This is a genomic window from Paenibacillus terreus (genome assembly GCF_042138595.1).
Lineage (GTDB): Bacteria > Bacillota > Bacilli > Paenibacillales > Paenibacillaceae > Paenibacillus > Paenibacillus terreus.
This window is the reverse complement of sequence record NZ_JBHIRX010000009.1, coordinates 57672-172553: the sequence shown is the minus strand read 5'-3', so window position 1 is coordinate 172553 and position 114882 is coordinate 57672. Positions and strand designations below refer to the sequence as shown.

Annotated in this window: 123 protein-coding genes and 1 pseudogene (1 of these 124 cut by a window edge); 43 read left to right on the top strand and 81 right to left on the bottom strand. The window is 47.1% G+C overall.

Annotation, left to right across the window (positions count from 1 at the left end; genetic code table 11):
- Nucleotides 1–927 carry the 5' portion of a gamma-glutamyltransferase family protein gene (locus ACE5KN_RS17455; protein ID WP_375526814.1) on the bottom strand. It extends 690 nt beyond the left edge of the window, so only the first 927 of its 1617 coding nucleotides appear in the window; it begins with the start codon at nt 925–927; the stop codon falls past the left edge of the window.
- Nucleotides 928–1037: 110 nt separating this feature from the next.
- On the opposite strand from ACE5KN_RS17455, the gene ACE5KN_RS17450 reads away from it, so the two are divergent.
- A complete protein-coding gene (locus ACE5KN_RS17450; protein WP_375526772.1) occupies nt 1038–1184 on the top strand; it encodes a transposase in 147 nt (48 codons plus the stop codon).
- Between the two features lie 214 nt (nt 1185–1398).
- Here the strand turns inward: ACE5KN_RS17450 and ACE5KN_RS17445 are convergent, their stop codons facing one another.
- The 6 genes from ACE5KN_RS17445 to ACE5KN_RS17420 all read right to left on the bottom strand — a co-directional run bounded on the left by ACE5KN_RS17445 (nt 1399) and on the right by ACE5KN_RS17420 (nt 9731).
- Nucleotides 1399–3102 (bottom strand): carbamoyltransferase family protein, encoded by a 1704-nt coding sequence (locus tag ACE5KN_RS17445; protein WP_375526773.1) that lies wholly within the window; start codon nt 3100–3102, stop codon nt 1399–1401.
- A 5-nt stretch (nt 3103–3107) separates the two neighbouring features.
- Nucleotides 3108–3668 (bottom strand): GNAT family N-acetyltransferase, encoded by a 561-nt coding sequence (locus ACE5KN_RS17440; protein ID WP_375526774.1) that lies wholly within the window; start codon nt 3666–3668, stop codon nt 3108–3110.
- Nucleotides 3665–4909: an MFS transporter gene (locus tag ACE5KN_RS17435; protein ID WP_375526775.1), complete on the bottom strand. Its 1245-nt coding sequence runs from the start codon at nt 4907–4909 to the stop codon at nt 3665–3667. Before ACE5KN_RS17435 ends, ACE5KN_RS17440 begins: the two co-directional genes overlap by 4 nt.
- A gap of 171 nt (nt 4910–5080) precedes the next feature.
- The gene (gene cmoA / locus ACE5KN_RS17430; RefSeq protein WP_375526776.1) at nt 5081–5812 is read right to left on the bottom strand and encodes a carboxy-S-adenosyl-L-methionine synthase CmoA; all 732 of its coding nucleotides are present in this window, start codon (nt 5810–5812) and stop codon (nt 5081–5083) included.
- Entirely contained in the window at nt 5812–7449 is a 1638-nt protein-coding gene (locus ACE5KN_RS17425) for a ThiF family adenylyltransferase (RefSeq protein WP_375526777.1), read from the bottom strand. The genes cmoA and ACE5KN_RS17425 overlap by 1 nt, the downstream gene beginning before the upstream one ends.
- A gap of 1034 nt (nt 7450–8483) precedes the next feature.
- Nucleotides 8484–9731, bottom strand: a complete 1248-nt coding sequence (locus ACE5KN_RS17420) for a stalk domain-containing protein (RefSeq protein ID WP_375526778.1) — start codon at nt 9729–9731, stop codon at nt 8484–8486.
- Between the two features lie 175 nt (nt 9732–9906).
- On the opposite strand from ACE5KN_RS17420, the gene ACE5KN_RS17415 reads away from it, so the two are divergent.
- Nucleotides 9907–10713, top strand: a complete 807-nt coding sequence (locus tag ACE5KN_RS17415) for a hypothetical protein (RefSeq protein ID WP_375526779.1) — start codon at nt 9907–9909, stop codon at nt 10711–10713.
- Between the two features lie 62 nt (nt 10714–10775).
- On the opposite strand, the gene ACE5KN_RS17410 is transcribed toward ACE5KN_RS17415, so the two are convergent.
- The gene (locus ACE5KN_RS17410) at nt 10776–11573 is read right to left on the bottom strand and encodes a PaaX family transcriptional regulator C-terminal domain-containing protein (protein ID WP_375526780.1); all 798 of its coding nucleotides are present in this window, start codon (nt 11571–11573) and stop codon (nt 10776–10778) included.
- A gap of 157 nt (nt 11574–11730) precedes the next feature.
- Between ACE5KN_RS17410 and ACE5KN_RS17405 the strand changes: the two genes are divergently transcribed.
- On the top strand, nt 11731–12423 hold the full coding sequence (locus ACE5KN_RS17405; protein WP_375526781.1) for a metal-dependent hydrolase: 693 nt from the start codon (nt 11731–11733) through the stop codon (nt 12421–12423).
- Between the two features lie 23 nt (nt 12424–12446).
- On the opposite strand, the gene ACE5KN_RS17400 is transcribed toward ACE5KN_RS17405, so the two are convergent.
- From ACE5KN_RS17400 to ACE5KN_RS17370, 7 genes are all read right to left on the bottom strand, one after another.
- A complete protein-coding gene (locus tag ACE5KN_RS17400) occupies nt 12447–12806 on the bottom strand; it encodes an MmcQ/YjbR family DNA-binding protein (RefSeq protein ID WP_375526782.1) in 360 nt (119 codons plus the stop codon).
- Nucleotides 12807–12964: 158 nt separating this feature from the next.
- Nucleotides 12965–13567, bottom strand: coding sequence for a nitroreductase family protein (locus ACE5KN_RS17395; RefSeq protein WP_375526783.1), 603 nt, complete (start codon nt 13565–13567; stop codon nt 12965–12967).
- Nucleotides 13568–13698: 131 nt separating this feature from the next.
- A complete protein-coding gene (locus tag ACE5KN_RS17390; protein ID WP_375526784.1) occupies nt 13699–15726 on the bottom strand; it encodes an endonuclease MutS2 in 2028 nt (675 codons plus the stop codon).
- Nucleotides 15727–16184: 458 nt separating this feature from the next.
- The gene (locus ACE5KN_RS17385) at nt 16185–16496 is read right to left on the bottom strand and encodes an effector binding domain-containing protein (RefSeq protein ID WP_375526785.1); all 312 of its coding nucleotides are present in this window, start codon (nt 16494–16496) and stop codon (nt 16185–16187) included.
- A gap of 184 nt (nt 16497–16680) precedes the next feature.
- Nucleotides 16681–16905: a hypothetical protein gene (locus ACE5KN_RS17380; RefSeq protein WP_375526786.1), complete on the bottom strand. Its 225-nt coding sequence runs from the start codon at nt 16903–16905 to the stop codon at nt 16681–16683.
- Nucleotides 16906–17364: 459 nt separating this feature from the next.
- Nucleotides 17365–17457, bottom strand: coding sequence for a competence inhibitor ComI (comI, locus tag ACE5KN_RS17375; RefSeq protein ID WP_007431380.1), 93 nt, complete (start codon nt 17455–17457; stop codon nt 17365–17367).
- A gap of 120 nt (nt 17458–17577) precedes the next feature.
- Nucleotides 17578–17949, bottom strand: coding sequence for a restriction endonuclease (locus ACE5KN_RS17370; protein ID WP_375526787.1), 372 nt, complete (start codon nt 17947–17949; stop codon nt 17578–17580).
- 627 nt (nt 17950–18576) lie between these two features.
- On the opposite strand from ACE5KN_RS17370, the gene ACE5KN_RS17365 reads away from it, so the two are divergent.
- A complete protein-coding gene (locus tag ACE5KN_RS17365) occupies nt 18577–19188 on the top strand; it encodes a hypothetical protein (protein WP_375526788.1) in 612 nt (203 codons plus the stop codon).
- 78 nt (nt 19189–19266) lie between these two features.
- On the opposite strand, the gene hemG is transcribed toward ACE5KN_RS17365, so the two are convergent.
- Complete coding sequence (hemG, locus tag ACE5KN_RS17360; protein WP_375526789.1) at nt 19267–20670, bottom strand: protoporphyrinogen oxidase; 1404 nt, start codon at nt 20668–20670, stop codon at nt 19267–19269.
- 222 nt (nt 20671–20892) lie between these two features.
- On the opposite strand from hemG, the gene ACE5KN_RS17355 reads away from it, so the two are divergent.
- On the top strand, nt 20893–21528 hold the full coding sequence (locus tag ACE5KN_RS17355) for an NAD(P)-dependent oxidoreductase (RefSeq protein ID WP_375526790.1): 636 nt from the start codon (nt 20893–20895) through the stop codon (nt 21526–21528).
- A 185-nt stretch (nt 21529–21713) separates the two neighbouring features.
- Nucleotides 21714–22151 (top strand): Rrf2 family transcriptional regulator, encoded by a 438-nt coding sequence (locus ACE5KN_RS17350; RefSeq protein ID WP_375526791.1) that lies wholly within the window; start codon nt 21714–21716, stop codon nt 22149–22151.
- A 39-nt stretch (nt 22152–22190) separates the two neighbouring features.
- Here the strand turns inward: ACE5KN_RS17350 and ACE5KN_RS17345 are convergent, their stop codons facing one another.
- From ACE5KN_RS17345 to ACE5KN_RS17305, 9 genes are all read right to left on the bottom strand, one after another.
- Nucleotides 22191–22595 carry an ASCH domain-containing protein gene (locus ACE5KN_RS17345; RefSeq protein WP_375526815.1) on the bottom strand — a complete coding sequence of 135 codons (405 nt, stop codon included), beginning with the start codon at nt 22593–22595 and terminating at the stop codon, nt 22191–22193.
- A 186-nt stretch (nt 22596–22781) separates the two neighbouring features.
- Nucleotides 22782–23015: a hypothetical protein gene (locus ACE5KN_RS17340; protein ID WP_375526792.1), complete on the bottom strand. Its 234-nt coding sequence runs from the start codon at nt 23013–23015 to the stop codon at nt 22782–22784.
- Nucleotides 23016–23048: 33 nt separating this feature from the next.
- Nucleotides 23049–23981 carry a M23 family metallopeptidase gene (locus ACE5KN_RS17335; protein WP_375526793.1) on the bottom strand — a complete coding sequence of 311 codons (933 nt, stop codon included), beginning with the start codon at nt 23979–23981 and terminating at the stop codon, nt 23049–23051.
- Nucleotides 23982–25106, bottom strand: a complete 1125-nt coding sequence (locus tag ACE5KN_RS17330) for a serine hydrolase (RefSeq protein ID WP_375526794.1) — start codon at nt 25104–25106, stop codon at nt 23982–23984.
- A 10-nt stretch (nt 25107–25116) separates the two neighbouring features.
- Nucleotides 25117–26082 (bottom strand): DCC1-like thiol-disulfide oxidoreductase family protein, encoded by a 966-nt coding sequence (locus tag ACE5KN_RS17325; protein ID WP_375526795.1) that lies wholly within the window; start codon nt 26080–26082, stop codon nt 25117–25119.
- Nucleotides 26083–26449: 367 nt separating this feature from the next.
- Nucleotides 26450–27133 carry a DUF5819 family protein gene (locus tag ACE5KN_RS17320; RefSeq protein ID WP_375526796.1) on the bottom strand — a complete coding sequence of 228 codons (684 nt, stop codon included), beginning with the start codon at nt 27131–27133 and terminating at the stop codon, nt 26450–26452.
- Between the two features lie 72 nt (nt 27134–27205).
- Nucleotides 27206–27517: a hypothetical protein gene (locus ACE5KN_RS17315; protein WP_375526797.1), complete on the bottom strand. Its 312-nt coding sequence runs from the start codon at nt 27515–27517 to the stop codon at nt 27206–27208.
- A 407-nt stretch (nt 27518–27924) separates the two neighbouring features.
- On the bottom strand, nt 27925–28161 hold the full coding sequence (locus tag ACE5KN_RS17310; protein WP_375526816.1) for an SDR family oxidoreductase: 237 nt from the start codon (nt 28159–28161) through the stop codon (nt 27925–27927).
- A 51-nt stretch (nt 28162–28212) separates the two neighbouring features.
- The gene (locus tag ACE5KN_RS17305) at nt 28213–28566 is read right to left on the bottom strand and encodes a DoxX family protein (RefSeq protein WP_375526798.1); all 354 of its coding nucleotides are present in this window, start codon (nt 28564–28566) and stop codon (nt 28213–28215) included.
- 143 nt (nt 28567–28709) lie between these two features.
- Between ACE5KN_RS17305 and ACE5KN_RS17300 the strand changes: the two genes are divergently transcribed.
- Complete coding sequence (locus tag ACE5KN_RS17300) at nt 28710–29066, top strand: winged helix-turn-helix transcriptional regulator (protein ID WP_375526799.1); 357 nt, start codon at nt 28710–28712, stop codon at nt 29064–29066.
- A 94-nt stretch (nt 29067–29160) separates the two neighbouring features.
- On the opposite strand, the gene ACE5KN_RS17295 is transcribed toward ACE5KN_RS17300, so the two are convergent.
- The 9 genes from ACE5KN_RS17295 to yjcZ all read right to left on the bottom strand — a co-directional run bounded on the left by ACE5KN_RS17295 (nt 29161) and on the right by yjcZ (nt 36615).
- On the bottom strand, nt 29161–29871 hold the full coding sequence (locus ACE5KN_RS17295) for a GntR family transcriptional regulator (RefSeq protein WP_375526800.1): 711 nt from the start codon (nt 29869–29871) through the stop codon (nt 29161–29163).
- A gap of 154 nt (nt 29872–30025) precedes the next feature.
- Nucleotides 30026–31450 carry a 6-phospho-beta-glucosidase GmuD gene (gmuD, locus tag ACE5KN_RS17290; RefSeq protein WP_375526801.1) on the bottom strand — a complete coding sequence of 475 codons (1425 nt, stop codon included), beginning with the start codon at nt 31448–31450 and terminating at the stop codon, nt 30026–30028.
- 55 nt (nt 31451–31505) lie between these two features.
- Nucleotides 31506–32825, bottom strand: a complete 1320-nt coding sequence (gene celB, locus ACE5KN_RS17285) for a PTS cellobiose transporter subunit IIC (protein WP_375526802.1) — start codon at nt 32823–32825, stop codon at nt 31506–31508.
- Nucleotides 32826–33105: 280 nt separating this feature from the next.
- Nucleotides 33106–33438 (bottom strand): PTS sugar transporter subunit IIA, encoded by a 333-nt coding sequence (locus ACE5KN_RS17280; protein WP_375526803.1) that lies wholly within the window; start codon nt 33436–33438, stop codon nt 33106–33108.
- Nucleotides 33431–33748 (bottom strand): PTS sugar transporter subunit IIB, encoded by a 318-nt coding sequence (locus tag ACE5KN_RS17275; protein WP_375526804.1) that lies wholly within the window; start codon nt 33746–33748, stop codon nt 33431–33433. The genes ACE5KN_RS17280 and ACE5KN_RS17275 overlap by 8 nt, the downstream gene beginning before the upstream one ends.
- Nucleotides 33749–34214: 466 nt before the next feature.
- Nucleotides 34215–34523 (bottom strand): DUF6809 family protein, encoded by a 309-nt coding sequence (locus ACE5KN_RS17270; protein ID WP_375526805.1) that lies wholly within the window; start codon nt 34521–34523, stop codon nt 34215–34217.
- 1240 nt (nt 34524–35763) lie between these two features.
- Complete coding sequence (locus ACE5KN_RS17260) at nt 35764–35889, bottom strand: YjcZ family sporulation protein (protein WP_375526234.1); 126 nt, start codon at nt 35887–35889, stop codon at nt 35764–35766.
- 142 nt (nt 35890–36031) lie between these two features.
- A complete protein-coding gene (locus ACE5KN_RS17255; protein ID WP_375533121.1) occupies nt 36032–36208 on the bottom strand; it encodes a hypothetical protein in 177 nt (58 codons plus the stop codon).
- A 275-nt stretch (nt 36209–36483) separates the two neighbouring features.
- Nucleotides 36484–36615 (bottom strand): sporulation protein YjcZ, encoded by a 132-nt coding sequence (gene yjcZ, locus ACE5KN_RS17250; protein WP_375526232.1) that lies wholly within the window; start codon nt 36613–36615, stop codon nt 36484–36486.
- Between the two features lie 416 nt (nt 36616–37031).
- Here yjcZ and ACE5KN_RS17245 point away from each other — a divergent pair, with 416 nt between their 5' ends.
- On the top strand, nt 37032–37196 hold the full coding sequence (locus tag ACE5KN_RS17245; protein WP_375526231.1) for a hypothetical protein: 165 nt from the start codon (nt 37032–37034) through the stop codon (nt 37194–37196).
- A gap of 33 nt (nt 37197–37229) precedes the next feature.
- A complete protein-coding gene (locus ACE5KN_RS17240; protein WP_375526230.1) occupies nt 37230–37382 on the top strand; it encodes a hypothetical protein in 153 nt (50 codons plus the stop codon).
- A gap of 213 nt (nt 37383–37595) precedes the next feature.
- Here ACE5KN_RS17240 and ACE5KN_RS17235 read toward each other — a convergent pair whose 3' ends face one another.
- Nucleotides 37596–38051, bottom strand: a complete 456-nt coding sequence (locus ACE5KN_RS17235) for a GNAT family N-acetyltransferase (protein ID WP_375526229.1) — start codon at nt 38049–38051, stop codon at nt 37596–37598.
- Between the two features lie 256 nt (nt 38052–38307).
- Here ACE5KN_RS17235 and ACE5KN_RS17230 point away from each other — a divergent pair, with 256 nt between their 5' ends.
- Both ACE5KN_RS17230 and ACE5KN_RS17225 read left to right on the top strand, forming a co-directional pair.
- On the top strand, nt 38308–38910 hold the full coding sequence (locus tag ACE5KN_RS17230) for an RNA polymerase sigma factor (RefSeq protein WP_375526228.1): 603 nt from the start codon (nt 38308–38310) through the stop codon (nt 38908–38910).
- Entirely contained in the window at nt 38873–40045 is a 1173-nt protein-coding gene (locus ACE5KN_RS17225) for a DUF4179 domain-containing protein (protein ID WP_375526227.1), read from the top strand. The genes ACE5KN_RS17230 and ACE5KN_RS17225 overlap by 38 nt, the downstream gene beginning before the upstream one ends.
- Nucleotides 40046–40079: 34 nt before the next feature.
- Here ACE5KN_RS17225 and ACE5KN_RS17220 read toward each other — a convergent pair whose 3' ends face one another.
- The 9 genes from ACE5KN_RS17220 to ACE5KN_RS17180 all read right to left on the bottom strand — a co-directional run bounded on the left by ACE5KN_RS17220 (nt 40080) and on the right by ACE5KN_RS17180 (nt 51645).
- The gene (locus ACE5KN_RS17220) at nt 40080–40829 is read right to left on the bottom strand and encodes a response regulator (RefSeq protein ID WP_375526226.1); all 750 of its coding nucleotides are present in this window, start codon (nt 40827–40829) and stop codon (nt 40080–40082) included.
- Nucleotides 40826–42355, bottom strand: coding sequence for an ATP-binding protein (locus tag ACE5KN_RS17215; RefSeq protein WP_375526225.1), 1530 nt, complete (start codon nt 42353–42355; stop codon nt 40826–40828). Before ACE5KN_RS17215 ends, ACE5KN_RS17220 begins: the two co-directional genes overlap by 4 nt.
- Nucleotides 42356–42441: 86 nt before the next feature.
- The gene (locus ACE5KN_RS17210) at nt 42442–44760 is read right to left on the bottom strand and encodes a histidine kinase (protein WP_375526224.1); all 2319 of its coding nucleotides are present in this window, start codon (nt 44758–44760) and stop codon (nt 42442–42444) included.
- 87 nt (nt 44761–44847) lie between these two features.
- Nucleotides 44848–45417 carry a potassium-transporting ATPase subunit KdpC gene (kdpC, locus tag ACE5KN_RS17205; protein WP_375526223.1) on the bottom strand — a complete coding sequence of 190 codons (570 nt, stop codon included), beginning with the start codon at nt 45415–45417 and terminating at the stop codon, nt 44848–44850.
- Nucleotides 45418–45696: 279 nt separating this feature from the next.
- Nucleotides 45697–47727, bottom strand: coding sequence for a potassium-transporting ATPase subunit KdpB (kdpB, locus tag ACE5KN_RS17200; protein WP_375526222.1), 2031 nt, complete (start codon nt 47725–47727; stop codon nt 45697–45699).
- 27 nt (nt 47728–47754) lie between these two features.
- Nucleotides 47755–49425 carry a potassium-transporting ATPase subunit KdpA gene (gene kdpA / locus ACE5KN_RS17195; protein ID WP_375526221.1) on the bottom strand — a complete coding sequence of 557 codons (1671 nt, stop codon included), beginning with the start codon at nt 49423–49425 and terminating at the stop codon, nt 47755–47757.
- A gap of 42 nt (nt 49426–49467) precedes the next feature.
- Entirely contained in the window at nt 49468–49545 is a 78-nt protein-coding gene (kdpF, locus tag ACE5KN_RS17190; protein WP_375526245.1) for a K(+)-transporting ATPase subunit F, read from the bottom strand.
- A 323-nt stretch (nt 49546–49868) separates the two neighbouring features.
- Complete coding sequence (locus tag ACE5KN_RS17185) at nt 49869–50957, bottom strand: sensor histidine kinase (RefSeq protein WP_375526220.1); 1089 nt, start codon at nt 50955–50957, stop codon at nt 49869–49871.
- The gene (locus tag ACE5KN_RS17180; RefSeq protein ID WP_375526219.1) at nt 50950–51645 is read right to left on the bottom strand and encodes a response regulator transcription factor; all 696 of its coding nucleotides are present in this window, start codon (nt 51643–51645) and stop codon (nt 50950–50952) included. The genes ACE5KN_RS17185 and ACE5KN_RS17180 overlap by 8 nt, the downstream gene beginning before the upstream one ends.
- A gap of 266 nt (nt 51646–51911) precedes the next feature.
- Here ACE5KN_RS17180 and ACE5KN_RS17175 point away from each other — a divergent pair, with 266 nt between their 5' ends.
- Nucleotides 51912–52544 carry a flavin reductase family protein gene (locus tag ACE5KN_RS17175; RefSeq protein WP_375526218.1) on the top strand — a complete coding sequence of 211 codons (633 nt, stop codon included), beginning with the start codon at nt 51912–51914 and terminating at the stop codon, nt 52542–52544.
- A gap of 127 nt (nt 52545–52671) precedes the next feature.
- Nucleotides 52672–53649: an aldo/keto reductase gene (locus ACE5KN_RS17170; RefSeq protein ID WP_375526217.1), complete on the top strand. Its 978-nt coding sequence runs from the start codon at nt 52672–52674 to the stop codon at nt 53647–53649.
- 102 nt (nt 53650–53751) lie between these two features.
- Here the strand turns inward: ACE5KN_RS17170 and ACE5KN_RS17165 are convergent, their stop codons facing one another.
- Nucleotides 53752–54561 (bottom strand): YitT family protein, encoded by an 810-nt coding sequence (locus ACE5KN_RS17165; protein WP_375526244.1) that lies wholly within the window; start codon nt 54559–54561, stop codon nt 53752–53754.
- A gap of 483 nt (nt 54562–55044) precedes the next feature.
- On the opposite strand from ACE5KN_RS17165, the gene ACE5KN_RS17160 reads away from it, so the two are divergent.
- The 3 genes from ACE5KN_RS17160 to ACE5KN_RS17150 all read left to right on the top strand — a co-directional run bounded on the left by ACE5KN_RS17160 (nt 55045) and on the right by ACE5KN_RS17150 (nt 57086).
- Nucleotides 55045–55986 (top strand): alpha/beta hydrolase, encoded by a 942-nt coding sequence (locus tag ACE5KN_RS17160; RefSeq protein WP_375526216.1) that lies wholly within the window; start codon nt 55045–55047, stop codon nt 55984–55986.
- A gap of 358 nt (nt 55987–56344) precedes the next feature.
- Nucleotides 56345–56548, top strand: a complete 204-nt coding sequence (locus ACE5KN_RS17155; RefSeq protein ID WP_375526243.1) for a cold-inducible protein YdjO-related protein — start codon at nt 56345–56347, stop codon at nt 56546–56548.
- A gap of 97 nt (nt 56549–56645) precedes the next feature.
- A complete protein-coding gene (locus tag ACE5KN_RS17150; protein WP_375526215.1) occupies nt 56646–57086 on the top strand; it encodes a GreA/GreB family elongation factor in 441 nt (146 codons plus the stop codon).
- A 739-nt stretch (nt 57087–57825) separates the two neighbouring features.
- On the opposite strand, the gene ACE5KN_RS17145 is transcribed toward ACE5KN_RS17150, so the two are convergent.
- The 5 genes from ACE5KN_RS17145 to ACE5KN_RS17125 all read right to left on the bottom strand — a co-directional run bounded on the left by ACE5KN_RS17145 (nt 57826) and on the right by ACE5KN_RS17125 (nt 61088).
- Entirely contained in the window at nt 57826–58551 is a 726-nt protein-coding gene (locus ACE5KN_RS17145; protein ID WP_375526214.1) for an MOSC domain-containing protein, read from the bottom strand.
- Nucleotides 58552–58632: 81 nt separating this feature from the next.
- Nucleotides 58633–59565 (bottom strand): acetamidase/formamidase family protein, encoded by a 933-nt coding sequence (locus ACE5KN_RS17140; RefSeq protein ID WP_375526213.1) that lies wholly within the window; start codon nt 59563–59565, stop codon nt 58633–58635.
- Between the two features lie 107 nt (nt 59566–59672).
- Entirely contained in the window at nt 59673–60125 is a 453-nt protein-coding gene (locus tag ACE5KN_RS17135; protein ID WP_375526212.1) for a GNAT family N-acetyltransferase, read from the bottom strand.
- Nucleotides 60126–60181: 56 nt separating this feature from the next.
- Complete coding sequence (locus tag ACE5KN_RS17130; protein ID WP_375526211.1) at nt 60182–60490, bottom strand: hypothetical protein; 309 nt, start codon at nt 60488–60490, stop codon at nt 60182–60184.
- Between the two features lie 52 nt (nt 60491–60542).
- The gene (locus ACE5KN_RS17125) at nt 60543–61088 is read right to left on the bottom strand and encodes a DUF6843 domain-containing protein (RefSeq protein WP_375526210.1); all 546 of its coding nucleotides are present in this window, start codon (nt 61086–61088) and stop codon (nt 60543–60545) included.
- On the opposite strand from ACE5KN_RS17125, the gene ACE5KN_RS17120 reads away from it, so the two are divergent.
- The 3 genes from ACE5KN_RS17120 (at nt 61025) to ACE5KN_RS17110 (ending at nt 63798) form a co-directional block, all read left to right on the top strand.
- The gene (locus ACE5KN_RS17120; RefSeq protein WP_375526209.1) at nt 61025–61855 is read left to right on the top strand and encodes an AraC family transcriptional regulator; all 831 of its coding nucleotides are present in this window, start codon (nt 61025–61027) and stop codon (nt 61853–61855) included. The genes ACE5KN_RS17125 and ACE5KN_RS17120 overlap by 64 nt on opposite strands.
- 115 nt (nt 61856–61970) lie before the next feature.
- Nucleotides 61971–63191: a multidrug efflux MFS transporter gene (locus ACE5KN_RS17115; protein ID WP_375526208.1), complete on the top strand. Its 1221-nt coding sequence runs from the start codon at nt 61971–61973 to the stop codon at nt 63189–63191.
- A gap of 16 nt (nt 63192–63207) precedes the next feature.
- A complete protein-coding gene (locus ACE5KN_RS17110) occupies nt 63208–63798 on the top strand; it encodes a hydrolase (protein WP_375526207.1) in 591 nt (196 codons plus the stop codon).
- 178 nt (nt 63799–63976) lie between these two features.
- Here ACE5KN_RS17110 and ACE5KN_RS17105 read toward each other — a convergent pair whose 3' ends face one another.
- Nucleotides 63977–64933, bottom strand: a complete 957-nt coding sequence (locus tag ACE5KN_RS17105) for a hypothetical protein (RefSeq protein ID WP_375526206.1) — start codon at nt 64931–64933, stop codon at nt 63977–63979.
- Nucleotides 64934–65064: 131 nt separating this feature from the next.
- Here ACE5KN_RS17105 and ACE5KN_RS17100 point away from each other — a divergent pair, with 131 nt between their 5' ends.
- Nucleotides 65065–65286, top strand: coding sequence for a hypothetical protein (locus tag ACE5KN_RS17100; RefSeq protein WP_375526205.1), 222 nt, complete (start codon nt 65065–65067; stop codon nt 65284–65286).
- A 240-nt stretch (nt 65287–65526) separates the two neighbouring features.
- On the opposite strand, the gene ACE5KN_RS17095 is transcribed toward ACE5KN_RS17100, so the two are convergent.
- Entirely contained in the window at nt 65527–66303 is a 777-nt protein-coding gene (locus ACE5KN_RS17095; RefSeq protein ID WP_375526204.1) for an SDR family NAD(P)-dependent oxidoreductase, read from the bottom strand.
- Between the two features lie 341 nt (nt 66304–66644).
- Here ACE5KN_RS17095 and ACE5KN_RS17090 point away from each other — a divergent pair, with 341 nt between their 5' ends.
- Nucleotides 66645–67244, top strand: coding sequence for a TetR/AcrR family transcriptional regulator (locus ACE5KN_RS17090; RefSeq protein WP_375526203.1), 600 nt, complete (start codon nt 66645–66647; stop codon nt 67242–67244).
- On the opposite strand, the gene ACE5KN_RS17085 is transcribed toward ACE5KN_RS17090, so the two are convergent.
- The 6 genes from ACE5KN_RS17085 to ACE5KN_RS17060 all read right to left on the bottom strand — a co-directional run bounded on the left by ACE5KN_RS17085 (nt 67200) and on the right by ACE5KN_RS17060 (nt 72152).
- The gene (locus ACE5KN_RS17085; protein ID WP_375526202.1) at nt 67200–68345 is read right to left on the bottom strand and encodes a DUF2785 domain-containing protein; all 1146 of its coding nucleotides are present in this window, start codon (nt 68343–68345) and stop codon (nt 67200–67202) included. The two genes, ACE5KN_RS17090 and ACE5KN_RS17085, sit on opposite strands and share 45 nt — an antisense overlap.
- Nucleotides 68346–68361: 16 nt before the next feature.
- A complete protein-coding gene (locus ACE5KN_RS17080; RefSeq protein ID WP_375526201.1) occupies nt 68362–68997 on the bottom strand; it encodes a P-loop NTPase family protein in 636 nt (211 codons plus the stop codon).
- 425 nt (nt 68998–69422) lie between these two features.
- Nucleotides 69423–69986 (bottom strand): hypothetical protein, encoded by a 564-nt coding sequence (locus ACE5KN_RS17075; RefSeq protein WP_375526200.1) that lies wholly within the window; start codon nt 69984–69986, stop codon nt 69423–69425.
- A gap of 27 nt (nt 69987–70013) precedes the next feature.
- Nucleotides 70014–70913, bottom strand: coding sequence for a GNAT family N-acetyltransferase (locus tag ACE5KN_RS17070; protein WP_375526199.1), 900 nt, complete (start codon nt 70911–70913; stop codon nt 70014–70016).
- A 331-nt stretch (nt 70914–71244) separates the two neighbouring features.
- Nucleotides 71245–71733 (bottom strand): cysteine hydrolase family protein, encoded by a 489-nt coding sequence (locus ACE5KN_RS17065; protein WP_375526198.1) that lies wholly within the window; start codon nt 71731–71733, stop codon nt 71245–71247.
- Between the two features lie 128 nt (nt 71734–71861).
- Nucleotides 71862–72152, bottom strand: a complete 291-nt coding sequence (locus ACE5KN_RS17060) for a MazG nucleotide pyrophosphohydrolase domain-containing protein (protein WP_375526197.1) — start codon at nt 72150–72152, stop codon at nt 71862–71864.
- Nucleotides 72153–72282: 130 nt separating this feature from the next.
- Here ACE5KN_RS17060 and ACE5KN_RS17055 point away from each other — a divergent pair, with 130 nt between their 5' ends.
- The 4 genes from ACE5KN_RS17055 (at nt 72283) to ACE5KN_RS17040 (ending at nt 75752) form a co-directional block, all read left to right on the top strand.
- Entirely contained in the window at nt 72283–72411 is a 129-nt protein-coding gene (locus ACE5KN_RS17055) for a hypothetical protein (RefSeq protein WP_375533120.1), read from the top strand.
- A gap of 140 nt (nt 72412–72551) precedes the next feature.
- Nucleotides 72552–73226, top strand: coding sequence for a response regulator transcription factor (locus tag ACE5KN_RS17050; protein ID WP_375526195.1), 675 nt, complete (start codon nt 72552–72554; stop codon nt 73224–73226).
- Nucleotides 73223–74590: a sensor histidine kinase gene (locus tag ACE5KN_RS17045; protein ID WP_375526194.1), complete on the top strand. Its 1368-nt coding sequence runs from the start codon at nt 73223–73225 to the stop codon at nt 74588–74590. The genes ACE5KN_RS17050 and ACE5KN_RS17045 overlap by 4 nt, the downstream gene beginning before the upstream one ends.
- Nucleotides 74591–75092: 502 nt before the next feature.
- On the top strand, nt 75093–75752 hold the full coding sequence (locus tag ACE5KN_RS17040) for a CPBP family intramembrane glutamic endopeptidase (protein ID WP_375526193.1): 660 nt from the start codon (nt 75093–75095) through the stop codon (nt 75750–75752).
- Nucleotides 75753–76095: 343 nt separating this feature from the next.
- Here the strand turns inward: ACE5KN_RS17040 and ACE5KN_RS17035 are convergent, their stop codons facing one another.
- From ACE5KN_RS17035 to ACE5KN_RS17025, 3 genes are all read right to left on the bottom strand, one after another.
- Nucleotides 76096–77235: a phosphotransferase gene (locus tag ACE5KN_RS17035; protein ID WP_375526242.1), complete on the bottom strand. Its 1140-nt coding sequence runs from the start codon at nt 77233–77235 to the stop codon at nt 76096–76098.
- A 20-nt stretch (nt 77236–77255) separates the two neighbouring features.
- Nucleotides 77256–77888: a LysE family translocator gene (locus tag ACE5KN_RS17030; protein ID WP_375526192.1), complete on the bottom strand. Its 633-nt coding sequence runs from the start codon at nt 77886–77888 to the stop codon at nt 77256–77258.
- Nucleotides 77889–78009: 121 nt separating this feature from the next.
- A complete protein-coding gene (locus tag ACE5KN_RS17025) occupies nt 78010–78825 on the bottom strand; it encodes an inositol monophosphatase family protein (protein ID WP_375526191.1) in 816 nt (271 codons plus the stop codon).
- 211 nt (nt 78826–79036) lie between these two features.
- Between ACE5KN_RS17025 and ACE5KN_RS17020 the strand changes: the two genes are divergently transcribed.
- Both ACE5KN_RS17020 and ACE5KN_RS17015 read left to right on the top strand, forming a co-directional pair.
- Nucleotides 79037–79606 (top strand): TetR/AcrR family transcriptional regulator, encoded by a 570-nt coding sequence (locus tag ACE5KN_RS17020; protein ID WP_375526190.1) that lies wholly within the window; start codon nt 79037–79039, stop codon nt 79604–79606.
- Between the two features lie 199 nt (nt 79607–79805).
- Complete coding sequence (locus ACE5KN_RS17015) at nt 79806–80699, top strand: NAD(P)-dependent oxidoreductase (protein ID WP_375526189.1); 894 nt, start codon at nt 79806–79808, stop codon at nt 80697–80699.
- A 93-nt stretch (nt 80700–80792) separates the two neighbouring features.
- Here ACE5KN_RS17015 and ACE5KN_RS17010 read toward each other — a convergent pair whose 3' ends face one another.
- Nucleotides 80793–81665 carry a LysR family transcriptional regulator gene (locus ACE5KN_RS17010; RefSeq protein WP_375526188.1) on the bottom strand — a complete coding sequence of 291 codons (873 nt, stop codon included), beginning with the start codon at nt 81663–81665 and terminating at the stop codon, nt 80793–80795.
- A gap of 111 nt (nt 81666–81776) precedes the next feature.
- On the opposite strand from ACE5KN_RS17010, the gene dapA reads away from it, so the two are divergent.
- Complete coding sequence (dapA, locus tag ACE5KN_RS17005) at nt 81777–82667, top strand: 4-hydroxy-tetrahydrodipicolinate synthase (RefSeq protein ID WP_375526187.1); 891 nt, start codon at nt 81777–81779, stop codon at nt 82665–82667.
- A 187-nt stretch (nt 82668–82854) separates the two neighbouring features.
- Here dapA and ACE5KN_RS17000 read toward each other — a convergent pair whose 3' ends face one another.
- The 3 genes from ACE5KN_RS17000 to ACE5KN_RS16990 form a co-directional block, all read right to left on the bottom strand.
- Entirely contained in the window at nt 82855–83259 is a 405-nt protein-coding gene (locus ACE5KN_RS17000; RefSeq protein WP_375526186.1) for a hypothetical protein, read from the bottom strand.
- Between the two features lie 268 nt (nt 83260–83527).
- The gene (locus ACE5KN_RS16995; protein WP_375526185.1) at nt 83528–83854 is read right to left on the bottom strand and encodes a thioredoxin family protein; all 327 of its coding nucleotides are present in this window, start codon (nt 83852–83854) and stop codon (nt 83528–83530) included.
- Entirely contained in the window at nt 83826–84239 is a 414-nt protein-coding gene (locus tag ACE5KN_RS16990) for a MerR family transcriptional regulator (protein ID WP_375526184.1), read from the bottom strand. Before ACE5KN_RS16990 ends, ACE5KN_RS16995 begins: the two co-directional genes overlap by 29 nt.
- Before the next feature lie 190 nt (nt 84240–84429).
- Between ACE5KN_RS16990 and ACE5KN_RS16985 the strand changes: the two genes are divergently transcribed.
- The 10 genes from ACE5KN_RS16985 (at nt 84430) to nspC (ending at nt 94803) form a co-directional block, all read left to right on the top strand.
- Nucleotides 84430–85545 (top strand): 5-methyltetrahydropteroyltriglutamate--homocysteine S-methyltransferase, encoded by a 1116-nt coding sequence (locus ACE5KN_RS16985; protein ID WP_375526183.1) that lies wholly within the window; start codon nt 84430–84432, stop codon nt 85543–85545.
- Nucleotides 85546–85558: 13 nt separating this feature from the next.
- On the top strand, nt 85559–86893 hold the full coding sequence (locus ACE5KN_RS16980; RefSeq protein ID WP_375526182.1) for an MFS transporter: 1335 nt from the start codon (nt 85559–85561) through the stop codon (nt 86891–86893).
- A 161-nt stretch (nt 86894–87054) separates the two neighbouring features.
- Nucleotides 87055–87600 carry a TetR/AcrR family transcriptional regulator gene (locus ACE5KN_RS16975; RefSeq protein ID WP_375526181.1) on the top strand — a complete coding sequence of 182 codons (546 nt, stop codon included), beginning with the start codon at nt 87055–87057 and terminating at the stop codon, nt 87598–87600.
- Between the two features lie 261 nt (nt 87601–87861).
- Nucleotides 87862–88668 (top strand): ABC transporter permease subunit, encoded by an 807-nt coding sequence (locus ACE5KN_RS16970; protein ID WP_375526180.1) that lies wholly within the window; start codon nt 87862–87864, stop codon nt 88666–88668.
- A 25-nt stretch (nt 88669–88693) separates the two neighbouring features.
- On the top strand, nt 88694–89779 hold the full coding sequence (locus tag ACE5KN_RS16965; protein ID WP_375526179.1) for a taurine ABC transporter substrate-binding protein: 1086 nt from the start codon (nt 88694–88696) through the stop codon (nt 89777–89779).
- 52 nt (nt 89780–89831) lie between these two features.
- Entirely contained in the window at nt 89832–90689 is an 858-nt protein-coding gene (locus tag ACE5KN_RS16960) for an ABC transporter ATP-binding protein (protein ID WP_375526178.1), read from the top strand.
- An 18-nt stretch (nt 90690–90707) separates the two neighbouring features.
- The gene (gene ssuD, locus ACE5KN_RS16955; protein ID WP_375526177.1) at nt 90708–91835 is read left to right on the top strand and encodes an FMNH2-dependent alkanesulfonate monooxygenase; all 1128 of its coding nucleotides are present in this window, start codon (nt 90708–90710) and stop codon (nt 91833–91835) included.
- A 55-nt stretch (nt 91836–91890) separates the two neighbouring features.
- Nucleotides 91891–92076 (top strand): hypothetical protein, encoded by a 186-nt coding sequence (locus ACE5KN_RS16950; RefSeq protein WP_375533119.1) that lies wholly within the window; start codon nt 91891–91893, stop codon nt 92074–92076.
- A gap of 359 nt (nt 92077–92435) precedes the next feature.
- On the top strand, nt 92436–93674 hold the full coding sequence (locus ACE5KN_RS16945; RefSeq protein ID WP_375526176.1) for a saccharopine dehydrogenase family protein: 1239 nt from the start codon (nt 92436–92438) through the stop codon (nt 93672–93674).
- A gap of 1 nt (nt 93675) precedes the next feature.
- The gene (nspC, locus tag ACE5KN_RS16940; protein ID WP_375526175.1) at nt 93676–94803 is read left to right on the top strand and encodes a carboxynorspermidine decarboxylase; all 1128 of its coding nucleotides are present in this window, start codon (nt 93676–93678) and stop codon (nt 94801–94803) included.
- 154 nt (nt 94804–94957) lie between these two features.
- On the opposite strand, the gene ACE5KN_RS16935 is transcribed toward nspC, so the two are convergent.
- Complete coding sequence (locus tag ACE5KN_RS16935; RefSeq protein ID WP_375526174.1) at nt 94958–95902, bottom strand: alpha/beta hydrolase; 945 nt, start codon at nt 95900–95902, stop codon at nt 94958–94960.
- A gap of 78 nt (nt 95903–95980) precedes the next feature.
- On the bottom strand, nt 95981–96829 hold the full coding sequence (locus tag ACE5KN_RS16930) for an SDR family oxidoreductase (protein WP_375526173.1): 849 nt from the start codon (nt 96827–96829) through the stop codon (nt 95981–95983).
- Nucleotides 96830–97008: 179 nt separating this feature from the next.
- Here ACE5KN_RS16930 and ACE5KN_RS16925 point away from each other — a divergent pair, with 179 nt between their 5' ends.
- From ACE5KN_RS16925 to tpx, 3 genes are all read left to right on the top strand, one after another.
- The gene (locus ACE5KN_RS16925; protein WP_355319013.1) at nt 97009–97386 is read left to right on the top strand and encodes a MerR family transcriptional regulator; all 378 of its coding nucleotides are present in this window, start codon (nt 97009–97011) and stop codon (nt 97384–97386) included.
- 292 nt (nt 97387–97678) lie between these two features.
- Complete coding sequence (locus ACE5KN_RS16920) at nt 97679–98191, top strand: DinB family protein (protein WP_375526172.1); 513 nt, start codon at nt 97679–97681, stop codon at nt 98189–98191.
- 160 nt (nt 98192–98351) lie between these two features.
- Entirely contained in the window at nt 98352–98873 is a 522-nt protein-coding gene (gene tpx, locus ACE5KN_RS16915) for a thiol peroxidase (protein WP_375526171.1), read from the top strand.
- A gap of 194 nt (nt 98874–99067) precedes the next feature.
- Here the strand turns inward: tpx and ACE5KN_RS16910 are convergent, their stop codons facing one another.
- The 8 genes from ACE5KN_RS16910 to ACE5KN_RS16875 all read right to left on the bottom strand — a co-directional run bounded on the left by ACE5KN_RS16910 (nt 99068) and on the right by ACE5KN_RS16875 (nt 106774).
- Nucleotides 99068–99481 (bottom strand): MerR family transcriptional regulator, encoded by a 414-nt coding sequence (locus tag ACE5KN_RS16910; RefSeq protein WP_375526170.1) that lies wholly within the window; start codon nt 99479–99481, stop codon nt 99068–99070.
- Between the two features lie 320 nt (nt 99482–99801).
- Nucleotides 99802–100764 carry a Gfo/Idh/MocA family protein gene (locus tag ACE5KN_RS16905; RefSeq protein WP_375526169.1) on the bottom strand — a complete coding sequence of 321 codons (963 nt, stop codon included), beginning with the start codon at nt 100762–100764 and terminating at the stop codon, nt 99802–99804.
- Nucleotides 100765–100791: 27 nt separating this feature from the next.
- The gene (locus ACE5KN_RS16900) at nt 100792–101634 is read right to left on the bottom strand and encodes a sugar phosphate isomerase/epimerase family protein (protein ID WP_375526168.1); all 843 of its coding nucleotides are present in this window, start codon (nt 101632–101634) and stop codon (nt 100792–100794) included.
- A gap of 26 nt (nt 101635–101660) precedes the next feature.
- Complete coding sequence (locus ACE5KN_RS16895) at nt 101661–102635, bottom strand: Gfo/Idh/MocA family protein (RefSeq protein ID WP_375526167.1); 975 nt, start codon at nt 102633–102635, stop codon at nt 101661–101663.
- A gap of 12 nt (nt 102636–102647) precedes the next feature.
- Nucleotides 102648–103667, bottom strand: coding sequence for a Gfo/Idh/MocA family protein (locus ACE5KN_RS16890; RefSeq protein ID WP_375526166.1), 1020 nt, complete (start codon nt 103665–103667; stop codon nt 102648–102650).
- A 21-nt stretch (nt 103668–103688) separates the two neighbouring features.
- Nucleotides 103689–104450 carry a carbohydrate ABC transporter permease gene (locus ACE5KN_RS16885; RefSeq protein WP_375526241.1) on the bottom strand — a complete coding sequence of 254 codons (762 nt, stop codon included), beginning with the start codon at nt 104448–104450 and terminating at the stop codon, nt 103689–103691.
- Between the two features lie 113 nt (nt 104451–104563).
- Complete coding sequence (locus tag ACE5KN_RS16880) at nt 104564–105505, bottom strand: carbohydrate ABC transporter permease (RefSeq protein WP_375526165.1); 942 nt, start codon at nt 105503–105505, stop codon at nt 104564–104566.
- A gap of 6 nt (nt 105506–105511) precedes the next feature.
- Complete coding sequence (locus ACE5KN_RS16875; protein WP_375526164.1) at nt 105512–106774, bottom strand: ABC transporter substrate-binding protein; 1263 nt, start codon at nt 106772–106774, stop codon at nt 105512–105514.
- A 563-nt stretch (nt 106775–107337) separates the two neighbouring features.
- Here ACE5KN_RS16875 and ACE5KN_RS16870 point away from each other — a divergent pair.
- Both ACE5KN_RS16870 and ACE5KN_RS16865 read left to right on the top strand, forming a co-directional pair.
- Complete coding sequence (locus ACE5KN_RS16870; protein ID WP_375526240.1) at nt 107338–108549, top strand: ROK family transcriptional regulator; 1212 nt, start codon at nt 107338–107340, stop codon at nt 108547–108549.
- Between the two features lie 165 nt (nt 108550–108714).
- Entirely contained in the window at nt 108715–109212 is a 498-nt protein-coding gene (locus ACE5KN_RS16865) for a DEAD/DEAH box helicase family protein (protein ID WP_375526163.1), read from the top strand.
- 54 nt (nt 109213–109266) lie between these two features.
- On the opposite strand, the gene ACE5KN_RS16860 is transcribed toward ACE5KN_RS16865, so the two are convergent.
- The 6 genes and pseudogenes from ACE5KN_RS16860 to ACE5KN_RS16835 all read right to left on the bottom strand — a co-directional run bounded on the left by ACE5KN_RS16860 (nt 109267) and on the right by ACE5KN_RS16835 (nt 114605).
- Complete coding sequence (locus tag ACE5KN_RS16860) at nt 109267–109824, bottom strand: pyridoxamine 5'-phosphate oxidase family protein (RefSeq protein ID WP_375526162.1); 558 nt, start codon at nt 109822–109824, stop codon at nt 109267–109269.
- 522 nt (nt 109825–110346) lie between these two features.
- A pseudogene (locus ACE5KN_RS16855) lies at nt 110347–110701 on the bottom strand (transposase); the annotation flags it as partial.
- A 390-nt stretch (nt 110702–111091) separates the two neighbouring features.
- Nucleotides 111092–111697: a nucleotidyltransferase domain-containing protein gene (locus tag ACE5KN_RS16850; RefSeq protein ID WP_375526161.1), complete on the bottom strand. Its 606-nt coding sequence runs from the start codon at nt 111695–111697 to the stop codon at nt 111092–111094.
- Nucleotides 111698–112089: 392 nt separating this feature from the next.
- On the bottom strand, nt 112090–112665 hold the full coding sequence (locus ACE5KN_RS16845; protein WP_375526160.1) for a PadR family transcriptional regulator: 576 nt from the start codon (nt 112663–112665) through the stop codon (nt 112090–112092).
- A 151-nt stretch (nt 112666–112816) separates the two neighbouring features.
- Nucleotides 112817–114187 (bottom strand): MDR family MFS transporter, encoded by a 1371-nt coding sequence (locus ACE5KN_RS16840; RefSeq protein ID WP_375526239.1) that lies wholly within the window; start codon nt 114185–114187, stop codon nt 112817–112819.
- 67 nt (nt 114188–114254) lie between these two features.
- Nucleotides 114255–114605: a VOC family protein gene (locus ACE5KN_RS16835; protein ID WP_375526159.1), complete on the bottom strand. Its 351-nt coding sequence runs from the start codon at nt 114603–114605 to the stop codon at nt 114255–114257.
- Between the last annotated feature and the right edge of the window lie 277 nt (nt 114606–114882).

Below are 114882 nucleotides of genomic sequence, written 5' to 3'. Positions count from 1 at the left end.
GTCGGTGAAGGCCAGCTTCATCGCTTCCATCTGTTTATGGTGCGTATCCACTGTATCGCGGGCGGAGAAATCATAACCGTTCAGAATGTTCAGAGCAAGCAGCGCGACCAGTCCCTGCCCGTTCGGCGGAATCTCCCATACATCATAACCCTTATAGTTTACTGAAATTGGCTCAACCCATTCGGGATAAAAGGCCGCAAGGTCCTCTTTGCGCAGAAACCCGCCGTGCTCTCTGGAAAATGCGTCCATCCGCTCCGCCAGTTCTCCGCGGTAGAACGATTCGGCGCCCGTCTCCACAATGCTGCGCAGCGTGGCCGCATGCACCGGCGATTTCCAGATCTCTCCGATGCGCGGAGCTCTGCCTTCCGGGGCAAACGTATCGAACCAGCCCGCAAACTCCGGTCCTTTCAGCGCTTCGGAGAATCGACGGTATGCCACGCTCCAATAATGGCCCAGTGTCGGTGAAATCGGGAATCCTTTCTCGGCATACTCGATGGCAGGCTGAAGGACCTCCGTCAACGGCAGTCTGCCGAAGCGGTCGGACAGGGCCTTCCATGCTGAAGGAGCCCCGGGCACCGTTACCGGCAGCCAGCCGTATGCAGGCATTTTCTCATGTCCCGCCGCCTTTACGGCCTCGATGGAAATGCCTTGAGGCGCGGGACCGCTTGCGTTCAAGCCATGCATTTTATCATCCTTCGTCCATACGATGGCGAAGGCGTCTCCGCCGATCCCGTTCGAGGTTGGTTCGACGACCGTAAGGCATGCGGCGGTTGCGATGGCAGCGTCTATAGCGTTACCGCCCTTTTTCAGAATATCCAGTCCCGCCTGTGCGGCAAGCGGCTGGGAAGTAGCCACCATTCCGTTACGTGCATAAACGGCATTTCTTTGCGATGGATAAGGATAAGACAATGGATCGAACGGTGTCATAACATCCACTTCCAATCAATTATTTTTTTCACTATATGGCTTCCGTACACCGTCTCCCGACACAAGATCCTCCGCGAAATTTACAATAACAGCAATGGCCGCAATTCATCTTGTTGCCTAAGCCCTCTCCGGATTTAAACCCCATAGAAGGATTTTGGGAATGGCTGAAGAGTGATGTGGTTCATAATGTTTTCTACAAAAGGTTCTACCACCATCGAAACAACATTGCTGCTTTCATGAAAACACATCAGTTCTGAACCTGTGAAATGGATTTGCTTTGTATAGGAATGTAAATCAAGGGTTCAGTCAATTATATTGGAATAAACCAACAACATCTAAGGGTGACTAACTCAACCACTAATTCTTAGATTTTCTCGAGTTATTTTTAGGTTCGGGGTTGCTGCAACAAATATAAGATTAATACACACTGCTTATCTGTTCAGTTTTCACTTTACCAAGAAAGTATTTAAGTTATTTACGAATGATGTAATCTCCAATGATTAGTGCGTCTAGACTACTCTTTGAAAAACATTGCACTGCATCAGAAGGGGATTCAACAATTGGCATCCCGTCAAGGTTAAACGATGTGTCAACAAGAACATATATGCCGGTCATTTCCCCAAATGTTTCAATTAGACGGTGATACTTTGGATTCGATTCCTTCGTGACTGTTTGAAGGCGTGCCGTACCATCTACATGTGTAATCGCCGATAGGAGTGCCTTTTTCTCTGGACGCACCATTGCAGTGAACATCATCGACGGACTTTCTCCTGAAAATCCCTCAAAGTAGTCCTCCATTTTTTCCAGTAACACACTTGGTGCGAATGGACGGAATGCTTCACGCTTTTTGATTTCTAAATTTAGACGGTTGATAACTAATTTATCACGTGGATCTGCCAAGATGCTGCGGTTTCCCAAAGCACGAGGGCCAAATTCACTACGACCTTGGTACCATGCGATGACATTTCCTGATGCAATCAATTTTGCAGCTTCTTCAACAGCATTATTTAGCTTATACAATCGTAGGTTCGGATAATGTTCCAAAATTTCAAACAACTTCACTTCAGTGATATCAAATTGTTTCCCCAGGTATAGTGGGAATTTAAAATCGGCGCTTACTTTACGGCCCTCTTCCTTCATCTGTTCTGTTATGCCATAAAGAGCATTACCAATGCACAGACCCTGATCATGAGGGGCAGGTGGCACATAGACACCGCTTACTTCCGGTAGATTAAGCAGCAAGCTGTTTGTAAGGCAATTTAATGCGACACCACCACCGACACATACGTGAGTGAGCCCGTTTTCTTTCAATAATCGACGAACACGATGGATAGTCCATTTTTCCAATTGGTGTTGTACGTACTCGGCCATATCCGCGTGAATTTGGCGCAACGGATCTTTGGCTTGACGCGCCATGGGGATGCTCGCACCTAGCTTAGAAAACATTGCTTGGATATCCTTTTCAGTATCGCCAGTGTCGGGAACAATACAATGTAGGTTTCCATCGTAATCTTCTTCGTAGATATCTCCAATGTTTAATAGGCTGCCTGAACCATATGAAGTCAACCCCATAGTCTTTCCCGCATTGTGATAATTCCCAAGCCCAAGGTAACGAGTAATTTTGTTATAAACTTTCCCAAACCCCAAGGCATTAGGATAATCAAAATCTCTATCAAGTAGTGTTAACGTATCTCCTTCTGCAAGATAATACGAATTACGTTCACAGGCGTTTTCAAACATATTGGATGAAACTTTCGGACCAATGATCTGGCCTTCATTGTCATTGATGACGACAAGTGCTCGTTTGTAACCACTCGTAAAGAACGAAATGTATGCATGCGACAAGTGATGTGAAGGGATTACGATAAACTTTTGATAATCTTGCAGTTTTAACCGGCCCTTTATCTCATCGATCACAAGATCAGGCACCTCTAGAGAGACTCCGTAATAGCTAACCACAAACTGATCGACATCACTCATAGTCAAACTACACGCTTCAAGTGCATATGGTAAAGAGTAGCGGAACCCGCCATCGTATTTTTTATAAGATAGACGTTCTTCAGTGATGGCAAACAATATCTCTTCATCTCGGAATACACAGACGCCTCCACCATCAACTCCTCGAATATGTCCGTTCTCGTCTACGATGCAGGCATTTAAACCAACCGTAATCATATTTCTCAAATCCACCCTTCTATTCGTGAGTACACCGCCGTATTTCGCAGTTTGCCTTCCGGTGTCATTGTGTCGTTTCTCAGAATCCCCTCTAATAAAAATCCTGTTTTCTCAGCAATAGCTCGGCTTTTCATGTGATTTTCGTCGCAACGAATCTCTACTCGGTTGGCATTAAACTTTTGGAAAGCTAAGGCTGTCAACCCGTTAACAGCCTCTGTTACATACCCTTGCCCAGCAGCAGATGTTCTTACCCAGAAGCCAATCTCAAACTTAGGTATGTTCCAATCGATACGATGCAGCCCCGTACTGCCTATAAAGTTATCTGAGGCATCAAACATATAATATCGTAAGTCATTTTTGGACAAAAAAGCCTCCTGTGCATTTTGGGCGTTAATAAACGCTTGCTCAAGGGTTATCTCTTGATTAGCCCATGATAGCCACCTACTAAGTTCCAAATTTGACTCTACAATTGCTTCATAAATAGCTGGGGCGTAGATAGGATTAGGCATCCGCAATATCAGACGCTTTGTTCGTATCTCTGAAGGAATAACCAATTTTTCAATCATCGTTTTTCACTCCCAATAGAGGATGAAGTAGGAGCGCTAAAAACGTTCCCTGTCTTCTCATTTAAAGATATTCTACTAGAGAATAGTACGAACAGGGACAACAACATCACTACCCCTAATCCTACAAACACGGTATACATCGAGAAGGATTCAATCATCAGAACCGCCAAAGCCATCCCAATAGGATAAATAATCTGTTCAACTAATTGGAACGTTGAGTTGACACGTCCCAAGTACTCTTTCGGACAATGCGTTTGGATGATTGCGGAGCGCCCAATAACATACATAATTTTTCCTGCCTCTATAATTAACAGCGCGACCGGAATTTGGTACCAAGATGGAATAGCCAGAAGTAAGAGTCCAGCAGCTATCATAGAGTATCCGATAAAAAATAGATTGCTACTTTTCTTACTTTTTAGATACCTCGCAAACAGAGTGCCGGCGAATAGCCCGAATCCTGCACAAGAAGTGAAATAACCAATGTACGAGTCCGAGAACTTGAACGCGGATTTCAAATGATAAATCACTAATGTAATTTCAGGAGCAGTAGCAAAAGAACACAGGGCGATTGACAATACAAATAACCTTAAACTTTGATTTCCAAATGACATGCGAAATCCTTCCGCCATGTCTTTATAAATGCGCGTGAATTTCCACTTCGATGTTATCTTCCTATGTGGCAAACCTACCAATTGCAGACTAAAAATCATAATGAAGAACGTCAATCCGTCAATTAAAATCAAACCCATTGGGTATACAAATGGCAGTATAGCTGCACCAATAATCGGACCAATCAGCATTGAAAAAGTCCAGACAGTGGTAAAAGCTACATTAGCTTGTACGCTTTGGTCTTTATACAACAATGGGGTAATAACGAAGTTTGCTGAGCGTGCAAACAAATTCACAGCGTTCAGAAGAAATCCAACAGTTAAAACTATCCAAGGTGTGAGGATGTTTAGATAATAAGTAATTGGTAGGGCAGCGATTATAAATATTTGCAAAAAATATGAACAAAACAGCACTCGGCGAGGATTCAATCTATCCACTAACGCCCCAATCAATGGTCCCAACAATATTTTTGGTAGCTGAACAAGAATTGCCATCGTGCCCATCAGAGCGAGTGATTGGGTCATATTATATATTAAAAGGGGAACAGCGAGATCAAAGAATGAATTGCCTAATGAGTTAAATAGCATACCGAATGCATAACGAGAAAATTTTTTATTTCTCCAAATTGACATTGCTTAAATCACCTTTATACCTCGAGTTTATGTAGATTGAAAGAGAAAAGGAGGTACAAGACCTCCTTTTCAGTAAAAATTAGTTCATGATCTTGGCAGACGAACCTTTGATGGTTTTAACTTTGCGTACTTTTAACATGTATCTCACCTCCTTTCATGAAACCTGCCAGCCTATTTTACTGCTAAGATAACTGCAAAGTTGAGATATTTGAAAATTGTCGATATTTTTTCGAACCCAGCGAGTTTCAGCATCTCATAGTTTTCTTGCTCGGTGTACGGGATCAACACATTTTCTAGCTCCTCACGCTTTCTGGAAATCTCTATTTCTGAATAGTGATTTTGTCGTTTGAAATCGTGATACATGTTGATGTAATCACGATTGAACTGCATATTCGAATCAACCACTTTCTCAAACAACGCGAGAATTCCACCAAATTGCATATTGTCATATAATTTTGTAATAAGGTCTATTCGTTTAATAGGACGGACAAACTGTAAAGTCAAGTTGAGTAATACACACCCCGTTTTTTGGAAATTATCAAATTTTGTAATGTCAGCTTCTATCAGTTCAAATTGATCGGGACTCTCAAAATGTTGGTTAAGTTTCTGCTTAGCCTTCTCCAACATGAAAACTGAATTGTCGATACCCACGTATTTCAACTGTTTGTTATCTCTAACAGTTTGGTGCAGTAGTACAATGCTCGTGCCGGTTGCGCAACCTAAATCATACACGTTACTATTATCATTGATATTGTTTTTTACGAAATCAGCAATCAGCTTTTGTGCATCAATGTAATGTGGAATGCTTCGGGAAACCATATCATCAAACACTTGGCTAACTGAACTGTTAAACGTAAAATCTTCCACCGTTTTCTTGTCCAAATAAATCGAGTCAGAATTCATTAGACATTGCCCCTTTTCAGAACAAACACTTGAAAATACGGAATTTTCGAACACTTTTCAAATAGGATGGGATGTGATACATGGTAAGAGTCTGTTGGTTTTGGTTCCAGTAGAGAAACAACTTGAAACCCAGCTTGTACGAAAGCTTGAAAGTAGCTCTCAGTCGTACGATGATACGTTTCGATTGCATCTACGACTACCTCACCATCCTTATTCTCACGGGATTTGGTGATCTTACCTTCCTCAAAGTAGCCCATTATATTGAATTCTTCGTAATTCCATTTTCCGTTGTAAAATTCTTTTTTCCAAAATCCCACATTCTTGATTGGATGGGGCAAACTCACGATCAATGTTCCTTTGGAATTGAGCAGTTTATAAAATTTGTGAATAGTGGATTTTATATCTGCCAGATAGTCCAGAATGTTATTACACACAATATAGTCGAATTGGCCATCAACATTAAGATACTCTATGTCCCCATGAAGCGTTTGGATTAATCCCTTTACATGAGGAGAGATTTTCGCTTCTAAAAGATCCAACATCTCTCGAGAGATATCGTTGGCAACCACATGCGCTCCTTTAGCAGCGAAGCGTAAAGTCTGTTCGCCTGTTGCGCAACCTACATCTAGAATTCTGGTGTTCGGACGGATTTTGACAAGCTTGTCCATCAAATTGTCCAGTAAGATGAAGTTAAAAGAATTGTTCTCGCGTTCTTCAGTATATATTTCCGATAAAGTTTTGTTACGTTTCAATAATGACGGGGTGTCAGCACTTGCTAATACATGGCTACACTTAGGACAATTCATATTTCGTTCGAATTTCTCTTCGTATATTCTATAGTTCTCGGAATTTATAAGCAGGCGATTACCAGCGCTTTTGGTCTTTTCCCCAAGCAGATAGCGGATGACTTCATTTGCCTGAATTGAAGCAACCAATGCGTTCAGAGGTCCATAACTTGGAGCTTGGTATGAGGTGTTGAGGTTTGTGTTCAGTTCGTCATGATCGTCGGAAAAACGATACAAATCCCCATCTTTTTTATAGCATTCATAGCAAGAAGTTACACCTGGGATGACAAGAGGCCCAACAACCCCGAATGACTCAATGTACCCTGCATTACTGTAAGCAAATCCGTAACGCAACGCTGCGTTGTTTATCCACTCGTGGATAAACATCGGAGAATCGGCCGAGAGGACAATAAAGTCGCAATCATAAAAGTGGCGCTCAAATAGATCCTCTCCAGCAATCGATTCCACAACTGGGATTAGTTTGATTGTAGAGTTCAAGCGGCTTAATTGATTAACTGCTGTTTCTACTTTTAATTTACCTACATGGGATTCATTATATAAGAATTGGCGTGTTAGGTTAGACGTTTCGATCGTATCCCCATCAGAGAAAACGAGTGTACCTATCCCCGCTCCTGCTAAGTTCATTGCCACATTACTACCGATTCCACCCATTCCAATAAGACCGACCTTTTTTTTGCTGAGAACCTCTTGTGCGCGCTGTGGATCTAAACCAATCATGTCAAAGTATAGATGATGGCGCGAGTAGCGGTTTTCCCGGTCATACGAAATAGAAGTTAAAATCTCGTTGTCCAGCAATTCATTAACCAAGGACTCAATCTCTTCTTCAGTCAATTCTGTAAACTCCCTGAGATAGACTTTAATCTCTAACATTGATTTGGGTTGAGAAAGGAAGCTTAATAAATTTGTCAAATACTTAGGAGCATCATCTATCACGAGCGCGTGCGGAGGTAGTGATCCCACATGTATACTACCAGCTATATTATGTACAGATAGGTAACTTTTCAGTCGAAAAGAAACGCTAACTAGACTAGGTTCCATAATGAATAGATCTCCCTTCGTTACACTGAATAGATTATCGATATATATAATATTCCAATCGGAATACATATTATATTACAATCGAAATAAAATGGTGTCCATAGGTTTTTTTGTAAAATTATGTAGAAAAAACATGAATGGTGTCACTACCACAAAAATTGATTAAATATCTTGGCCCTACATATTAAACATAATGCTTGAAACAAACAACTAATAAACTTAAATAATAGATATACACCTTCACATTTTGTAAGATGATTGTGCGGCCAATCCAACACAAGGAATAACAGATATATAACCAGTTTGAGTGACCCGTCTTTACTTCAGTTGGTTCATGCTTTGATTCTGAATCATCATGCAATGTATAAGGCGTTTATCGCGTGTCTTTTACCATAATTTACATTTAATTTGCCAAAAAATGTTTTCTTTAAATTTACATAGTTTTAAAAACACAAAATATCTGCCTCCTTTGGGATAGCTACCATATCGGTCCTGTGTCATCATATCGGATGCTGTTTTGTTGTCAAAGTCAAAAATGTTGCGAACAATAACCCGCTCGGCTCGCCACTAGCCTGTCTATAATGACCGCTTGGCGAATCCCGTTCTGAACCAGCATCCTGCACCCGGTTATCTTTGTAGATTTAACTCTTCTGCCTCATCTTTCATGCAAAAAGGAGCTGCAGCAGATAAAAATCCGCCTCAGCTCCTTGATGCAGTTAAATGCAAAAAACGTCTGCGCCGTCTGGGTGTATGGTCCTGATGTTTGGCGCTAACATTTCGTGCTTATGCATTTTATACCTTACATGTAAAGTTGTCAATATGTCAGTTTATTTGAATTCAATGGACTCGTTCATCTCATCCCAGACATCCTGACCGATCAGTCCCAACCTCCAGACGGCAATACCTTTCAGATCATAACGCTTGGCCAGTCCGATTTTTGTATTGACCGACTGTTTGTTCTCGCTGGCCACGGAAATGCCGAGCACCAGCTTCTCCTTCCCGGTCTCCTTCAACGCCAGACGTATCGCCTCATCCACTTTATCAGCAGGCTCCGGGCTCTTCTCGTCTCCATAAGCATAAGCCATAATAATGAGTTCATCGGCGAGCTTGCCCAAAGTGCCGTAATCATAGCCTGAATAAGCGCCGTTCAGCGGGTGAAGAACGACCGTTAACTTCAAGCCGGCCTGATGGGCGCGGGATGCCAGATTTTTGACAAATGCGTTGTAATCCGTTCGCGCTTTCGCTTTATCCCCGCTCCAGCCCAAGCCTTCCAGGTCCAGGGCGATTCCCTTAAAGCCGTTTTCCGTGGCCGTATTCACAATTTGTGTCAGAGTCTGCTCCTGCAGCTGCTTGTCCTCCAGGTTTTTCGTCAGCTCCAGATTGCCGTCGACCGAATATACCATCAAATAAGGTGCAGTCCCCTGTGCAGCAGTGTTCTGAATGATCGACTCAGGTGTGACGTCCCCGGCTGCCTGCGGCCAGCCGTATTCCTTGGCACCTGTCGTGAAAACACCGTCCGTCCCGATACGGCTCCAGCCGAAGGCCACGGAATCAAATTCAGGCACCCGGTTGATCTCGCTGTAGGAAGACAGCGCATAGAAGCCGACGGTGTACATGTCCTCCTTGGGGGAGGTGATAGACACGGTTTTGGTCCCCTGATTCCAGGATACATCAGCGCCGAACTGCTGGCTGAAGAAGCTGAGCGGGATCATCGTTGTCCCCCGGATCGTCTGCGGGGCTATCGGCAACTGGACATTTTGCCCCCCAGCCAGAGCTGTCTTGCTTCCCATGGTAAGCACAACCTGCTGCGTTCCTTTCTCTCCCTGCTTTGTCGCCGTAATCGTCTGCGCGGCCTGGTTCCATACGACTTTAATACCGAGCGCTTCCGAGATCGCGCGGAAGGGAACCATGGTCGTGCCTTTCATGACCTGTGGCTCTACCGGAAAAGGAAGCGGGTAACCATCCAGCATAATGCCTACTCCGCCTGCCGCCTCCGCACTTCCCGCCAGCGTGCCGGTCCCCCCGAGCCCCAGCAGCAGGGTGGAGCATAAAACCCATTTGTGCATCTGTTTCATGGACATTCTCCCTGTGTTTGTTTTGGAAGGGAAATCCCCTCTCTATTACTCTAGCAAAAAAGGATAGATTTGCCACCTCTAAAAATTGGTTATCCGCCCATATTCAGCAGGGCCGGTATCACGGTTATGGGCTGATGAATAGGCTGAATTATCCACTCACCGGGAGGTTACAGGAATGACAATGGAGGATTACAATCAGTATCCATATAACGTCTATAGCGTTAATGGTGCCGATAGCTCCGGGCAGCAGCAGCCGGTGCATCTGGTGCCATATTATACCGTTCATTATCCGGGGCTGGTTCCCCGCTATTTGCCTTATTACGGAGGACACTGGGGGGGCGGCGGCATCGGCGTTCAGGCTGGGGGTTATCTGGGCGGCCATAGCGCAGGTGCGGGAGCCGGGATGAATCTCGGCTGGAATGGCGCCAATGTGCATACGGGAGGACACATTGGCGAACATCAGGCCGGGCTGCAAACAGGCGTTCATTGGGGTGGAGAGCACGGAACTGGCGTTCATGCGGGCGGACACTGGAACGGGCACAGCTTCGGCTCGGCCCCCGCAGGGCAATGGCCGGAGTCTGCCGCAGCGTCTGCCGCGAACGAAAATGCCAAACCGCATTGGGGACCTGACGGAGCGGGCGTTCATGCCGGGGGACATATCGGCGGGCTCACCACCGGAGCAGGTGCCGGGGTCAATTGGGGCGGCCACGGCGCCGGCGTTCAGGCCGGCGGGCATATTGGCCCGCTCGCTGCGGAAGTCGATGCAGGCGCAAAGCTCAACAAACAGGGCATTGAGCTTGCAGCTGGCGGGCATATCGGCGGCAAGGAGAATGAAACCGTCTCCGAAGCCAAAGAAAATGGCCATGGCATCGGCATGAAGGCTGGGGGACACATCGGCAAGAAAGGTGCGGGCATTCAAGCAGGTGGGCATATCGGCAAGATCGGAGGCGACATCCAGACTGGCATCAAGTGGAGGCTGTAAGCAAGCCAAAACAAAGCGGCAGCCTTGCAGGACGAAGATTCGTGCCTCAAGTCTGCCGCAGTCTAATTCACCGCAAAAGGGGCATACAACGAATCCCCCGGAATACGTCCCGCCAATTGGCGGTAAGCCTCTATCATCTGCTCCAGCCTATCATGATGCTCCTCCCACTCCGGAGGCAGCAGTTCTGCGGGCAGCATGGGATCCAGCAGGAACAAATCGCTGACCGCCTCCCCGAGGGATAGATACAGCAGAAACAACTCCAGCGGGGAGTCCTCCTGCCCTCCTGCCCGCTGCAGGAGTGGTTCAAATTCCGTCTGGTACCACCGCCACTTGTCACGGTACAGGGTATCCACCTTTTCCAGCTGCCATATTTTCTCCGCAAGCTGGGGTGTAATGCTGCCGATTTCCATCCTGCCGCTAACGAAGGTTACGCAGCCGGACAAGCCCAGACTGTCGACCAGGCGGTTCACTTCATTGACATTGCTCCAAGGGTTAATGTACACCCCGTTATACAGCATGCCGAATCCAAACTGGAGCAAGCCGGCGCGTAAAGCGTCTCTTTTTCTGCGCTGCGCCTCCGGTATACCCGCCATCACAACATGCCAGCGCCCATCCCATGCCTCCCTGACCCGTAGCGGTTTGCTGTTGATGGAAGCCAGGAAGGACCGCCCCATGTCTGTAATCTGATATTCGGAGCGTGCCGGGGAAATGACATAACCCCCTTTTTTCAGACGGGACAGGGAGTTGCGGATGTACGTTGGGGCATAACCCCTTTTTTCATAAATCCGCAGCAGTTCCTGAATATTCATTTTCCCCGTACGGGACATTAAGAACAGCATTTGCTTTTCAACCGATAACAAAAGATGACCCCCTGCTTGACTCGGAAATAGCTAGAATATATCATAAATATATACGATCGTATATTTGTGTGATATATTTTTAGCTGGAAAACATCACAGGAATGACCCGATACTCCAGCCGAATATTAATTCTATTATGTAGAAGGAGTGAACAGCCATGCAAATCATTTATCACGGACATTCTTCCATTCAAGTCGCGGCAGGCGGCAAGTCCCTCGTGATCGATCCTTTTCTGAGCGGCAACGAGCTGGCGGTCACCAAACCGGAAGACATCAAGACCGACGCCATTCTGCTGACCCATGCCCACATGGACCACATCCTGGACGCGGAGCCCATTGCCAAGGCGAATAACGGCATTCCCGTTATCGCCAACGTCGAGCTGGCCACCTACATGTCCTGGAAAGGCCTGAACACGGTCGGCATGAATATGGGCGGCACCTATGACCTCGGCTTCGCTACCGCCAAAATGATTCAGGCATTTCACACCTCCGGCATTGTGGATGAAGAAAGAAAGACGATCATCTACGGCGGCGAGCCGGGCGGATACATTGTTCAGGCAGAAGGCAAAACGATTCTGCACGCAGGCGACACCAGCCTCTTCAGCGATATGAAAATGTTCGGCGAACGCTATTCCATCGACGTGGCACTGATCCCGATCGGCGGCCATTTCACCATGGGGCCTGAGGATGCGCTGCAGGCAGCCGAGTGGTATAACGCCAAGCTGACGATTCCCGTGCATTACAACTCGTTCCCGATCATCAAGCAGGACGCCGAAGCTTTTGTCGCTCAGCTTGAAGCCAAAGGGATGAAGGGCAAGGTACTCGCTCCGGGTGAATCGATCGAAATCTGACCCTTCAATCGAAATTTGAACCTTCAGATGAGCCGCTCTTCAATGGCTGCACGCGCTGCCTTGGTCATGCCTTTCAGGACAAGCTCATAGGAGTGGTCAATCATGGCATACAGCTCGGACTGCGGTATGGACCCGTCAACTATAACCGTATTCCAATGCTGCTTGTTCAAATGGTATCCGGGGCGGATCGCCTTGTTTTGTTCCCTCAGATTCTCGGCGATGACGGGATCGCATTTCAGGGAAATGGACGGCATGCCGTCTTCTTCAACGAGCAGGGCGAACATTTTGCCCCCAACCTTGAATACCTGCGCGGACGGACCGAACGGATAGGTCGAGACCGCTCCCTTTTTTCGCAGGCAGTAGGACTCCAGCTTCTTGTACATACACTGCCTCCTTTTAGAGGTTGTTCTTCTCGGTGCTGAAAACCTGACTTTTTGAACACTCACTTTTATGTATTGGCTGTATTCTAACGTTAATAGTACACAAAAAAACGCCGGATTCCTATCTCCGGCGTTTTTGGTGCTGCTATAGGGTGCAAAGCTTATTTTACAACTTTCACGCGTTCTTCAATCGGGTTGAATTCCTTGTCTCCCGGTTGGGCAACAGGCTTGCCAAACGGCATTTGGGCAATCAGTCTCCAGCTTTCAGGAATGCTCCATTCATGCTTCACTTTCTCATCGATCAGCGGGTTGTAGTGCTGCAGAGAAGCGCCAAGCCCTTCCTGTTCAAGCGCTGTCCAGACCACCAGCTGAAGCATGCCGTTCGATTGGTTGGACCATACCGGGAAATTGTCGGCATAAGATGGGAAGCTTTGCTGCAGCCCGGCTACCACATCATTATCTTCAAAGAAGAGCACCGTGCCGTATCCGCTGCGGAAAGCGGCCATCTTCTCTGCTGTGGAAGCGAATGCCGCCTCATCCCCTACGACCTCACGCAGAATCTCTTCTGTAATATTCCACAGTTTGTCATGCTGTTCACCGAGCAATACGACAGCGCGGGCGCTTTGGGAGTTGAAGGAAGAAGGAGTGTATTTAACGGCCTCTTCCACGATCTCCTGAATACGTGCGTCCGAGATGACAGCTTCCTTGCTGATACCGTAATAAGAGCGTCTTTCTTTAATCGCAGTGAAAAAATCTTTACTCATGGTGTTCCCTCCTGTAATTAATATTGTATAGTCACTTCCTTTTTATCATAACAACATTTTATTTTAATATCAAGCTACTTCATTTAGAGTTATGTTGAATTTATCTGGATTTTTTGCCTGTTTAATTTACGTTAATCCTGCTCCCCCTGCTTTTCAATGGTCACCCCCTGTACATGCTTGCGCTTCATGAGCTTCCGTTTCTTGCGGTTTTCCTTCGAGTCAAGCACGATGTCCAGGTCATAGTCGGCCGGATATAATTCTTTACCCTCAATATGCAGGCGCAGCCTCTTTTTGTGGATTTTCATTTTATGCTTGCGGATCAGGACGCCGATATTCCCCTTGCTGTCCTCCATCTCACACACAATGCCGCTCTGATTCAGATAAGGAATCGTCACCCTGTCCCCCAATTGGAATGCATAGATGTCATTTGCAGGTTTTTCCTCGGACGACTCAGTTCCCACGGTTGGATCACCGGCATCGTTCGTGATGACCCTCACAGGTGGTGACTCCTTTTTCACCGTCTGGTCAAAAACAGGATCAGTTTCTACCGTTTCTGGCTTTTCTTCCGTTTCTGCCATTTCTATATCAGGTACAGTATTAGGGGCAGCTTGATCTGCTTCAGCCGGTTGTGCGGCACCTTCCTGCGTTATTTCCCGTGAACGCTGAATGAGCCGCTCCGGAATGCCCAGCTTCAGGGCAATCTGGAAGGCATAGCTTTGGCCCGCTTCTCCGATACGCAGACGGTACAAAGGCTGTAGCGTCTGCGCATCAAACTCCATGCGCGCATTCTCAAAACCCGGCGCAAACGCAGCAAAGCTCTTGATTTCGTTATAGTGGGTCGTCGCGATTACAGCCGCCCCTCTCCGATGCAGTTCTTCGAGAATTGCGATGGAGAGGGCGACACCCTCGCCCGGGTCCGTACCGGAAGCCATTTCGTCGATCAGCACCAGCGTCCGGTTATCCGCGCTCTGCAGTATTTCGATCACGTTCCGGATATGCGCGGAGAAGGTGCTGAGCGCATGCTCGATGCTTTGACCATCGCCGATATCCACCGCCACATGGTGGAACACGGCAAACATGCTTCCTTCACGGACCGGGACCAGCAGGCCGGACTGCACCATGACGGTTAATAGTCCGACTGTCTTGAGGGCCAGCGTTTTGCCGCCGGTGTTCGGACCGGTAACAATCAGCGAGGTATATCCCCTGCCGAGGGCGAAGTTCAAAGGCACCATGGAGCTGCCCATGAACGGATGTCTTGCTTCAACCAGCTGTACCACTCCCTGTTCGTTCAGCTCCACATTGCCGCCATCCATGGAAGCCGCGTATTTCGCTTTAGCGAAGAGAAAATCGTACAGCCCTACCGTTTCGGCATTAATGTGAATCCACTGGGCATGCTCTTCCACCAATAATGTGAGCTCACTGAGAATTTTCATCTCCTCCCGCGCTTCCTCCGCCTGCAGGGCGGACAGGTCATATTGCAGGGTCCTGATATCCTCCGGCTCAATATACACGGTCTGTCCGCTGGCCGATTCATCAAGCACAATGCCCTTAACCTGCTTGCGGTGTTCTTTCTTGACCGGCAATACATATCTACCGCCGCGTGTACTCAGCACATGCTCCTGCAAAATGCTGCGGTGTTTGCTCATAAGAGTGTTCAGCCTGCCCTTGCGGCGTTCTTCAATGACGGTTATTTTTTTGCGGATTCTGGACAGCTCCTTGCTGGCTGAATCGATGATGCGACCGCTGCGGATGCTGCCGTCGATGGCCGAGCGCACCTTCTCCAGCTCATACATCGAAGCCGCATAAGAACTGACAATCGGCGCCGCTTCGCGCTTGGCCTTCATGTATCTGATCAACTGCGAGCAGCTTGTAAGAAACTGATGGATTTGCGCAAACTCCTGCTCGGTGAAAACATACCCTGTGCCCAACAGTCCCAAAATATGCTCCATTCCCTCCATGGAAGGCACCGGCACACTGGCCCCATGCTGCAAAAGCACTTTGGCTTCCGCCGTTTCATCCAGCGTTTTGCGGATCAGCTTTCCATTCGTCATGGGCGCCAGCCGCAACACCTGCTGCTTGCCCAGATAAGACACGGCGTAACGCTCCAGCTCTTCCTTTACTCTTCCGTATTCAAGACGCTGTAAATCCTGTTCGTTCATCTGTTGATTCTCCTTTGTAAGTGTATTGGCAACAAAAAAAGGCGAAGAATGAGCAAGCTCATTCTCCGCCACAAAAGAAGGATAGGCTGAATAGACGGTTTAATCCCGTCATTCAAATGCCGCCAAAAGTGCCCAAAAAATAAAAAAACCGCGCTGAACTCAGCACGGATAAGGGCACAATGGCAGACCTGTTCCAAAGGCTTTGTATGATATCCGCTGTTCTTAACTAATTCCAAGGCTGTTCGAACGCATTACAAAGAAACACTGCTCCCGCAGCATTTTTTCAGCAATACACCAAACATCCTTGCATATGGAATTTGATTAGTTAAGAACGCTCACCGACATCAAAATCTCTCCTTTGAGAAAAGGTACCTACAATATAGCCGAAGGTGGAAGCCATTGTCAACAACTGACGCCCCCGTGCCCTGCCTTATATCCAGTAGGTGTTGCACTTCATATTACAATCTGTCCTTATTTGTTTTTTCAATAGGAAAATACAGATATAAAACTCCATTTGTTTCGGACGGATTGTAGTATTCATGCACTGCCCCAACGATTGAATAGCTGGTACTGGGTATGTATTCGTTAATCATATAATTGAACTTTTCCTGATATGTATTTTGATTGCACTTCATTACTGCGAATTTGTATGAGGGAATAACCCATTTAGCCCATCCTGCTGGAGCCACTGAGTCATCATATACTTCACACCCAGCTAAATACTTGCCTTGATCTGTCCAACGTTTAAAGCTCTCAGTTAAATCACTCATCGCCCCCCATATCCCAACGATATTCCCTTCCGCATAAAAATAAGCCCTAACTTATCATGTCGGGGCTGGTTGTCATTTATATATGGATCCTCGCTCAGATTTTCAATTACACTCATGATTCTTTTTTATCATAGTTTTGTCAAGCTTTCAGATAGCCTCCTCAGCGTCACTCGAAAAAATAAGCCTATATCTCGATCTCACGCTTCAAATCCCCCAGCGATTTTGTTTGTCCGTTCTGAAACTCTAATCTGCCCTTCTCAATTGCTTCTAGATCGCTGGCTGTTAAATATTCATCCTCTTCATCCAATTGCTTATCAAGTAGCCACGATAAAAAGCTCTTGGCCACAACTTTGTTCCTATCATTTAGCTGATCTATAATTTGTTCAAATTCATTATTCGGGACACTCATGAAATGTACCTCCTCCACCATCTTTAACCTTATTACATACCAATACATTATGATGCTCCAGAACTTTGATTTTTATATAACTTCCTCTAAGTCTTAACTTAAAATGCACTTACGCTGATTTCATATAACGTTCCGATATTCACGACGTCCGACAAAGTCGGATGTGCCTGCTGAAATGCCACCTCGAAATCTATCCCGCGGACCAAGGCCCCAACGGAGCCGATGCTTGATTCTGATATAATATGATGGAAATACTTCTTCAAGATTGCTTACTAACGTGTCCTTATACTTCAATTATTTATTTTGGTTTTGATTCATCTTTTCTCATGTGTTATCATATTCTTAAATAAAGACCAAGTGCGTCAACACTTGGTCAGTACAATTGGCTTGGATGGTTTATTCCCTTCTAAGCTCCAGGATTAAAAACCCACCTTCGGCGGTCAACCTTTGGGTGGGTTTTTACTTTCTCTTGTTGTTATTGATATATGTTAAAAGTGCAAGAATAAATGTTCCAAATAACAGCATCAGAGTCATCGCATCTTTCACTTCCATGGTCTCACCTCCTTTCGAAGGGATACCCACCCAAGATTCAATTGTATCTATATTTTACCTGTGTCTAAATCTGCGCACAAGTGTTCTCATCTACTTTCTTGTACTTTCTTTTCTTGATCCTTATATCTGTTTGTCAGGAAAATCATTCAGCCTAGTGTTCCATTGGTAGGCGTAAAATTTAAGAGACTGTTTAATAAATTCCATCAGTATATGATCTTTTTGGAGATTGTTGGAGGCTTGAATATGCATAACATACTTATCGAATATTTGCAATAGAGTAATTCCATGCTGACTTGCATATTCTGATGCTCCACTTTGAAAACCAGATGTAGAAATTAGTATCCCTTTGTATGCACCTAAGCTTCGTACCTTGTCAGCTAAAACCACAATTTTCTCACGTTCCACTGGTCTCGTATAACGCTTACATTCAACAATAACTTTAAAGCCTACAGATAGTGCCATAAATTCTGCGATAATATCAATTTGGTACAATATGAATGTATTCTTGGTGATTTCTCAGTGATGATATAGTGATATCACCTAAAAGGAGAGACAATTGTGGCAACAATAAAAGAGTCTTTACTTTACGATTAGAGGATACGAACTTTCAAAAAATAAAATTTATTGCAGACAAAAATAAACGTTCCATTGCTATGCAAATTGAATATCTAATTGAGCAGCATATTCATGACTACGAGAAGAAAAATGGTCCTATTCCTGCAGATGATTAGTTTAATCCTCTAGTATCATTCTTTGTGTTGCACTGGTTTCAGATATCGTCCTTGTATTCACGACGTGACCCAACCTTAAATACCTCATATCTTAGGTTGGGTCATTTGTTGTCGCCGTACACCGATCGTTTTTTCTTCCTGATAGAGTATGCTGATCTTCACCTGACTTACCTTAATTTACCCAATTACTTTACTACATCATCCTCTTACTCTTTGCGCGTTCAAGCAACATTGCCGAAGCCGAAAATAGCACATTGGAATCAATTTTTTAAATAAATTCCTTGTTTTGGATTTTACACATTTTTATGACTGGGAGTTTCACCATTCGCGTGTTAGAGTTCCTAAGTGCACTTGAAACATCTACAGAGAAAAAGGGGAAGATTGTTAAATGAAGAAAACTGCAATTGTATTGGCAGCTTTGACGATCATGCTGTCAAGCTCCCTGGTGTTCCCTGCCATATCATCGGCAGCTGAAGCAGTTAACAACACCACAGAGTCAACCAGTACGAACACCGTATCCGGGGAAGAAACGGCCCCCACAGATGAAACGGTCGACCAAGAGGGATCGTACGAGGATCTTGATCCTGAGCTTGTGCAGGAGTACTTGGAGTACTTGGACTATTGGGATCAGTTGGACCAGCTCTATATTTATGAAGATAAAGCGATAGACGGGTATAACAATGCGCCCCAACTTACCAACGCTACCCGCAAACAGATCTTTCTTGTCCTGAACAACACGGTTATTCCTAACTACACCAAATATGTTTCAGGACTTAAACAAATTCAACCTTCCAACCCGGAGCTTGCATCGATTCACCAAAAGCTTATCCGCGGGGCTTACCTGCAGCTCGAAGATATGATGCTCTACAAAAAGGCGGTATCCAAATCGAAAATCAACTGGTCTATGTATTATCAATCCAATGCCAAAAATGCGGCAGGCAAAAAGCTGCTTGATCAGGCTGAAGCAGATCTGTATCAGTATGAGGCCAGATTTGAATAGGAGCTTGCTTCGTCCAAGATCTAATGCTGACGAAAAAGAACCGGTGCACCCGGTTCTTTTGTTTTTTCATAGGTACTATTATTTACTCCCGGCATCAGCCGCTAATGCCTCTACAATTTTTTGCCCCGTCTTCATCCCGTTTGTTATACAGTCCGGAATGCCGACTCCGTAATAGGAGCAGCCCGCGAGAATGACGCCGGGATGGCTTGCGGCCAGCTTGCTCTCCAGCGACCGGACAATGTCCGGATGCCCGAGATGGTAATTCGGGATGGAATCCCGCCATTTTGTTACCTCGCAGGTCACAGGACTGTTCGTAATGCCGATGCTTTTCTCTACATCACTGACGGCAACGCTCATCAGCTCTTCCTCCGGCATCTGCTGCAGCCTGTCAAAATGCGGATTGGAGCTCTTGTAGAACATCCGGATCAGGAGCCGCTGCTGTGCGGAGGTATGCTCCCATTTGCGGCTTGTCCAGGTGCTGGCATCACACACGAGACCGCTGCCCTGAGCGGCAATAAAGCCGGTTCCGTCCTCCGGCAGTCGCTCATCCGGGACATCATAACCGAGATACACGCTGATCAGCGACCGGCTGCTCAACCTGTCGAAATCACCGTTCAGCGCTTCATCCTGCAGCAGCGATTGCGCGGAGGTATGCACTGTGCTCAGAACGACAAAGTCCGCTTCCAAAGTCCGCCCGCCCGCCAAAACCACCGTATAACGCTCACCGGTTTTCGTTACGTTCAAGGCCTGTGTGCCCTTCAAAATTTCCACATCACTCATCCGGGACTCCAGCCTGTCGATCAGGTCGGAAACCCCATGATGGAAGGAAATAAACTTTCGTCCATCCCCTCGCAGGAACCTGTCTCTGTTCTCGCCAAGTCCCTTCATGATGCTGCCGTATTTATTTTTGTATTCCAGGAGGAAAGGAAAGGTCGATGCAATCGTCAGATTGTCCAGCTCGCCTGAATATACACCGGAGATGACCGGCGAAATCTGCTTGCGCACAAGCTCCTCGCCCAGAAAATGCTCCAGAAAAGCCCCCAGCGAGTCATTCTCCGTGAACGTCTCATTCGGAGTGTAATAATCCTTGAGCGCGGCCACCTTGCCTTCCGCCGAGATCAGCTCGCTTTCAGCCAGCGCCTGCAGATTGACGGGGATGCCGAACACCGCGTCCGCGGGGATCTTTTTCAGACCTCCGTCCGAATAAATAAATGATCTGCCTGTTGCATTGTATACAATCTCCCCGGCCAGTCCCAGCTCTTCCATCAACTCGGGGTCATTTTTACGGGCCACAATGGAATCCGCACCGGTCTCCATAATAAAACCGTCCTGGCGAACCGTTCTGATTTTGCCGCCAAGCGTCTCGTCCGCTTCCACAAGGACAAGCTTCAGCTGCAGATTCTGCTCCTTCATGGCCTTTTGCAAAGTATACATGGCCGTCAGGCCTGTAATTCCGCCACCTATCACCACGACAGTTTTCAAATGTGAGCACCTCAATATGAGAAATTAGTCTACCAAACAGTATAACACAAGCTTCACACACGTTTTTGATACAAAAATCATTATCGTGAATACTCACCAACAAAATTCACCGGCTCTTCAGGACATGCTGTTGACATGCTCATAACTTGTAACTATTATAGTTACATAAATATGTTACACGAGTGATGAGTCAAACCATTCAAATCCCGGGAGGATAACAAAATGAAAATTGCAGTAATTGGAGCCAGCGGCAAAGCCGGAAGCCTGATCGTTAAAGAAGCGGTGGACAGAGGTCATGAAGTGACGGCCATCGTCAGGGACGCTTCGAAGGTAAGTGATATGGCAGTCCTTGAAAAGGATGTTTTCAGCCTGACAGCAGACGATCTGCAAGCTTTTGATGTCGTCGTCAATGCGTTCGGAGCGCCTCCAGGCCAGGAGCATCTGCATGTGGAAGCAGGCCGCGCACTGATCAGCGCTCTGAAAGGAGTACCGCAAACCCGCCTGATCGTTGTCGGGGGAGCGGGCAGCCTGTATGTGGATGAAGCCAAAACCGTACGTTTGATGGATACGCCGGATTTTCCAAAACAATTTCTCCCTACAGCTTCCAACCAGGGACAAAATCTGCAGGATCTGCAAAACTCAAACGGCATTCAATGGACCTTTATCAGCCCCGCGGCGTTCTTTGACGCCAAAGGCGCAAGAACGGGAGCATACCAGACGGGCCAGGACAACCTGTTCTTCAACGCGAATGGCGATAGCTACATCAGCTATGCGGACTTTGCCCTTGCCGTCGTGGATGAGGCTGAGCAGGCCAATCATGTGAATGAACGCTTTGCCGTAGTGGGAGAAAAGAAGTGAAATAGCAATTAAACTCTATATAAGGCAGCAAGCCCTTTTCCGGGACACGGTTCGTTCTGCCCGGGTTCCGCGTATGAAGAGGGCTTTTTCTTCCCGCCAAGGATAAATATAGGTGCTATATGGGACCCAAAACTATGGTAAAATAGCCATACTGCATTATTTTTCACGAAAGGAAGCTGTAAGCTATGATCAGTACCCGGTTTGCCGTAGCCATCCATATTCTCTCCCTGTTGGAGTACAATAAAACGGGCGTAAATACATCCGAATTTATAGCCAGCAGCGTGAACACCAACCCGGTGGTCATCCGCCGCATCATCGGCATGCTGCACAAGGCCGGGCTCGTTGAAGTCAAAGCGGGTGTCGCCGGAGCAAAGCTGCTGCACAGCATAGACGACATCACCCTGCTCGACGTGTACCGCGCGGTCAATGTCGTGGAGGAAGATGCGCTCTTCTCCGTGCATGAATCGCCGAATCCGGATTGCCCTGTCGGACGCAATATTCAGTCCTCGATCGTACCCGTGTTCTCCAGCGTGCAGAGAGCGATGGAAGAGGAACTTCGACATGTGAAGCTGAGCGAAGTTGTGTATGATATATCGGCCAAGGAAGAGGCCCACACCAAATAACGCTCCATCTCCTAACGGAGAGGAGCGTTATATTTTTTATCAAGCTTGTACTAGCTCGAACAATTCTACAATCAGGACCGTATTATCGTTCAGCTCCATACCAGCCTCGGTCAAATTCTGCCATGCCAGCCGATGGTCCGCCTGAAATTGCGCGGTATTGTCGCCGTTCCCTTCTCCGCGCACAAGCCGCGGATCCGGATTGCCAAACGTCGTTTCAAACACTTCAATCATTTTTACATTACATCGCGGCTGGTCATGTTTATCATACAACGTGACAATATGCCCGACCGGCTCATAGGTCTGCTGCAGCTCCTCGGGAGAATATTCCGATTTGGGAGCACAGGTGGCCGTCTTCTCTCCTTTAATGATTTGCTGAATCAGCATTTCTCCAATGCCGTTATCATTCTCCCATCCAAAGACCATTTTGAATGGCTGTATTGGAATCGATGACATCATAATCCCTTCCTTTTGTAAAAAGACTATCAAGTCTTTTGAAAAATCTGTGACCTTTTCCTTGGTTACAGTGCATATATTCCCTAATCCATTTTAAAGCATAACAAATAATAGGAACTAATTCACTATTATATTTTTAGGCAACAAAGCTCTTGAGCTTCTTGAGATATACAATATCTATTTAATAATAGGGTATATGATGTAGCTAACAAGCAGACCCAAAATAAAAGCAACCGAGACATTTAGCCATTTGGGTCGCCCCTCTGAATCCGAATCCAAAATACCGGTGATACAAACCAAGATAAATACGCCAATTTTCCATGGTGTATTAAAATAAGGATTAGCTAAGCCTGCTGCAAAAGCCACAACGCGCAACAGTGTGCTCCAGAAAAAAGAAAGTTTGAAAAACAATTCTTAAACCGCCTTTCTAACAGGAATCATATTTCAACGAAAAATAAGCGTTTGATCAAGCAGTAAATCATTCCTCTTTAAATAAATACCATGAAAAGTGATAGGTACCGAAGTACCATTGAAATAATCACTTGAATTGTCATGTCTTATAGCATGAATATGAAGATGAGGCTCACTACTGTAACCTGAATTCCCTACTTTCGCTAATTCTTGTCCGGCTCTGACAAAGTCATCTTTCTTGACTAACAGACTATTTTTCTTTAAGTGCAGCAGCAAAATATCATAATCCTTATAATTGATGATAACCATATTGGCGGCATTTCCACCCAGAACGTTCGGCACATTATCATCTATTCCATCCATCACCTCAACAATTCTGCCATCAACCGGGCTGTATACTGAATCATTATATACAGGATAAGACGTCAAAGGATCCATAGTCCCGAATCGTTCTTTGCGTGAGCCTAGAGGGGTAAGTTTAGTTATATCCACCGCATACTTCAGGGAACGATACGAAAAGTGATAATTCATTGATGAATTCATCCCACCATTGACCACTTCGTAGAGCCCTCCCTTCAGAGGAAACATTAAATCGACTGCCTCCTTTTGTTTTGGAACAGATTCCATATACGTGATGATAATTAATATACTTATTAGGCATTGGTACATCGCCAGTAAACCATAAAGAGCAATAAATATTTTTGTTGTTTTATTTAAACGCCCAGGTTTAATAGAACGCAAAAAAATCATTTTGCGTAATAAGGAACATACAAACAATAAGATGCATACTGGACGCAAATAATAGCTGATCTCTGTCCAATCATTTATGAATAAAATCATAAAGGTATATGCACTTGTAAAGAAAGCGTGAATATACCACGAGATACGACTTTTAAATGGAAAGTAAGCTATAATCCAATAAAGGATAAGCGGCACGATTAGCATTTTCACAACATAATAGAACATTCAATTTCTTTCCTTATCATTTGTTAGTTTACCACTTACCTCTTCTTGAAATGTCACATCCGTTAATAGCTTGTAAAAAAACAAATCCAGCTTATGCTTGAGCCAAATATAATCTATACCTGATTCTTCTTGAATAAACAAAGCCAATTGAATATCGTTTCCTTCCCGATCCGTACAGTAAAAAGCCTCCGTAAGAACGGAAATGGTAGACCCCCCCTTATTCCCAAACTCTTTTAAATTGGAATGATCAACTTGCCGCTCCACTAGCGGCTTCAGATACGAATTGATTGCAGAAGGGACCAATTCTTCCTTGTGTATCAGTTTCATAATATGAGCATATTCTTTGGTTGTTGATCGGGGAAGTTTTCTTGATTCCAGCACTTGAAGCTTTCGAGCATAGTTCTGTTTCGTGTTCCATTTCTGAATATTGCTCAATCCAATGTCACTGTTTAATATACTGTGAATTTCAACAGCTGCTTCCATGTATTCCTCGTAGCTCATTTTGTTTATTTTTTTTACCGACTCCTTAAAATCTGTTTTGTCCCTTTCTTGAATATAAGAAGACATTAATCCAGCAGATGAAAAGGGGAAAATTGGATCATGTGAGGAAAGGGACAGCTTGATTACATTCTCATTAATCTGATCCAAACCTAATTTTTCAATTAAAAATTCAGTATTGGCATTGGAACTGTGGGTTAACATGCCACGAGCAATTTCAAATAACGTCGTCTTCCCTTGTATCACTTTATGAGCAGTTTGAAGCCACTCGAGCCAGTTTTTATGAGCATTACCGTCAGACCCGGGAATATAAAATTTATTCAATTCTTCTAAAGAGACAAGTTCGTTTTCGTCCAATATATTTGCTGCTAGCTGACGGGCAAACTCAATAGCGATGATCAGTTTTACAGTACTGGCTAGCGGCATTTTAGCTTCTGCGTTGTAACTGATTTTCTCCATACCATTTTTGATCATATACAAAGAAGCTTTATCCGGATTGTCAAGCAAAAAGGCAAGAACATCTTTTTCCGTTTTCATACGATTCTGACGTTTCGCAATCAAGAAAAAAATAATAAAAATAACAACAAAGATAAGTATTGTAGCCACTATAAATAGAAGTATTTTCATGTCTTACCCCTTAGTCGGCACGGCTAGGATGAAGCTCACACAAGTCATCGCAGTTTCCAACAGGAATGACCATTCTTTTAGAAGCCAGAAAATCATACATATAACCGCCTATACCTATAAATCTAAATAAAAATATAAAAGGAGCTATGAGCCACAACTGTGGTATTCTGGTGCTGATTTGTAAGACGGCATCAATTCCTCGTTGGACTTTATGCGACTCGTTTATTGAAACACTATGCATTCTTCGTTCCAGTTCGGAGTAATCCAATCTATAGGCTTGAACCAAAGAAGAATCCCTGAAACTAACGAGACATAACATCCTGAAATAATCCATCTTGTGCAGCTTGTCTTTAATACTTGTACAAACAGGACACCAACCGTCATAAAAAATGATGATCTTCATATTGTGTAGATTTGCGTATCCCCATTTTCTTGTTTTTCTTCGAATTGTCATTGATAATGTTCTCAAACGTTTTTTCATGATTGCGTATATTTTTTTATATTCCCTATCTGTAAACATTAACAATTCCATCACAATCATAATCAATGAAAAGGTCAACAAGCCCATGCCTATACCAATTCCCGCATGAAACAAGATCATGGCCATGATTATAAACGGTTTAAGCCTTTTGTTAATCACAGCAAAGGGAAATGCTATTTTTATAAGTATAGATAAATAAGTAATTAAAATAGTGAGTCCAATAAAATGATTCACTATATAACCCAAAACAGGCCTACTAAACTCTCTGACTTGGGATATGTAATAGAGCGCGGTACCATTCTGCCACATCTCACCCATAAGCTGGTATATACCCGAAAAGAAATAGACAACGCATAACTGTATAACACAAATAAGCACTGCAAAGTTGTGGATGATTACGGATAACTTATAATGTAACGACTCCTTTGATTCTTCTCTATCCGAGCTCTTCAGCATAGAATCAAAAGAGAAATAGGCAGTATTATTGGTAAACATAAGAAAGAACATGTTCACGACGAGCAGATTGTCCCCTCCGTCAGTTATATGAAAAGAACGAACATACAGTGAATAAAAAAAAAGATAAGCCAGAATTGAAAAAAGACGGCCTTTATATCCAATCAAATAAAAAATTGTAATTATAATTCCGATGTGATAGATACAATCGAAAAATAGAACTGAAGAATTCAAGTTGTATAAAGACCATGTTAGTGATTTGTACTCCGCAGAATAGATATTAATTCCTGATTCATGCCAAAAAAAATGCCTTTGTTTATAGTGGATGAAGTAATTGTAAAGTAATATGAGGCCGATACAAATTCTAAGAAGACTTGCTCCAATAAGGAAGCGCTCAGTCATAAGAAATTTACGGTAATTTAACAACATCCTTTACAACTCCTTTCCAATCATATACCACATTGGTTTCTTTCACTTTAAAAAGAGAATCCCCTCGCTTTGAATAGGGAATAGCATCCGATACTGAAGTCATAAACTGAACTTCAGTCAACTCCACTTCGGAAAACTCTCTTTTGGCAAAGGCTGAAGCATAGCGGTATATAATTCCCTCTACCTCCTTTGAATCATTTTCCAATGATGCATTTATTTCTTTACTATCCTTCTCTTCTTCAGATATTTTGTCCATCAATTTGTATGTAAGATCATCTTTCCCCCCTATATACAATTGATGTATATATCCGCTTCCAATTCTGAGCATTCGATTATAGGGGGAAAATAGGGTGCCCTGGTTGGTCTTAATCATAGGTTCAGTCACATCATGCCAATTGCTCATAACTGTTTTTGCGCTGTCCTGCTTCTTATATTTCACTCGCACATATAATTTTAGATTCTGAGTCATAGGTTCAGGAGCAAACAGATGCCAGTTCTGCTGAAAAAAACGCCCGACATAGCCATCTGTTACTGACTTAAATGAGACCGATACCGGGTTAAGAGGGCCGACATGCAGAACGACAAAGAAAAAATGTACCACCAAGAATAGCGACAGAGACAACACAGCAATATTTAAAATGAAAGCTTCCCTTCTTTGCTTCATTGAACAGCACCTCTCTTAAAATCAACAGGGAGGGAGAAATTTAAGAATTGCTATCCCTCCCATTCTTATTAACTATTTATCAAAAATCACGTCTACATTCTCTACATCACTGCTCGAGACACCTGTACCCAAAAGACTGCCATTGCGGGTAACTTCCCTCAATGCATCCTTATTGGCTTCCCAAGCCGCTTTCCCGTATACCACAGCTTTACGAGCAAGAGAAGCTAACGCCTGAGGCTCAACGGAAGCGCTTGCACTTTGGCTAATTAAAGGAGCTTTTTCGTCGGAAACCTTATAATCAGAAGCGTAAGAAGCACCTAAACTTACTGTAGAGAAAGTTGTGATGGCTACAACCAGACTAAGAATTGTTAACTTTTTTTTCATTTCCATTTCCTCCAGTAAAAAAGTATTTTTCTAGTACTTTTCTTTAATAGACGCTAATCATTCACTTGTAGACTGATAGAGTGCTGATGTAGAAGGATTCGAAAAGTAAAATTCATTAGCAAATCATCTTTTTCATTCATTTATTGTTATTCATGCAAATTAGACCACCACCTTCCATTTTTTTTAGATTATATTTCTTTATGTCAAAAAGAAAAAAATGAATATTTGCAATCCATTTATTAATTATTACTCTGCGCGTTTTACAACATGCAAAAGCAGTGCCCCAGGTCATCAGAAGACCTTTCGGGACACTCCTTTAACTTATGTGTTATCACTTATTGCTTTAAGTCCTCGCCGTTACTGTCGAATGCATTTCTGATACCAGCAAAATAAGCTTTTTTGATAGCTTATATAGGATATTTAGCAGACTGCGGGCCCGGACATGAGCTTAGATCTGAGAGCCCTCCGTCTACAGGAAGTTCGGCCCCGGTGGTGTAAGTAGCGTCGAATGCAAGGAATGTGACTGCTTTGGCAACCTCAAGGGGGTCACCGAAACGCAGCATTGGGTTCTCCTGGCTCATCTGTGCCTTGGTCTGTTCTGCAGCTTCCTTCGGCATCGATCTATCCAGGATGCCTGTGTCGATAGGGCCATTTCATAATTCGACCAGGACTTATCAAACGACTCCAAAAGCAGCTTAAAAACGGCCAATCGCAACAATCAAGGCTAACACCAGGAACACGATGTTCACACCAATGTCCCGGTATTCCTTACGCTGTACATGGAACAGGGCTCCGAGAAGAACGACTACGGCAAGTCCAGCTGCCGCAAGCGGCGTCAATATAGGCGCAATATTCAACGCCTGCGGCAAAATCAAACCAAGCACCCCAAGCAGCTCCACGATTCCAATAAAGGAAACAAGCCCTTTTGGAACATCGTTTACCCAATGCCAGGACACTTTTGCCTTCTCAGGCTGAAACGCCTTCATCCAACCGGAATAAATAAATCCGAATGCCAGAAGCCCCTGCACAATCCATAAAGCAATATTCATTAACTGCCAACTCCCCTCTCTTGTGTCCCTCGACTGCTAAGGTGCATAATAAACCATAGAAATTCTACTTGGAAGTAGTTACTTTAACTAAACATAGTATGAAAAAAGTAACCTTAAGCAGGTTGCGGATTTGGAGGTTTTTTATGGAGACTTATTGTAAATTCGAAACGGCGTTGGACATTTTGGTGGGGAAATGGAAGCCAGTGATTCTGCTTCGCCTTTTTGAACATGGCACGATGAGATTCAGTGAGCTGCAAAAAGCAATCCCGGACATCACCAAAAAAATGCTTACCCAGCAATTAAGGGAATTGGAGTATCACGATATCGTTCACCGCGAGGTGTATCAGCAGGTGCCACCAAAGGTGGAGTATTCCATTACGGAGTACGGCCGAGGCATGCATACTGTCCTTAAGGCCATGAATGACTGGGGAGTATCACATATCGAGCATTTAAATGAGCTGTACGGGGAAAATCGCCTGAAGGAGAAGGGCAGCAGGTAATTATAGAGGTTAAGAAGCCGGTTCAGCGAGTTTATGACAGGAGTCTCCCCAAGGGGGAGAACTCCTCAAGGCAGGGAGGCAGGGAGTTTCAGCCTTAACGCATCCGGTTCATTGTAGTAAATACAAATTTATCGTATCGATGACGTGAGAAGGAGTATTCAAAGGGGATACCCGTATCCAGAAAACCCACCTGCTCAATCTCCAATATGGGATCATCCGCCGCACAGATCAGGTGCTCCTGATCCATTTTTGTGGATTTGGACGCGCGAATGGTACGGTGTGAACCGACAATATTAAGGCCTAATTCCTCTTTGATATGTTTGTATATAGAACCGTAAAGGATTTCTTCCGTAAGACCGCTAATCAGGTTGACAGGCATGTACGTTTTTTCCATCACATAAGGCTCGCCTTCCACGATACGCAGACGAATAATATGATATACAGGAGATTTAGGATCAATAAATAATTGACTGGCCACTTCCTCCGTGGGAAACTGAACATCAAAAGCAATAATCTTATTTTTGATTTCCTTCCCGTGAAGCAGATTGGTCAATCCGAGCATTTCATTCACAACTACGTTTACAGGAGAATTGTAGGCTGACTTGACGATAAAGGTTCCGTGTCCTCTTTTGCGAATCAACAGCCCCTCGCTGACCAGCGTATCCAAAGCCTTCTTCATGGTCATCCGGCTCACCTGAAACTCACTGGCCAGTGAAATTTCGTCAGGTATAGGCTCATCACTGCTATAGGTTTTATTCATGATCCGCTCTTTGACCTCTCGGGCAATTCGTTCATATTTATTCATCTTTATGATCACCTGTATTCGATATTGTTGTACGGGATTAGTTGTAAGTATACAAAACAATACACTCGATTTGGAAACAAATTTGCGTTTGGCACAAACCCAACCCGTTGTATGCAAACTCCAGTTTTAAAAAAAGATGGCCCAAAGGACCATCTTAAAATCCGTTTTGTTCAATCACCTGTTTGAACCAGTATCCGCTTTGTTTAATGGATCTTTGCCCATCATTCGCAAGATCCACAGACACAAAGCCATAGCGGTTTTTATAAGCATTCGTCCAGGACCAGTTATCCATGAAGGTCCACAGATGATAACCCTTCACATTAGAGCCCTCTGAAATCGCACGCTGCACCCATTTTAAATGCTCGCGAATAAAATCTATGCGATAGCTGTCACAAATCATGCCCTGCTCATTCCTGAACTTTTCTTCCCCTTGTACACCCATACCATTTTCAGAAATAAAGCATTCAATGTTGCCGTAATTCAGCCGTACATTCGTCAGGATGTCATAAATGCCTTTCTCGTAAATCTCCCAGCCCCGCATCTCATTCATCTTCCGGCCAGGCATGACATAATAGTCGAAATAATGCTCAGGCACAAATGGGGCATCCGGATTGGGCAAGCTTTCTCTTGCCTTGACCCTGCGCGGCTGATAATAGTTTATCCCCAATAAATCAACGGTACCCTGGCGTATAATCTCCCGATCCCCGTCCAGCATGGATGGCAAATATCCATCTTTGGTCAGCAGCTCTACGAGTACAGGGTTGAATTCCCCAGTCACAGACGGGTCCAAAAAAGAGCGGTTGAAATATGCATCACAGATCTCAGCCGCACGAAGGTCTGCCGGATGCTGGCTGCGCGGATAGGTCGGAGTCAGATTCAGAATGATTCCGATTTTACCGTTATAACCTTTCTCCCGGTAGGATTGAATCGCGCTTGCGCTTGATAACAGGGTATGATACGCCACCTGAACAGCTTTGCCAAAATCCAGTTCATTCGGATAATGGAAATCATACAGATAACCGCCTTCCACGGGAACGATAGGCTCGTTGTGGGTGAACCATTTGGCTACACGATCACCGAAGAGCTCAAAGCAGATATTGGCATACTTGACATAAGCCTCAACCGTCTCCCGATTCACCCAGCCCCCATGCTCCTGCAATGCCATCGGCAAATCAAAATGATACAAATTCACGAACGGCTCAATACCGGCCCGCCTTAACTCATCAATGACCGCATTATAAAATTCAACGGCTTTCTGGTTTACCGCCCCCGTCCCCGCCGGAATCAGGCGTGACCAGGAAATGGAGAAACGAAATGAATTGTGCCCCATTTCCTTCATGAGTGCGATATCTTCTTTATAGCGGGTATAGAATCCGGAGGTCTTGGCAGGACCTACTCCGTCATAAAAACGGTTAGGCTCTTGTTCAAACCAGTAGTCCCAAATATTCGGGCCTTTCCCGTCTCCCTCCACCGTACCTTCGGTCTGTGTAGCGGAGGCCGAGGAGCCCCACCAGAAATCGGTTGGAAACGGATATTTCATTTCTTTCTGCACCGTCTCTTTTGCTTCAGTATGATTCATTGTCCTTCTCCTTTCGCTATGTGCCGCATCTATCAAGCTGTGCTGTCCCTGTGTGTTACATTCCAACCGTTTGCTCTTTGGCGGAAGCGCTAATTTCCTCTTCCTGCTCTTTACGAACATTCATCCGGTCAATAAATTTCAGGAACGGGAACCAGATGACAAACACGACGGCCATGTTGAACAGCTGCAATAATCCCCCTCTCAGGGAGCCCGTTCCCATCATGCCGCTAAAGAACAGTGGCATGGTCCAAGGAACCTGTATACCATTCGGTGGCGGAACAATCCCTGTATACATGGCAAAATAGGTAATTAAGGTGACAACCATTGGTGCAAGAACCCATGGGACAATAATAAGCGGATTCATAACAATCGGCAGACCGAAAATGACAGGCTCGTTAACATTGAAGAGGCCTGGTCCAACAGCCAGCTTGCTGACCTGCTTCAACTGCTTGCTCTTCAGGAAGAACAGAATCGTGAGCACCACCGTCAGGGTCATCCCTGTCCCCCCGATGCCTACGGTATAAATGTCAATGAATTGCTTTGTGATAATATGCGGCATTTCCGCACCTTGCGAGTACGCTTCATAGTTCTCAAGCGACAGCGTATTCCAAATGGGGTCCATCACCGAGTTCACAATAATTTGACCATGAAGCCCAAAGAACCACAGAATCTGGATCAGGAATATAGCTATTAATGTAGGAACAATGCCGCTGCCCAAATGTACCAGCGGAGCCTGAACCGCCTTGTAAATCAAATCATGCAAGTTGTTGTGGAACGTCACATTAACAATCACGTTAATGATCAGGAATATGCCCAGGGTGATACATGCAGGCAGCAAGGCTGCAAACGACTTGGCTACTGCCGGCGGAACACCTGGAGGCATTTTAATAACAATATTTCGCTGTGTGACCTTACGGTAAATTTCACCCGCAATAAATGCCACAATCATCCCGAGGAACATGCCCTTGGCCCCAAGACGCTCCTTCGGAATAACATCCGCAATGGTAGTCCCGCCATCCTGAGTCAATATGAACGGGGTGAGCATCAGGAAGCATGCCAGCGCAATCATGCCGCCAAATATGGGCTCTACCTTATAGCTTCGCGATAGATAATATCCAATCCCGACCACGACGAACACGGTCATTATATTGAGGGTTGCATTGGGCGCAATGTTCAGCAGCTCCTGCAGTCTCGCCAGGTTGTCTGCCCCCATCCAATCATTCAAGAACGGGAGATTGATAATAACGACGATAATCGATCCAAACACGGTTAACGGAAATGACAGCATAAACGCATCCCGCAGCACAGAAAGATAACGGTTATTGTTCAATCTACCGGCAATAGGTATTAATATCTGGCTTAATTTCTCAAACAACTCCTATTCCTCCCACCGAAACTAATTTGCCTTTCTCTTAAGCACCGGCACCAAACGCTTGGCTTTTAGTGAGGATTTGATTCTGCTGCTGCAATTGACTATACTCGGTAATAAGCGCTCTCCTAAATTCACTCCCCAGTGATAGGGTCCTTGTTCAGGACCCGGACAAGGAGACGCTTTTTTTGCATCCAAATAGGTGTCAGCATTGAAATGAATCCTCAAGAAGCCATCTCAGTGAAAATCAGCTCACGCTTTCATGTAAGCCGTTTCAAAGATCGGCTTATAAATTCCTCGATTTAAACAGTTCCAACAGCTCATGGACCAGATCCTTCATGGTGACCGTGGACATCAGGTGATCCTCCGCATGCATCAGCAGCAGTGTCAAAGACGTTGGATTTCCTTCGGCTTCCTTCTTGACCATCTGAAAATGGATGTCATGTGCAGCCCGTAAATCCTGCTTCGCTTGCTTGAGCAGTTCATCCGCGCCCTCCACGTTCCCATTGCGATATTCGGTCAGAGCCTGAATGACTTTACTCCGGGCACTTCCACTATGAAAAATAAGCTGGAAGCTGATTTGCTCCTCCGTTAAATCGGCAATATTCACCTTATCCATTTTTGCGTTCCACCAACTTCAAAGCCTGTTCATAAGCCTTCTTGCCGTCAACCATTCCATAGGCCATCATGTCTATAACTTCTACATGAATGCCATATTGAGCAGCCTCTTTCTCCAGCTGGCCTTTCAGAAAGCTCATTTGGGGGCCAATCAGTACCGCATCGGCCTTCGCCAATTCTTCAGACGCCTGATCTTGACCAACAGCCCAGATTTCAGCCTCATCTCCGATCGACTTGGCATGCTCCTGCATTTTGGTAACCAGCATGCTTGTAGACATACCGGAGCTGCACGCAAGCAAAATTCTCTTCATAATGGTTCTCCATCCTTTCAAGCTTAAAATATGAATTAGCAGAAAACGTTTACAGGGGAAATTATAAACCCATCTTTTTTATTTGTCTAGACATTAAAAATATTTGTATATACTTTTGTCTAAATTGCGAATTTTTATGTTCGCACTGATCCATGTGATCATTCATATTGCGGAAAGCCAAATACTCCTGCAAATCGGTTGTTGGATTCTACAGGGGTCCTCGAAAAAAAGAAAGGGGAAGCGTCAGACGACTCTCAGCTTTTAACTGCCACCCCTCTTCTCGTGCGGTGACCTAAAAAGCTTGTGTTCGCCCAATGCTTCCCCAGATGCAAGTTGCTGATTATGTCCACTATCTCGCGAAAACACGATGTTACATGTATTTTAAGCGCATTTGCTATCTCGAAGCAGTTTAAACGGCATGTTGCCCCATCTGCAATCTATAACTGTCAATGTGTCGCTATTTTCATCATAATGACAAGCCCGAAGCCGCATTCGTAACCAGCTCCTCGCGTTTACCCGTGACCTCGATCATCAAGTTGGCCCCAATCCTGAATCCATGCAGAAAAGCAGCTTCAACATGCATGCTGTTCACGCTGTCGCACAGGTCAAAATATTCCTCAAGCTCACGAAACACTTCCTCACCCAATCGGTTCCGCCATTGTTCTGCTTGTGCCGCCACTTGTTGGCTTAGGACGCGATATTCAGGATGAGACGGTACAATTGCCTCATCGGGATGAAGCTGTCCACGGTATAGGGCTTCCAGAATCGATTTCATATTCATCCTCCCGTTAATGTCATCGCATCGCTTGAATGAGATTCCTGCACATGGTAGGATATTTATGCAGTCTGCTTATTCAAGCGATTGCGGGATAGGAAGTAGCGCTGTTCTTCTTGGGATTCGCGCTGCTTCCTTCTTTATTTTTGGAGCTCGTCATACACCTTCTCAATCCCTTTGCGCACGATATCTGAACGTGTCGTGTTCAGCTTCCTAGCAGCAGCATCGAGCTTGCTCATAATTTCCTGATTGACACGTATCTCAATCTTTTCACTTTTGGGATTGTCAGATGGAGGACGCCCCATCTTCCTGGAGGACATTGTTTCACCCCACTTTTCGTCCTGACAATAATATATTGTTGTCAGGACGAAAAGTCAATCCTATGATTCCACTGCTCGCAGCTTTTTTCTCGGCAGGTGAAGTATTTTTGACATGAGACTTCTGTCTCGTATTGTTGCAAGCACTGAATTGGGATATCCAAATTTGTTTGTTACGGGCATGCCTCTAAGGCCCATATTTCTTCGGCGAACATACAGCATGTGGAATGCTTGTACTGCTATATTAATTCTGTTGAATAAAGGGATTTAGAATAAATTTGAGTATCGATAATTCATAACCGCGCATGGACACACTCGACTTTAGCCGTGTGAGGAATTGCGCTCGGCATAAGGGCTACCATCGGTAGGCCGCAAGCCGAAATCTCCATGCTTCCCCCTTCCGTCATGAAAATTTAACCATGGATCACTTGATCCATGCTATACTGAATTCAAGTGAAAAGATAGTTCAAGAGAAAACCGTTAGTTGCTGGATGTCCATCACCAAGTAACCAAGGCACTCGTTGAAACAAACCCTATCTATCACTATGGCTTTAACAATCACCATACCTGTACCGCAAAGGAATGAAGTACATGGGGTACAGTGCAACATGAGTATACCTCTTGTTGCAGGGGCGAAGTCAGCCGTCCTGATGTTCCAACACGCTAAGGTAGGAGCACGATAAGGTGCGTTTGCGCTACCGGTTAGGAATAAGTCTAAAAGGCTTGTGCGAAGCGCAAGCACTGTCTACGAAGTAGGCAGAGACAAGCTCGTGACTTGAGTCATGAGTTGTTGACGCCATACGAAATAAACACTGTGATACAATCCACAGTGTTTATTTCGCAAGTACGGCCTTTAAATTTTACTTGGATGTTTAATTATTATGTTCAGAAAGATACATTACTTCACTCATTTCGAGCATGGTTTATAACCAGAATGCTTTTGAAATAATTACGAGGAGAATGAACAACACCAGAATAGCTGCTGTGGAAGTACCAAAGCCCAAACCTCCACAACTTCCTACTCCATATGCTCCACCAACTGCTCCCATTCACAATTACCTCCTTGTTTTGTAGTACATCTCAATGTATGCACAGAATTCCCCTTAGACAGGGCATAATGGCAATTATGATTTGAACAAACACCTCGCCCAGCCAAGTCGATGAGCTGATGATTTCAGTCTCTCAAGCAGATCAAGCAGATGCTTCGGAGCCGTGCGGCCGTCTCTGTGCCACGGGGGTTAGTAACCAGTTGCTCGTAATGATCGCCTTCAGGAATAAAAGGGTAACCATTTGAAAATCGATTGGAACCTTCAGCACAACTAAAAGGCCGGTATCTCTGCTGACCAGATAAAAAGTTAATCCTACCATCCCGCTGCGCGCCGCTTTTTCTCGGCAGGTGAAGTATTTTTGATACAGGATTGCTGTCTCGTGTTTTTGTATGCACTGAGTTTGGATATCCAAATTCACTTGTTAGGGGCATGTCCTAAAAACCCATATCAATAATTCCTGCAAAAGGAAATAAACACTGGGATACAACCCACAGTGTTTATTTCAGCTAGTGCAACTCTTGCCTAAATTTCTACTTGGAAGTTTAATTATTATGCTTCATTTAGATACATTACTTCGTTTATTTCCAGCATGGTTTATAACCAGAACGCTCTTGAAATAATTACGAGAAGAATGAACAACACCAGAATAGCTGCTGTGGAAGTCCCCAAGCCTAAACCTAGGCCTCCACAACTTCCTCCTCCATAAGCTCCACCAACTGCACCCATTCTCAATTACCTCCTTATGCTTTAGTACATTTTCAATGTATGCACAGAATCCCCCCCGAACAGGGCATTTCGGCAATTAAGATTGAATCGACCAGCGGTCCACATGCATTCTTCTTTGCTGTTCCCTTAGCTTCAGCGACATGCAGGATACGATACCATCTTCTCCAAGTAAGCGAAACCTCCCGATTGTACTGCTGATTCGCTTCTGTAGCCAGAATAATAACTCCCTCCTCGAAATGGTTACAGAAAGCTGATGTGCAACCCTCACCACAACAAAAAGGACCCTCGTAGTGAGAGCCCTTCGGCTTTCGTGCTTGCGCTGTTGACCTATATCGAGAATAAAAGGAAGTAACCCGCCACAGGTTGACGGCCTGATGGGTTACACTTCGCTTTTCTGAATTGGGGGGAGAAGGCGCATGCTCAAATCAGATGTGAAAACCTATACGTATAAGGTCGGCAAAAACAATTATATTGTGATCAACATTTTCCAATCTGCCACAGCCCATGCCGATAACGGGAATGTCCTGGCCAGTAATGCTGTGAATTTGAAAATTTACAAGAATGCCAAGGGTAAGCGGTAATTTCCCTGTTTCGGGGGATGGGAGGTGATAAAATTGCCCAAGACGAAACGAACAGGTGTAAAGAAAAAAAGAATTTCCGTGGACGTCAGACAAACCTCTTCGGCGCGGACAGGACAAGGCGGGAACCCGATTGCCATCAATGCTTCGGATATTGGTGTGGTCAGAACGGATGTCAGACCAAGTTAATATTCCTGGGGAGGAGCTGTTCAAATAAGCAGTTGTCAAATGCCAACCATCAGCCTCCAAATACGAGAACTACCATAGTACGTCAGACTTAAATGACAGAAGATCGAGAACAAGGAGTTTGCTCCTGTCCTCGATCTTCTTTTGATATTTCGGTGAAATCATTACAGTTTCGGAGGGCAATACGATTGAGGAACGGTTCGTTCACGGAAGTTCTTACAATGTTTTGGTCATAAATACGCTGTTCGGGTCTTCTATGTAATCCGCAAATGGCCCACAGTACTCGAAGCCGAAGCTTTCGTACAGTTTTCTGGCCGGTGCGAAGGCCTCCATGGAGCCGGTTTCCAGGCTGATCCGCTCATATCCCCGTCCCTTGGATTCCTCGATAATGTGGGCAAGCATTTGTCTGGCAACCCCTTTGCGTAAATGCCGTGCAGCGGTACGCATGGACTTTACCTCTCCGTGAAGCGGGTCAAGCTTCTTCAGCGCCCCGCAGCCAAGCAATTGATTCTCTTCCCAGACGCTCCAAAAGGTAACCTCCGGCTTCTTCAAGCCGTCAAGATCCAGGGCATGAACGCTCTCGGGCGGAGAGGTCAGATGCATGTCCTGCAGATGCTCCCCAATTAACGCGATAATGTCAGGTCCGCTTAAATCATCCTTTATAATATCCAATGAAGTCACTCCCTAGGGCTGTATTTAATTCAGCATCATATCATGTTATCCGTCAAATGAATATAGAAATTATTCATGCTCAAGCTGAAAAATCGGCGCTTGACGACTTGCCGTTGGAACATGGTATCGCCGTCCTTTTCCGCTGTCGGGCTGGGAGAGACATTCTAATAACCTGCATCTTTTTTTTATTTTCATGTCACAAATCGTAAAGAAATGGTGGTCATATAGGCGAAGTTAAAACACAGGGGGTGAGAGATTGGATAATAAAACAGCGTCTTCGATAAACAGGGCAGAGCGAAGAGCTATGGTTGATGAATGGGCCCGCCAGGCGCAAGCGGGTTCACAGGAAGCGTTTATAGAGATCACCCGCCACTTCGAAAGAGAGCTGTATATCTATTGCTATTATCTGATTAGGGATCGTGAGGAGACCAAGGACGCGCTTCAGGACATTTTTATCCGTGCCTATCATAATATAGGCCGCTACCGCGGGGATGCTTCATTTTCGGCATGGCTGTACAAAATTGCCTACAATCACAGCATGAATGTGCTGAAAAAGAAAAAACGAGTTCAACGAATTGTGGACAGATATCAAAACGAAGCCGCATTATACACCTATTCCGAAAGGGAATCCGCTGTAATGGAAATGTTGGATCCGCTGACTCCCAGTGAGCGAAATCTTGTGCTGTTAAAAGCGGTGGAGCAGTACACTTTCGAGGAAATCGGTCAGATTATGGACTGCAAACCGGCCACATTACGGAAACAATATGAGCGCATCCGCAACAAACTAGTCCAATACACACGGAATAAGGGAGGAATGAAAATTGAAGCAAATCTCCGATCCAGCAAAGCAGATTACTGAAAACCTGGAATATATGATTCAAAATACGGAAGTTCCGGAATTAAACTTGGGAGAAGGGATTGTGAAACAAATGAACAGTAAAAAAACAGAATTGAATCAGCGCCATCGCATGAAGAACAAACGGATGAAAAGAGTGGCGGCTGTCTCGGGTATAGCCGCAGCCTTGGGTTTGGGGGTCTTCGGCAGCGGGTTCGTATCCCCGGTCATGGCGAGCGCGCTGAGCCAGGTGCCGCTCATCGGCAACATTTTTCAGCAGTATGGTGATCCGGGGCTTCAGGCAAGCGTAGCCAACGGATTGTATCAGCCTGTCCAAGCGAAAGACAGCCACAATGACATGACTCTCGAAAGCACCGGTTATATCTATGATGGAACCCGCATATCGGTTGCTTTAAAAAGAGACGGTCAAGCAGATGCTAAACTGCTTGGCGAGAGCATGGAGAACGGTGACAGGGACCTCAGCGGCAAAGGCATCCTGAAAGACATCCATATATATATTAACGGCGAGAAGTACTTTAATGGGGGCTATACCATGAAGGACGGAGATACCCGGGATACGCTCATTCTGGAATTCAACGACTCGCTTCCTGTCGCCCCGCTTAATGCTGATCCAGATAAGATCCTGCGGCCTGAACCGCTGGGCGACTCCTTCGATTTGAAGCTTGAAGCGACCTTAACCGGTTCTGACCAGCCCTACGTTTTGACGTTTCCGGTGAAGAAAAATACCGAAAGCCTTGTATTGAAGCCGGAATCGGTTCAATCGCATGACGGATTCCGCTTTACTCTGGACAAGCTGGAATTGACACCGATCACGACGCGTTTGACCATGACCGGCAGCGGGGAGCTTGCCAGCCTCGGAGATGAATACAAACTTCCAGTTGAAGATCTATATGCCGGCAAACATTTGTTTGGATTCGAAATCTATGATGAGAATAGCAACCGGCTGGAGGAACTCCCAGGCAACAATATGAACTTTATTGAAGGGCAATATGTTTTCGATTATAATTTCACGCCGTTTAAAGAGAAGCCGAAATCGATTACGATCAAGCCTTATGTACTGAAGAAAGACAAATCTTCCGGCAAATTCAGCGAAAAAGAATACATCAGCGAGCTGGAATTCAATGTGGATGTAAAATAACAGGAAATCCGTTGCATGGGTACAGGCCCGGCCCTTACATAGGAGCCGGGCCTTTTTCATCATGGCAGACAAAGGACGGCCCATCGGGAGTAAGGAACCTATACCCGATCCCGGGCTCCGTAATAATCAGCTTGGGCCGGGTTGGATCTTCCTCCAGCTTCTTGCGCAGGTGGCTGATATAGACCCGCAGGTAATGGCCTTCGGTGGATTCATTGTGGTGACTTCCCCACACCTGCTGCAGCAGCTGCCGCTGTGTAACGACCTTGTCCGCGTTTGAGGCCAATATTTTCAAAAGATCGTATTCCGTCGGTGTCAGCTTGACCCGTTCATCACCCAGCATGACGCTCCGCTGCGCCAAATCGATGACCAGCTCGTTGAACCTGAGGACAGGCTCATGGGCCGATTTCGCTACATGCCGCAGCGCAACACGGATTCTCGCAAGCAGCTCTCCCATGCCGAACGGCTTTGTAACATAATCATCCGCACCGCCGTCAAGGGCGGCGATCTTGTCTTCTTCCCGCTCTTTAGCCGTGAGGACAATAATCGGTACACCGGACCATTCGCGAATGCGCTGGAGAACCTCCATGCCAGGCATATCGGGGAGCCCCAGATCCAATACGATCAAATCGGGATGGGAAACGGTGGCTTTCAATATGCCCTCTTCGCCGGTCGCCGTCTCCTCAATTTCAAATTGGTGGGCTTGCAGGGTTACTTTAAGCAGCTTGCGAATCTGGGGTTCATCGTCGATCACCAGAATTTTGGCCCCTGTTTCGGATGTCGTCATAGGTTCTCCATTTCCCCTTCTGTATGCATGAACATGCTCTTGTTTTCTTCACTTCGCGGGAGGCGGATCGTGATGATCGTTCCCTGATCCGGAGCAGGAGCGGCGGAGATGGTGCCATCATGAAGCTCCACAATTCCCTTACAGATCGCAAGGCCGAGACCCGTGCCCGGCACATGCTTTGTTTTGTCCGCCCTGTAAAACTTCTCGAATATCCGCTCCCGATCGGCTTCATCAAGTCCCATTCCACTATCCCTGACAGAGATGATGACCGAATCCCCTTCCGTATGAACGTCAATGCTCACTTCACTGCCATCCGGCGAGTATTTGATCGCATTGCTGACCACATTGACCAGCACCTGCTCCAGCAGAATCTCGTCCCCCAGGATGAGCGGGACATGATCCGGCATATGCACAAGCAGCTTCCGCTGCTGCTGAAAATCCTGTACCTGCTGCAATACAACCCCGATCAGATCCTCGATATCACACCATTTTTTCCGCAGCTGCAGCATACCGCTCTCCAGCTTGATCATGCCGAGCAAATTGGACACGAGCCGATTCATGCGCAATGCCCCATCCCGAATCGTGGCCAGCAAATCCATCCGGTCTTCTTTGGAGAACAGGCTGTCTCCTTCAAGCAATGCTGTAGCGGAACCGATCACCGTCGCCAAAGGGGTCCGCAGCTCGTGGGAGACAGAATCCAGGATCGCCGTCCGCAGCCTTTCCGACTCTGCAGTCAGATGGGCCAGCCGTGCTTCTTCACTCAGCTTCAGGCGGGCGATGGCACTTGCGCCAATCTCGGCAAGCGCCTCAATCAGCCTTGCCGTCTCCGGGGACGGCAGTACAGACTTGAGATTCACGCCCAGCACCCCGTAGGTTTTCTCTTCAATACGCAATGGGATGTACAATCCCGCCGATTCTCGCAGCTTTTCCGCACCTTTTCCGGCCCGGTCACCGTGCCTGTATACCCATCTGGCAATGACCAGCTCCGCTTCACTCCTTCCCCAATCGGAAGTCCCCGGGGAGGACGCAGCCAATTCCAGTTCATCCCTGCTGTCCGGCAAATATATGATTGCTTCGGATTCTGCAGAACGGGACACCTGAAGCACAATATGGTCCAGCAGGGCCTGGATATCTGTAATGGCATTCATCTCTTTGCTGAGTGCGTACAATGATGCCGTATGCTCTTCCCTTTGCCTGGAATATGCCAGCTGCTTCTTCAATCTTGCTGCCAAACTTCCCGTTAATGCAGCCACAGACAGGAATATGACAAATGACACCGCATAACGAAGATCCGCCACGGTAAAGCTCAATTGCGGAGGGACGAAGAAAAAATCAAAAGCCAGCACACCCAAGCCCGCTGCATAGAATGAAGATCCTTTACTCCCATACACCGCGCTTATCAACACCGGCAGCAAATATATAAGAGCAATATTCACAAGGTCAAAAAAGGAGCCAATCCATTTCAAAACAACGGTCAGCAATATGATAGACAAAGTGACCCATATATATGGGCGCTGTTGCACCATTCACGTCACATCCTATGTGTCTCTGTTATACAAAAACAAGTATGGACAAACAGCCTGAATTAAGCAACTCTCCCGCTTATACCGGTTTACCGCTCTTTCTGACTGAAACCTGATACGACCAGCACATCCATGTGACGCCCGTATCTCAGAATCGTATTGACCGTGCTGCCTGTCAGCATGCGCTGCCATACATTTTTCTTCGTCTGTCCCACAATCATTTGCGTGCTTGCATACAGATTGGCTTTCTCGAGCAGCTTGCGGGCTACTTCCCTTGGTTTCCTGGCATATTGAAGCTCGAACTGTCCCCCGAAGCGCCGGGTAAGCTGCTCCAGATCCTGGATGCGCTTCTGCTCTTCTTCCGTAAAGGCACTCTGAAGCGCGACATAATGGACATACCAGTTTGCTTTCAAACGGTGTGCAATCCGAAAGCCTCTGCGAATGAGGCTCTCCGCCCGCGCGCCCAAGGTCACGCAGACGAAGATTACCTCCTGCCTGCGCCACGGTCCACGCAAGGAACCCCACCGCTCCCATGCTTCCAGCCGTTCGTCCACGTCATCGGCAATTTCCCGCAGGGCCAGCTCACGGAGAGCAATCAGGTTGCCTGTCTTGAAAAAATGGTTCAAAGCCTGATCCACCTTATTCGCAGCATAAATTTTCCCTTCCCTAAGCCTCTGCTGCAGCGCATTCGGAGCGACGTCGATTAACTGAACTTCGTCGGCAAGACGCAGAATATTGTCGGGAACCGTTTCCCGCACTCTGACGCCGGTAAGCTGCTCCACGGCATCATTCAGGCTTTCCAGATGCTGCACGTTCATGGTCGAAATCACGGAAATACCCGCGTCCAAAATCTCAAGAATATCTTCGTATCTCTTTTTGCTGCTGCTGCCAGGAATGTTGGTATGCGCCAGCTCATCCACAAGCACAACCTCGGGATTATAACGGATGATCTCCTCTACATCCATTTCCTCCAGCCGGGCTCCACGGTAATCGACCATTTTTCTGGGAATGATATGCAGGTCACCGATCTGCTCAAGTGTTTCCTGCCGTCCATGCGTTTCCAGCAGCCCGATCACCACCTGAATCCCTTTGTGCAGCAAAACATTTCCTTCCCGCAGCATCGTATACGTTTTCCCTACACCTGGCGCTGCCCCGATATACACCTTGAAGGTCCCCCGCTTGATCCGGCTGATTTGCTCCTTCACTTCCGTATCACTGAGACGCCGGTATGGATTTGTATTGTGCTGCTGCCGGATGGAGGTCGGCAGAATCCGCTCCCCCTTCGCCTCGGCGGTATCAGCAACAAAAAACAAATCCATATTGTCGACCAGCCTCATCAAGGAATTAGGGATCGAACCCTTGAGCCACTCCTGCCAAGGCGTCTGCTTGGAATGGCCCAGCACGATGCGTGTCACCTTGTTTTCAATCGCGTAATCCACAAGCTGTCTTGGAATCGCCCTTCTGGAGATGAAAGGAAGCTCAATGAAGTCGGCTTCGATTTTCTCCGTCATTTTCACCATGGACCGTTTAAACGCAGTCTGCTCCCGGGAAAGCTGCTTCCGCGGATTTATGAAGGTGACGACCAGCATGTCGCCGTTAAGCCTTTTGGCAATTTGCTGGCCGCGCCGAATATAGATCGATCCGTTCCAGTGGTACTGGGTGGAGACCAATATGCGCTCCGCCGCGCCGGAAGGGCCGTTTAACCCCAGTTCTTCCCTGTGCTTCTCCAGCGATTCATTGACATCCTCAGCCACCAGCCGCAGGGCCAGTTCCCTTAGTTTAGCCAAATTATTCCGTTTCGAAAGCGATGCCAGGCGGACCTCCAAAGCCCCCTCCGACAAGCGGGCAAGAATCGATTCGGGTGTGACGTCGATCAGACGGACTTCATCGGCCAAATCCAGAGTATCGACAGGAACGGTTTCCTCCACCTTAAGGCCGGTCAGCTTCTGGGCAAGCACGTGATACCCAACCAGTTCATACACATTGATCGTGGTAATTACACTGATCCCGTGGCTGAGCAGATACTGAATATCTTCAAGACGGGTCTTGAACCGTGCCCCGGCCCGATTCCGGTGCGCCAGCCCGTCAACAAGCACCACCTCCGGGTTCCGCTCCAGCAGCGCTTCCAGGTTCAAATCCTTCTTCTCCACGCCACCCTGGTGCCAATGGATGCTGGGGACTCGTTCGAGGCAGCCGATCTGCTCGATCGTTTCTTTGCGCTGCATGGTGGAAACGGCGCAGATCACCACATCGATCCCCCCCTGTCTGAGGCTGTTGCCCTCGCGCAGCATGTGATAGGTTTTGCCGGAGCCGCTGAATGGGCCAATATAGATTTTCAAGCGTCCGCGCTGCAGCTTCGAGATCGACTTCAATATTTCTTCAGGGGTTTTTCTTCTGAAATCTTCCATATGAACCACCCGCAATTATGCAAAATGTTGAATCTCCACGGAAAAACCATGACCCCGCCCAAAAGGAGTCTCTGAGCGGGGTGATCGTCATTTCATTTGCTCGAGCAAAGCCAGATTCAGCTTCAATACGTTCACCACGGGTTCTCCCAGGAAGCCCAGCTCTCTGCCTGACGTGTTGTCCGCCACGAGCTCATTCAGCTTCTCTGCCGGAATTCCCGTCAGCCGGCTGATCCGTGGAATTTGCGCCTTTGCCGCTTCCGGGCTGATATGCGGATCAAGACCGGAACCGGAGTTGGTGATCAGGTCAACTGGCAGCTCACTGACCGGTACGTCCGGATTGTCCTTTTTCCACGCCTCCACCGACTCCTGCGTACGGGCCAGCATATCCGGGTTGGAAGGGGCATAGTTGCCGCTGCCCGAACCGGCCGCATTATAATCAATCGAAGAGATACGACTCTGGAAAAACTTTGGCTCAGGAAAACTTTGCCCGATCAGCTCCGAGCCGATGACATTGTTCTGATCACCATACAGCAGACTGCCGTTCGCCTGCTTGGGCATTAACGCTTGGGCAATGCCTGTCACCACAAGATTATACAGCAGTCCGCAGACCACCATGAACACAAGACTTAAGCGAAGGCTGTTCACTATTACTTTCATTTTCATAACCGCCCTTTCTATTTAGTGCGCGTTCAAAAAGTTAGCTTTTCAGCACCGAAGCCTATGCTTCCGAAGTGCGTTTTTTCAAAACGCTTGGGTTGAATGAAGATAGGGACTGAGGAGCGGAGCGTACTTGGGGGTACGTGAGCACCTGAAATGTTTCCGCAGGAAACATGCTTCGGAAGCATCTGCTTAGTCCCGGCTGAATTCAAGATTCGATGTCGAGTCTGCTTCCTGATTTACTTCGTGATCAAAAGATGACTTTTTGAACTACCTCTATTACACCCACAGATGGACAAGCAGATCAATCAGCTTGATGCCCAGGAACGGCACGATTACGCCGCCCAGGCCGTAAATGAGCAAATTGCGCTGCAGCAGCCGGGACGAGGACATCGGCTTATACGCCACACCCTTCATCGCCAATGGAATGAGCAGAGGAATGATGATCGCGTTAAAAATCAGTGCCGATAAAATGGCCGAGCTTGGCGAACCGAGCCGCATAATATTCAATACATCCATTTGCGGGATGGCCACCATGAACAGCGCGGGAATAATCGCAAAATATTTGGCAATATCGTTCGCGATACTAAAAGTTGTGAGCGCACCGCGCGTCATCAGCAGTTGCTTCCCGATCGCCACCACTTCAATAATTTTGGACGGATCGGAATCCAGGTCCACCATATTCGCTGCTTCTTTCGCCGCTACCGTACCGCTGTTCATCGCAATCCCTACATCCGCCTGCGCCAGGGCAGGCGCATCATTGGTGCCGTCGCCTGTCATTGCCACCAGCTTGCCTTCGGCCTGTTCCTTGCGAATGACGGCAATTTTGTCCTCGGGCTTGCTTTCCGCGATGAAATCATCGACACCGGCCTCCAGGGCAATCGTTGCCGCAGTCAGAGGATTATCTCCCGTACACATAATCGTCTTAATCCCCATCTGCCGCATTTGCTCAAACCGTTCCTTCATGCCTGGTTTCACGGTATCCTTCAAGTAGATAAGCCCGAAAATTTCCTGATCGACTGCCACGGCCAGCGGTGTGCCCCCGGCTTTCGCAATGCGGTCGCTGTGCTGGTCCAGATCCTTGGGGATTTTCCCGCCCTGGGCGGCAACCCATTTCTTCACGGCATCCACCGCGCCCTTGCGGACCTGGCGTCCGTCCTGCAAATCCATGCCGCTCATGCGGGTCTCGGCCCGGAATTCGAGAAACTCGGCTCCTTCTCCCAAGGAAGCGTCATACGTAAAGCCCAGCTTTTTCATCAACTCCAGCACCGAGCGTCCTTCCGGCGTCTCATCCTTGAGCGAGCTGATAGCGGCCCACTCCGCCGTTTCACTTTCCTCATGCCCACCGCCAGGGACAAACTCGCTGGCCATCCGGTTCCCGAACGTGATCGTACCGGTCTTGTCGAGGATGATCGTATTGATATCCCCGGCTGCTTCGACAGCCTTCCCGGACATCGCCAGCACATTGAATTGGGTTACACGGTCCATACCTGCAATACCGATCGCGGACAGCAAGCCGCCAATTGTCGTGGGAATCAAGCATACCAAGAGCGCGATCAGCATCGGGATTTCTAATGAGACATTCAAATAAGCGCCGAAAAACGGAAGTGTCACAACAACGATCAGGAAAATCAGCGTCAGGCTCGTCAGCACAGTGCTCAGCGCAATCTCGTTTGGTGTTTTCTGGCGCTTCGCGCCTTCCACGAGCGCGATCATGCGGTCGAGAAATGACTCGCCGGGATCGCTGGTGATGCGCACCTTGATCTGGTCGCTGATCACGCGCGTGCCGCCGGTGACGGAACTGAAATCACCGCCTGCTTCTTTAATGACAGGAGCCGACTCGCCCGTAATCGCCGATTCGTCCACCGAAGCGAGGCCTTCGATGACCTCACCGTCTCCGGGGATCATTTCCCCCTGGGCGACGATCACAACATCCCCTTTGCGCAGCTCTGAGGACGACACGACCTTGACCGAAGCAGGACCTGTCATTTTGTTGGCCCGAATATCCTGCTTTGTCTTCTTCAGCGTGTCCGCCTGTGCTTTGCCTCGCCCTTCCGCGAGCGCTTCAGCGAAGTTAGCGAACAGCACCGTGAACAGCAAAATTAAAGCAACCGTCAGATTATATCCCCACGATGCCGTTCCGCCGAACAAATCAGGTACGAAAATTAGCAGAACCGTAATGATAAAACCTATTTCAACAACGAACATGATCGGATTGCGGATCATGACGCGCGGGTCCAGCTTCAGAAATGATTCCTTGATAGCCTTCTGAATAAGTTCAGGGCTTATCATCGATTTTTTTTGTTTCATGGCCAGCTTCCTCCGTTACTTTCTAAGTCAAGGCTTTAGCGTTAAAAATTCCGCAACCGGTCCGAGCACAAGCGCCGGGAAAAAGGTCAAAGCTCCCACAATCAGCACCGAGCCCAGGAACACCCCTGCGAACAACGCATTATCGGTCCGGAATGTACCCGACGTTTCCGGTGCGGGCTTTTTGGCAGCCAATGAGCCTACAACCGCCAGCATCGTCATCATTGAAAAATAGCGTCCCAGAAACATAACAATACCAGTCGCAATGTTCCAGAAAGGCGTGTTGTCGCCAAGTCCCTCGAAGCCGGAGCCATTATTCGCAGCTGATGACGTGAATTCATACAAGGCCTGTGTCAGCCCGTGAAACCCGGGATTCGAGATCGTATCCGGATTTGTGTACAGTGCAAGCGCCGTCGGCGTCAGGATCAGCAACGGGTGAATCAGCATCGTCACCGCGATCAGCTTCATCTCTCGCCCTTCGATCTTCTTGCCGAGGAATTCAGGCGTCCGCCCGACCATCAGACCGGACAAAAACACACCGATCATCGCGTACATCAGAACGTTAATGAAGCCTACTCCTACACCACCAAACACCGTGTTCAGCATCATATTTGCGAGCGTGATCAATCCGGCAATCGGCGTCAAGGTATCGTGCATCGTATTGACGGCCCCCGTCTCGGATGCGGTAGTGACCACGGAATACAGGGAGGATTGCGCCACTCCAAAGCGAACCTCCTTGCCTTCCATACTGCCTTGTTCATGCTGAATACCCAATGCATTCAGGGCAGGGTTGCCGGCACTCTCCGCGCTCAGGGAAATCCCCAGCATAACAATAAAGAGCATCGCCATGGATACGAACAGGACCCGCCCCTGCTTGGCATTGCCGACCATTTTGCCATACGTAAAAGGCAAGGCCGTAACGAGCAGCAACATCAGCAAGATCTGCAACAGGTTGCTGATGGCGTCCGGGTTCTCGAACGGATGCGCCGAGTTGACTCCGACGAAACCGCCGCCGTTATTTCCCAATTCCTTAATAGACAGGAACGAACCTATCGGACCGCGTGCAATTTCCTGCTCCTGCCCGCCAATCGTATGCGCTACAGCCGTGGCATCCAGCGTTTGCGGAACGCCAAGCGCGATAAAAATAATCGCTGCAACAAAAGCGATGGGCAAATAGATACGTGTGATCGCACGGACCAGGTCCACAAAGAAGTTACCGAGCGGCTTGCCCGCAAGTCCTCTGATCACAGCGATCCCCACTGCAAGCCCCGTAGCCGGGGAAGTAAACAACGTAAATACGATGGCCACCATTTGCGAGAAGTAGGAAAGGCCGCTCTCGCCGCTGTAATGCTGCAGATCCGTATTGGTCATAAAGCTTACCGCCGTGTTAAAGGCAAGCGTGGGTTCCATATTATCAATGCCGCTCGGGTTAAGCGGCAGAAACTTTTGAAATCGGAAAATCAAATATACCAAAATCATCATGACCAGATTGCTGAGCACAGCGGACAGCGCATACTGCTTCCAGGACTGATTGTCCCGGCGAATGCCGCCAAGCGCAAAGATCGGCTTCTCGATCCACCCGAACCATTTGTCCAATCCGGTCGGTTCATAGTTAAATACCCGGGCCAAATAAAGACCCATTGGACGCGCCAGCAGCAAAACGAGCAGCAGCGTCACCCCGATAGACAGTACAGCATACATAACGTCTGAACTCCTTCCTCTACAGCCATATTAGTTCCTCTATTAGAATTTTTCCGGATTCAGCAGCACGTAAGTAAGATACAATCCGATTAGAAGAACCACGATACCGAGCAGCCACATCATGAGCGTTCACTTCCTTCGTCTGCTACCTTGCCGGCCCAACCCAGCAATCCGACCATCATCAAAGTTAAAAGAATGAAAGACGCTACCATTACGATGTCCAGCATGTATTCCCAACCTCCTGTTTATAAGAACAGCAAAAAAGCTCCGGCAAGAGAGACTTTGTCGAACATCTCTCTTTAACACAGAGCCAATGATAATACGATTCGGTATAAAAATGGGGTTAAGATCTCGGCGGGGGGCGTAAAAAAAGTGTAAAAATGAAAAAGACTCTGCCAGCTTAAGCCAGCAGAGCCTTTTTCATATTCAGAGAGTGCCGCGCTTCACTGCGGTAAACGCACCTCAAAGACCGTACGAATCACATCGCTTTGGACGGAAATGGTTCCATCATGCTGCTCGACAATATTTTTCGCAATGAACAAACCCAGACCAGTACCCCCCTCATGATGTGTCCGGGCTTTGTCCCCGGTATAGAACATATCAAAGAGATGAGGCAGATCTTCCGTGGGAATGGAATCGCCATAATTCACTACCTGGACGACCGCTTCTCCCTCATCAAGCTTACAGATCATATCTACAAACTGACCGTCTTTGCCGTAACGGGCGGCATTTGCCAGCAGATTTTCGAATACACGGGCCAGCAGCTCTCCATCCCCCAAAATCTGCACATGCGGAACGAGCGTTAATCTGGCCGTCAGATGATTTTTTTCAAAGACTGGGTATAACTCTTCGTTTAATTGAGTGAGCAGCTCGCTCAGGTCAATTGGTTTCTTATCAAGGGTAAGCATGCCGTAGTTCATTCGCGTAATTTCAAATAATTCATCAATCAGACGCTCCAGACGCTGCGATTTCGTAAAAGCAATGGTCGTATAATGCTTTACCTGCTCCGCCGTCAGCTGATCGTTTTGCAGAATAACATCCAGGTAGCCCAGAACCGAAGTCAACGGCGTACGCAAATCATGGGCCAAATTCAGGACCAGTTGATCCTTGCTGCTTTCAGCAAAATCCCCTCGCTCCACCGCCTGCTGCAGCTTTTCACTGGCCAAATTGATGTCGGCCGCGATCATCCCCAGTTCATCATTTGACGATATAAACACACGGCTCTTAAAATCACCATTGGCAAGCCGATGAATCCCTGTTGAGATTTCGCGAAAATACTTGGCATAAGGCTTGGTCAGCAAAAAGAAAAACAAGATCGCCAGCGGAATAAAAAAGATTAAAAAGAAATTCAGATCTCCGAAGTTGCGGATCATTTGGCGATAGTGAGCCAGCGGATCCTCGTATCGAACCGTTCTATAATAATAGATCTGCAGAGCTTTATAGATCGCATAAGTGATGAGACCCGCCAAAAGCATGCTTAGCCCTAATAAATAGAGCATTCTGGATCTGAAGCTTCGGGTTATTTTAGCCATTGAATGTGTAACCCACTCCCCATACGGTTTTGATCCATTTATCTTTATTGGCATCTTCGCCAAGCTTTTTGCGCAGGGTGCGGATGTGCACCATGACGGTGTTCCCGCCTTCGTAATAATCTTCTCCCCACACCTGCCGGAAAATATTTTCCGCGCTAAAAACTTTCTTGGGATGACTGGCGAGCAAATACAGAATATCAAACTCCTTCGGAGTCAGCTCGATGCTGTTGCCATATAAAACAACTGAGCGCTTGTCCGGATCAATGATCAATCCGCCTGCTTCCAATACGGAAGTATTGCCCAATGCCGGCTGGTTTAACTGCATGGAGCGCCGCAGCTGCGCATTCACCCGTGCAACCAGTTCCATCGGGTTGAACGGTTTGGTCATATAATCATCGGCTCCCATCACCAATCCCGTAATCTTGTCCAGGTCAGACGTTTTTGCACTTAGGAAAATGATCGGCATCCGGTGCTGCTCCCGAATTTGGCGGGTCACCTCGTAACCGTCCAGCCCCGGCATCATAATATCCAGGATCACCAGGTCAATCGGATGGGATTGGATAACACGAACCGCTTCTTTCCCGTCAGACACTTTAATAAGATGGTAGCCCTCTTTTTCCAAATGCAGCGCAATCAGATCGGCAATTTCCGCTTCATCATCCGCTATCAAAATTGTGGCGCGTTTCATCCTTGTTCCGCTCCTCTAAAATAACCTTAACATTGCATGTAGTTCATATTGTACACCTACTTGATTAATCCGCAAATCTGTACCTATTTTCACCTGATTTTTGGTCGCTTTATGTCCACGATCCGTATTCCAAACTTTAGATGTAATAATAAACTGTTCACGCGGGATTGGTTTTGAAATCTTGCTGTCTTATTCCAGAAATGTTATCACGTGCGATCTCCTATGTTAGACTGAGCCGGAAGCGCTAAGTAAAGGAGACGATAGCAGTGCATAAAGTCATCAATCCTAACATTCTTTATTTCGGAACGCCGGTAGTTCTCATTAGTACTCAAAATGAAGACGGCTCAAGCAATCTGGCTCCCATGTCCTCCGCCTGGTGGCTGAATCAGTCTTGTATGCTGGGGATGAGCAGCAAGTCGCAAACTGTTCAGAATATGCTGCGCGAACGGGAGTGTGTTCTTAATCTTCCTTCGGAGGATTTGGTGTCGGCGGTAGATCGGCTTGCATTATTCACCGGAAAAGACCCGGTTCCCGAAAGCAAGGCACAAAGAGGTTATCGTTACGAGCCTGACAAATTCGGAATCGCCAAACTCACGAAGCAGCCTGCAGATATCGTAAAAGCCATGCGTGTAAGAGAATGCCCCGTTCAATTGGAGGCCTCGGTAGAACAGGTTCATTCCTTCGAGCTGCCAAGCAGCCTTATGGCCATTGAAGTGAAAATATTGAAGGTTCATGTTGCGGAGGAACTCTTAATGGACGGAGAGCAGCATTATATCGACCCTGAGAAGTGGAAGCCGTTAATCATGAACTTTTGCGAGTATTTCGGGCTTGGCGGCAAGCTCCATCCTTCCAGATTAGCGACCATCTTCGCTCCACCTGTGACCGATAAGAGGCATTAAGCCCAAGATTAACGGCGAAATAAGCAAACGGCTGTTTCGAAAATTCACTCCTCGTTGCGTGCCGTCCGCCGTATTTGAGATAATAATTACCACACATCATCTACAACCATCAGAAGGAGTGAATGCCATGAAATTCCACCGCCTTGGCAGCAGCGGGCTGCAAGTATCCACACTCGGACTTGGGACAAATGCGTTCGGCAAGCGTGCTGACGAAGAGACCTCGATCCGGATTATCCATCATGCCCTCGACAGCGGCATGAATTTCATCGACACGGCCAACATTTACGCGGGTACGGAATCCGAGAGAATCATCGGCCTGGCACTGCAAGGCAAACGGCAGCAGGCTGTGCTTGCGACCAAAGCCGGGCTTCCCAGAGGACAAGGGCCCAATCAAAGCGGCTCTTCCCGCTATCATCTGCAGCAGGAGCTGGAAGACAGCCTCCGCCGTCTGCAGACGGATTACGTTGATCTGTACCAGATACATACTTTTGATCCCTCTACCCCGCTGGAAGAAACACTCCGCACCCTGGACGATATGATCTCTGCCGGCAAAGTCCGCTATATCGGGGCATCCAACTATGCGGCATGGGAATTGATGAAAGCGCTGAGTGTCAGCGAACGGCAGCGGTTCGCCGCATATATCTCCATTCAATGCAGTTACTCTCTGGCCGACCGCACACCGGAAAAGGAATTGGTGCCTCTCTGCCTGGATCAGGGCATCGGCATCATTCCGTATTTCCCGTTGGCAGGCGGTATTTTAACGGGAAAATATGCCGGAAACCAGACACCGGCTGGATCTAGGGCTGACACCGATCCCAATTTCGCCAGATTCCTTACGGAGGACCGGATTCAGCTCGGCGATGAAGTAGGCCGTATTGCGGGTGAGCTGGGTTCCAGCCCGACCGCCCTGTCTTTGGCCTGGCTGATGAATCGACCGGCGGTTTCCACCGTTATTGTTGGCGCCACCCGGGTCGAGCAGCTGCAGGACAGCCTGCAGAGCTTGTCCCTGTCTTACGACGCCGAGACAGAGAGCAGGCTGAATGAAGCGAGCAGCCGGTTCATGCACAGCGAGCCTTTTGCCGTGTATCGTCTGCCGGATAAATAAACCAGGCTCCTCATTTCAGCTGTTACTGCAATGGAAATAGCGGCAAGCATAGACGAGGAAATGTCCAGAGCTGCCGCTATCTCATTTTAGCCATTTGCCCGACTATTTGGAAATATCAATAAACCCCTCACCGAAAACGTCGCGCACGTCATGTATGGTGACAAAAGCATTCTTATCCTCAGCGCGCACAATTTTCTTAAGCATCGACACTTCCTGCTTGCTGATCACAATGTACAGTACATCCTTCGACTGGCCGGTATAATAACCGTACCCCCTCAGCACCGTTACCCCCCGGTCCATGATTTTGGTTACCTGTTCTGCAATGCTGTCGTGGTGGGCAGATATAATCGTGACCGCTTTTTTGGGATTCAATCCCTCAACAATAAAATCCATCACTTTTGTTCCAACATATAAAATAACGACAGTGATCATGACCTTCTCAATCCCGATGACAAAGATGGAGAATCCGGCCACGATCAGATCGAAGAATAACAGAGCATAGCTGATGTTCCAGTCCCAGTATTTGTTGGCAAGCCGGGCAAGTATGGCCGTCCCCGCCGTCGTTCCCCCTACCCGGATGATAAGTCCGATGCCCACACCGACCAGCAGCCCTGCAAAAATCGCATTAATAAAAGGCTCGTTCGATGAAATCTTCCAATGCTCGGTCAGATGCAGGAACAAGGAATTGAAACCGACTGCGATGATCGTATACACCGTTGTTTTTTTATCCAGCAGTTTATATCCAATGATCAACAAAATGCCGTTAATGACGATGCTGACGAGTGCCGGGGACCAGTTAAGGAGATAAAACAAAATGATGGAAATCCCGGTCACACCGCCTTCCCCGAAATCGTTCGGAATGATAAACAGATTAACCGCCAGAGCAAACAGAAATGCCCCGACAAGCAGCATAAGTAAATCAAACAACCTGGTTTTCAAACGAATACCTCCAATGAATAGTGAACTCACAAAAAAAGCGATTAAAGGAAAAAAACATCCTTTAATCGCTTGATGCACACATAAGTCGCCCAGCTCTTTTAATACTATCATTATAGTAATCGGCCCGCATATTGTAAATCCTTTTCAGTTCTCAAAAAGTGAAATTGCCCACACAGACTGATTGGTAATAGAGACTGTCAATATGTATTCCAAGCAACATATCCAAAATGTTTATGTAAACCCGAAGTTTCTTCGATTGCGAAACGTGGTAGGTATATATAAGAAACCAGTGAGACATACTTCAACATTACGCTCAAAAATTCAAATTTAATATTTATAACAATTTAATTTTACACAATTAATTTGACTTTCGCAAAGCAAATGGGTTATGATTTGGACATGAACCGATGCTCACAATTTAACCAACCTCACAACCCTAAAGGAGATTGATGAAGAATGACAAAAAAAGTTGTATTGGAACCGGCTGCCCAGAAGTTTGTTGAAGACACTGCGAATCCTCCTTATCTCTTTGACCTTGGTCCAGAGGAAGGTCGTAAAGCAGTAAATGAAGTCCAATCCGGTGATGTATTTAAACAACCGGCGGATATCCAGGATATCAAGGTTGAAGGCGGACCGACCGGCAGCGTGCCGGTACGCATTCTTCGTCCCGTGAACGCAACCGGGGATCTTCCAGTCATTCTGTATATCCATGGAGCAGGTTGGGTTTTTGGCAACGCCCATACACATGACCGGCTTGTCCGTGAGCTAGCCACAGGTTCTGAAGCGGCTGTTGTCTTCCCGGACTATAGTCTGTCACCGGAAGCGAAATATCCTACGGCTATTGAAGAAATCTATACTGTATTGCAATGGATTGAGGCCAACGCCAAGAATGAAGGTTTTGACTTGAACCGCCTTTATATCGCAGGCGACAGCGTAGGCGGAAATATGGCTGCAGCCATCACCTTGCTTGCCAAGGAACGCAAAGGGCCTGTGATACATAAACAGCTGCTCTTTTACCCAGTCACCGATGCAGCCTTTGACACGGAATCCTACCATCAATTCGAAACAGGATACTTTCTGCGCAGGGATGGAATGCAGTGGTTTTGGGACCAATATACAACTGATGCCGCTGAACGCAATCAGATCACGGCTTCTCCATTAAGAGCATCCAAGGAACAACTGGAAGGATTGCCGCAAGCCTTGATTATTACCGCTGAAGCGGATGTTTTACGAGATGAAGGAGAGGCATACGCACGCAAGCTTCTTGAAGCCGGTGTGGCTGTAACCTCAGCCCGCTTCCAAAATATCATTCATGATTTTGTCATGCTGAATGCTCTGGCAGAGACGAATGCAGCTAAAGGAGCCATGCTCCTGGCAAATACGTGGTTAAAACAGTAAACGCCAAAATCAAAGCAGCGGCAGCTACGGACAAGAAAGCAAATGTCCGTGACTGCCGCTGTATTTTTTTGTCCTTATCTCGATGTCGGATTAGCTGATATGCGCTAACATTTAACATTGGATTAGGCATTAAATTTAACGATTTACTTTTAATGGTTAATATAAACTAAGTTGACATCATGTTCCAACCCTGTTATGGTAACAGTAAGACATTTCGCTTGCATCCGGGCGAGATGTCTTTCGTTCATCTATTCCGTTTTAGGAAAGAATGGCTTCGGGAGGTGGTCCATGTTTGCTGCTTTTCCCCATTAGGGAGAATGCATCACGAAGGACAAAAGACTAATTTCAGAGGGTGAACATGAACATGAGGCGTTACCCAATCAAAAAAATTTCTACAGAGAATATGGTGGAAGCTGTAGTTTGGAACTGCTCAGAAAAAGGGTGCAACGGATGGATGCGGCAGCAATTCACCCTGGAGAAGCAGCCGAATTGTCCTCACTGTGGCTCATCGATGTCACTGGACAAAAAGCTTGTGCCACCCTTGAATGATCCTTTACCTTAAAGCCTTTTAATTCCCAGTAAAAACACGGAGGTAAATTATCACATGAAAACGTATTCACACAACCCAATTGACCTTCGCAGAGGAGACGATATCTACTATGAACCATAGTTTAGAGGGAGCGCGAAATCAGTTGGTCAATCAACTGGTATATCTGGACGAAGGGCTCGTAATTTTTTTAAATGAATATTTCCCCAGCCCCAACCAACAGCGCATTATCGTTGAAAATACTTTAAATAACTATACTTCAATCCTTGAAGATGTGCTTCGAAATTTTTCGGTTAACAACTTGAATTCGTATGCCTTAATTGGAAGTAAAGTCACTGTTCAATACTTGGACGATAACACAACCGAATCCTTTGTCATTGTGTTCCCTGCGAGCACAAATCCTGATAAAAATATGATCTCGTTCCTCTCTCCAATCGGACTTCAGCTGCTTATGACACAAATAAACGAAACTTACGAGCTGGAAATCCCATCTGGAACTATACCTGTCCGCGTGCAGGATATTCAATACTATAACCATGGAAGCGTGGAATGACCTGTTCAGTCGACATGGGATAGAAATTATAGGCATTGTTGCTTATTTGTTGATACTGTACCGATTTCATGCATGGCTTAGCGGAGGTACTGGGAAAATGCTTCACTGGTTACGGCATAAGTGGTCAAATATGACACCAGAGATGAGAGACAGGCGTTTCTTCGAGTTATTATCCTACTCATCTGCACTGGTTTTGGCGGCTATGATGGTATACTACATGATCAAGTGGCTACAGGGCTAACAAGAGTGTCAGTTCAGAGCATGCATTTGTGAAAATCCAGGAGGAAGTACACTGAAGTTTAAAGAAGGAGCATCAACTAGATGCCCCTTCTTTTACTTATGGATGTGAAGAGGTCTTTCTTAACTCAACAACTGATCGAATTATTGATGATAGACTAACAATAAACGGGAATAACAAAATAGGTGATTTTGTATAAATCCATACAATAACGAAGGTTAATGAAGCAAGGATCGAGACAATAAGTAATAACTTGGTGCTGCTAAAGTTCCCTTTAGTTAACCTATTCCCAATCCATTTTGCTCCAAAAACCGCGATTAAGGCGTAAACAATGCTGTATAAAGTCAACAATCCAATAGCTAAAGCTACCATATCAACCTCCTAAGGATTTGTACTTACTGTATAGTACAACCGAAGAAGACATGGAGTTAAAAGAGGGAGGCATGCTGGGGACACGCTCCCTCTTACCAGTTATTCCCATTCCCCCTGCTTCGGCTGCAATCAGTTTATTAGAGAAATCTCGTCGCCTACCTGAACTGCACCGGTTTTTATGACAGATGCATACACACCGAAAAAGTTGTTTCGCTCCTTTACGATCGTTTTTAATAACGTAGAATCCTTATCAGCGGTATCAGGATTAACAGTAATGATCATGCATCTCTCGCAATGCCGTTTTAAATCGATTTCCACATCATTTCCGATTTTTAACCGTTTGCCAAACCAGGTTTCTTCAATAAATGGCACCTTTTCATTTAATGAAATGACCAGATTCGGACGGAACCGTCTATGGTCTGTTTCCTTCCCCCATATTTCTCTCATCTTATGTAATGAGGCGTCCGTTACCAATTGCAGATGTTCTTCTTCAATTGCCCCGAAAGGAACATGAGACGGTGAATATTGTACAGGAGAAACAGCTCGTTTCGATTTATTTTCCAGCTGCTTAATCAGTTCTTCGTCTCTCCAATCGAATACCTTGCCGTCCGGGGTTGTGACCTCGACTTTTGGGTAATTCTCCAGACTCTCATCTCCTGCAAATTTTGCTTTATATAAAGCCATTTCCGGGAATTGCGTTATGGTCAGATACTTGCCGGGTCTTGTGTCATCTAAAAAGGCATGACTGCGGTCTCCATATAAGCCATAATGCATCACCTTGGTTTTCTGTACACTTTCTCCATAAAATGATTTCACAGGATGACGAACAATTTCTTTGATATGACCGATCAGCACTTCATTATCCCCCTATTTTCATGGATGTATATTTCTCCTTTGTGTACTCTTCGTAAAAAGATTTCAGCTATTCGCGGGAGTTTATCTAATGGAGCCATGTGGCAGTACCGCATGAACCCCGCGTACACCATTGACCAATTGCGTGATACGCAAATCAACGACCAGACTGGCAAGCGCTAATGCTTCTTTACGATCAAATCCGTACTGCTCTCCCATCAGGTTCAACATCCCGTCCAAAGCAATAATCGATGCCTCATTCAAGTCTTCGTGAAACCCCATAGTGATCCACGCGGTTGGCGTTTTGGCACGGGGCATGCTGATGTTCATATTTTCATGTACGCTGAATTCGAGGTCAACGATATCCATCGGGCATTCTAAGGCCGGACAACCAACTTCTCCATCACCTTGTACGGCATGCCCGTCACCCACTGAAAATAATCCGCCTGGCACTGGGATCGGCAAGTATAATGTACTCCCCGCAATCAGTTCTTTACAGTCGATATTGCCACCACAAAAACGAGGTGGAAATGTAGAATGAACACCAGGTTCATCGGACGGCATTCCCATTACACCCATAAAAGGACGCAAGGCCACCTTATGCCCCCTATCGCTGGTGCCAATCAACAAATCGATGTCTAAATCCCAATTCAGATGAAATTCTTCTCCATCAGCGATCCCCAATCTTTGATTCATGGGATGCGGGAACCCTCCCGCACTATTCCATCCCCATGCTCCCGGGCGTATTTCGTTGATTTTTATTTCGAGCGTCATACCTGGTTCTGCCCCATGTATGGCGACAGGTCCACACAAGGCGTGGCCTCCATCCCGCGGGCGTTCCCTCGGCTCGAATTTTTTTCGTGTTCCTGAAGCTGAAAATGGCTCCAGTCCCCAACCTGCATCAAGCGTTCTAAAGCAAACCGAATCCCCAGAATTAATCGTCAATACAGGATCAAAATCCCTTGAAAATGAGCCGTGAAGTGTTGATCTTTCAGGATGCAGTGAATATTGGGCCATCGTATCCCTCCAGAAATAGAATCACTTATATGACAAGCTTCCTACCACACAGATAATCTTGTTCAGCAGTCATTTTCGCCGGTAATAAACTGAGGACGAGCAGCGAGTTATAAATCCTGGGACAGCCGAATCATATCCCTGCATTGTATCCCATTCTCATATATCTCCTCTTCATAATGGCGAATGAAAAAATCCTGATCAACCCCGACAATTCTAAAGCCACACTTTTGATAGAGAGCTAATTGTCCTATGCTTGAGTTTCCGGTGCCAATTTCAATGGTTTTGTATCCTCTTTCCTTGGCTGTCTGAATGGCATGTAAGACTAACATTTTTCCTAACCCTTGTCCCTGACTCCGCTCTGCTACCGCAATATTCACCAATTCAACGGTTTCCGGCCTTGTAGGGAGAAGTACATAGATTCCCAAAATTTCATGCTCCTCTTCGGCTATGAAACTTTCTCCCCTGGTGATATATTCTTCAACAAGTTTTCGTGATGGGTCTGCTAATAATAAGAGTTCCATTGGGTAATTTTCGTTTGCTTGCAGTTTTCTAATATTCATATTTTTCTCCTTAAGGGTTGTTGGTCTAATTGTCTTATTCACCATTGATGCCTTGGTTATGTGAAGTATGATTGAAAGTGATCACGCATAAAACGAGTCAGCGCATCCTCCAGGTTTTTATGCTTGCTCAAATATTCAAACAAGTTGTCAGAGGTGAGCGCGGTTTTTGTGTCCTCGATTTGAATGATCCAGATCGGTGGTTCCTCAGGATTATCACTATAATCCCTGATGATCCCATATGCCACGCCTAGCTTCCCCATCTCTTCGTCAACTTTCTTGAATAGAATCCGATCGACCTCGTCCGTCAGTTTATTGATACAAATCCCTATCTGTTCCCGGTCGTTCTCCTTATTCCAATCGTTCAATGAAGACTTAACCCCCTCTGTTCCCCATGAATAAATCCAACTCGGTCAATTATTAATCCATTAAGTCCATTCCATAATATCTTGCCACTACCTTTGCAAGAACTGGCTCTAATTCATCCTGCGCTATACCGTTACCAGAATCCTTAAATTCCTGACCGCATCTGTTTTTGGTTACTTCAATCCCGGTATATTTAATTTTTATTTGCTTGGCACTTTCGGGGTCATTTCCAAAGCTCCCTGTTCCCATTCCTCTAACACATTCTTCATTAATCTTGGTTCTACCTCCTTTCTCATCTACATAGTAGTATTGATCTGTGACGAATCCGTAACTCATATCCGGAGTAGAAGTGGCAAAATATCCTTCTTCATTTATAGTATAAACCTGGTAATCCCCTTCTTTTTGGATCTCTGGAGCACCTTTTGCGGGCCTTGTCTTTCCGCGGCGGGACGGCCAATTCAGGACGCAGTGACAGAACCGGTCATTGAAGTATGATAAGATCTTTATATCATGAGACGGCAGAATAAGGAGGAGCCATGAATCTAAAAAACCTCTTTTTCCATATTCATTACTGCAACAGACGGTATCCGAACGATCCAAGGAAGCCGTGGACTCGCATCATACGAACCCTTCAGCATCACGAACTGATTTTGGTGACCGGAGGAACCGGCCGCATTACTGTGGATAACCGAAGTCATGTGGCGCAGGAGGGCATACTGTATTATATTCGGCCTCATGTTCTGCACAAGTTCGAGAACGATGCCCGCGATCCGATATGCTGCTTCACGGTGCATTTCAGCTGCGCAGATATCCGCTTCGACGACGGCGCATGGTCGGTCGGGGACGAAGCGAATCCGCTTCCGCTGCAAGAGGCACAGTCCCTTAAAAACGGCTATCACATCGCCGATACGTTCAAAAAGCTGGTGGAGAGCTGGTATGCCAAGCAGCCGGGATACGAGCTGATCGCGAAGGCGTACCTTCAGCATCTGCTGTTCGAAATTTTGCAGCTTCGGCTGAAGCAAAACGAAAATCACGCCGTCAGCTTAAAGATCGAGAAAGTGATCGAATACATGCATCAGCATATCGGGCAGCGTGTGGCTTTGGCGGAATTGGCGGAACTGGTCCATTTGTCCACGTATTACCTGTCCAGGGCGTTCAAGAGCACGACGGGATACTCGGTCATCGAATATTTCAACAAAATCAAGGTGGACAAAGCCAAGGAACTGCTTGCCGAGGGGGACAAAAAAGTAAAAGAAGTCGCCGCGGAGCTTGGATTTGCGGACGAGTTTTATTTCAGCCGGATCTTTAAGCGAATGGAAGGGATCAGTCCTTCCGAATTTTACAGCAAAATTGTCCATGGAGTTTAATATTATGCATGGTGCAAAGCCTTTCTTTTAGTTAATATAATCCTGCAATATTGTTCATTGCGCATGCGCAGACATTCAAGTTTTACGGGTTTTAACAGAAGGAAGGCTTAGTTGTATGCCGATTTGGAAAAGGAATTTGCTCGTGTGCTGGTTCGGCATGTTCGTAACGGGAATCGGCATGAGTCAGATCGCGCCGATTTTGCCGCTTTACATCCGGCAGCTTGGAGTCGATGATCCTGGAGCGGTCGCGCAATATTCCGGACTCGCGTTCGGAATCACGTTTATCGTGTCCGCGATTTTTTCGCCGATTTGGGGACTTGCCGCGGATAAATACGGGCGCAAGCCGATGCTGCTGCGGGCCAGCCTCGGGATGGCGATCGTGATCGGCTGCATGGGGTTTGCAGCGAATGTGTACGTCCTGATCGGATTGAGGATGCTGCAAGGGGTGATCACGGGCTATGGCACCGCCTGCACAACACTGATCGCCACCCAAACGGATAAAGAACATGCGGGTTTTGCTTTAGGCACGTTGTCCACGGCCAACATCGCCGGTTCCTTGCTGGGGCCGACGATCGGAGGCTTTATCGGAGAAAACTTCGGGATGCAAAACGATTTTTTTCTCACTGGCGCGCTGATGTTGATTGCTTTTGCGACGACGATGTTGTTCGTTAAAGAAAATTTTACGCGGACAGAGACCCAAGTGCCGGGAATGAAGGAAATTTGGAGCGCGATTCCCGAGAAAAGCTTGACGGTGACTTTGTTCATTACCTTTTTCGTCTTGAGCTTGGCCATGTATTCCGTGGAACCGGTCATCACGGTGTACGTCGATCAGCTTTCTCAAGGAGCAAGCCATGTCGCGCTGATCGCCGGGATCGCTTTTTCGGCCTCGGGGCTGGCCAATATTTTGGCTGCACCGCTGCTCGGCAAGGTGTCCGATCAAGTGGGCACCCATAAAGTGATGCTGGCCGGGCTGCTTGCGGCGGGCATCGTGTTCATCCCGCAGGCTTTCGTTACGAACGCCTGGCAGCTGACGGGGTTGCGTTTTTTGCTGGGGATCGCGGCGGCGGGGCTGAACCCGTCGGTCAATACGCTAATCAAAAAAATAACGCCCGACTCCCTGACGGGGCGCGTGTTCGGTTTCAGCATGGCGGCCGGGTATTTGGGCGTTTTCGCCGGTTCGGTGATGGGCGGACAGGTGGCGGGCTGGCTCGGCGTCAAATATGTATTCCTCACGACCAGCGCTTTGCTGCTGGCAAATGCGGTTTGGGTTTATTTTAGGGTGTACCGGAAAATGAGCAGGGCGCAGACAAGCGTCAATGCGGAAGAAACCAAATGAATTGGAGAGCAGAAATATGACGGATTTGAAAGTGACGGATATTGAAATCGGGAAAACAGCGCTGGTCGTGATTGATCTGCAGCAGGGGATCGTCGACTTCGGACGTCAAGGTGCTCCTTATACGAGCGATCAGGTCATTCAAAACGCCAGCAAACTGGCGAACGCGTTTGCGGAAAAAGGCGGCTTCGTTGCGCTGGTCCGCGTTTCATCGTCCCCGGACGGCAAAGATGCGCTGAAGCCGCAAACTGATCAGCAGCCTGGCATCAGGCAATATCCCGAAGACTGGGACCGCATCGTGCCGGAATTGGCCAGCGTGAAAAACGCCCATGTCGTTACCAAGCGACAGTGGGGCGCGTTCTACGGCACGGATTTGGACCTGCAGCTGCGGCGCCGCAGCATCGATACGATCGTGCTGTGCGGGATTTCCACCTCCATCGGCGTGGACACGACGGCCAGAGAGGCGTTCCAGCACGGGTATCAACAAATTTTTGCCGAAGATGCCATGACCGCGTTAACGCGGGAAGAACATGAGTATGTATGCAAATATATTTTTCCGCGGATCGGCAAAATCCGGACGACGGATGAAATCGTTTCGTCTCTGAAATAAAATGAACAAGAACAGGCTGTCCCAAGCGCTTAAGCTGCTTGGTGGCAGCCTGTTTGTTTTGGACAAACTCCCTTGAAAATCAACGCATCCTCCAGTCATCAACTATCTTGTGAAGAATCCGATCGACTACATATGATTTTTGGTTATTACTTTAATCTGGAACTCACACATTGCGGGGTCACAGAAAACCATTTAGAAGCATGATGTCGAGGCCGATTGCGCTGATCAGCATCCGTTCTTTCCGGTTATTCAGCAGCTGCTGCGGCCAATCAACGAAACCTCCGTCCCCGATAGGGATATGTTGTCCTTTGATATTCACCATAATGGTAAATTGTAGCCCCTTGTAGTATGAGTTGTCTTCTTTGCCTGTGCTCTCGGAAGCGGACACTCGAACGGATGATTGCTCTCCATACTGCATGACTCTTTGGATTAGCCCCTCCGGATCTTTGTAACCACTTCGTCGCACGTTCAATACGATTTCGATTTCCGAGTTGCAAAGTAATTTAAAAATATCCTGATAAACATGAATGTGCTCCCAAATCGCCTGCTTTTCGAAGCTGTAAGACCCTTTATCCTTGCCCGACGTAATCATGCAGAACACATGAAAGTGCGGAAACATGCCCGGGGTATCGAAGTGCTGTGCCCTCACATGGCGATGTGTCGTGGACAAACGAATGAAGTTATCTTCATTGCTGGCTCTACCGGATTTTACAAGATCGCATATGTGCAGTGCAAGAAGGTTCGTCGCATCCGCAACAACCTCTGTGCCTCTCAATGCGGATATAACTTTGTTTTGATCAGCAGGAGCGACGATGGAGCAAGAGCCTAATGGAGCTACGGGTGACAACTGAATAGGTGAAAATGCATGATTGTCTGCAATCTGCAGTATATCGATCTCAAGACGTTTCATCTCGATCGGATTCATGGCGGCAGGATGTACGAATCGGTTCGATTCGTACCTTCTCAACAAGTCACTGGCGGTCGATGCCCGGATTCGCTCACGAAACACTTCCAGCAGTAGTGTATTCAAATCCGAGCTGGACATGGTTTCGGTCAATACAGAAAGTAAGCTATCAAGCCCCGACTCCCGAACGATCCGTTGAAGCTTTCTTTGTTCTTCAGAATTTGGTGCCATCACGTCACACTCCATTGTTCGGTGTTTTCAAATTCAATCATAGAGTATTTTTGTTCCTAATGGTTAGTCCATTATACCAGCACAGCCCATCATTCATTCCACAGCACGCTAAATTATCCTGTCCGGTGTTCATGATTTTCCAGAAACCTGCCAAGGAGAAAAGAAAGTTAAAAACATTTATGCCACCATGGTACCAATATGTGTGGTGCCCTGATGATCGAGTTATAGGGCAAGCTAGCAACTGGTGGCAGGATAAAGAGGAAGTTATCAGGATCAAAGCTGAACTGCATAAAATCATCAACGGTGTGAAAGGGAAGTATTTCGTAGATGTCGAAGTGGAGTTAGATAGTTGATTATTTTGAAGTCACATAAACGAGCGAGGACCACACTATCGGGGGGCTGCCGATTATTACGGCAGCCTGGTATCGTTGTGCAATATTTCGATTTCCAAGGATCAATTTTAACGGGCAGTTTGAGTTGAAATTTACAAGCTCCTCGAATTTTGTACGTCTTGCCCGTTATTTAGTTGTATTGAATTAACAACTTCCAGGGAGATGTGGGATCAAATGGGACGCCTTCATTTCCCGTTACCCTCATCGTACAGTTAAACCGCCATCGATATTGAGAATGGTCCCGGTGACCCACTTTGCTTCATCAGAGGCCAGATAGACTGCTGCATGCGCCACATCCTCTTCACTTCCAATGTGCCCCAGCGGGTATGCGCTTTGAACATAGTTCTGATATTCGAGAAGCTGTTCTTGATTCATCGTATCAAGCCACTTCCGGAAAGTCGATGTGTCAACAGAACCAGGAGCAATAGCGTTAACGCGGATATGGAACTCACCCAACTCGTTGGCGAGCGCTTTTGTGAGCGTATTGATTGCACCACGTGTCATCGAGTAGGCTGATGAAGGGCGTCCGGCAATCATTTTTTGGGACCAATAGGTTGAAATATTGAGAATATTCCCTCTCGTTGCCCTCAGTGCTGGCAGCAAGTGTTGAATGAGAAGAAAAGGGACTTTGATATTGAGGTTCACCATTTCATCCAAGAGGCTCACTGAAAGGTCAGGAAGAGGTTTGAAATATGCCACTCCTACGTTGTTGACTAACACATGTATCTGGCCATTTGTTCGCTCAAGCAGTGTTGCTGTCAAATGTGGAATGCTTGCGAGATTATTGAGATCGGCAGAGATTGTCTCGACTGAGACACCTTTCCTCTGTAATATTTGCTTTGCATGGAACAATTTTTCTTGATTGCGAGCGACTAAGATAAGGCTCGCGCCATTTTCGGCAAATGTCGAAGCGATGGTAAAACCGATCCCATCGCTTCCTCCTGTAATCACAGCTGTTTTTCCCTCTAATCGCTTCATAATGGTTCCTCCAAAACATATAAAATTAGTGCGCACGGTTACGCTACGAGCTGTCACTTTGGTGGAAGTGCCTTCATGCCCGTTCAATACTCTATCGTATTACTGAGTTGGGGCGAGATGGATAGGCTATTTGCAGTGGCAATTTAATAAAAGGGCTAATAATGCTTTTCATGTATAGGTTTTGCGGTAGAATCCATTGTCAATCTCCTTCGACCATAGTTTTGTTGAACCTGCACTCAATATAGATTAAAATTAAACGGAGAGATCTCCTTTTTATATTAAACGGAGAGATCTCCACTTGTCAATAATGTTCGAAATTTAACATTAGGGGTGTTTCTATTTTGGAGAATACCAAGCAAACTCAGCCACGTATTGAACGTCGTGATGCCGCCGAAAATCGTCGACGAATATTGATTGCTGCCCATAAACTTTTTGAGAAAAATGGTGTGGCGCAGGTAAGCATGAATCAGATAGCCGTGGAAGCCCAGATCGGCCCGGGCACACTATATCGTCGTTATGCCAATAAAGGTGAATTGTGTTTGGATTTAATAAAAGAGAGCGTTCTTCAACTCTTTGAGGATATAGAGATGTATCTATTACGGAATCAGCAAGAGCCGCCGGAACAACGGTTAAAAGGAATTCTCAGAATTTTCATGCCCTTCATTGAGAAGAAAGCACAACTACTTACCGGAGGTACAGATTCCACGTCAGCTAAGCGACTTCCGTATCAATCACAGAACCCTCTATATAACAAGATGCATCAAATTACAGTCGGATTATTCGATGAGATGGCAGCGGTGGATGATTCAAGCCCTAAGAGTTTATTTAAAGCAGATATGCTGATGACGGCCATAAGTATTGATTCGTATTTGTTTCAAAGAGATGTTCGTGGTTATTCACCGGATGAATTTTTGGAATACCTTTGCTCTACTTTCATTTAACTTCAATAGATTATCGGTACCCACGAGGCCAGAAGCCGTTATCTCAAAGCTACGTTTTCGGTAATCACTGCATGTCCTTGTCCTTAATCGGTAATGGATGTAAGTTCTTGTCTGAGCAAAAGGACAAGAACTTACATCCACGAATGCCATGAAAATAACTTCTTTAACATACTCAATGATATCCTGAACCTTACAGTCCAAGGCCTCACAAATTCTATTTAAGGTGTCGAACTTCACACCATCTGTTTCTTCGTTGTATAGCTTGGCAATGCCATTTCTATGTAATCCGGTTAAACGGGACAGATCAGCAATGTTAATTCTTTTTTCGCCCATAAGACGAGATAAATGGACTTTAAATTGATAAAGGCGCAACATTCTTAGGACAGCCGATTCAGGCAGCCTGTCAAAATCCGGAGCAGCATAAAAGCTTAACAGCCACTGTTCAACCTCTTTAATATCCAGCAGCTTTCTGTTTAATGCTCTTGTTACAGCCGCAGCAATTCTCTCATCCTCCTCGTAGAGGTAAATTTCGTCATTGGAACAAATTTTGCACTGCAGAACCTCAAGAATCCTAAGTAGATGTTTTCGTTCTATGTAAGGTGATTGAACAAGATCCTCAAATGCATCTGCCGTATGAGCCACCGAATGTGCCCACCCTTTTCCTGCGACATATCCTCTTGTGTCCTTTTCAGATTTACAATAGTCGATAAGTCTATCATAGATCTTCAATATATCCTGTTGCGTAAGAAAAGAGCTTTTCCTGTCCGAGATTAGAATCAAAGGGATGATTAACACGGAAAAGGATCTGGTAAAAATAGAATCCGTCCCCTTCTCACCAATTCTGTAAAACAGGTGATTTTCATCCATAGCAGTGTGTAAAAGTTCCTTAAGCTGATCAGGAGAAAAGAGATCTGCAAGCACCCATTCAGAAAGCAACGAATAAATCAGTTCATCTCTTAGAACAGCATCCGTACTTCCGATATGGTTCATCATATGCGTGGACAAACCATACAACTCCGTGTTTTCGGGTCTCTTGCCACCCTGATCCTTGATTTTAATTAATGTTACTTTCAAATTTAGCTCATCATTAGTTGTTACCAATTACTACACCCCTCATTTATCCTGCCTGTCTAACTCGCTCAATCGTCTCACGAACATCCGTTGGCTTCAAATAAAACAAAATCGGATGTAACTCCTGAATCTGCCCCGCAATCTGTAATACATGCTGAATAAAACGGTCATTCCCGGCATCATGCCGGGCGAGTAATGCACATCCTGGATTCTGTAAAAAACAGCATTCAAATATCGTGATCATTTCTTTTCCCCGCTGACCTTTAACAAAAGACTTCCAACGATTAATCATCAACTCGCAATACTTTTCTACGGGTATTCCATCGTAAATTTCATAATGCCGAATTTCTTCATACAAGCTGGATGGTATTCTATTCTGAGCTGATTGCTGCGCAAGCGCATATGCGATTATAGAATCGTTCCCGTCCAAAGTTATAAATGAATCAATGTAATGAAACACATCGGAATAAATAGATCTCAGCCTATCAAGCACCTGGTTCGGCATATATGCAACGGATTCATAATCGGCGGGATGCAGTAAATCCCCTTCCAAAAACAGTTCCGATTTTACTTTATGCGTATTTAAGATGTCATGTATGTATCTGGATAATGTGGATTTTCCGGAGCCAGGTATGCCTTCCACAATAACCAGTTTTGTTTTCTCAGGTGATGTGTTCGTCATAGTGTCACATCCTTTTACGTCGGCAGTTTTACATATATTTAGCCGAGAAAGCCCTTGCCTTTAGGTATGGGATGAATCGGCTTCGAGCAAGAACAGCCTTTGGGCCGTTCCATTGCTCGACAAGGCTTCATTTGATATAATGAAAACAGGTGTTCGCTCTTTTGAAAACAGCATAGATATGCGGTTGCTCGGACTTAAAGAGGACTTTCCGAGCGTAAAATCTATGGAGTCCGTCAAGCGCAAGACGTAAAAACATTTGAACACCCCTCTGTGGCAGATGGTAACAGTCTGCCAGCCTAAGATGCTATACGCACTGTCTTAGGATGGGCTGATGACACAGCCCCGAACTTGGGAGTTGCACGAAGCAGAAATGAATTGAGTGCGCTAACGATCCAAGAATCCCACGGCTTTAGTCGTGTGGAGTGTCAATACTTCTTTACTCGTATCATCTGCCGTTCTTTCCACTCAAACTCATTCCCCAATGTAAATGTGGTTAGTTCAATGACGAGATCAAGTTCCTTTTTAGGCATGTCATTGAATCTCTCCAATCCATCAGCCCAGCATGAATAGAGTTCAAACTCTTCGCCTGTCTCCATATGATGTGCAAGATAATTGAACAGCTCTACTAAACACTTTTTACTTGTCTGGTACAAAACGGGGTGTGAGCTTTTAAGCTCATCATTCATTTCGAAGGAGCCGCCATCCGGATTCACTTGATACACCAGCCTATTTTTGAACATACGTGAGGAATCTTGTCCGGTGAGAGGCCCGGTTATATATAATCCGGCTGCATCCTCCTCTGTCTCATAAATCTCTATAAATTTATCCCCGTGCGGGTATTTTTCCAGTAGTGTTTTCATGGGGAAACGATCCTTCTCAGCTGGATTCACATGAGTTACGTAATCCATAAGTGTCATTACCGTTCCATTCTTTCCGAATGAGCCTGTTGGAAGCTCACGATTTGCAGCTATATAATAGAAAAGTGTCACAGTGAAGCTCTCATCTCCTTTTCCAATTCACCAAATATCCTTCACCATAAGCAAATGAATATCGATGAGCTCATACCCTAATGATTTATACAGGTTAATCGCAGCCGCATTCGATCCAATAACGCCTAAAGTAGCCTCGCTTTTCTGCTTCTGATCCCTTAGGAATTTCAATGCCTCAACAATGGCGAGCTTGGCAACTCCTCTTCTTCTCCACTCTGGAACGGTAAAAATTTGTTCGGTCGCACTTCTTTCAGAAGATATTCCCCAGGTCATGCAGCTGCTGATCGGTTGATGATCATGGAATGCAGTGAATGTATCCCATTCTGAACCATGCTGAAACCAGGTTAATCTTTCTTTACTCCAGGACTCACCATCAAAGCCATCCTTCTCGGCTTGCAGGTAAAGGTTCTTCTCCTCCTCGGATTCCATTGCCCACCTCTTCACTTCGATTCCATAGCGATTAGAGAGTTCAGGCAGTGGTTTAGTTAAGTCTCGCCTCATGATCAGATAATTTAATTCGTGGTAGAAGCCATTTAATAGTAAGAAGTCAATATACTGAAAATCGTTATGAGAACAGGTATGGCCGATTTGGATACGTTTTAGGGGATACGATTGTTTGATCTCCATAGCCCTGTCCGTAATCCGGTCAAATAGATCGGATTCCAAATGATCGCAGCCCTGAATAGAATCCGTGTCGAATAAAAATCGATGAATGTATGCAGCATCTTTTCCTTCCCGACCCAGGTATTCACATGAATCCGTTGGCTCCAGGTGGCCGGATGCAACAACTCTGCCCTCTAGCTCTGCGCAAAAAATATTAGCTGGTTTGAAGTCTTCATTGTATTGATAGGCCAGGTTAAAAAGTAAGTTGAACTCCGCTACGTCCTTTGCATCTTTTGGCTCGTAATTACGAATGTTTGCTTCCATGACCGGCTCCTTCATATTTAATGTTACTTTTACCTTACATTAATAATATTTAAGCCAGATAATAATTCATTCCCTGAATTTCTAGAAGTTCGCTTGGTCTTTTAACCCCCCCATACTTCTCCAAACAAAGCAAGAAATTGTATAACTCAGGAATTCTATATTTTCTCTCTTATCCCTGCATATTAATGAAATAAAGGTATTATGTTGTGAGTAGTTCAACTTTTCTGACTTCTCGTATTATGATGGTCTATCGGCTACATAAATGAATAAGCTGCCGTCAAACCGGCAGCCTATTGTTGATTGAACTATTTAATTTACCAAAGTTCCTGCCTCATCCTACAATACTTTCAACAACCGGATAAGAAACCACATTTCGATCCCGATAAGTTTGATTGATGACATCCGGCTTTGTGCTTAAAATTCCGTTCTGCAAAATGACGGATTTAAAACCTCTTTCAATAGCACCGTTATAAGTGAAAAGCACGCAGTGTTCCGCAGCAAAACCGGCTACAATCACCAAGTCAATGCCGTTATTCACCAAAATTTGTTCCAAATCTGTTTTCCAAAAGGCATTGGAATACTCCTTCGTAAGACGGATATCCTTCTGATCTACTGTTATTTCAGGAATAACCTCCAATAGTTCGGAGCTTGTTTCATCGCTTCCTTCAATGTCTTGAATATGGACTACCAGATGATGATTTGTACGCAGCAAATCTGCGACATGGTTAATATACTCACATGCCTCCTGGACATTGGGCACTTCCAATTGATTTTTCAGAAATATGTTTTGCATGTCTACAATTAGAAATCCAATTTTCATTCGTTGTCACCTCGTTATTTTAATTTCCCGGCACGCCGGGATAGACGACCGCTGACTCTTTGCGATCCGACAGGTTAATCCTCCTTTGAAGAACGGTATATAACCTTCTACTTTAGGTTTCCAATCTCTTAACCCCAAGTTCTTTTTTCATTGATCTCCATTTTCTGTTTGAAAGCCTGATCCAGATCGATACCGAGCTTATTCGCCAGGTCAAAAATATTCCACACCACATCATACATCTCATGCCCCAGGTTTTCTTTCTTTTCTGCATCCGGATGGAAGGAGACGGATAGAACCTCTTTAGCCAGTTCCCCCACTTCCGTCATAAGATAAAGTGTCCTCTGCTCAATCGTACTTTCATCGAATCCCTTGTCCTTGCTGTATTCTTTTACGTATTGTTGAAACTCTGCTGTGTTCATTTCCCCGTTCCTCTCTCCCCAAACATTTACTCCCTTCTATAATACTATTAAAATTCTCCCACAACACCTACAACCCATTGACCGCAACTCGCCCGATATGCAGCCTAACCCGGAATACCCGCTGATACGGGTGCTGACTACGGAGGCTGGCATCGCTCTGGGCATCATGATGGGGACGATCATCTTGCTGGTGCTGTACAACCGTCGGCGAGCTCTGAGAAGCCGCTTTGACCGTGCAGACAAGGAGATTGGTCTTTGAACAAACGGGAACTATAATGGGAGCTTGCTTCAAGGCTGCTCCTCTATTGGTGCTTGAAGTAACAGGCTGTTTAGTTGAAAGTATACTATAGGTTCATTTATAGTGATGGTTAGGATGGACAACAGGAAAAGAGGGAACGAATGCCTACTATACTGGTTGCTGACGACGATGCGAACATTCGCGAACTCGTCTGTTTATTTCTACGCAACGACGGGTTTGCAACAGTCGAAGCCGTGGATGGCAAGGAAGCACTGACCGTCTATGCCTCGACGCATGTCGATCTTGTAGTACTCGATATTATGATGCCGATTATGGATGGTTGGACGTTATGCAAGGAGCTCCGCAGAGCCAATCCTGATCTTCCGTTACTTATGCTGACTGCGAAAGGCGAAACATGGGAGAAAGTGAAAGGTTTCGAACTTGGGACAGACGATTATTTGACGAAACCATTCGATCCATTGGAGTTGACGGCTCGTGTTAGGGCATTACTGAAGCGATACCGGATTGGCTCAACGCAGACGATCCAGTTCGGCAACGTCATCCTTGATCGGCAGACCTATAAGGTGATGAAAGGGACGGAGTCGCTCACGCTGCCGCTCAAGGAGTTCGAATTGCTGTATAAACTTGCTGGAACACCCGGACAAGTCTATACACGCGAGCAGTTGATCGATCAGATTTGGGGGATCGATTACGCTGGGGATGATCGGACGATAGACGTTCATATTAAACGCCTGCGCGAACGGTTCGCGACTACACGCGAATTTCGCATCGAAACGGTGCGTGGGCTTGGCTACCGGCTTGAGGTGTACGAATGATCAGATCCTTATATACACGCGTCGTCCTGACATTTCTAGTCTCCGTAATCGGGGGCACGACCATTTCCTTTTATGTGGCAACTTGGGTATTTAAAGATAAATTGAACGAAAACATGCAAATCCCCTTACTTCACTTCAGCCAGGACGTTGCCCGGATTTACGAGACATTACCGTTACGTGAAGCGGACAATTTCTTAAGTGGAATGAATCAGCTCAAATCTTATCATATTCGAATTTACGAAGAAACGGGTCAGTTCCAGTCTTACGGAGCGCTTAACGGACACAATCCTGCCACTGTCACTATGGAACAAGTAAAAAAAGTACTGGATGGAGAAGTTGTTATAGTCAATCCGATTGATGCTACTGCTAATCTCTTGGGGATGCCGTTAACAACTGAAATGGGAACGAAAGCGATGTTTGTAGAACCGATTGGCCACCCTTCCACCTCTTTTATCATAAAATGGATTTTGAATATTTTGACCTTTTCGTTGGTAGCAGGAAGCCTATCGATTCTGGTTGCCGCCATGTTCCTTGTAAGACCGATCAAGAAGCTGACTAAAGCGACTAGGCGTATAGCAGCTGGAGATTTCAACGTGAAGCTGAATATTAAGCAAAAGGGTGAGCTAGGTGCTTTGGCTCGTAGCTTCGAAGAAATGATGCATGATCTGCAGCAGCTTGAGCAGATGCGTAGGGAATTCGTATCGAACGTGTCTCACGAAGTTCAGTCGCCGCTCACCTCGATATCCGGTTATGCTCTGGCGCTCAAGCAAATAGACATCACAGATACCGAGCGAAGCCGCTATCTTGATATTATTATCGCTGAAGCAGATCGGATGTCCAAGATGAGCGACAGCCTGCTAAAGCTGAGTTTGCTTGAATCGCAGTCACAGCAACTGCGGCTCGTCACATTCAGCCTTGATGAACAGATCAGACGAGTCATCGTCGCGATCCAGCCGCAATGGACGGCTCGCAACATCCGTTTCGAGCTCAATTTGAAGGCCGTTCGACTAACGGCGGATCATGATTTATTAAACCAGGTATGGACGAACATACTCGGCAATAGCATCAAATTTTCCAGGGATGACGGCGTTATTAATGTCAGCATCAAGCAAGATATCAAAAACGTGACAGTCCGAATATCCGACACTGGCATTGGTATTTCCCTCGAGGACCAGAAGCGTATATTTGAGCGTTTTTTTAAGGCCGATCGTTCCCACAGTCGTAAGTATGGCGGCAGCGGTATGGGACTCGCCATCGTTAAACAGATCGTATCACTTCATCAAGGCGACATCCGAGTGGAAAGCGAGCTCGGCCGAGGGACGACAGTCATTGTCACCTTGCCAATCACAACGCCGACAGAGTAATTAGATTCATGTTGTACAGTTCGGATTGGCTCAATGCTATCCCCTTATTCTCCATGTTACGGCATCTTGTGCAAACATCCTTGCATGTGACGCCGCAGCATTTTTTTGTGCTTGTTCATACTCCGTTCATATTGCCGTCATAAGGAGTACATCTTCGTCGTATAAGCTTTCCTTAGCGGCTCGTTAAGGCAGCCCAATAAACCGATGAGGGAGATGAAATCCGAAGGATGCCCATGTCATTATTACAATGAACGTTCGATCTATAATTACTTCATAAATTAGATTGTGACGTCAATTTAAACTGGAGGTTTTTTAGCATGAGTAAAAGCTGGTGCCAACTAGCGTGCGGGAGGCAGGCCGGATTAGCCGTGAATTCGTACGGAGCGCACCTTCGATCCGCTTTATGGGCGTTGTGCACTCCCCAGCGACAAGAACTGGCCGCATCAAGTGAAAACGTTGCAACCAACACGATCGGAGGCTGGAAATGAGTAGCCCTTCCACTATGCCCCAAGTCCGACCTGGCTGGCCAGAAATTCTAACTGCACTGGTTCTCTATCTGATCGGCATTATCATGCTCGGTCTTTGGATGACGCAAATCCCTGACGAGCAAGCCATCTTGCGAATTAATATCGGGGGTGTAGGCAATGGTCTCGTTGGCCTCGCCGCCTTGTTCGCAGCCTACGCCCTGCGAGTTCGTAATCTGCGCTCTTTCGGTTTTCGGGCGACCGAACGGAAATGGCTGCTTGTGGGAGCCGCCCTCGGTGTTGTCGCGTTCGGCGGATGCTTCATTATAGAGGGAGTGTATTTTCACTTCATCACCGAGCCGAACAACCAAGCGGACTTCCAGGCGGCGGCGAAAGGTGGCGCGTTCTCACTTTTCGTTCTAATGATCACTGGCGCCATCCTCACGCCGCTCGGCGAGGAGTTTGTATTCCGTGGCGTTATTGCCAATGCGCTGAACCGTTACGGAGCATGGGCCGGCGTGGTCGGCAGCGCTGCAATCTTCGGCGTCGTTCACGGATTCAACGTCATCCTGCTCGACGCATTCATGGTCGGCATCCTGACGGGCATACTGTTCCGTAAGACGGATTCCGTCTGGCCCGGGGTCGTGGTGCATATCGTGTATAACGGCCTCAATCTTCTCTACTATTCTACGCTATAGATCTAATTTCATGAGACTTCGTGGCAGAGACAAACAGCTCGGTCAACTGCGCGCGACCGTGGCAGTCTATGATCGTAGTGTTATAGCGTAGATGTAGTGCTCATCATCGTCGGGCGTGCGCATGAGCGATTTAACGCACTTAAAAAAGACTTCAATGTCCCACCGCATTCGGTAGTGTTCTATCATAGAGAAGACACCTCTTCTGTGTGGTAGTGATTGTTCGTCACTCTCACTTTACCAAACGAAGCGGTGTTTTTCTGTTTTCGTCAAGCTGACCATCATTAACTCTTCAAACTCAGGCGGCACAAGGACCAATCACGATTTTGTCTCTGCGAAAGTTGAGTTAAAAAGAATAACTCTTTTCCTTTAATGATTCAGCTTCATGAGCCATTGCCTTCTGCATATTGATGATTTTCTTGAGGTGCTGAACCCGTTGTTGAAGCGCAAGGTTTAATGGATCACCATCAAGCTGCACAGATAATGAGCAAAGCTGAGGCACCTCCCACACGCTTCGTAAAGCAGCGCTCAAACAATAACCATATCGGGCCAACTCCACATTTCCTTGCCAGCCCAATTCTCTCATTCCTTTAATATAGAAACTGAATAAAGAATCCCGATAAGCTTCATATTGATCAACAGGAATCACATCTAAACTCACATTTACGCCAAACATTTTGCCTAAATCCTCACCAATGCCTGAAACACTCAGAAACTGCCAATCCATCAGCACCAGCTGTTCGTAATCCGAAGTCATTTCGATTAACATGTTCTTATGTGACAAGTCTTGGTGTGCTAATACACGCGGCAGCCTCTCAAGAGAGCTTAGCTTGTAATCCAAATCTACAGTCAACACCTGCAACCATTCCCATGCGGACTTTACTTCTTCATCCTGTAGTCGGCTTAGGAATGATTCCGTTCTTGGCGCATACATTTGGCTTGAGGTCGTCCATGATTTTAGCCATCCCCTGCAGATCCATGCCTCATTTGGCATTGCTCTTGCGGTAAGATATTCAGCGTTGAACATGCCCAACTGATGTGCAATGAACTCGAATTGCTCTTTGGTATGGGCAAAATGTCCCTTTACATGCTCCATCCATAACCAGACCATTCCATCCTGCTGTTCTTCAACAAGATAACGGATCGGAGCTCTGATTAACCCGGGAAGGTCATCAAGAAGATTGGATTCGAACAAAAGCGCCTCGCGGCGCCAATAATTGTGATGCTGAGGATTGTTTTTTTCTTCGCTATCCGGCTTGATGACTTTGAGAACAATGGACCACGGCAGATATTGGTTGTCAGATTTTACGGCTCCAAATAGATGATATATCCCTTCTGTCGTGAAGTTCAAAGCTTCATTTCCTAAAGGTTCACAAGTGAACTCATCCAACTCAAAGCGAGTGTCCCCAAATATCTTAAGAAGACAGACATAAAGCTGGTCTGTCTTTTCCCCGATAGGCAGGCTTGTTTTATTTTGTATTCGCATCAATCGTCAATCCTCCTTCCTTACCGGCTCTGACTCTGAACAGCAACACCTACTCCCAGTCCAATATAGATGGACCCCACGATCTTGCCTCTCCATCGATTAAGCCAGGATATCCGCTTGACCAGCCGCCCGAGTAGACGCACGCTCATTGCAATCATTGTTGTATACATCGCACTAAGCAGCACGAAGATTAAACCAAGGATTAAGAATTGGAAAAAGGATGATCCCCGCTCCGGTTGAACGAACTGAGGTAAAAAGGAGAGAAAGAAAAGGGCGGTTTTCGGGTTTAAAACTTCAACCAGGATGGCCTGACGATAAGAACTTAAATTAGATACAGGAGTTACCTTGGGAAGCTCGGGATCTGAGGGTTTCTCCAGAAAAGCGCGAATACCTAAGTAAAGCAAGTATGCCACCCCTGCAAACTTTACAACATTAAAAGCTAACGCAGAAGTCATCAAAATGGCAGAGAGTCCTACAGCTGCAAACAAGGTATGAATCAAGTCCCCGGTAGCGATTCCAAGACCGGCCATAATCCCTGCTTTACGCCCGCTCTGAACGGTACGGGTCACGGTTAAAAGAACAGCTGGCCCTGGTATTAAAAACAGGCTGAGTACGATAACGACAAACGTGCTCAAGACAGAAATTGTGAACATTTGGTTCCCTCCATCAGGTTAACATTTTTAAATAATCCGCTTTAAGTATTCCGTATAACACCAAATCCTCATACCTTTCCCAATTAAATATATGTTGCTAGAAATTTTAGTAAGCTGGCCGTTAACTCATTAAATTCTCAGAATTCACAAGAGATAAAAATTCATCCTTATATTTAGGATGGCACGCAATGATATACGGCTCCGGATTCATTCCTTCAAAAGTATCACCTGAAAAGTCCATTACCATAGCTCCAGCTTCTTTCGCCATAAGTATGCCTGCATATAAGTCATCACCTTCGGAATTATACAGCACGATGCCATCCAGATCACCGCGAGCCAGCATACACCAAAGCAGTGATGGAGCCCACAGCCTCAATACTCGCTTAAAAGTCAGATCCAGTTTATGCTTTAAGTCCATTGCTCGCTGCTCTTTCTGTACGTGGTGCCCTTGAATCCATCCTACAGTCATTCTTCTTGGATTTGGCTGTTTGAATGCCGCATCCGGCTTAATCGAAAGGGGAATTCCGTTGCGTGTCGTTCCTTTGCCTTGTTCAGAAACGTAAATATCCCCCAAGTGGCTGTCATATATAACTCCCAGGAGCGGTTGTTTATTATGTATAAGGGTTATAGACACACCATAGACCGGAAGGCCGATCGCATAGTTGTTGGTGCCATCCAGAGGATCCACCAGCCAAAGCCATTCACCTTCCTGTCCCGTCCAGCCTGTCTCCTCGCTTCGTATTTGATGATCCGGGAACCGGGATAAAATTTCAGATAAAATCTTCTTTTCCGCAAGATGATCCACCAGAGTGACTAAATCACCATGCTCCTTCTCGGAGATTTCTTTTTCTTGATCAAAATATTCCTTGGCCAGTTGTCCCGCATTCTTGGCAGCCTGGATAGCAAGCTCTTTAGCAACAGATAGTACATCCTCCATCATATGACCTCCATACTACTAAAATATGTGCTATTTTGTTGTTATCTATCTTCTATAACGTGATCTTATTTCCTTTATCGTATTAGCTGCTGGGTCAATGCTAAGCATGCCCTTGCTGACGCTGAGCTCCTATGCTACACTGTAATACTGAACCGTTTCGTCTTTCTAAGATCTAGAAATCGAATCAATAATGATTGGCAGGTGAGTAATCATGTCAGCAGCACCCTCTTCCGCCCGCCAGCGGTTGCTGGATGTAGCTTCAGATTTGTTTTATCGTGAAGGGATTCGAGCAATTAGCATGGATACCATCGTTGAGCAATCCGGAGTAAGTAAAGCAACCCTCTATCGGCATTTCCCGACCAAAGATGAATTAATAGCCGCTTATCTTGAGGCACATGACCATCACATTTGGGAGCATTTTGACAAAGCCATCTCTACACACGAAGGAAACCCAAAAGCGCAACTATTGGCGCTGATAGACGCCGTTATTGAATTGTTCAAACCGGAGTATTATCGGGGATGTCCTTTTTTAAACGCATTTGCTGAATTCTCGGATGAAAATCATCCTGCCCATCGGCTGGCTTTTGAATATAATAATGCACTGCGCAATCGTTTGTCGCATCTTGGGCAGCAGGCAGGTGTGACTGACAAGTCCTGGCCGGATCAACTTCTATTGGTGATCAACGGAGCATATTCATCCATCCCGGTGCTCGGGTTAGCCGGATCTGCGAACCAACTTAAAAATATCGCGGCACTGATGATAAACGAACAAATCCATTAAACCTTAGGAGCATCATTGGAATAACCATAGTTATTTCCTTGATGCTCCTAAGGTTTTTTTAATATCAAAGGGCGATAAGAAATGAACCTTTGACAAGATACTAAACGGTATAGTATCATTTGGTTGAGGTACTAGACGGTTTAGTATCATTTCATGTCTCGTTACATATTTCGTTGGATTAAAAAAGGGAGGAAATTACATGAGTGAAGTATCAGTTATTGGTTTGGGTCCTATGGGGGCAGCGCTCGCACAGGCGCTGCTCAGAAACGGAAAGTCAGTTGCGGTCTGGAACCGGACGCTCTCGAAGGCAGAATCTCTCGTTCAGCAAGGTGCGGTACTCGCTTCTTCCGTTTCTTCGGCAATTAGCGCGAGTCCTATCAGTATCGTTTGCGTTGCCAACTACGGAACTTCTGCCAGTATCCTTGATACTAAAGAAGTTGCTTCCGTTCTAGCCGGCCGTACTCTAGTTCAGCTAAGTACGGGGACCCCTCAGGAAGCGCGAAACAGTGAGCTTTGGGCACAGGATCGAGGTGTCGACTATTTGGATGGTGCCATACAGGCTTGGCCTAGTCATATTGGGGGACCAGATACGGTAATACTCTTTTCAGGTTCACATACCGCATTCCACAAAAGTGAGCCGTTTCTCAGGATTCTTGCTGGAAACTCAATTTACTTGGGTGAGTCGGTGGGTGCAGCATCTGCTCAGGCTTTGGCAGTTATCTCATACCTTTTAGGAACATGGCTGGGTTTCGCTCACGGAGCTCACATACTGGAATCGGAAAACCAGCCAGTTGACTCCTTCGGTTCTATGATCGCCGCTATCGCACCGTTACTTGGGGAAGAAGCCAAGCATCAGGGGAAGGTCATCCAGACAGGAAATTTCAATAACCCTGAAAGCTCCCTCAAAACCTCCACAGATAGCGTGGAGCGGCTCGTTCAACAAGCGACTGAAGCCAAGATCAATTCAGAATTTCCTGCGTTTGCAATGCCGCTTTTTGCCAAAGCTGCCACGATGGGCTTCGGAGATGAGGAAGTGTCCGCGATTATTAAAGTACTTCGCAGTGATTCCACCTCTACGCAGAATCATGCATAAACCACATTAATTGACATTCCACAGGCTAAAGCCGTGGGATGAATCAGCTAAATATCTGTAAAATCGCAGCCGCATTTATTGTCGGCTGCCGGTTTATACTCTCAATCCATCCATAAAGAAGCTTAAAGGGTTAGAAACCCACTTCCTGGGATGAAGAATGAGCTGAATCTTCAGCTTCAGTTCGGAATGTTCAAAGGGCAAGACTTTAAGTTCTCCACGTTCGATCTCCTCAATTGCTGCCATTTGGGGCAGAATTGATATACCATATCCTGTTTTGATACTCCTTTTAATCGCTTCCGGATTCCCAAGCTCGAGGCCAACTCGATAAGCAATTCCGTTTGCACGAAGCATTCTCTCTAACAGCTGCCTGTAATTGCAGGTATGCTCAGGCATGATCCACTCCGCATCAATCAGATCATTCAGTTCGATTTTATGCTTTTCTAATAGCGGGTGGTTTGGATTGACGATTAGAACAAGCGGTTCTTCACGAATCGTGACCCATTTTAAATTGGAATCATAAGAATCGTCTGCCAATATAAGCCCTACATCTGCTTCCCCTTCCTTAACCTGGTGCAAAATCATTTCTTCGCGATCCGTATGCAATCTTATATTCAGATTAGGATATTCTCTTCGGGTGGCCTGGATATAAGAAGCCAGAAAATAAGAAGCGATAGAATCCATGGTGCTGATGGTTATTGAGCCCCCACCCTGCTGTGCCATTTTTTCCTTGGATTGCTCAAAAAGCTCCAGCATTTGGCCAGCAAGCTTAAATAACTCTTCCCCTGCGGACGTAAGGCGAATCTTATTATTGCTATAGCGCTCAAACAATTTGACATTATAAGCCTTCTCAAGCTTTTGAATTTGGGTTGTAACACTGGATTGTGCATAACCAAGCGCCTCTGCTGCTCTAGTAAAGCTTTGACGTATTGCTACTTCTCGAAAAGTCTGAAGATAGGTAAAGTCCATTCAAGCCACCTCATCAAAAATATTGATTACAACCATCGCTTAATATAGATAACTACAATGCTAGTTCCTATGGTACATTGAATTCACTCCAACTGAAAGGGTTTGCTAATGATGATTAAAGAGCAGGACGTTTATGGAATTTTCATACCGGTAATCACCCCTTTTTCGAGTGACAACAAACTGGATATTCAGTCGTTTCATAAATACATCAGCCATCTCGCAAGCCATGACATTCAGGGGCTGGTCATTAACGGTACCACAGGAGAGTCACCGACTGTCCAATGGGAAGAAGTAAAACAGATGGTTGAAGTTACGAAGGACATCTTGACGAGAATGCATAAAAAAATTCCGATTGTCGTCGGCACGGGTACAAACGATACCTACGCAACGATTAAACGTACAGAATTGGCAGCTGAATTAGGGGCGGACGCAGCAATGGTCGTTACTCCCTACTACAATAAGCCGACGCAGGAAGGGATTTTGGAACATTTTCGCAGAGCTTCCCAAGTCGGCTTACCTGTCCTTGTGTATGAAATCCCGGCTCGAACAGGCAGTCGAGTCACAGTGGATACCATGAGGAAAATAATGGACCTTGATGGGGTGATCGGGCTGAAGGACAGCTCCGGCGGCCTTGAGCTGCTCTCCGCTTTGATGGAGTATGAGACAAAACCTGTGCTCTGCGGACAAGATGAACATTTTCACGCCATGTTGTGCCAGGGAGCCACAGGTGGAATGCTCGCATCCGCCAATATTCACACCAATCGTTTTATTGAGATATACCAGCGGTTTGCTGCCGGTGATATTAATGGATCGAGAGACGACTTCAAGACTCTGGAGCCCATGATCCATCATTTATTTGAAGAGCCTGTCCCGGCCCCACTCAAGTGGCTGCTTACCCGGCAGGATATCATTGCAACTGAACAATTACGTCTGCCGCTTATGCCCGTAACGGAGGGGATAAAACAAAAATTAATGGAGGTGCTCTCTGACGCTAGCGTTTAAAGGCAGGCACCGATTTGGGGCACGATTGCTCAACTGGAATCAATTTCGCAGGTTGTAACGATCCTGCCCGTCACTTCAACGAAACAGAGAGCATCCATCGTAGCGGTGTGTGATCGGAGACCACGGATATGTACAGGAAAGGCCACCCCACAAATGGGATGGCCTTTCACGCGGATTGGTTGAATCTTTATTCCTCTTCGTCCTCCCAAAACACTTCTGTAAACTTATTTAACGGAAAAAGGATAGGCACACTCCGGCCCGGAGTCTGCATAAATTCGACGAAATCCCGACCGAGCTGAATCAAAGGCCCCCGCAATTCCCCCATATCTTCCGCAATGGCTGTCAATGCAAAAGGCTTTGTCCGTTTAACCCGTTCGTTCAGGACGATAAAGAAGGAGGATTGGAGCTTAACTACCGTTGTTCCGACTGTAAACGAGGACTTGGTCACTTTAGTGAGCTTGCCTGTCGTCTTAGTTAGCCTAAGAAGTCCGGGCTGGGACACCGTAACCGTCCGTCCTACGAGCGGCTGCAGACGTTGAACCAGAGTAATGTCCTGCGAGACCTGGCAGCTACGAATATTTTTCTTGCGCATTATATCTCCTCCTCATAGATACTAGGTTGAATCCCTTAGTAATCTATGCTCGTCCCTGTTAATATGCTTGGGTGAATCTTCCGTTCATTGCAATCATCCTCCGTACAATCCGCCTGCTCTTCAAAAGGATGGTTCCTCTGCCTCCATCCACATGAAAAAGGCCATCGCATTCACGAAATCCGCTCGTGAATCGATAGCCTCTAATTAATAGAGAAAAAACTGCGCTTACTCGCCTTGAAACGCCCCTTCTGCGATTAAACAGGGCTCCTTACTTCACATCCATCCATCCCTGGATCGTGCCGAAAAGAGCATCCTTCGACTGGTAGCCCACCATTTTGTTCGTTGGCTCTCCTCCGCGGAACAGCACAAACGCAGGTGTTGCCATAATGCCAAGACTGGATGCCAATTCGGAATGCTCCCAGACGTTTATTTTCGCTACCTTCAACCGGTCGGCGAGCTCCTGCCCCAATTGCTCCAGTGCAGGCTCAGCGGCCCGGCAAGGGGGACAGTGCGGGCTGCTGAAGCTGACGAGCAGCGAATCCGATTCGCCTACAATGTCGCTCCAGTTATCGTCCGTCATCGTGATGATGGTCATGCGTCATCGCTCCTTTGGCGCGTTCCTCCGCCATCCGCCGCTCCTCGAAGATCGACCTTACCCGCTCCTCCAGATTCGACTTGATCATGGCCAGGAGCTGGATTTGTTCGTCAAGCTCGGTGATTTTCGATTCATAGACAGGCACGATGTCGCGGCAGAACGCTTCTTTGTTTTGCAGCACGCAGTGAAGGAAGCCGGCGATTTGTTCGGTCGTGAAGCCAAGATTCATATACAGCCGGATCGCTTTGACCTGTTCGACTGCAAGCAGGCTGTATTCCCGGTAGCCGTTATCAGAGCGCATGGGCGCGATCAGCTTTTGCCGCTCATAATAACGGAGCGAACGTATGCTTACCCCCGTCTTGCGGGCAAGTTCACCGATTTTCATATCATCCACCTCCGTTAGTTCGATCCTCGTGCTGCATCCCAAGTATAAACCGTGACAACAATGTCAGGGTCAAGAGGAAAATGCGGTATAGCTTTTAGCTATAACCAGCAATATATTTTAACAGTTACACGTTATCCCTCAAATCGTGATAGGATTACACAACAAAGGTAAGAGGAAAGAGGGATTTTTAATGACAACCGTGAATCAGTCCAACAACCATTCTACCATCTTTCGTGTGGATCAGGTCGGAAGCCTGCTGCGTTCCGATGCCATAAAAAAAGCGCGCCTGCAAAGAGCGAATGACGAAATTTCAGCAGAACAGCTGCGCAAGATTGAAGACGGGGAAATTGCAAGAATTGTGCAAAAGCAGAAAGAAATCGGCCTGCAGGCCGTGACGGACGGAGAATTCCGCAGAGCCTGGTGGCATTTTGATTTTCTGGAAAACCTCGTTGGTGTTGATGGCTATTGGTCAGGGAGCGGGATTCAATTTCAGCAAAAGCAAACCAAGTCCCGTGCCATTAAAGTAACCGGCAAGCTCGACTTTGCAGATCATCCTATGCTGGAGGATTTTAAATATCTTAACCGTGTAGCTGGAGATACTACCGCGAAATTTACCATTCCTAGCCCAAGCATGCTTCACTTCCGCGGTGAGATTGACAATTCGGTCTATCCGGATGAAGAAGAGTTCTTTGACGATCTGGCCAAGGCATACAAAAAAGGCATACAGGCATTCTATGATGCCGGCTGCCGTTACCTGCAGCTTGATGATACTTCCTGGGCTTATTTATGTTCGGAAGAGCAGAAAGAACAGCTTCGCGCCAAAGGCAAGAACCCGGACCATTTGGTCAACATGTACTTGCAGACGCTAAACAAAGCTGTTACGGATCGCCCTGATGATTTGAAAATAACCATGCATATTTGCCGTGGCAACTTCCGCTCCACCTGGATTTCCTCCGGCGGGTATGAGCCTGTTGCGGAACCGTTATTCGGGCACCTGAATATCGACGGTTTCTTCCTGGAATATGACAATGACCGTTCAGGTGGGTTTGAACCGCTCCGTTTTGTGAACAGATCCGATTTAAGCATTGTTCTGGGCCTGGTCACTTCTAAATTCGGAGAGTTGGAAAACAAGGATGACATTAAAAAGCGCATCGAAGAAGCTTCAAAATTCGTTCCATTAGAGCAGCTCTGCTTGAGCCCGCAATGCGGATTCGCCTCTACGGAAGAAGGCAACTTGCTGACAGAGGAGCAACAATGGGCAAAACTGCAGCATGTTGTGGAAATCTCCAAGGAAGTTTGGAAGTAAAGGAGCACACCTGATGCGTACAGTTCAGGCTTCCAGGGTTATCGCTGAAAGCAAATTTAATAAATTTCACTTACTCGTGTTTCTATGGTGCTTTTATGCCATCGCCTTCGACGGGTTTGATATTGCTTTATACGGCATTGGCTTGCCGATGATGATGGATGAATACAAGCTGACTCTCGTAGAAGCGGGAGCCATTGGCAGCTATTCGCTCATCGGCATGATGATCGGCTCCTTTTTGCTTGGTTCACTGTCCGATCTCATTGGACGAAAAAAAGTATTAGTGATCTGTATGCTTTTATTCAGCGTATTTTCTCTTTTGGCAGGGCTCGCTCCCAATCCTCTCATCTTTACGATCATGCGTTTTATTGCAGCGCTCGGGATGGGTGGATTAATGCCCGCCGTCATTGCCATGATGACAGAGTATTCGCCTAAAAAGAACAGAGCGCTGATAGTCGCAATGATGTACTGCGGTTACTCCATAGGAGGCATATTGGCTTCACTTACGGGGATGTATTTAATGGAAAGCCTGGGATGGAGATTTTTATATTGGCTGGGGATTATCCCGCTGATTACCCTGCCATTTTTTATCAGACAATTTCCCGAATCGCTATCTTTCCATATTCTTCGTAACCAGGGTGAGCACATCGCCAGGATTCTGAACAAAATCAATCCTCAGGGGAACTATGCAGCAACCGATGATTTTGAGTATGTGAGTGTTCAGGAACGCGCCAAAGGATTCCCGGCCAAAAAGCTGTTTTCCGACCGTCGCGGTGTCAGTACCTTTGCCTTCTGGATCACAGTGTTCAGCTGTCTGCTGATGATCTACGGCCTGAATACCTGGCTGCCCAAAATCATGCAGGGCTCCGGATACGGAATCACATCAAGCCTGTCCTTCAGCCTTGTACTGGGAATCGGACAAATTGGAGGCTCGCTGCTTGGCGGTTACCTGGTGGACCGGTTGGGGCATCGCAACGTGCTTTTGATCATGTTTTTCATCGGGGCCATTTGCTTTGTTTCTCTAAGTGTAACGTCTAACCTGCTTCTGCTGTATCTCCTGATCGCCATTGGCGGAGCATGTACAGGCGGGACACAGAACCTCGTGAACCCTTATGTATCCGAGTTTTACCCGCAGGAGGTCCGCACCACTGGTCTTAGCGTTACCGTCGGGATTGGCCGCATAGGAGCCATATTGGCCCCTCTCATCATCGGTCTCTTGCTGGCAACCCATTTAGCGCCACAGCAGGCGTTCATGGCCTTTGCCCTTCCAAGCATTCTCGGGGCAATCGCTCTTTTGTTAGTTCAAGAGAAATACGGGGCCTTTGAAAGACTGGTCAAAGCATCGAAATAGCCTTAATAGCATAACTCTATCATGCCTCCTTAATGACAGCCAGACAATCTGGTTCATTAAGGGGGCATTTGCATTTATCCCAACTTACCGCATCGGTTTTATGAAATTAATCATTGACTGCTGGACCGTCCGGACAGTATAGTAATTCTGGAGGTGCTGCCATGAACCGTAATTCGAAACGCACCGCTATCCTGAAGGTGGCCTGCAGACTGGTTAGAGAAATGGGAGCCTCTCATCTTACACTGGACGCAGTAGCCAGAGAAGCAGGCATTAGCAAAGGCGGATTGCTCTACCATTTCCCCAGTAAGGAAGCACTGATCCAGGCAGCTTTGAATGATTTTTTGGACCGATTCGATTCGGAAACGGATGCCGAGGCTGCGAGCAATACCGCCCTCAATAACGGTTGGGCTCAAGCCTATTTAATCAAGACATTCGAGATCAGCAAGGATGATCTGGAAATGAGCTTCGGGATCTTGGCGGCCGCGGCCAGCAATCCCGATCTGCTTGCACCCATGCGGCAGCGTTATTTATTGTGGCAAAGCCGGATGACGGCGGAATGCAAAGATCCGGTCACAGCAACGGCTGCCAGACTAGCCGCAGATGGCTTGTTCTTTTGCGAGCTGTTTGGCTTTGTCCCGCTGGATAGCCAGCTGCGGGCTGACGTACTCTCTTACCTGTTAACCAAGGTAGAGAGCAAACCACAATAAGCATGAACACGTAATTAACCACATGAATTTCAACAATTTCCTATTCCCCTCCACCTGACAGCAGGAGAGACAATCGTAAGCAGTTGGCTGCATGAAAGGCCGAACGTTTCGATAGGATGCTCTCATTTTGTTGTCTGTTACCCGAGTTTCTTCTTCCGTTACAGTCAATAAGTTCAATCCGAATCCCATCCAAACGCTGACGGTACTGCCTTTCATCCCGACGAAATCAACATTTTCCACGAAAGGATGTGTGCCTTGCCGATGGCTAATATACAGCGGTCAACATCCAGCCGCTTCGATTTCAGAAACGGATTATATTTAGCCGTCTCCGTTATTTCCGCTGGCTTCGCCTTATTGCTATGGTGGGTCGCCAGTTACAACGAGTGGGTGAATCCCCTGTTCCTGCCCTCTCCTGCCGACGTATGGTCCGCATTCCTCACCATCGCCCAAGAAGGTTATAAAGGAACGACCTTGCTGGCTCATATCGGCGCAAGCCTGCAGCGGATCGCCATTGCCCTGATTCTCGTTTTTCTCACGGCTGTGCCCCTGGGCATTCTCTGTGGCAGAATTCGCTGGCTGCGGGCAGTCTTCGATCCGTTTATTGAATTTTACCGCCCGCTGCCGCCGCTGGCCTACTATTCCCTGCTTGTGCTTTGGTTCGGAATTGAGGACACGTCCAAAATCATTTTGCTGTTCCTGGGCGGCTTCGCACCGATGTTTATTGCCGCCGTGTACAGCGCGCGCCGTATTCCCGCCGACCGGATCAACGGGGCCAAGTCTTTGGGTGCAAACAAATTGCGGCTGTATGTGTTCGTTATCTTCCCTTCCTGCCTGCCCGATTTGTTAACAGGTCTGCGCACAGCAGTCGGGGTCACATATGCCACCCTGGTCGCAGCTGAAATGATCGCCGCCGTCTCCGGCATCGGCTGGATGGTGCTGGATGCCAGCAAATACTTGCGCAGCGACATTATCTACGCCGCCATCATCATTATGGGGGTCATCGCCATCCTCATTGACACGGCCATAAGACTGCTCATTCAACGGGTATCCCCGTGGATTGAACATTAATTTTCAGAAGAAGGAGCACATCCATATGAATCATTTTCCCTTAAAATCGTCCCGTTTGGCTTCTGCCTTCCTCCTGCTGGCTATCATGCTGCTGGCGGTAGGCTGCGGCAAACCCGCCAATGAGCAAGCAAGCCAAAACGAAGCTTCCTCCCCCACATCCGCCAATGGCTCTGGCAGCAGCGAGCTTCCAAAAGAAATCCGCATCGGCTACCAGGTATCTCCCAACGGGGAATTGGTCGCTAAAGCGCTCGGCCTGGCCGAGAAGAAATTTCCCGGGGTCAAGATCTCGTGGCTGAAATTCGACTCCGGACGTGATGTGAACACGGCGATGGCCAGCGGAAGCATCGACTTCGGGCTTGTCGGCACTCCTCCGGGCGCTTCAGGCATCGCGCAAGGCTTGCCGAACAAGATTTATTACATTCATGACGTCATCGGCGAGAGCGAAGCGCTTGTCGTACAGGGAAGCTCCGGCATTCAATCCCTGCAGGATCTGCAAGGCAAAACCATTGCCACAACCTTCGGCTCGACCTCCCATTTCAGCCTGCTGTCGGCGCTCAAACAGGCAAATATAGATCCGGCCGGCATCAAGATCATTGACATGCAGGCTCCCGACCTGCTTGCGGCCTGGCAGCGCGGCGACATTGATGGCGCATATACCTGGCAGCCCGTGCAATCCAAGCTGCTTGCCGAGAGCGGTAAAGTCATTATCACCTCCAGGGAAGTCGCCGAAAAAGGCGCCCTAACAGGTGAATTCGGCGTAGTTCATGACGACTTTGCCGCCAAATATCCGCAGGCCGTCAAGCTCTACATTGAGGTTCTGGATGAGGGAACAAAGTACTACCGGGATCATCCGCAGGAAGCGGCCGAGGCTTTATCCAAGGAGCTTGGCTTGTCTGTTGAAGAAACGCTGAAAGCCATGAATGAAATTACCGTGCTGGATGCGGCGGCCCAGACAGATCCCAAATATTTGGGATCGCCCGATCAGCCAGGTCAATTCGCTGCATTGCTGAAGCAAACGGCGGATTTCCTTGTGGAGCAGCAATCGCTCAAGAGTGCACCGGGACTTGATGTGTTCCAGAAGGCGCTTCTTAACGATCTGTATACAAAATAGCGAAAGATAGTTTCAAAGCTGGACAGCTTCAAAAAGAAAGGCGGAAACAACTATGAGCGTAGCAAATCATGCCCCTCTCACAGCCGGTGTGAATTCGAATCAACAAGCTTCATCGGCCCTGGATGTTATGCCATCCGGCGTGCAATTGACAGATCTCTCTCTAACGTATAACCAAGGGAATCTCGCAATCCGGGCTTTGGAGCGGATTGAACTATCCCTTGCGCCAGATGATTTCGTGTGCGTTCTCGGACCTTCAGGCTGCGGCAAATCATCACTGCTCAATATTATTGCTGGATACTTAAAGCCTTCCAGCGGGTACGTCTTCATTGACGGTGAGGTTCATACCAGACCAACGCCCCAGGTAGGTGTCGTTTTCCAGCACGCGAATTTGTTCCCCTGGTTATCGGCAGCCGGAAATGTAGAATTTGGGCTGCGGATGGCCGGAATGCCCAGGAAGGAACGCAAACAGAAGGCGGCACGCTACATAGAGATGGTTGGACTTGAGTCCGCTGCCTCACGGCTGCCTCATCAGCTGTCCGGAGGCATGAAGCAGCGCGCTGCGCTTGCGCGGACATTGGCAACAGAGCCCAGAATCGTATTAATGGACGAACCGTTCAGTGCATTAGACGCGCTTACCCGGGAATCCATGCAGCTGCATATACGCCAAATTTGGCAGCACACACGCCGCTGCTTTTTCTTCATTACACACGACGTGGATGAAGCGCTGCTGCTTGGCCGGCGGATTATTGTCATGCAACCGAATCCCGGCAGAGTCGTTCAGGATTTCAGCAACCCTCTTCTGCACGATTCAGAACTGCCCGCCTTTCAAGCCATGCGCGCAAACAAGGATTTTACCGATTTGCGGCAGCATTTGCTGTCTCTAATTGCCGGCAGCCAAACTACAAAATAAGAGGAGTGTTCCCTCAACATGGAAATGTTCTGGTATTTGCCCACCATGGGAGATGGAAGATATTTGGGTACAACCCGCGGAGCCAAAATAACCGACCTGCATTACTTCAGACAAATCGCCCAAGCGGTGGACCGGCTCGGTTATTCCGGTATGCTGGTGCCTACCGGCCATGCCTGCGAGGACGGCTGGGTCGTAGCCTCAGCGCTCATGCAAGCGACAGAAAGATTGAAGTTTCTGGTTGCCGTTCGCCCAGGCGGAATATCGGTCAGCATTGCCGCCAGGATGGCGGCATCCTTCGAACGGTTATCCTCCGGCCGCCTGCTTATTAATGTCGTAACGGGCGGTGATCCGGTAGAAATGAAAGGGGACGGAATCTTTCTCTCCCATCGCGAACGGTACGAAGTTACGGATGAATTTCTCCAGGTGTGGAAAAGGCTCATGAGCGGCGAGAGCGTCACGTTCCAGGGAAAGCATATTCATGTGGAAGGCGCCAAGCTGCAGTACACTCCCTTTAGCCGGCAGTCTCCCCCGCTGTTTATCGGTGCTTCTTCCGAGGCCGGGCACGAGGTCGCAGCGAAGCATATCGATACCTATCTAACCTGGGCAGAGACACCCGCCATGGTGGCCGAGAAGATTGCCGACGTAAGAGCACGCGCAAGCCAGCATGGCCGGAGCATCAAAATCGGTCTGCGTGTGCAAATTATCGTGCGGGAAACGGCCGAGGAAGCATGGGATTCCGCCCGCAGGCTCATCCAGCATGTCACCGAGGAGGATGTCGAAGAAGCGCAATCGCTGCTTGACCGCTTCGATTCCGTTGGACAAAGACGCATGACCCAGCTTGTACGCCAGCATCGGAACACGCTTGAAGTCAGCCCCAATTTATGGGCAGGCATCGGGCAAGTAAGAGGCGGTGTCGGTACGGCATTGGTCGGCAGTGCCGATGAAGTGGCGGAGCGTCTGCAGGAATATGCCGCCCTTGGCATTGATACCTTCATTTTATCGGGCTACCCGCATCTGGAGGAGGCTTACCGCATCGCGGAATTGCTGTTTTCAAGACTTCCGGTTACCTACTCTCAGCCTCCGGCAGAAAGCGAATGGACAGCGATGGGCGAGCTTCTGGCTGAGAACCGAAAACCAAAAGCATAATTTGCTTTATAAAAATTAAGGGCAAAAACCCAAATATTTTTTGTTGCAATCTCAAATGAATGTGATAATATATGAAGTGCGTGAAATTTGGAAAGCTGATATTCTGAATATTCGGGATCTTTCCAAGCAGATAATTTTTGACCACTCCTTAAGGATGTTAAGGCCATACGGACAGCCGGGTCAAATGCCGATTGGCAACTTTGTTGCCTTATTGATTGAGTTAAAAGCTCAAATTTTATAAGTTGGTTACTTTACAACCAGTGCATATGCACATCAACTTGTGAAACGATCAATAAGAGTGGTAAAAGTAATTATTTGCTATATAGACTCTGATCCTTTATTGATATATTCCGAATATTAAAAAGCTTTCTAACAAAAGTCCTGCTTTGATGATGCACGGATACGGAATACTTTTGTTACGGGGTTACCCTGTGCTTTTTTAATATGAATGATTATATCTAAGCAAGTGTGATGCGCGAGTAATGCGTTTTTGCACTTGCTTTTTTTGTTGCCAGAAATTGCAGGTGCAGGCCGCACGTTAGTATCGATGGTTATGAAATTCCGCTTTAAACAAATCTATTACAGTTAGGGGATTGAGAAATGGCAAAAGCACTTATTATCGGCGCCGGGGGCGTAGCATCAGTAGCGGTTCACAAATGTGTTCAAAACAGTGAAGTATTTGAAGAAATCTGCATCGCCAGCCGTACAAAATCCAAATGTGATGAGCTGAAAGCAAAGCTGGACGGCGGCAAAACGAAAATTACCACTGCACAAGTGGACGCTAACAACGTGGATGAACTGGTTGCCTTGATTAACGAAGTGAAGCCGGATATCGTCATGAACCTGGCTCTGCCTTATCAGGATCTGACCATCATGGATGCTTGCCTTGCCACAAAAACACACTACATGGATACGGCAAACTATGAGCCTGAAGATACGGCAAAATTCGAATACAAATGGCAATGGGAGTACAAAGAGCGCTTCGAGCAAGCTGGAATTACAGCTCTGCTGGGCAGCGGCTTTGACCCTGGCGTAACAGGTGTATTCTCCGCTTACGCGCTGAAGCATTATTTTGACGAAATCGAATATATCGACATTCTGGACTGCAACGGCGGCGACCATGGCTATCCGTTTGCTACCAACTTCAACCCTGAAATCAATATCCGCGAGGTTTCCGCGAACGGAAGATATTGGGAGAATGGTGAATGGATCGAAACAAAACCGATGGAAATCAAGCGTGAGTACAACTTCGCTGAAGTTGGCGAAAAGGACATGTACCTTCTGTACCATGAAGAGCTTGAATCCCTGGCCAAAAACATCCCTGGACTGAAACGCATCCGTTTCTTCATGACCTTCGGCCAAAGCTATCTGACACACCTGAAGGCTCTTGAAAATGTAGGAATGACTTCCATCGAGCCGATCGAATTCGAAGGAAAACAAATCATTCCGCTGCAATTCCTGAAGGCTGTGCTTCCTGATCCGGCTTCCCTGGGACCACGTACAGTAGGTAAAACAAACATCGGCTGCATTTTCAAAGGGAAAAAGGACGGCAAGGACAAAACGTACTACGTGTACAACGTTTGTGACCACCAGGAGTGTTATAAAGAAGTGGGCTCCCAAGCCATCTCCTACACAACAGGTGTTCCTGCCATGATTGGCGCAGCCATGGTCGTGACTGGCAAATGGAATAAACCTGGCGTATTCAATGTCGAAGAATTTGATCCGGATCCATTCATGGAAGAGTTGAACAAATGGGGACTTCCATGGGTAGAAGACTTTAATCCGGTGCTTGTGGATGCATTGCCAGAAGAAGCCAAAGAGTCGGAGCTTGTTCGCTAAAATGCGATTCGAGGAACTGCCTACGCCATGTTATGTCGTTGACGAAGAGCTGATCGAAAAAAATCTGAAAATCCTGAATGGCGTTATGCAGCGTACAGGAGCCAAGATTGTGCTGGCGCAAAAAGCGTTTTCCATGACAACCATGTACCCCCTGATTGGAAAATATCTGAGCGGCACAACGGCGAGCGGTTTATTCGAAGCACGTCTGGGTTATGAGGAAATGGGCAAAGAAAACCATGTCTTTGCCCCTGCTTACCGTGAAGATGAAATTGACGAGATTATATCCATTTGTGATCATATCATCTTCAATTCCTTCTCACAGCTGGAGAAATTCAAGGATAAAGCCCTCCAAGCCGGCAGAAAAGTGGGCTTGCGCATCAATCCGGAATGCTCCACGCAAGAGGGTCATGAAATCTATGATCCGTGCTCGCCGGGCTCCAGATTCGGTGTGAAGAGCGGGGATTTCCGTCCGGAGCTGCTGGAGGGTGTCTCAGGACTGCACTTCCACACCCTTTGCCAGCAGAACTCGGATGATCTGGAGACCACGCTGAATGCCGTGGAGGAAAAGTTCGGGCAATGGCTGCCGCAAATGGAATGGATCAATTTTGGCGGCGGTCACCATATCACAAGGGAAGATTATGATATCCCGAGACTGGAAGCCTGCATTAAGAGAATGCAGGAGAAATACGGTCTGGAAGTCTATCTGGAGCCGGGAGAAGCCGTTGCGCTCAACGCAGGCTATCTGATCACATCCGTGCTTGATCTTCATAAAAATGGAATCGAGATTGCTATTCTGGACACCTCGGCCACCTGCCATATGCCTGATGTGTTGGAAATGCCTTATCGCCCTCCCCTTTTCGGTTCAGGCGAACCCGGCGAGAAGCCATTTACATATCGCCTGGGCGGGCAAACCTGCCTGACCGGCGATGTGATCGGCGATTATTCCTTCGACCAGCCGTTAAAGAGCGGCGACAGATTGGTTTTTGGCGACATGGCGATTTACTCCATGGTGAAAACCAACACCTTTAACGGCATGGCCCTGCCGGCCATTGCAGTAAAGCATAAAGACGGTGATTGCCAAGTGGTGCGTGAGTTTGGCTATCAGGATTTTAAAGTGAGACTGGCTTAATTGGGCCGGAATATCATACACGTTACTCTCTGTGCGAACACACTATCGGATTAGAGTGTCCGAAGCAGGGATTAAAAAAAACCGGATTCGAACTTGAATCCGGTTTTTGTCATACATTCGACCGTCCACCACAGAGTGCTTTGAATGTAACCAATCATTGGTGTAAGGCTTGCTTTAAAGCCTCTTTATATTCTTTTACAAATCTCTGGCTGATTTCAGCAGCTGGGGCGTACTCTTCAAAGCCGTGAAAACATCCGGGGTATAAATGAAGCTCTGTTGGCACACCGGCCTGCGTCAACCTTGATACATAATCGATGATTTCATCACGGAATGGATCCAGGTCACCAACACATGTGTATGTAGGTGGAAGCCCTGACAAGTCGGTTGCGCGTGCCGGAGCAGCATATGGGGATACTTCACGGTTTTCTCCTAAATACATTTCCCATCCAAGCCGGGTTTTGGCTTTGCTCCATACTCTTTCATCTGTGATTTCATTACTGGATTTGCTTGTGCCCCGGTCATCCAGCATGGGGTAAAGAGGCATTTGGAATGCGATAGAAGGCCCTTTCCGATCTCTAGCCAAAAGAGAGAGCGCAGCCGTTAATCCGCCGCCGGCACTGGGACCAATTACTGCAATCCGGGATGAATCCACCCCCAGCTCTTCAGCATGTTCAGAGAACCATTGGAGTGCAGCATAACAATCTTCGAGCGGAGCCGGAAAAGGATGCTCCGGAGCCAGCCGATAATCCACGGACACGATGACGCAATTAAGCTCCGGTACCAGCTGCTGCATGGCAGGGTCCATCATATCGGCAGAACCAAGGATATAGCCGCCACCGTGAATATAGAGGACACCTGGCAGGATTTCATTCTTCACTCTTGGCTCATAGATTTTGATCCGGACATCCGGATCCCCCGCTGCTCCCGGAACGTACCTCTCTGAAGTCAAAACTGCATCATTCACGGGCAGAGATGCAGCCAGGCCGGCAAACATCTCGTGCATCTCTTTCCTTTTGGCATCCAAGTTGTCACGGGTATAAATGACTTCCGGTAAAACCGAAAACAATTCTTTAAGCTCAGGGTGCAGTTTCTCTTCCATAAACCAACCCTCCTTCGTTAGCAGTGTCACAAATTTTTTCAATGTCCACTCTCCAATGAATGTAAAGCGGCATCCACCCTATTTCTCATGCATAGTTCGCCAAGCGGTTTGTCCCATCAGGTCACGCATGGAGGTCATGTACTCTTCCTCCGACTGGGAAAATCTCAGCCTGGCCATTTCTTCCGCGTCCGGACCTGCGATATAACGCAGCCGGTCAGACTCGTCGCAGGCGGCATTGTAAACCTGCTCGGCAACCTGCTTCTCATCCGCATCTTCAAACGGATAGTTCATCATGGCTTGCATCATATGAGCATAGTAAAACTCGTACGAAGAGGGAATGGACATGTCCTGGGAAGCGGACATGGTGTTGGAGGTAAAGCTTGTGGTGCGAATGGCTCCCGGCTCCACCAGTTTGATGGCAATATTTTGCGATTCAAGCTCGTACGAGAGCGATTCCGTCAGCCCTTCGATCGCATGTTTGGACGCGACATAAGCGGCCAGGAGTGGAGTTGCCGCAAAACCAACGCTCGAGCTGATATTCACGATGGTTCCGCCGCCCTGTTCGCGAAAATGTGGCGTTATCGCTCTAATCACGTTCATGACGCCGAAGACATTAGTCTCGAATACCCCGCGGATCACATTCATGGGCGTCGCTTCAAAAATCGAGAGGATGCTGACGCCGGCATTGTTCACCACGGTGTCGATCCCGCCGAAGCGGGCAGCTCCTGCCGCAATCGCCGCCTCGATGCTGGCGGGATTGGTAACATCAAGCTCCGTTACAAGGATCCGTTCGGGATATTCCGCTGCCAGACTCTGATCCGGTTTGCGCATCGTCGCCACCACATTCCATCCCTCATCAGCAAATTTTCTGGCTGTAGTGTTTCCTAATCCGGTCGAAGAACCGGTGATTAACACAGTTTTTATCATGGAATGATCTCCTTCTCATCATTTTTTTGTTTCTATACGTAGCTTACCGGGCCGTAGCGGCTCTAAGTCAACTCCATGTAGCTACCCCTTATGGATAAAGGATTTGTTTTGACTGGGCACAAGTTCGGGCTGTACAATTTATTAGAGCGGCTCTAATCCCCGATAGGCGGTGAATGATAATGGCTTTTACAGTTAAGGAAATTTCACAAAAAACGGGCATTTCTCCATATACCCTGCGTTTTTATGAAAAAGAAGGCGTGCTGCCGGTTGTTGAACGAAATGCGAACGGGGTACGCAAGTTTGATGAACATTACATCGATTGTATAGAGACGGTGCAAGCCCTGCGTTCAACCGGTTTACCCCTGGCAGAAATAAAACAGTATGTGGAGCTTTATAAGAGCGGGGATAGCACACTGCCGGACAGGAGAATCATGCTGGCACGTCAGAAAAGCAAAGTCGAGGAACAAATCTCACTTCTCATGAAGACGCTGGAAAAGCTCAATTACAAGCTTGCGTTAATCGATGCCCAGGACAATAAATTTGAAAAGCTGCCATAAAATCCTCAACAGGTTAGCCGGATTCGAATATGAATCCGGTTTTTGTCTGTCTATCGCCTAGCTGGTCATGAAATTTAACAAAAATTTGAAATAGGTTGCTTTCATAAATTGAACATATTGACTTTGACACAGTGTCAATCTTTTAAGATAAAGGAGAAAGGAGATGAGATATCCAAATAAAAAAAAGAGCTAGTTTAAAGTAGGTGATCCAAAAGGAATTGAAAGAAATCGCATTCGGTTTCTCGTTCGAAGTAGAATAAAGGAATTTTCTGAAAAGTAGGGTGATAAGCACATGTTTACTAGTTTGCATCAATTTATCGATGAGTGGAAAATGGAAGCGGCCTCCACACAGAAGGTCCTCCAAGTCCTGACGAACGAGTCTCTTCAGCAGCAAGTGGCTCCAGATTATTTCACTTTGGGGAAACTGGCGTGGCATATAACACTTGCGGTTCATTACTTTTTGTCCGCAGCGGGGCTGGAATTCCAACCCGAAGGAAATTGGCTGGAATTCCAGGATCAAGGAAAAGACAACGATCAACCAACATCGGCGGCTGCAATCACAGAGGCCTATGACCGGACGAGCCGTGCGATGCTGGATGCGCTGCAGACGCAATGGAACGATGCGACGTTAAGCGAAACCCGGAATATGTGGGGCAGGATTGAGTTACCTATTTCTGCAGTGTTGCGTTTGCTGATCCAGCACCAGGCCCATCATCGTGGACAAATGTTCGTGCTCATGCGTCAAGCCGGATTGGTGGTACCTGGCGTTTACGGCCCCACTCGCGAAGAGAGGCAGCAATCCTAACAATACCGTACAATACGTTGAGTATGTGAGCGAAATGACAGAGCACCTTAACTACGAAAATGCAGTTACTGCTGTTAAAACTCTCGTTTAATAAAAAACTTATAATAAATCTTGGTCAAATCCCAATCATTCTCATTGAAAAATAAGGAGGCCTATTACAATGGCACAAGAACGTACTGGTGTAGCAACAGCTCAAGGCAACCCACTTACTTTAGTAGGACCTGAATTGAAGGTCGGCGACAAAGCTCCTGACTTCAAAGTTAACAAAAATTTGATAGAGCAAGTATCCTTGGCTGATTATGCCGGGAAAGTCAAACTAATCAGTGTCGTTCCTTCCCTCGATCATACAGGTGTATGCGACGCTCAAACCCGCCGTTTTGAAGAGGAAGCCGCAAAGCTTGGCGATAACGTGGTTGTAATAACCATCAGCGTGGATCTTCCTTTTGCACAATCCCGTTGGAGCGCCGCTGAAGGCATCGACAACGTAATCATCTTATCCGATTATAAAGACCGCAACTTTGGCCAATCATATGGCGTTCTCATTAAAGAAATTCAATTGTTGATGAGATCCGTCTTTGTAATCGATGCTAACAATATCATTCAATACGTTGAGTATGTGGGCGAAATGACAGAGCACCCTAACTACGAAAATGCAGTTGCTGCTGTTAAAAAGATCGTTTAATTACAACTTCTATAAAAAGAACAGCGGAGGGGCCCGGCTTCCCTCGCTGTTCTTTTTGCTAAATAAATCAAAGCCTGAACACGAATGCAGCCGGTACATTCATGTGTGCTTAATATCTATCGTTCATTCATCCATCTTGTAAACGCCCGCCGATTATCCATATTGTAAGTTGGCCCTTCCTTAAACCTTTTTGGTCATGAAGATTGGTTTGATTGCTCGGCTGAGCTGCTCACCGTTCCTATCAACGTTCTCCGGAGTCTCATTTGTTTAATACGTTGTTCCAATTTCTGCTGTGCTACAGTCAGCGTTTGAATTTGCTGAACGATTTCTGCATGTTTTTCCTCATAGGCACCGAGCAATTCCTCACAGAAATCGTCACTGTCGTAAGCATCATAATTCTCATGACAATTCAATATTCCATTAATTTCCCTCGTCGACAGACCGACGTCTAAATAAATCTGTATCGTTTTGATCCGTTTAACATCAGATTCGTCGAATTCACGATAATCATTATCCATACGTTTTGCAGTCAACAGATTTTTCTTTTCGTAATATCTGATCGATCGAGTGCTGGCACCGGTCGCTTTGGATAGCTGGCCTATTTTCAAGATATCGCTCCTTTCAAGGTGGTGAACAAATTCTCCAATTACATAGTAACATACGTAATCTGATGGATCATGACTTAGATTTCTGTGGTCTGCCCCAAAAAAAACTATGTAAGACTCGTTTTTTATCTGAAAGGATTACCTCAGTGTAAAAATTCATCTTGAGACGATGAAATACGACATGTGGACAAAAAAGCCTTGATTCATTAATGCTTCCAATGAATCAAGGCTTTGGATTTAATTTGAATAGCCGCTTCGATTAATTTCAAGCCAGCTCCCTGACCACCCTAAGTCCGCGAGATGCCAGGCTTCTTCTCGAACCCTTACAGCTTAATGGGAAGACCTGACTTGGCGGATTCATTCGCCCGCAGCGTAACCTCCAAAGTGCGCATGGCGTCTGTGTACGAGGACAGAATCAGGCTCCGGTCCCCCGTTCGCACCGCTTCAATGAAGGCATCGTCCTGTGCCTTGTAAAAATCGGTATCCCTCTTAAACGATTGTGTTCCTTCCTCATCTACAAGCGTCAATTCGGATCCGTCAATGACCACACGGAAACCGCGCCCGAGCAGTTCAATGCCTGAGCGGTGATCCGGCTGTATACAGGTGCTGTCGATATGCCCGATGGCACCTGATTCGAATACAACGCTGACAGAAGTCACGTCAGGCGCATTCATGCCGTCCATATCCTTCATGAAGCGCAGATCCATATGGGCATACACTTCGCTCATCTCACCGGCAAGATAGCGGACAAGATCGACCGTATGCGTCGACTGCTCCACGAGCTGGCCGCCTGATTTGCTCATGTCCCTCCACCACGGTGTCTCCACAAAGGATGACAAATAGTGGGCCCGCACCATGCCGATTTCTTTGTCCTGCAAATACGATCTGGCGATCCGGACAATGTCCATATAGCGCAGGCAGTATCCCGAGCCATGGATGATGCCTGCCTGTTCTATTGCTGCTGCCTTCCTCTGTACAGCTGCCATCTCCAAGCCAAGGGGCTTTTCCACAAACAGATGAATTCCGCGTGCCGCAGCCTGCTCCTCAATCTGTCCATGCGCAAACGGCGGTACACAGACAAAGACGGCATCCGTTTGAGCCTGCTCGAACATATCATCCGCCTGCTCATAATATACCGCTCCAACGGCAGCAGCTTTCTCTTGCCCGAGCTTACGGTTCACATCACACACCGCGGTAACTTCAACGGAATCATTCGCTGCCAGATTATCCAAATGAGTATGCCCGATGCCGCCTATCCCGACTATGCCAACCCTCACTTTATCCATATGGAATGATTTCAGCCTCCTTCAATATTACTCCGTTACTCCCGCAGGCATCTGTTCGATAATACAATCCAGGTGACGCGCCGTATCAAAAATCATTTGCAGCGGAGCATGCTCATAGGCAGTCAGCTCTGCGGTGAGCACATCATCATAACCGATGTCCTGCAGCGCAGCACGCACCGCAGTCCAGTTCACATCTCCGCTTAACAGCGGCACAAATCCGTTGATGTTGCCGACGGCTCTGCTGAAATCCTTAACATGCACCTTGCGTATGCGCGGACCGAGAATGCGGATCCATTGCTCGGGATAGCCGAATTGCAGCACATTGCCGACATCAAAATAAGCACCTACCCGTGGTGATTGGAACTCGTCAATATAACGCGCCATTTCAAGCGGGGACAACAGAAATTTGTTCCATACGTTCTCAATGCCGATGGACACACCCAGCTTTTCCGCCAGCGGAAGCAGCTTCCCGATCTCCTCCTGGCTGTTCCGGTAGCAATCATCATAGGAGGTGTTGTCATCCACGGAACCGGGAACGACAAGTATCGTGTCCATTCCCAGGGCTGCAGCCAGCTCCAGCTGTTTGGCAACGATCCGTGCGCCTTCCTGCCGGACAGAGGCGTCTCCCGCAGACAAAGGTGACTCCCACAGCATACCCGTCGACAGACTGAGCAGCCGGATTCCGTGCCGCTGTGCAAGAAGCCCGATCTCCTCCGCTTCCGCCGCCGTCGTTTCCATCGTCAATCCCGTACCACCGACCGGATACAGATTGAGTTCAACCGCGTCAAATCCGGCCTCCTTGCTGACGGCAAACACCTTTTCCAGCGGTGTCCCGTCCGGAAATCCCCATTGATTCATGGCTTTCAGCATAAATCGTTCATCCTCCTCCCTTTTGGTTACAGCCCGGTAGCGACAGGTTCCTTAATCTTCGCGGATTGATAAGCGGCGAGCGCCACTTCCACGGCCCTCATGCCGTCCTCTCCGGTAATTGGCGCTTTGCCCTCCCGGATAGCGCGGACAAAACCGGCGATGAGCCCTTCATCCATATCGTCACCCCAGAACGAGTGGCGGTACCCGTGCTGATCGGTATGCACATGCAGCTTCTGGTCCAGAGCATCAATGCTTATCGTTCCTTCAGAACCGATAATTTCCAGCGTAACGTCTCCCCAGGTCGGAAAGGTTTTGTTGCGCGACCAACTGCAGTCAAGCGTGGCGAATATTCCATGTTCAAATTCCATCGTCAGGATGCCGCAATCGTCAATCGGGGTATCGGAGAAATGAGTGTCGATCTCCGCATACACCTCCTTGACCTCATATCCTGTGAACCAGCGCATAATATCGACGACATGCACGGTATGATCCATGACCGCTCCGCCGCCCGACAAGGCCGGCTCCACGAACCACCCTCCCGGATTTTGTCCGCGGTTCGTTCCTCTCATGGCCAGGATGCGTCCAATCCTGCCTTCATCGATCATTTCTTTCGCCCTTACAATGCTGGAATTGTAGCGTACCGGAAAGGCTGTCTGCAGGATGACGCCATGCTGCCGGCACACTTCAATCATTTCGAGGGCATCCTCCACATTCGTGGCCAAGGGCTTCTCGCACAGCACATGCTTGCCTGCCTTGGCAGCGGCAATGACATGCTCTTTGTGATTTGCATTTTCCGATGTTACAATAACACCCTCGATATCCTGCTGCAAAAGCTCATGGTAGTCGGTGTACAACTGCGTACCGAACGTCTCGGCAAATTGCTTGCCGCGAGCAGCATTGTCATCGGCAATACCTGCAAGCACGGCGCCGTTCAACTTCTGTAATGCTGATGCATAGCTGTAGGCATGCATATGTGCAAAACTGATGATTCCGATCTTCATCGTCGAGCCCCCTTAAGATTGATGCTGCATAACAGATGATTTATGAATCAGCGTGACCGGTTTGCCCGTTTCCATGGACTCCAGTGCGGCCAGTGATATGCGAAGGGCCTCCAGTCCGTCTTCCGCCGTGATCTGCGGCTCGCTTCCGTTCGCAATACAATCCATGAAATGCTTCAGCTCACGATAATAGGTGCCTTCACGGAGCGGACTTTCCGGTACGGCGACCCCGGGCCCACCCTGCACCTCGTTGCGGCTTACGGCTGTAACCGGATTATCCCGGGCACTGTCAAAATGAAGAACCCCATTTTTCCCCGCGATTTCAAAACTCATGGCAAATGATTCATGCGCCCATGTGCCTTCGACATGCGCAATGACTCCGCTCTGGAAGCGAAGCGTGACGAGCGCATAATCGATCTGCCCATACACGCGCCCGCGCAAGCTTTTCGCATAAACTCTGTCCACCTCGCCGAAGCACCAGCGCAAATAATCGAAGTCATGAATGATCATATCGAGCGTAAGCCCGCCGCTTAACGAATAGTCTGCATACCAATTGTTCCACGCGCGCGGAAAAGCGCCGCCCCGGGAAGTCCGCACGACACCGATCTCGCCAAGATCACCAGCTTCAATCACCGTTCTGGCCTGCGCATATTCAGGGAAGAAACGCAGTACATGCCCGACAAACAGCTTCACTCCATGCTGCTTGCACACCGCAATCATCTCTTCCGCATCCGCAAGATGACGGGCGAGCGGTTTTTCACAGATGACATGCTTGCCTGCCTGCGCAGCCTGGAGCACATATTGTTTATGAAGATAAGTAGGCAGGCACACATCCACCACATCGACATCATCCAGAGCCGACATCGCTTCCTCGTAGGAAGCAAATGGACGGGCATGCACCTCTTCGGCCAGTGACTGCGCCCGTTCCGGCTGGATATCGACCACTCCTGCCACTTGTACGCCTTCCATCTGCTCATATGCCTGGGCATGTGTACTGCCCATTGTTCCTGCGCCAATCACCACAACCTTGATCACAGATCCCATCTCCTTTGTCATTCAACCTTTAATGCCACTCATCGCAATACCTTCAATGAAATAGCGCTGCAGAAATATAAATACGATAATCAGGGGCAGTGTAGTCATCACTGCTGCGGCCATTAACAGCGGATAATCCGTGCTGTGCTGTCCCTGGAACGTCGAGACGCCAATGGAGAGCACACGCATTTCGTCCGAGCTGGTCATGATCAAAGGCCACTGCAGATCATTCCATGAAGCCATCACCGTGAAGATCGCCAGCGAGACAAGCGCAGACCGTGACAGCGGCAGGTAGATCCTTGCAAAAATACCGAAATAACTGCAGCCGTCTATTTTACCGGCCTCCTCCAAATCCCGCGGCAGCCCGAGAAAAAACTGGCGCAGCAGGAAGGTGCCGAAGGCGCTGAACATACCCGGAATAATCAGTGCGTAGAACGTGTCCAGCCATCCCAGATCCCGCATGATGACAAAGCTCGGAATCATGACGACCTGGGAGGGAACCATCAGGACCGACAGCAGAGCGATGAAAATGATATTTTTGCCCGGAAACCGCATGCACGCAAAGGCAAATGCCGCAATCGAGCAGATCAGCAGCTGGCCGACCGTTCGGCCGGCGGTCATCAATAAGGTATTCAGGTAATACTCCATGAACGGGATTTTATCGAATACTTTCGCATAATTGTCCCAGTGAAGCTCAGGCGGTATCCATACGGGCGGTATCTGCATCGAATCCGCGTACGACTTTAACGAAGTCGAGATCATCCACAAGAAAGGCACAATCATTACAGCCGCTCCCGCCGCCAGCACGATATGCTTCCATATGCCTCCGGCGCGGTTCGGCCTCACTGCCGTATTCGTAGCCAAGATGAACCCCTCCTTTCACCGGATCGGTGACCCTATTGGTAATGGACCCATTTTTTCTGGAAAATCATTTGCACGATCGTAAAGATCAGAATGACCACAAACAGTACAAACGCCTGGGAGGATGCATAACCCATGTCAAAATATTTGAATCCGTTCTCCCAGATGCTGTATACGATTGTTCGGGTCGAATCGAGCATGGAATCCTGCTTGCCCACCATAATGTACACGAGATCAAAAATTTGAAACGAATTAATGAAAGACATCACGACGACAAAAAACAGGCTGGGCGTAAGCAGAGGAAGCGTAATCTGAAAAAACTGGCGTACTTTGCCTGCCCCGTCGATCGCGGCCGCTTCGTAATATGACCCTGATATCCCCTGCAATCCGGCCAGGAGAATGACGGCGCTGTACCCGATACCGCTCCAGATGCTGATGAGGATGATCGAGAACAATGCGATGTTCTCATCGAACAGCCAGTTCGGCTGCGGCAGGCCCAGCTGTCCAAGCACGTAGTTGATCAGCCCGTATTCGGAGTTGTACAGCCATCTCCACACCATGCCAACGGCGATAGGCATCGTAATGACGGGAATGAAGTAGAGCGTACGGTAAACGGTCTTGCCCCGGATGGGCTGATTGAGCAGTGCGGCCAGGATCGTCGCCAGAGCCGTTGTGACAGGCACGGACACAATCGTATACAGAAATGTATTCCCCAGTGACTTCAGAAATACGGGATCCTCCATTAACCGCTGGAAATTGGCCAGTCCGGTGAACGCGGGGGCGGCAAGCCCGTCCCAGTCTGTAAAAGACAACGCAAGGGATACGGCGGATGGGGCCATGTAGAACAGGAACAGCCCAAGCACGAGCGGACTGATGAATATGTATGCCCACATCGCCTCAATCCAGCCCAGTCTGGACATTCTGGGTTTCACTCCGGCCGTTTTGGACTGGACTCCGGTCATTTCAGCTTCGTACATGACGGATCACCTCTCGGTTTCCAGAATGGCGTTCATTTCGGCGGCGATTTTATGCAGGGCATCCGGAATGGACTGTTTGCCGAGGAAAGCGTTCTGCAGCTCTTTCGTTTCTACCGCCTGCCACTCCGCTGTTTTTTCCGAAATCGGGTACTGCACGCCAAACTCCAGACTGTCCGTGAATACCGTCAGCTCCAGACCCGGCACGGACTTCAGCCATCCTTCCTCCGCTCCCTTATATGCAGGAATGCTGAATCCGCTTTCAGCCAAATACTTGCTGCCTTCTTCCCCGGCAAGCGCCTGGATCAGCTCCCACGCTTCCTGTTCATGTTCGGTGCTCTTGTTGATCGACCAGCTCAGCCCGTGCACGATGCTGGCTTTGCGCTTGCCTGCCGGCAGCTCCGCCACCCCGAGTTTGTCCCCCAGAATGCCATGAAGTTCAGGCACACTTACGGAGATCGCCGGGAACATCGCCGCTTTGCCGGATGCAAACATCTGCTTCGGTTCCGTTTCCAGCTGCTGCTGGGCGGTCGGCGAGATGCCTGCCTTGATCAAAGAGTCCATCCATTCAAACGCTGCCAATGCTTCCGGCGAATCGAATCCGGACTTGGTCTTGTCTTCGCTGATCACATATCCGCCTGCCTGGGCTATAAAGTTGTAATAACCTGGCTGGCTGTCGATGACTGGTGCGATAAAACCGTATACCCCGTTTTCCTTGTCCGTCAGCTTCCGGCCATTTTGCTCCAGGGTATCCCATGTCCATGTATTATCCGGGTATGCAACACCCGCCTTGTCGAACAATTCTTTGTTGTAATAGAGTCCCACGACATCCTGAAAGTACGGAATTCCGTACAGCTTGCCTTCATAGGTGTACATATTGCGGAGCAGTTCGTTATATACGGAGACATCCATCTTGCTCTGCTCAATCAACGGCTGCAGATCTTTTAATAATCCACTGGACGCATAACTATAAAAGTTGGGCCCGTTCATCCAGAACACATCAGGACCGCCTTTGCCGGCCAGACTGGTTTTCAGCTTCGTCCAATAGTCTGCAAAAGGCGTATAAGTGACCTTGACCTCCACATCAGGGTGGGTCTCTTTATAAAGTGCGATGGATTTGTCCACAAATTCCTTCGCATTTTCATCCCACAGCGCAAGATTGATCGTCTTCTTGCCTTTTCCTCCGGCAGCGCTCTCTCCTCCGCCGCAAGCTGTAAGTGTTACGCATACCATCAACAAAAGTGACATGAACAATATACCTGTCTTTTTCATCGCGAACCCTCCAGCAATCAAAGTGTTTTCAACTTCCGGCTTTCGGCACTGACATGTCAATGATTACCTGGCAATGAAAGCATTTCGCCACGACGGCAGCACAGCCGGTCATGGAATGGTGCGGATGACTCGCCTCGGTCGCTTAATTACGTACAGCCTGTGAAGAATTGGGACATCACCTCCATACAGAATGGTCGGCATAACAGCGTTGGGAAAATCACTTACTCCAACGAATGAAATAAGTGGTCAAAAAAATAAGAGCTATATGAATGAATAAATAACGTGAAACCTGTGAAACTGATATAAGAAAACGTCTATCCATGTTAAAAAAATAAAGTATTCAGGGTATGAATCGAACGAATCACATGATCATTTATATATAAAAAGTTAATTAAACAGAGGAATTTGAGGACTTTCGTAAACTTGGTACCGCTTGCCTTACGTTTGATTTACATTATTACAAAGCATTATGTTTTTTTCAAGACCTCTGTTATATTTATGTTATAAAAAGTTTTTGTTATTCCAGTAAGTGAATTAAGTTGGAGAGTGATCACTTGGAAAAAATGCGAACAGGGGATTTAAAGCTCATTCAGGAACTGAACCGCTCCATCATCCTGAATACGATCCGCAAGCATGGGCCTATTTCCCGGAGCGAAATTGCAAAAATGAATAAAATCAGCCCCACGACCGTGGCGACGGCTGTCCAGGAAATGATTAAAGAGGGATTTGTCGACGAACTGGGCGCCGGCGCGTCGAGCGGAGGCAGAAAGCCGATCATGGTCAGCTTCGCTCCCAACAACTTTTACCTGATCAGCGTCTCCATCTCCAACTCTATTATCGAAGCGGCCCACGTGAATCTGGAAGCCAAGATCCTGTCACGCAAATCATTAGCCGTCAAGCAGCTGTATGGCGAAGAGGTCATACAGGCGGCCATTGGCCTGATCGATCAATTGAACGAAGAGTACATGGAGTTGAACAAATGCATCGGAATATCGGTGGCGGTCCCGGGCATTGTCGATCATAAAGAAGGGATTGTTCGTTACAATTCCAAGCTGCAGCTGCAAAATATCGCAATCAGGGACATTCTTGCCGAACGCTACGGGGTCAAGGTATGGGTAGAAAATGATATGAACGCCATCGTTCTCGCGGAAAAGCAGATCGGCAATAGGCATTACAGCGATATGATCTATGTTACCGTTGGCGACGGTGTCGGGGCAGGCATCATCATCAATGACGCGGTGCTGCGCGGTAAAAAAGGAGGCGCCAGCGAATTCGGACATACCAGCGTGGACCGCAGCGGCATCCGCTGCGAATGCGGCAACTACGGATGTCTCGAAAACTATATCAGCTGGCCCGCGGTTTACGGAAGGATCGTTACTTCCATCTCCCGTCGAAGACATACCATTCTTGCTCCTGCAGGTGGACCCCCGCCGCAGCTTACGCCCGAAATGTTCCACGAAGCCGTGCAGCAGGGCGACACGCTGGCAGTTGACATCACCGAGGAAATCGCTGGTTATTTGGGCCCTGGTCTCGTAAATCTCATCAATCTGTTTAATCCGGAAGCGATCATCCTGGGCGGCGAACTGATCCTGGAAGACAGCATGCTGCTTGAACGGGTTCGCTCCTATGTTGCGAAACACGCGCTGACTTTGAATTCCGGCCCGCTGCAGATCGTTACCTCCTCCCTTGGCAAAGATGCCAAGCTGGTGGGTGCGGCTTCGGTGCTGCTGCAGGATTTTTTCCGTTTTTCGCTGTCTTCGCAGCAGGTAAAGTGAAATGCTGTAACCTCAAGCAAAACAATAAGGCTGGCCCCATCCTTTTCGCAAACAATTATGAACAAAGAAAGACTATTGAGGCTGGTAAGAGGCTGCTCAATAGTCTGTTCTTTGTTTTAAAAAAGCTATGGGAATATATAATTGCATAAAGGGAGGGGATAACAAATGGAAAATAAATTGCCTTTATTTATTGTCACAGGCGCCAGCGGGTCAGGGAAAACATATGTCGTGAAAGAACTGCGCGCTATAATGCCTGATTTTGATGTTTTTGACCCTGATGATATGATCGAGTTTGTTGGACAGGATTGGGAGAAAATACGGAATATTTGGCTTCGGGTTGCACGAAATACCGCCCAAAGCGGGCGCATGACTATTTTATGCGGAACCATGATGCCTTGGGATATTGAAAAATGTGCAGACTTTCCTTGTTTCAAGCATGTATATTATCTGAACCTGCACTGTGATGAAGAAACACGTGAGAAACGTTTGCGTGAAAGAAATTGGTCAGAAGAAATGATACAGGACCACAAAAACTTTGCCAAAGCATTGCTTGATATGGCCGATAAGGACTTTTCCCCACCTATGCCTACCATCTATACAACGGATTGTGATGTCACTATAGTTGCAGCTCTAATAAAAGAGTGGGTTCTTCGGTACATTTGAACAAAAGAGAAATCTTGCTTCCGACATTAAAGCCTTGAACTGATCACTATGTCCCTATACGTTTCGTTTCCCTAGTGACGTCGGCAATCGGTCAAGGCTGCTCATGTTCTTTTCCTGCCAGTAACTGCGCAAGCCTTCTTCACCTTTTTGCTCCGCCCACCGCTGCAGCGTGTCCCTCTCCTTTTCGTACGACATGAACGGAACTGCATAACCGCAGGACGTCTGGACTTTATATATATCGACCACAATGATCTGCCGGACTCCAGGCAGCGGATCGAACATTCCGTATAACCCCTCCCACTCGCTGTCCTCCGGGAGAATTACGGTGCCGGTTCCGTACAGCCGCATGATGTTCGGCGGTCCCTGAAATGCGCAGAACATGATCGTAATTCGACCATTCTCTTCGAGATGGGCGCTGGTCTCATTGCCGCTGCCGGTCAAATCCAAATACGCGACCTTAGACTCGGACATGATCCGAAAACTGTCATATCCCTTCGGCGACAGATTGACATGACCATCCCGCGATATAGGTGCCGTTCCGACAAAGAACAGATGCTGCTTTCGGATAAAGTCCATGTGCTCCGGAAGCATGGCCGGAAATTGTTTTCCCAATTGAATCCCCTCCGCAAAACTTGTATTTTAGTTCGAATGACACGTGAACACCACCTTGGCCGCGCCAACTATGGCATTCGGGACGAATCACTTGCTGCCGCGGTGATCTCACGCTTGACTATACGCTCATTGTATTCGAAGCCGCTGCATAAATTAAATATATTCTTAACTGGCATAGATACACTCAGGTTATGAATGAGGCGAAATAAGCCTTGACTCATCCATGTTTCTGATGAATCAAGGCCGCCAATCTGTCTCAATTATAATGGTTACTCACTTGTGTGTTGTCATATTTAGTGAGAAAAACCAACCGAAAAATGCTGATGCATCAAGGCGTGTTTTCATATTTAATGAGAGGAGTTCCTTTGTAAACGCCGGATAAGATACCCATTTTCAGTATTAGTGAGAATTCCCGCAAATCTGGATTTGTATATTTATTCACCTACATACATCTATTATGGACCAGGTGCCAGCTCGACTTGGTCATAACCCTGTCAAGTAGACAAGAATAAAAAGACACCATTATGCTGCGACCGTTTCTCGGTACTCCACTGGGGAACGGTCGTTTAGTTTCTTCTGAAAACGTTCATGGTTATAAAACGAAACGTACTCTTGAATAGCCTGTTCCAACTCCGAAATCGACTTAGATGGAATAGATAGATTTTTTCGGTCTTCAAATGGGAAAAGAATGACTCAATACAAGCATTGTCAAAGCAGTTTCCACGCCTAGAATGGCTGCCAATGACTCCAAGCTTTCTGAGTTTTCGGTTAAATGGCTTTAGGTGTACTGAAACCCTTGGTCAGAATGCAGGGGAACACCGGTAAGATCTGTTTTCTCGCTAAGTATGTCCACTGTTCTCGAAACAAGTAAGAGATCGGTACTTTTTCGTTGTCTACCATGAGGGGATAATACCACATCGGCCGGTTCTTACCTTCATCCTGAGTTGCATTCAGTTATTCTTTTTGCCTTACAGTTTGAATGTAGGGTATCATTCAACGAGAAGGACGCGCGCGGATAGAAATCCCAAACTTATGAATATATATCTCAGGTTATCTTATACTCAAGTGCAGCATATAGGGTGGTGATCGGTCGACTAGTTTGGACCGGGCGCTCGTCATCCCCGGAACGGCGTTTACTCCTCCACTCTACTAAAATCACCCATCTTTTTAACCACCCGCGAAATTTTGGACAAGGTAATCCATAACCGGAAGATGCAAGGAGTAAGGCAACTTTCCGCGGGGTTTCAATTGCCCTCGTCTGAAGAAACTATTTTAAAGAAGAAATCCATTCGTGTCCTTCCGGAAATTGAAGGTTTAGTGAGGATTTCAGCCATGCCTTTTCTTTAGGTGAAAGAATTGGCAGTACGGTTTGAAAATCCAGATAATCTTTTTCCCTTACTTGAGAAGCCCCTCCTTTATAAAGGAGCTGGATCTCGGGTCTCATGTAAGGTATTTCTTCCTTTGTTTTTAGAAACAACTCATAGACCGGTCTTGTTATCAAGTGATTTCGATTGTATTTCCACGAGGTCCCCTCTGTATTCAATAGCATCAATTGAAAAACAAACGGGGCATCTTTACTTCTGCTAACCCATATATCATTTGTTGTATGCAAGTATTCCTGGTCTTGCCAAAGAGTAAGTTTGCCTTCTTCTGCTTTATATAAAACCCAATCTTGATTTAAATATTGATATGCAAGCAGGTGCTGCTCCCTTGTAATCGCAATGTCTACATCGCTATGCTTCCTTGTTTGTTTACCAAGATGTAAATCCAGTGCCCAACCGCCGGCAATGCACCAATGAATCGGTATTTCAGAGAAGATATCATGAATTTCCGGTATGGATAGAGGCATCCAATTATATATGTCCAATCTCAAATAACCCACTCCTTCGCTTTCAGTTCAAGTCATGGATTGCTAAAGTAAATCAAAATAGGATATTTTCGCCCTTTCGCGTCATTTGTTTCAAAATCAACAGATGTTTTTTATTCAACAATTGACCCTCCCAGTAGGTTACTGTACATTATCAATGGAGTGATGCCAGTGTGTCCCGGCCTCTTTTACGACAAAACGATAAGTATACGACTCGCCAAGTTATCGACAGAAAACCATATATTCTGATTTTAGATCACTATGTTATATTGAATGACTTTCAATCAAATATTCCGAATATCCAGAAAATAAAAGCGTGTGAGGAATAAACAAAGGGGCCAGCCTTTTTAGCTCGCCCCCATCCTATTAATGAACTGCTATCCTTAAGCCTTTCAATTTCACTCCCGCTCAAGCCCTTGTCCATCCACGCGATGGCTCTCGATTAACTGCATTACCCACGTTTCATCAAATCGAAGCTTTTCCAACCTATGCCGGAAAAAGATCTGAATATATTTCTGCTCCCCGCCGGGAATCCGTTCGTCTTTGCTCGCATATTCCAACCGTTCTTCCTCGTGGCGGATTTCATAACGCAGGTAATCTTTGTATTGATGCAAAATTAAAAACTGCAATTCCTTGCTGATCAGTTCAAAATTTTTCAGTTTCGTATAAAAATGCAGCTCGTAATCCGGCGAATATGGAATCGGTTCTTCCATTAACCGAAAAAAACGTATTCTGCCTTCGTCCGTAAGTTTATAAGTCTTTACTTTTTTTCCTCTTCCTTGTTTGGCACCCTCCGGTTGCTCATCGGGAACCTGTTCGATCAGCCCGTCCGCAAGCATGCCGTGGATCAGCGGATAAATCGCCCCCCAGCTGACTTTTCGCGTAGGACCAACGATCCCGTTCAAAATCTGATGCAGCAAATAGCCGTGCATCGGGTTATTCATCAATTCGCCGAGTATGAACAATTCGTACAAACGAAAGGCCCCCCTTGTAGGTTTACTGCTTTTAAGCAAACAACAGTATAACATACGGCTGCCTGAAAAAACAGAAAAGCCGCAGGTCGCGGCTTTACCTGGCCGCATCCGTTTGCGGCCGGTTCCGGTATTTCGCTTTGTTACACTGCCGTTACGCCGAATGCTGCTGCGCCATCACTTGGCGGTGTTTCGGCAGGAATGATACGGCGAACAGGTTCGCAATCGCGATCCCCAACATGAGCAGAAAAACGGCATGCATTCCGGCAGTCAGCTCCGTTTTGGAGCCGATTATGGTTACATACTGGTTGTAAATCGTGCCGAATACCGCGATACCGACCGTTTGGCCCAGCGCACGGGCCAGCATGCTGGAAGCGTTGGCGACGCCGCGTTTTTCCCAGCCGACGACCGATTGCACGACAACGGTGGAGGGCGTCGCAACGAACCCCATTCCCAGTCCGATTAGCACGAGGATACCGATCCAAAATACGTAGGGCGAGTTCATCTGAAGCGCAATCAGCCAGATGGAGCCTGCCATGACGAGCGATGAGCCGAATACGATCGATGCCTTCACCCCAACCCGGTACATGAGCCGTCCGGCGATGTTGGAGGCGAGCGGCCAGGTCAGCGACATCGGCATAACGATCAGGGCCGAGCTTATCGCGGAATTGCCGAGCACGGATTGAATCCAGATCGGCGAGTACACCGTCAACCCCGTCGTAATGCTGAACGTCAGAAATCCGCTGATATTGGTGACGTTCAATACGCGGATGCGGAAAATCGATAACGGGATCATCGGTTCCTCCGCCCGTTTTTCAATCCAGAGGAACAACATAAAACATACGGCCGATGCCGCGAACAGCCCCACGATCACCGGGGAATCCCAGGAATGCCGGGACCCGCCGCTCAGCAGCGCATACAACAGCGCGGAGAAAGTAATGGTAAACATAATCGCGCCGAGATAATCGATTTTTTTCGCCTGACGTTCGATCGGCTGGTGCAAAAATACGACCACCAGCAGCAGGGCGATGATGCCGATCGGCACGTTGATGTAGAAAATCCATCGCCAGGAAACTTGATCGACGAAGTAGCCTCCGATTAGCGGGCCGAGAAGGCCAGCCACGGACCAAACGGACGAAAAGAAACCCATCATTTTGCCGCGCTGCTTGCCCGAGAACAAATCGCCGATGACAGTAAAGCACACGGGCGCAAGCGCCCCGGCGCCAAATCCTTGCAAAGCCCGGAACCAAATGAGGCCCTTCATCGATTGCGCGGCTCCGCACAAGATGGAACCGAGCACGAATAAACCGATGCCGGCGGCGAACACGGGTTTGCGCCCGAACAAATCGGCGAGCTTGCCGAAAATGGGGGTCGCCACGCAGGTGGTCAACGTATAAACCGCAAACACCCAACTGAACAGCGTCTCGCCGTGCAAATCCTTGATCATATGCGGGGTAGCGGTGGCGACGACGGTCGCATCCAAAGCGCCAATAAACATCGCTGCCAGCAGACCGGCGACAACCATGTTGACCTTGGTTTTCGAGGCCATGCGAAAAACGCCTCCTTACATTTTCTTTATGCCGCCCTTTGGTTTAACGATTGCAAACCAAGTAAAGGGTATTGCCTTCAGGATCGTTGAAATGCGTGACATTAGCCGCCTTGCCTTCCACGGAATCGTGGAATTGAACGCCGCGGGTTTTCAGCGTTTCGATGGCTGATTCCATGTCTTCCACCTCAAACCCTATGGTCATGCAGCCCGATTTTTCCGGAAGGGAACCTTGTTCTCCGGCAAGATGCAGAAGACCGATCGTCAATCCAGGTGCCGCGATTTGCGCAAAATGCCCGTCACCGTGCTGCAGCTCCAATCCCAAGGTTTCCGCGTAAAATTTTACCGCCTTTTTCATATCCGCTACCATTACAGTCACATTGCCGCTTTTGAACATCTTATATTTCCTCCTTATTCGTTTGATCGATTTTATTATATCAAAATAATATAATAAGTAAACATATCATATTGATATATTTTATGAAAAAATGGTGAGGAGCTACGTAAAAAAGAGAACACCCCCACAGGCGCTCTGTCTATCCGGGCAGCCTTGCGTCGCCCTCGATCCTGCCGTACGTGATGTGCCTTTCTCAAAGATGGGAGAAGTATGCTAGACTAAAACAGCCTTAGCCCGATGGGAAGCTCGAGCTAAGGCTGTTTAGAAATTTTGTTTT

Coding starts and splice junctions, on each gene's coding strand:
- ACE5KN_RS17245 (WP_375526231.1), top strand. CDS start 37,032: ATGCTCAAATCAGATGTGAAAACCTATACGTATAAGGTCGGCAAAAAC.
- ACE5KN_RS17100 (WP_375526205.1), top strand. CDS start 65,065: ATGATTTTCCAGAAACCTGCCAAGGAGAAAAGAAAGTTAAAAACATTT.
- ACE5KN_RS17275 (WP_375526804.1), bottom strand. CDS start 33,748: ATGAAGAGAATTTTGCTTGCGTGCAGCTCCGGTATGTCTACAAGCATG.
- ACE5KN_RS16880 (WP_375526165.1), bottom strand. CDS start 105,505: ATGTACGAAGCTGAAATGACCGGAGTCCAGTCCAAAACGGCCGGAGTG.
- ACE5KN_RS17420 (WP_375526778.1), bottom strand. CDS start 9,731: ATGAAACAGATGCACAAATGGGTTTTATGCTCCACCCTGCTGCTGGGG.
- ACE5KN_RS17220 (WP_375526226.1), bottom strand. CDS start 40,829: ATGACGACATCCGAAACAGGGGCCAAAATTCTGGTGATCGACGATGAA.
- ACE5KN_RS17385 (WP_375526785.1), bottom strand. CDS start 16,496: ATGAGTGATTTAACTGAGAGCTTTAAACGTTGGACAGATCAAGGCAAG.
- ACE5KN_RS17035 (WP_375526242.1), bottom strand. CDS start 77,235: ATGCGAATACAAAATAAAACAAGCCTGCCTATCGGGGAAAAGACAGAC.
- ACE5KN_RS17335 (WP_375526793.1), bottom strand. CDS start 23,981: ATGTTCTATTATGTTGTGAAAATGCTAATCGTGCCGCTTATCCTTTAT.
- ACE5KN_RS17150 (WP_375526215.1), top strand. CDS start 56,646: ATGAACCATAGTTTAGAGGGAGCGCGAAATCAGTTGGTCAATCAACTG.
- ACE5KN_RS16990 (WP_375526184.1), bottom strand. CDS start 84,239: ATGAAAATCGGTGAACTTGCCCGCAAGACGGGGGTAAGCATACGTTCG.
- ACE5KN_RS17185 (WP_375526220.1), bottom strand. CDS start 50,957: ATGGCTAAAATAACCCGAAGCTTCAGATCCAGAATGCTCTATTTATTA.
- ACE5KN_RS17405 (WP_375526781.1), top strand. CDS start 11,731: ATGCAAATCATTTATCACGGACATTCTTCCATTCAAGTCGCGGCAGGC.
- kdpA (WP_375526221.1), bottom strand. CDS start 49,425: ATGTATGCTGTACTGTCTATCGGGGTGACGCTGCTGCTCGTTTTGCTG.
- ACE5KN_RS17105 (WP_375526206.1), bottom strand. CDS start 64,933: ATGGCACCAAATTCTGAAGAACAAAGAAAGCTTCAACGGATCGTTCGG.
- ACE5KN_RS17135 (WP_375526212.1), bottom strand. CDS start 60,125: ATGAATATTAGAAAACTGCAAGCAAACGAAAATTACCCAATGGAACTC.
- cmoA (WP_375526776.1), bottom strand. CDS start 5,812: ATGAATTCTGACTCGATTTATTTGGACAAGAAAACGGTGGAAGATTTT.
- ACE5KN_RS16930 (WP_375526173.1), bottom strand. CDS start 96,829: ATGATAAAAACTGTGTTAATCACCGGTTCTTCGACCGGATTAGGAAAC.
- ACE5KN_RS17120 (WP_375526209.1), top strand. CDS start 61,025: ATGAATCTAAAAAACCTCTTTTTCCATATTCATTACTGCAACAGACGG.
- ACE5KN_RS16950 (WP_375533119.1), top strand. CDS start 91,891: ATGAATGTGATAATATATGAAGTGCGTGAAATTTGGAAAGCTGATATT.
- ACE5KN_RS17140 (WP_375526213.1), bottom strand. CDS start 59,565: ATGGCCCAATATTCACTGCATCCTGAAAGATCAACACTTCACGGCTCA.
- ACE5KN_RS17010 (WP_375526188.1), bottom strand. CDS start 81,665: ATGGACTTTACCTATCTTCAGACTTTTCGAGAAGTAGCAATACGTCAA.
- ACE5KN_RS16840 (WP_375526239.1), bottom strand. CDS start 114,187: ATGGTTGTCGCCGGTCTGCTGGCAGCGATGTTTATTGGCGCTTTGGAT.
- ACE5KN_RS17300 (WP_375526799.1), top strand. CDS start 28,710: ATGGAGACTTATTGTAAATTCGAAACGGCGTTGGACATTTTGGTGGGG.
- ACE5KN_RS17110 (WP_375526207.1), top strand. CDS start 63,208: ATGACGGATTTGAAAGTGACGGATATTGAAATCGGGAAAACAGCGCTG.
- ACE5KN_RS17320 (WP_375526796.1), bottom strand. CDS start 27,133: ATGAAGCAAAGAAGGGAAGCTTTCATTTTAAATATTGCTGTGTTGTCT.
- ACE5KN_RS17395 (WP_375526783.1), bottom strand. CDS start 13,567: ATGAGTAAAGATTTTTTCACTGCGATTAAAGAAAGACGCTCTTATTAC.
- ACE5KN_RS17165 (WP_375526244.1), bottom strand. CDS start 54,561: ATGCTGCTTGTCGGGGCATTTCTGTTTGCTCTGGCGGTTAATCTGTTT.
- ssuD (WP_375526177.1), top strand. CDS start 90,708: ATGGAAATGTTCTGGTATTTGCCCACCATGGGAGATGGAAGATATTTG.
- ACE5KN_RS17065 (WP_375526198.1), bottom strand. CDS start 71,733: ATGAAAATTGGATTTCTAATTGTAGACATGCAAAACATATTTCTGAAA.
- ACE5KN_RS17080 (WP_375526201.1), bottom strand. CDS start 68,997: ATGACGAACACATCACCTGAGAAAACAAAACTGGTTATTGTGGAAGGC.
- ACE5KN_RS16925 (WP_355319013.1), top strand. CDS start 97,009: ATGGCTTTTACAGTTAAGGAAATTTCACAAAAAACGGGCATTTCTCCA.
- ACE5KN_RS16935 (WP_375526174.1), bottom strand. CDS start 95,902: ATGGAAGAGAAACTGCACCCTGAGCTTAAAGAATTGTTTTCGGTTTTA.
- ACE5KN_RS16875 (WP_375526164.1), bottom strand. CDS start 106,774: ATGAAAAAGACAGGTATATTGTTCATGTCACTTTTGTTGATGGTATGC.
- ACE5KN_RS16885 (WP_375526241.1), bottom strand. CDS start 104,450: ATGATTGTGCCTTTCTTGTGGATGATCTCGACTTCGTTAAAGTCGTAC.
- ACE5KN_RS17440 (WP_375526774.1), bottom strand. CDS start 3,668: ATGATTGAAAAATTGGTTATTCCTTCAGAGATACGAACAAAGCGTCTG.
- ACE5KN_RS16945 (WP_375526176.1), top strand. CDS start 92,436: ATGGCAAAAGCACTTATTATCGGCGCCGGGGGCGTAGCATCAGTAGCG.
- ACE5KN_RS17160 (WP_375526216.1), top strand. CDS start 55,045: ATGACAAAAAAAGTTGTATTGGAACCGGCTGCCCAGAAGTTTGTTGAA.
- ACE5KN_RS17255 (WP_375533121.1), bottom strand. CDS start 36,208: ATGGTAGGATTAACTTTTTATCTGGTCAGCAGAGATACCGGCCTTTTA.
- ACE5KN_RS16900 (WP_375526168.1), bottom strand. CDS start 101,634: ATGCTGAAAGCCATGAATCAATGGGGATTTCCGGACGGGACACCGCTG.
- ACE5KN_RS17260 (WP_375526234.1), bottom strand. CDS start 35,889: ATGGGAGCAGTTGGTGGAGCATATGGAGTAGGAAGTTGTGGAGGTTTG.
- ACE5KN_RS17365 (WP_375526788.1), top strand. CDS start 18,577: ATGAAGAAAACTGCAATTGTATTGGCAGCTTTGACGATCATGCTGTCA.
- ACE5KN_RS16960 (WP_375526178.1), top strand. CDS start 89,832: ATGAGCGTAGCAAATCATGCCCCTCTCACAGCCGGTGTGAATTCGAAT.
- ACE5KN_RS17330 (WP_375526794.1), bottom strand. CDS start 25,106: ATGAAAATACTTCTATTTATAGTGGCTACAATACTTATCTTTGTTGTT.
- ACE5KN_RS16975 (WP_375526181.1), top strand. CDS start 87,055: ATGAACCGTAATTCGAAACGCACCGCTATCCTGAAGGTGGCCTGCAGA.
- kdpF (WP_375526245.1), bottom strand. CDS start 49,545: ATGTGGCTGCTCGGTATCGTGGTTCTTCTAATCGGATTGTATCTTACT.
- ACE5KN_RS17000 (WP_375526186.1), bottom strand. CDS start 83,259: ATGCGCAAGAAAAATATTCGTAGCTGCCAGGTCTCGCAGGACATTACT.
- ACE5KN_RS16920 (WP_375526172.1), top strand. CDS start 97,679: ATGTTTACTAGTTTGCATCAATTTATCGATGAGTGGAAAATGGAAGCG.
- ACE5KN_RS17155 (WP_375526243.1), top strand. CDS start 56,345: ATGAACATGAGGCGTTACCCAATCAAAAAAATTTCTACAGAGAATATG.
- ACE5KN_RS16965 (WP_375526179.1), top strand. CDS start 88,694: ATGAATCATTTTCCCTTAAAATCGTCCCGTTTGGCTTCTGCCTTCCTC.
- ACE5KN_RS17050 (WP_375526195.1), top strand. CDS start 72,552: ATGCCTACTATACTGGTTGCTGACGACGATGCGAACATTCGCGAACTC.
- ACE5KN_RS16995 (WP_375526185.1), bottom strand. CDS start 83,854: ATGACCATCATCACGATGACGGACGATAACTGGAGCGACATTGTAGGC.
- ACE5KN_RS16895 (WP_375526167.1), bottom strand. CDS start 102,635: ATGAAGATCGGAATCATCAGTTTTGCACATATGCATGCCTACAGCTAT.
- ACE5KN_RS17020 (WP_375526190.1), top strand. CDS start 79,037: ATGTCAGCAGCACCCTCTTCCGCCCGCCAGCGGTTGCTGGATGTAGCT.
- ACE5KN_RS16970 (WP_375526180.1), top strand. CDS start 87,862: ATGGCTAATATACAGCGGTCAACATCCAGCCGCTTCGATTTCAGAAAC.
- ACE5KN_RS17210 (WP_375526224.1), bottom strand. CDS start 44,760: ATGGAAGATTTCAGAAGAAAAACCCCTGAAGAAATATTGAAGTCGATC.
- ACE5KN_RS17280 (WP_375526803.1), bottom strand. CDS start 33,438: ATGGATAAGGTGAATATTGCCGATTTAACGGAGGAGCAAATCAGCTTC.
- gmuD (WP_375526801.1), bottom strand. CDS start 31,450: ATGAATCATACTGAAGCAAAAGAGACGGTGCAGAAAGAAATGAAATAT.
- ACE5KN_RS17060 (WP_375526197.1), bottom strand. CDS start 72,152: ATGAACACAGCAGAGTTTCAACAATACGTAAAAGAATACAGCAAGGAC.
- ACE5KN_RS16985 (WP_375526183.1), top strand. CDS start 84,430: ATGACAACCGTGAATCAGTCCAACAACCATTCTACCATCTTTCGTGTG.
- ACE5KN_RS17095 (WP_375526204.1), bottom strand. CDS start 66,303: ATGAAGCGATTAGAGGGAAAAACAGCTGTGATTACAGGAGGAAGCGAT.
- ACE5KN_RS17215 (WP_375526225.1), bottom strand. CDS start 42,355: ATGGTGCAACAGCGCCCATATATATGGGTCACTTTGTCTATCATATTG.
- kdpB (WP_375526222.1), bottom strand. CDS start 47,727: ATGAAACAAAAAAAATCGATGATAAGCCCTGAACTTATTCAGAAGGCT.
- ACE5KN_RS17180 (WP_375526219.1), bottom strand. CDS start 51,645: ATGAAACGCGCCACAATTTTGATAGCGGATGATGAAGCGGAAATTGCC.
- ACE5KN_RS17070 (WP_375526199.1), bottom strand. CDS start 70,913: ATGGAAGCAAACATTCGTAATTACGAGCCAAAAGATGCAAAGGACGTA.
- yjcZ (WP_375526232.1), bottom strand. CDS start 36,615: ATGGGTGCAGTTGGTGGAGCTTATGGAGGAGGAAGTTGTGGAGGCCTA.
- ACE5KN_RS17445 (WP_375526773.1), bottom strand. CDS start 3,102: ATGATTACGGTTGGTTTAAATGCCTGCATCGTAGACGAGAACGGACAT.
- ACE5KN_RS17295 (WP_375526800.1), bottom strand. CDS start 29,871: ATGAATAAATATGAACGAATTGCCCGAGAGGTCAAAGAGCGGATCATG.
- ACE5KN_RS16980 (WP_375526182.1), top strand. CDS start 85,559: ATGCGTACAGTTCAGGCTTCCAGGGTTATCGCTGAAAGCAAATTTAAT.
- dapA (WP_375526187.1), top strand. CDS start 81,777: ATGATTAAAGAGCAGGACGTTTATGGAATTTTCATACCGGTAATCACC.
- ACE5KN_RS17045 (WP_375526194.1), top strand. CDS start 73,223: ATGATCAGATCCTTATATACACGCGTCGTCCTGACATTTCTAGTCTCC.
- ACE5KN_RS16835 (WP_375526159.1), bottom strand. CDS start 114,605: ATGTTCAAAAGCGGCAATGTGACTGTAATGGTAGCGGATATGAAAAAG.
- ACE5KN_RS16905 (WP_375526169.1), bottom strand. CDS start 100,764: ATGGATAAAGTGAGGGTTGGCATAGTCGGGATAGGCGGCATCGGGCAT.
- ACE5KN_RS17390 (WP_375526784.1), bottom strand. CDS start 15,726: ATGAACGAACAGGATTTACAGCGTCTTGAATACGGAAGAGTAAAGGAA.
- ACE5KN_RS17355 (WP_375526790.1), top strand. CDS start 20,893: ATGAAAATTGCAGTAATTGGAGCCAGCGGCAAAGCCGGAAGCCTGATC.
- nspC (WP_375526175.1), top strand. CDS start 93,676: ATGCGATTCGAGGAACTGCCTACGCCATGTTATGTCGTTGACGAAGAG.
- ACE5KN_RS17380 (WP_375526786.1), bottom strand. CDS start 16,905: ATGAGTGTCCCGAATAATGAATTTGAACAAATTATAGATCAGCTAAAT.
- ACE5KN_RS17170 (WP_375526217.1), top strand. CDS start 52,672: ATGAAATTCCACCGCCTTGGCAGCAGCGGGCTGCAAGTATCCACACTC.
- ACE5KN_RS17350 (WP_375526791.1), top strand. CDS start 21,714: ATGATCAGTACCCGGTTTGCCGTAGCCATCCATATTCTCTCCCTGTTG.
- ACE5KN_RS17305 (WP_375526798.1), bottom strand. CDS start 28,566: ATGAATATTGCTTTATGGATTGTGCAGGGGCTTCTGGCATTCGGATTT.
- ACE5KN_RS17400 (WP_375526782.1), bottom strand. CDS start 12,806: ATGTACAAGAAGCTGGAGTCCTACTGCCTGCGAAAAAAGGGAGCGGTC.
- ACE5KN_RS17115 (WP_375526208.1), top strand. CDS start 61,971: ATGCCGATTTGGAAAAGGAATTTGCTCGTGTGCTGGTTCGGCATGTTC.
- ACE5KN_RS16870 (WP_375526240.1), top strand. CDS start 107,338: ATGCGAACAGGGGATTTAAAGCTCATTCAGGAACTGAACCGCTCCATC.
- ACE5KN_RS16865 (WP_375526163.1), top strand. CDS start 108,715: ATGGAAAATAAATTGCCTTTATTTATTGTCACAGGCGCCAGCGGGTCA.
- ACE5KN_RS17030 (WP_375526192.1), bottom strand. CDS start 77,888: ATGTTCACAATTTCTGTCTTGAGCACGTTTGTCGTTATCGTACTCAGC.
- ACE5KN_RS17015 (WP_375526189.1), top strand. CDS start 79,806: ATGAGTGAAGTATCAGTTATTGGTTTGGGTCCTATGGGGGCAGCGCTC.
- ACE5KN_RS17040 (WP_375526193.1), top strand. CDS start 75,093: ATGCCCCAAGTCCGACCTGGCTGGCCAGAAATTCTAACTGCACTGGTT.
- ACE5KN_RS17435 (WP_375526775.1), bottom strand. CDS start 4,909: ATGTCAATTTGGAGAAATAAAAAATTTTCTCGTTATGCATTCGGTATG.
- tpx (WP_375526171.1), top strand. CDS start 98,352: ATGGCACAAGAACGTACTGGTGTAGCAACAGCTCAAGGCAACCCACTT.
- comI (WP_007431380.1), bottom strand. CDS start 17,457: ATGGAAGTGAAAGATGCGATGACTCTGATGCTGTTATTTGGAACATTT.
- ACE5KN_RS17415 (WP_375526779.1), top strand. CDS start 9,907: ATGACAATGGAGGATTACAATCAGTATCCATATAACGTCTATAGCGTT.
- ACE5KN_RS17325 (WP_375526795.1), bottom strand. CDS start 26,082: ATGTTTACCAATAATACTGCCTATTTCTCTTTTGATTCTATGCTGAAG.
- ACE5KN_RS17270 (WP_375526805.1), bottom strand. CDS start 34,523: ATGAAATCGATTCTGGAAGCCCTATACCGTGGACAGCTTCATCCCGAT.
- kdpC (WP_375526223.1), bottom strand. CDS start 45,417: ATGAAAGTAATAGTGAACAGCCTTCGCTTAAGTCTTGTGTTCATGGTG.
- ACE5KN_RS17025 (WP_375526191.1), bottom strand. CDS start 78,825: ATGGAGGATGTACTATCTGTTGCTAAAGAGCTTGCTATCCAGGCTGCC.
- ACE5KN_RS17315 (WP_375526797.1), bottom strand. CDS start 27,517: ATGAAAAAAAAGTTAACAATTCTTAGTCTGGTTGTAGCCATCACAACT.